Annotated in this window: 110 protein-coding genes (2 of these 110 only partly in view); 54 read left to right on the top strand and 56 right to left on the bottom strand. The window is 66.6% G+C overall.

Annotated elements, in window-relative coordinates:
* The 6 genes in view from DD542_RS10055 to pip are tightly spaced (at most 36 nt apart) and all read right to left on the bottom strand, a layout consistent with a single transcriptional unit that may run on beyond the window.
* Window positions 1–716: the 5' portion of an O-succinylhomoserine sulfhydrylase gene (locus tag DD542_RS10055; protein WP_127805492.1), read on the bottom strand. 499 nt of this gene lie to the left of the window's left edge; the window shows 716 of its 1,215 coding nt (coding positions 1–716); its start codon is at window positions 714–716; its stop codon lies beyond the left edge, outside the window.
* A gap of 6 nt (window positions 717–722) precedes the next feature.
* Window positions 723–2,228, bottom strand: coding sequence for an amidophosphoribosyltransferase (purF, locus tag DD542_RS10050; protein ID WP_127805490.1), 1,506 nt, complete (start codon window positions 2,226–2,228; stop codon window positions 723–725).
* Window positions 2,229–2,261: 33 nt separating this feature from the next.
* Entirely contained in the window at window positions 2,262–2,747 is a 486-nt protein-coding gene (locus DD542_RS10045; protein ID WP_079365394.1) for a CvpA family protein, read from the bottom strand.
* Between the two features lie 31 nt (window positions 2,748–2,778).
* Window positions 2,779–3,462 carry an SPOR domain-containing protein gene (locus tag DD542_RS10040; protein ID WP_066158005.1) on the bottom strand — a complete coding sequence of 228 codons (684 nt, stop codon included), beginning with the start codon at window positions 3,460–3,462 and terminating at the stop codon, window positions 2,779–2,781.
* A 34-nt stretch (window positions 3,463–3,496) separates the two neighbouring features.
* Complete coding sequence (folC, locus tag DD542_RS10035) at window positions 3,497–4,846, bottom strand: bifunctional tetrahydrofolate synthase/dihydrofolate synthase (RefSeq protein ID WP_127805488.1); 1,350 nt, start codon at window positions 4,844–4,846, stop codon at window positions 3,497–3,499.
* A 36-nt stretch (window positions 4,847–4,882) separates the two neighbouring features.
* A complete protein-coding gene (gene pip, locus DD542_RS10030; RefSeq protein WP_127805486.1) occupies window positions 4,883–5,830 on the bottom strand; it encodes a prolyl aminopeptidase in 948 nt (315 codons plus the stop codon).
* Window positions 5,831–5,876: 46 nt separating this feature from the next.
* On the opposite strand from pip, the gene DD542_RS10025 reads away from it, so the two are divergent.
* Window positions 5,877–6,236, top strand: coding sequence for an ArsC family reductase (locus tag DD542_RS10025; protein ID WP_127805484.1), 360 nt, complete (start codon window positions 5,877–5,879; stop codon window positions 6,234–6,236).
* A gap of 54 nt (window positions 6,237–6,290) precedes the next feature.
* On the opposite strand, the gene DD542_RS10020 is transcribed toward DD542_RS10025, so the two are convergent.
* Window positions 6,291–8,063 (bottom strand): bifunctional protein-serine/threonine kinase/phosphatase, encoded by a 1,773-nt coding sequence (locus tag DD542_RS10020; protein WP_127805483.1) that lies wholly within the window; start codon window positions 8,061–8,063, stop codon window positions 6,291–6,293.
* Between the two features lie 47 nt (window positions 8,064–8,110).
* On the bottom strand, window positions 8,111–9,406 hold the full coding sequence (locus tag DD542_RS10015; RefSeq protein WP_127805481.1) for a type IV pili methyl-accepting chemotaxis transducer N-terminal domain-containing protein: 1,296 nt from the start codon (window positions 9,404–9,406) through the stop codon (window positions 8,111–8,113).
* Window positions 9,407–9,765: 359 nt separating this feature from the next.
* Here DD542_RS10015 and nirB point away from each other — a divergent pair, with 359 nt between their 5' ends.
* From nirB to rpsU, 8 genes are all read left to right on the top strand, one after another.
* Complete coding sequence (nirB, locus tag DD542_RS10010) at window positions 9,766–12,219, top strand: nitrite reductase large subunit NirB (RefSeq protein WP_127805479.1); 2,454 nt, start codon at window positions 9,766–9,768, stop codon at window positions 12,217–12,219.
* A gap of 51 nt (window positions 12,220–12,270) precedes the next feature.
* On the top strand, window positions 12,271–12,654 hold the full coding sequence (gene nirD, locus DD542_RS10005; RefSeq protein ID WP_127807355.1) for a nitrite reductase small subunit NirD: 384 nt from the start codon (window positions 12,271–12,273) through the stop codon (window positions 12,652–12,654).
* 5 nt (window positions 12,655–12,659) lie between these two features.
* A complete protein-coding gene (locus tag DD542_RS10000; RefSeq protein ID WP_127805477.1) occupies window positions 12,660–15,458 on the top strand; it encodes a nitrate reductase in 2,799 nt (932 codons plus the stop codon).
* A 36-nt stretch (window positions 15,459–15,494) separates the two neighbouring features.
* Window positions 15,495–16,442, top strand: a complete 948-nt coding sequence (gene ybiB, locus DD542_RS09995; protein WP_127805475.1) for a DNA-binding protein YbiB — start codon at window positions 15,495–15,497, stop codon at window positions 16,440–16,442.
* Between the two features lie 2 nt (window positions 16,443–16,444).
* The gene (gene cobA, locus DD542_RS09990) at window positions 16,445–17,263 is read left to right on the top strand and encodes a uroporphyrinogen-III C-methyltransferase (RefSeq protein WP_127807354.1); all 819 of its coding nucleotides are present in this window, start codon (window positions 16,445–16,447) and stop codon (window positions 17,261–17,263) included.
* A gap of 75 nt (window positions 17,264–17,338) precedes the next feature.
* Window positions 17,339–18,472 carry a sterol desaturase family protein gene (locus tag DD542_RS09985; protein WP_127805473.1) on the top strand — a complete coding sequence of 378 codons (1,134 nt, stop codon included), beginning with the start codon at window positions 17,339–17,341 and terminating at the stop codon, window positions 18,470–18,472.
* 4 nt (window positions 18,473–18,476) lie between these two features.
* Window positions 18,477–19,679, top strand: a complete 1,203-nt coding sequence (locus DD542_RS09980) for an NAD(P)/FAD-dependent oxidoreductase (RefSeq protein ID WP_127805471.1) — start codon at window positions 18,477–18,479, stop codon at window positions 19,677–19,679.
* Between the two features lie 147 nt (window positions 19,680–19,826).
* Entirely contained in the window at window positions 19,827–20,039 is a 213-nt protein-coding gene (gene rpsU / locus DD542_RS09975) for a 30S ribosomal protein S21 (RefSeq protein ID WP_056273869.1), read from the top strand.
* Between the two features lie 54 nt (window positions 20,040–20,093).
* Here the strand turns inward: rpsU and DD542_RS09970 are convergent, their stop codons facing one another.
* Window positions 20,094–21,026, bottom strand: coding sequence for a LysR family transcriptional regulator (locus DD542_RS09970; protein ID WP_127805469.1), 933 nt, complete (start codon window positions 21,024–21,026; stop codon window positions 20,094–20,096).
* A 70-nt stretch (window positions 21,027–21,096) separates the two neighbouring features.
* Between DD542_RS09970 and lysA the strand changes: the two genes are divergently transcribed.
* The 3 genes from lysA (at window position 21,097) to DD542_RS09955 (ending at window position 24,118) form a co-directional block, all read left to right on the top strand.
* Window positions 21,097–22,335, top strand: a complete 1,239-nt coding sequence (lysA, locus tag DD542_RS09965) for a diaminopimelate decarboxylase (RefSeq protein WP_127805467.1) — start codon at window positions 21,097–21,099, stop codon at window positions 22,333–22,335.
* A 40-nt stretch (window positions 22,336–22,375) separates the two neighbouring features.
* Window positions 22,376–22,822: a GatB/YqeY domain-containing protein gene (locus DD542_RS09960; RefSeq protein ID WP_127805465.1), complete on the top strand. Its 447-nt coding sequence runs from the start codon at window positions 22,376–22,378 to the stop codon at window positions 22,820–22,822.
* A 96-nt stretch (window positions 22,823–22,918) separates the two neighbouring features.
* Window positions 22,919–24,118, top strand: a complete 1,200-nt coding sequence (locus tag DD542_RS09955) for an ABC transporter substrate-binding protein (RefSeq protein ID WP_127805463.1) — start codon at window positions 22,919–22,921, stop codon at window positions 24,116–24,118.
* 10 nt (window positions 24,119–24,128) lie between these two features.
* Here DD542_RS09955 and DD542_RS09950 read toward each other — a convergent pair whose 3' ends face one another.
* Window positions 24,129–25,022, bottom strand: a complete 894-nt coding sequence (locus tag DD542_RS09950; RefSeq protein WP_127805461.1) for a DMT family transporter — start codon at window positions 25,020–25,022, stop codon at window positions 24,129–24,131.
* An 86-nt stretch (window positions 25,023–25,108) separates the two neighbouring features.
* The gene (pmbA, locus tag DD542_RS09945; protein ID WP_127805459.1) at window positions 25,109–26,533 is read right to left on the bottom strand and encodes a metalloprotease PmbA; all 1,425 of its coding nucleotides are present in this window, start codon (window positions 26,531–26,533) and stop codon (window positions 25,109–25,111) included.
* A gap of 42 nt (window positions 26,534–26,575) precedes the next feature.
* Between pmbA and yjgA the strand changes: the two genes are divergently transcribed.
* The 5 genes from yjgA to DD542_RS09920 all read left to right on the top strand — a co-directional run bounded on the left by yjgA (window position 26,576) and on the right by DD542_RS09920 (window position 31,181).
* Window positions 26,576–27,238, top strand: a complete 663-nt coding sequence (gene yjgA, locus DD542_RS09940; RefSeq protein ID WP_127805457.1) for a ribosome biogenesis factor YjgA — start codon at window positions 26,576–26,578, stop codon at window positions 27,236–27,238.
* Window positions 27,231–27,824, top strand: a complete 594-nt coding sequence (gene mog, locus DD542_RS09935; RefSeq protein ID WP_079365413.1) for a molybdopterin adenylyltransferase — start codon at window positions 27,231–27,233, stop codon at window positions 27,822–27,824. The genes yjgA and mog overlap by 8 nt, the downstream gene beginning before the upstream one ends.
* Window positions 27,825–27,974: 150 nt before the next feature.
* Complete coding sequence (locus DD542_RS09930; RefSeq protein ID WP_241559741.1) at window positions 27,975–28,868, top strand: hypothetical protein; 894 nt, start codon at window positions 27,975–27,977, stop codon at window positions 28,866–28,868.
* 19 nt (window positions 28,869–28,887) lie between these two features.
* The gene (locus DD542_RS09925; RefSeq protein WP_066157942.1) at window positions 28,888–29,364 is read left to right on the top strand and encodes a peptidylprolyl isomerase; all 477 of its coding nucleotides are present in this window, start codon (window positions 28,888–28,890) and stop codon (window positions 29,362–29,364) included.
* Entirely contained in the window at window positions 29,361–31,181 is a 1,821-nt protein-coding gene (locus DD542_RS09920; protein ID WP_241559740.1) for a chorismate-binding protein, read from the top strand. Before DD542_RS09925 ends, DD542_RS09920 begins: the two co-directional genes overlap by 4 nt.
* On the opposite strand, the gene cysE is transcribed toward DD542_RS09920, so the two are convergent.
* Together cysE and DD542_RS09910 are read right to left on the bottom strand one after the other, a co-directional pair.
* Window positions 31,182–31,952: a serine O-acetyltransferase gene (gene cysE, locus DD542_RS09915; RefSeq protein WP_127805453.1), complete on the bottom strand. Its 771-nt coding sequence runs from the start codon at window positions 31,950–31,952 to the stop codon at window positions 31,182–31,184.
* 31 nt (window positions 31,953–31,983) lie between these two features.
* Window positions 31,984–32,733: an RNA methyltransferase gene (locus tag DD542_RS09910; protein ID WP_127805451.1), complete on the bottom strand. Its 750-nt coding sequence runs from the start codon at window positions 32,731–32,733 to the stop codon at window positions 31,984–31,986.
* 117 nt (window positions 32,734–32,850) lie between these two features.
* On the opposite strand from DD542_RS09910, the gene DD542_RS09905 reads away from it, so the two are divergent.
* The gene (locus DD542_RS09905) at window positions 32,851–33,759 is read left to right on the top strand and encodes an inositol monophosphatase family protein (protein ID WP_127805449.1); all 909 of its coding nucleotides are present in this window, start codon (window positions 32,851–32,853) and stop codon (window positions 33,757–33,759) included.
* A gap of 7 nt (window positions 33,760–33,766) precedes the next feature.
* Here DD542_RS09905 and DD542_RS09900 read toward each other — a convergent pair whose 3' ends face one another.
* Entirely contained in the window at window positions 33,767–37,003 is a 3,237-nt protein-coding gene (locus DD542_RS09900; RefSeq protein WP_164868379.1) for a PAS domain-containing protein, read from the bottom strand.
* Window positions 37,004–37,208: 205 nt separating this feature from the next.
* Between DD542_RS09900 and mutS the strand changes: the two genes are divergently transcribed.
* The 4 genes from mutS to DD542_RS09880 are packed head-to-tail and all read left to right on the top strand — an operon-like array spanning window position 37,209 to window position 43,426.
* Window positions 37,209–39,809: a DNA mismatch repair protein MutS gene (mutS, locus tag DD542_RS09895; RefSeq protein WP_127807352.1), complete on the top strand. Its 2,601-nt coding sequence runs from the start codon at window positions 37,209–37,211 to the stop codon at window positions 39,807–39,809.
* Window positions 39,806–40,633: a proteasome-type protease gene (locus DD542_RS09890; protein ID WP_127805445.1), complete on the top strand. Its 828-nt coding sequence runs from the start codon at window positions 39,806–39,808 to the stop codon at window positions 40,631–40,633. The genes mutS and DD542_RS09890 overlap by 4 nt, the downstream gene beginning before the upstream one ends.
* On the top strand, window positions 40,633–41,487 hold the full coding sequence (locus DD542_RS09885) for an alpha/beta hydrolase (RefSeq protein ID WP_127805443.1): 855 nt from the start codon (window positions 40,633–40,635) through the stop codon (window positions 41,485–41,487). Before DD542_RS09890 ends, DD542_RS09885 begins: the two co-directional genes overlap by 1 nt.
* A 34-nt stretch (window positions 41,488–41,521) precedes the next feature.
* Window positions 41,522–43,426 (top strand): PAS domain S-box protein, encoded by a 1,905-nt coding sequence (locus tag DD542_RS09880; RefSeq protein ID WP_127805441.1) that lies wholly within the window; start codon window positions 41,522–41,524, stop codon window positions 43,424–43,426.
* 15 nt (window positions 43,427–43,441) lie between these two features.
* Here the strand turns inward: DD542_RS09880 and DD542_RS09875 are convergent, their stop codons facing one another.
* The 3 genes from DD542_RS09875 to DD542_RS09865 are packed head-to-tail and all read right to left on the bottom strand — an operon-like array spanning window position 43,442 to window position 46,152.
* A complete protein-coding gene (locus tag DD542_RS09875) occupies window positions 43,442–44,713 on the bottom strand; it encodes an MFS transporter (RefSeq protein ID WP_127805439.1) in 1,272 nt (423 codons plus the stop codon).
* 28 nt (window positions 44,714–44,741) lie between these two features.
* Entirely contained in the window at window positions 44,742–45,566 is an 825-nt protein-coding gene (locus tag DD542_RS09870) for an undecaprenyl-diphosphate phosphatase (protein ID WP_127805437.1), read from the bottom strand.
* Window positions 45,567–45,576: 10 nt separating this feature from the next.
* A complete protein-coding gene (locus tag DD542_RS09865) occupies window positions 45,577–46,152 on the bottom strand; it encodes a DUF1439 domain-containing protein (protein ID WP_127805435.1) in 576 nt (191 codons plus the stop codon).
* A gap of 183 nt (window positions 46,153–46,335) precedes the next feature.
* Between DD542_RS09865 and DD542_RS09860 the strand changes: the two genes are divergently transcribed.
* Genes DD542_RS09860 through DD542_RS09850 form a run of 3 tightly spaced genes read left to right on the top strand, consistent with a single transcriptional unit; the run spans window position 46,336 to window position 48,798 of the window.
* Window positions 46,336–46,872, top strand: coding sequence for a DUF6622 family protein (locus DD542_RS09860; RefSeq protein ID WP_127805433.1), 537 nt, complete (start codon window positions 46,336–46,338; stop codon window positions 46,870–46,872).
* Window positions 46,873–46,909: 37 nt separating this feature from the next.
* On the top strand, window positions 46,910–48,004 hold the full coding sequence (locus DD542_RS09855) for a histidine kinase (RefSeq protein WP_241559739.1): 1,095 nt from the start codon (window positions 46,910–46,912) through the stop codon (window positions 48,002–48,004).
* Window positions 48,001–48,798 (top strand): LytTR family DNA-binding domain-containing protein, encoded by a 798-nt coding sequence (locus DD542_RS09850; protein WP_127805431.1) that lies wholly within the window; start codon window positions 48,001–48,003, stop codon window positions 48,796–48,798. Before DD542_RS09855 ends, DD542_RS09850 begins: the two co-directional genes overlap by 4 nt.
* A gap of 447 nt (window positions 48,799–49,245) precedes the next feature.
* Here DD542_RS09850 and hutC read toward each other — a convergent pair whose 3' ends face one another.
* A complete protein-coding gene (gene hutC / locus DD542_RS09845) occupies window positions 49,246–49,947 on the bottom strand; it encodes a histidine utilization repressor (protein WP_127805429.1) in 702 nt (233 codons plus the stop codon).
* Between the two features lie 123 nt (window positions 49,948–50,070).
* Between hutC and DD542_RS09840 the strand changes: the two genes are divergently transcribed.
* From DD542_RS09840 to hutG, 6 genes are read left to right on the top strand one after another with little or no spacing between them, the layout of a single operon-like run.
* Complete coding sequence (locus tag DD542_RS09840) at window positions 50,071–51,396, top strand: YjiH family protein (RefSeq protein ID WP_127805427.1); 1,326 nt, start codon at window positions 50,071–50,073, stop codon at window positions 51,394–51,396.
* Window positions 51,397–51,436: 40 nt separating this feature from the next.
* On the top strand, window positions 51,437–53,134 hold the full coding sequence (gene hutU, locus DD542_RS09835) for a urocanate hydratase (RefSeq protein WP_127805425.1): 1,698 nt from the start codon (window positions 51,437–51,439) through the stop codon (window positions 53,132–53,134).
* 20 nt (window positions 53,135–53,154) lie between these two features.
* Window positions 53,155–54,696, top strand: coding sequence for a histidine ammonia-lyase (hutH, locus tag DD542_RS09830; protein WP_127805423.1), 1,542 nt, complete (start codon window positions 53,155–53,157; stop codon window positions 54,694–54,696).
* A 5-nt stretch (window positions 54,697–54,701) separates the two neighbouring features.
* Window positions 54,702–55,286, top strand: coding sequence for a HutD family protein (locus DD542_RS09825; RefSeq protein ID WP_127805421.1), 585 nt, complete (start codon window positions 54,702–54,704; stop codon window positions 55,284–55,286).
* Complete coding sequence (gene hutI / locus DD542_RS09820; RefSeq protein WP_127805419.1) at window positions 55,283–56,500, top strand: imidazolonepropionase; 1,218 nt, start codon at window positions 55,283–55,285, stop codon at window positions 56,498–56,500. Before DD542_RS09825 ends, hutI begins: the two co-directional genes overlap by 4 nt.
* The gene (gene hutG, locus DD542_RS09815) at window positions 56,497–57,447 is read left to right on the top strand and encodes a formimidoylglutamase (protein ID WP_127805417.1); all 951 of its coding nucleotides are present in this window, start codon (window positions 56,497–56,499) and stop codon (window positions 57,445–57,447) included. Before hutI ends, hutG begins: the two co-directional genes overlap by 4 nt.
* A gap of 18 nt (window positions 57,448–57,465) precedes the next feature.
* Here hutG and DD542_RS09810 read toward each other — a convergent pair whose 3' ends face one another.
* Window positions 57,466–57,900 (bottom strand): hypothetical protein, encoded by a 435-nt coding sequence (locus tag DD542_RS09810; RefSeq protein WP_079365433.1) that lies wholly within the window; start codon window positions 57,898–57,900, stop codon window positions 57,466–57,468.
* Between the two features lie 133 nt (window positions 57,901–58,033).
* On the opposite strand from DD542_RS09810, the gene DD542_RS09805 reads away from it, so the two are divergent.
* Window positions 58,034–58,639, top strand: a complete 606-nt coding sequence (locus DD542_RS09805; protein WP_127805416.1) for a DUF924 family protein — start codon at window positions 58,034–58,036, stop codon at window positions 58,637–58,639.
* Window positions 58,640–58,649: 10 nt separating this feature from the next.
* Here the strand turns inward: DD542_RS09805 and DD542_RS09800 are convergent, their stop codons facing one another.
* Window positions 58,650–59,036, bottom strand: coding sequence for a hypothetical protein (locus tag DD542_RS09800; protein ID WP_127805414.1), 387 nt, complete (start codon window positions 59,034–59,036; stop codon window positions 58,650–58,652).
* Between the two features lie 161 nt (window positions 59,037–59,197).
* Here DD542_RS09800 and DD542_RS09795 point away from each other — a divergent pair, with 161 nt between their 5' ends.
* The 4 genes from DD542_RS09795 (at window position 59,198) to DD542_RS09780 (ending at window position 64,165) form a co-directional block, all read left to right on the top strand.
* Entirely contained in the window at window positions 59,198–61,057 is a 1,860-nt protein-coding gene (locus DD542_RS09795) for a glutamine--tRNA ligase/YqeY domain fusion protein (RefSeq protein ID WP_206610791.1), read from the top strand.
* 143 nt (window positions 61,058–61,200) lie between these two features.
* Complete coding sequence (locus DD542_RS09790; RefSeq protein ID WP_127805412.1) at window positions 61,201–62,028, top strand: hypothetical protein; 828 nt, start codon at window positions 61,201–61,203, stop codon at window positions 62,026–62,028.
* 59 nt (window positions 62,029–62,087) lie between these two features.
* Window positions 62,088–62,594 (top strand): hypothetical protein, encoded by a 507-nt coding sequence (locus DD542_RS09785; protein ID WP_127805410.1) that lies wholly within the window; start codon window positions 62,088–62,090, stop codon window positions 62,592–62,594.
* A 428-nt stretch (window positions 62,595–63,022) separates the two neighbouring features.
* Entirely contained in the window at window positions 63,023–64,165 is a 1,143-nt protein-coding gene (locus DD542_RS09780) for a hypothetical protein (protein WP_127805408.1), read from the top strand.
* Between the two features lie 28 nt (window positions 64,166–64,193).
* Here the strand turns inward: DD542_RS09780 and DD542_RS09775 are convergent, their stop codons facing one another.
* Window positions 64,194–66,014, bottom strand: coding sequence for a 3'-5' exonuclease (locus tag DD542_RS09775; protein ID WP_127805406.1), 1,821 nt, complete (start codon window positions 66,012–66,014; stop codon window positions 64,194–64,196).
* Between the two features lie 98 nt (window positions 66,015–66,112).
* On the opposite strand from DD542_RS09775, the gene DD542_RS09770 reads away from it, so the two are divergent.
* From DD542_RS09770 to DD542_RS09755, 4 genes are all read left to right on the top strand, one after another.
* Complete coding sequence (locus DD542_RS09770) at window positions 66,113–66,403, top strand: nucleotidyltransferase family protein (protein ID WP_066158165.1); 291 nt, start codon at window positions 66,113–66,115, stop codon at window positions 66,401–66,403.
* Complete coding sequence (locus DD542_RS09765; protein WP_066157862.1) at window positions 66,400–66,756, top strand: DUF86 domain-containing protein; 357 nt, start codon at window positions 66,400–66,402, stop codon at window positions 66,754–66,756. The genes DD542_RS09770 and DD542_RS09765 overlap by 4 nt, the downstream gene beginning before the upstream one ends.
* 228 nt (window positions 66,757–66,984) lie before the next feature.
* Window positions 66,985–67,524, top strand: coding sequence for a helix-turn-helix transcriptional regulator (locus tag DD542_RS09760; RefSeq protein ID WP_127805404.1), 540 nt, complete (start codon window positions 66,985–66,987; stop codon window positions 67,522–67,524).
* Entirely contained in the window at window positions 67,517–68,227 is a 711-nt protein-coding gene (locus tag DD542_RS09755) for a nucleotidyl transferase AbiEii/AbiGii toxin family protein (protein WP_164868378.1), read from the top strand. The genes DD542_RS09760 and DD542_RS09755 overlap by 8 nt, the downstream gene beginning before the upstream one ends.
* Before the next feature lie 149 nt (window positions 68,228–68,376).
* Here DD542_RS09755 and DD542_RS09750 read toward each other — a convergent pair whose 3' ends face one another.
* The 4 genes from DD542_RS09750 to DD542_RS09735 all read right to left on the bottom strand — a co-directional run bounded on the left by DD542_RS09750 (window position 68,377) and on the right by DD542_RS09735 (window position 72,196).
* Entirely contained in the window at window positions 68,377–68,808 is a 432-nt protein-coding gene (locus DD542_RS09750; RefSeq protein ID WP_127805400.1) for a hypothetical protein, read from the bottom strand.
* A gap of 115 nt (window positions 68,809–68,923) precedes the next feature.
* Complete coding sequence (locus DD542_RS09745; protein WP_127805398.1) at window positions 68,924–69,433, bottom strand: TerB family tellurite resistance protein; 510 nt, start codon at window positions 69,431–69,433, stop codon at window positions 68,924–68,926.
* A 27-nt stretch (window positions 69,434–69,460) separates the two neighbouring features.
* Complete coding sequence (locus DD542_RS09740; protein ID WP_127805396.1) at window positions 69,461–70,375, bottom strand: DUF3014 domain-containing protein; 915 nt, start codon at window positions 70,373–70,375, stop codon at window positions 69,461–69,463.
* A 57-nt stretch (window positions 70,376–70,432) separates the two neighbouring features.
* Entirely contained in the window at window positions 70,433–72,196 is a 1,764-nt protein-coding gene (locus DD542_RS09735; RefSeq protein WP_164868377.1) for a DUF2235 domain-containing protein, read from the bottom strand.
* A gap of 138 nt (window positions 72,197–72,334) precedes the next feature.
* Between DD542_RS09735 and DD542_RS09730 the strand changes: the two genes are divergently transcribed.
* Window positions 72,335–73,156, top strand: a complete 822-nt coding sequence (locus DD542_RS09730; protein WP_127805391.1) for a hypothetical protein — start codon at window positions 72,335–72,337, stop codon at window positions 73,154–73,156.
* Window positions 73,157–73,272: 116 nt separating this feature from the next.
* Complete coding sequence (locus DD542_RS09725; protein ID WP_127805389.1) at window positions 73,273–73,677, top strand: hypothetical protein; 405 nt, start codon at window positions 73,273–73,275, stop codon at window positions 73,675–73,677.
* Window positions 73,678–73,704: 27 nt separating this feature from the next.
* Here DD542_RS09725 and yghU read toward each other — a convergent pair whose 3' ends face one another.
* Complete coding sequence (gene yghU / locus DD542_RS09720) at window positions 73,705–74,529, bottom strand: glutathione-dependent disulfide-bond oxidoreductase (RefSeq protein ID WP_127805387.1); 825 nt, start codon at window positions 74,527–74,529, stop codon at window positions 73,705–73,707.
* A 45-nt stretch (window positions 74,530–74,574) separates the two neighbouring features.
* Window positions 74,575–75,534, bottom strand: coding sequence for a chemotaxis protein (locus DD542_RS09715; protein ID WP_127805385.1), 960 nt, complete (start codon window positions 75,532–75,534; stop codon window positions 74,575–74,577).
* Window positions 75,535–75,702: 168 nt separating this feature from the next.
* Here DD542_RS09715 and DD542_RS09710 point away from each other — a divergent pair, with 168 nt between their 5' ends.
* Complete coding sequence (locus DD542_RS09710; protein WP_206610790.1) at window positions 75,703–76,332, top strand: hypothetical protein; 630 nt, start codon at window positions 75,703–75,705, stop codon at window positions 76,330–76,332.
* On the opposite strand, the gene DD542_RS09705 is transcribed toward DD542_RS09710, so the two are convergent.
* Window positions 76,329–77,267, bottom strand: coding sequence for a M14 family metallocarboxypeptidase (locus DD542_RS09705; RefSeq protein ID WP_127805383.1), 939 nt, complete (start codon window positions 77,265–77,267; stop codon window positions 76,329–76,331). The genes DD542_RS09710 and DD542_RS09705 overlap by 4 nt on opposite strands.
* Window positions 77,268–77,310: 43 nt before the next feature.
* Here DD542_RS09705 and DD542_RS09700 point away from each other — a divergent pair, with 43 nt between their 5' ends.
* The 9 genes from DD542_RS09700 (at window position 77,311) to DD542_RS09660 (ending at window position 87,150) form a co-directional block, all read left to right on the top strand.
* Window positions 77,311–77,628 carry a DUF2322 family protein gene (locus tag DD542_RS09700; protein WP_079365567.1) on the top strand — a complete coding sequence of 106 codons (318 nt, stop codon included), beginning with the start codon at window positions 77,311–77,313 and terminating at the stop codon, window positions 77,626–77,628.
* Window positions 77,629–77,871: 243 nt separating this feature from the next.
* Window positions 77,872–79,002, top strand: coding sequence for an aspartate-semialdehyde dehydrogenase (gene asd / locus DD542_RS09695; protein WP_066157830.1), 1,131 nt, complete (start codon window positions 77,872–77,874; stop codon window positions 79,000–79,002).
* A gap of 282 nt (window positions 79,003–79,284) precedes the next feature.
* Window positions 79,285–81,897: a FimV/HubP family polar landmark protein gene (locus DD542_RS09690; RefSeq protein WP_347232071.1), complete on the top strand. Its 2,613-nt coding sequence runs from the start codon at window positions 79,285–79,287 to the stop codon at window positions 81,895–81,897.
* Window positions 81,898–81,944: 47 nt separating this feature from the next.
* Window positions 81,945–82,742: a tRNA pseudouridine(38-40) synthase TruA gene (truA, locus tag DD542_RS09685; RefSeq protein ID WP_127805379.1), complete on the top strand. Its 798-nt coding sequence runs from the start codon at window positions 81,945–81,947 to the stop codon at window positions 82,740–82,742.
* Between the two features lie 5 nt (window positions 82,743–82,747).
* A complete protein-coding gene (locus tag DD542_RS09680; RefSeq protein WP_127805377.1) occupies window positions 82,748–83,422 on the top strand; it encodes a phosphoribosylanthranilate isomerase in 675 nt (224 codons plus the stop codon).
* Window positions 83,423–83,464: 42 nt separating this feature from the next.
* Window positions 83,465–84,757: a tryptophan synthase subunit beta gene (trpB, locus tag DD542_RS09675; protein ID WP_127805375.1), complete on the top strand. Its 1,293-nt coding sequence runs from the start codon at window positions 83,465–83,467 to the stop codon at window positions 84,755–84,757.
* Window positions 84,754–85,563 carry a tryptophan synthase subunit alpha gene (trpA, locus tag DD542_RS09670; RefSeq protein WP_127805373.1) on the top strand — a complete coding sequence of 270 codons (810 nt, stop codon included), beginning with the start codon at window positions 84,754–84,756 and terminating at the stop codon, window positions 85,561–85,563. The genes trpB and trpA overlap by 4 nt, the downstream gene beginning before the upstream one ends.
* Before the next feature lie 52 nt (window positions 85,564–85,615).
* A complete protein-coding gene (accD, locus tag DD542_RS09665) occupies window positions 85,616–86,494 on the top strand; it encodes an acetyl-CoA carboxylase, carboxyltransferase subunit beta (RefSeq protein WP_079365457.1) in 879 nt (292 codons plus the stop codon).
* The gene (locus tag DD542_RS09660; RefSeq protein ID WP_079365458.1) at window positions 86,491–87,150 is read left to right on the top strand and encodes an LON peptidase substrate-binding domain-containing protein; all 660 of its coding nucleotides are present in this window, start codon (window positions 86,491–86,493) and stop codon (window positions 87,148–87,150) included. The genes accD and DD542_RS09660 overlap by 4 nt, the downstream gene beginning before the upstream one ends.
* On the opposite strand, the gene nagZ is transcribed toward DD542_RS09660, so the two are convergent.
* The 22 genes from nagZ to DD542_RS09550 form a co-directional block, all read right to left on the bottom strand.
* A complete protein-coding gene (nagZ, locus tag DD542_RS09655; protein ID WP_127805371.1) occupies window positions 87,151–88,242 on the bottom strand; it encodes a beta-N-acetylhexosaminidase in 1,092 nt (363 codons plus the stop codon).
* 1 nt (window position 88,243) lies between these two features.
* Complete coding sequence (gene acpS, locus DD542_RS09650; protein WP_066157797.1) at window positions 88,244–88,636, bottom strand: holo-ACP synthase; 393 nt, start codon at window positions 88,634–88,636, stop codon at window positions 88,244–88,246.
* The gene (locus tag DD542_RS09645) at window positions 88,633–89,409 is read right to left on the bottom strand and encodes a pyridoxine 5'-phosphate synthase (protein WP_206610789.1); all 777 of its coding nucleotides are present in this window, start codon (window positions 89,407–89,409) and stop codon (window positions 88,633–88,635) included. The genes acpS and DD542_RS09645 overlap by 4 nt, the downstream gene beginning before the upstream one ends.
* Before the next feature lie 2 nt (window positions 89,410–89,411).
* Window positions 89,412–90,212, bottom strand: coding sequence for a DNA repair protein RecO (gene recO, locus DD542_RS09640; RefSeq protein ID WP_066157790.1), 801 nt, complete (start codon window positions 90,210–90,212; stop codon window positions 89,412–89,414).
* A 6-nt stretch (window positions 90,213–90,218) separates the two neighbouring features.
* Window positions 90,219–91,250 (bottom strand): GTPase Era, encoded by a 1,032-nt coding sequence (gene era / locus DD542_RS09635; RefSeq protein WP_079365462.1) that lies wholly within the window; start codon window positions 91,248–91,250, stop codon window positions 90,219–90,221.
* A 39-nt stretch (window positions 91,251–91,289) separates the two neighbouring features.
* On the bottom strand, window positions 91,290–91,994 hold the full coding sequence (gene rnc / locus DD542_RS09630) for a ribonuclease III (RefSeq protein ID WP_066157787.1): 705 nt from the start codon (window positions 91,992–91,994) through the stop codon (window positions 91,290–91,292).
* A 34-nt stretch (window positions 91,995–92,028) separates the two neighbouring features.
* The gene (locus DD542_RS09625; RefSeq protein WP_066157784.1) at window positions 92,029–92,376 is read right to left on the bottom strand and encodes a DUF4845 domain-containing protein; all 348 of its coding nucleotides are present in this window, start codon (window positions 92,374–92,376) and stop codon (window positions 92,029–92,031) included.
* A gap of 26 nt (window positions 92,377–92,402) precedes the next feature.
* Entirely contained in the window at window positions 92,403–93,371 is a 969-nt protein-coding gene (gene lepB, locus DD542_RS09620) for a signal peptidase I (protein ID WP_127807348.1), read from the bottom strand.
* A gap of 11 nt (window positions 93,372–93,382) precedes the next feature.
* A complete protein-coding gene (gene lepA, locus DD542_RS09615; RefSeq protein WP_127805367.1) occupies window positions 93,383–95,191 on the bottom strand; it encodes a translation elongation factor 4 in 1,809 nt (602 codons plus the stop codon).
* A gap of 519 nt (window positions 95,192–95,710) precedes the next feature.
* Window positions 95,711–97,114 carry a DegQ family serine endoprotease gene (locus tag DD542_RS09610; RefSeq protein ID WP_241559788.1) on the bottom strand — a complete coding sequence of 468 codons (1,404 nt, stop codon included), beginning with the start codon at window positions 97,112–97,114 and terminating at the stop codon, window positions 95,711–95,713.
* A gap of 151 nt (window positions 97,115–97,265) precedes the next feature.
* Entirely contained in the window at window positions 97,266–98,237 is a 972-nt protein-coding gene (locus DD542_RS09605) for a MucB/RseB C-terminal domain-containing protein (RefSeq protein ID WP_241559737.1), read from the bottom strand.
* Window positions 98,238–98,307: 70 nt separating this feature from the next.
* Complete coding sequence (locus DD542_RS09600; protein WP_241559736.1) at window positions 98,308–98,958, bottom strand: sigma-E factor negative regulatory protein; 651 nt, start codon at window positions 98,956–98,958, stop codon at window positions 98,308–98,310.
* 42 nt (window positions 98,959–99,000) lie between these two features.
* Complete coding sequence (gene rpoE / locus DD542_RS09595) at window positions 99,001–99,645, bottom strand: RNA polymerase sigma factor RpoE (protein WP_066153370.1); 645 nt, start codon at window positions 99,643–99,645, stop codon at window positions 99,001–99,003.
* Window positions 99,646–99,702: 57 nt separating this feature from the next.
* Window positions 99,703–100,158, bottom strand: a complete 456-nt coding sequence (locus tag DD542_RS09590; RefSeq protein ID WP_127805363.1) for a hypothetical protein — start codon at window positions 100,156–100,158, stop codon at window positions 99,703–99,705.
* Between the two features lie 32 nt (window positions 100,159–100,190).
* The gene (fabF, locus tag DD542_RS09585) at window positions 100,191–101,435 is read right to left on the bottom strand and encodes a beta-ketoacyl-ACP synthase II (protein WP_066153365.1); all 1,245 of its coding nucleotides are present in this window, start codon (window positions 101,433–101,435) and stop codon (window positions 100,191–100,193) included.
* 7 nt (window positions 101,436–101,442) lie between these two features.
* Window positions 101,443–101,682 (bottom strand): acyl carrier protein, encoded by a 240-nt coding sequence (acpP, locus tag DD542_RS09580; protein ID WP_066153362.1) that lies wholly within the window; start codon window positions 101,680–101,682, stop codon window positions 101,443–101,445.
* Window positions 101,683–101,784: 102 nt separating this feature from the next.
* Entirely contained in the window at window positions 101,785–102,546 is a 762-nt protein-coding gene (fabG, locus tag DD542_RS09575; protein WP_127805361.1) for a 3-oxoacyl-ACP reductase FabG, read from the bottom strand.
* 14 nt (window positions 102,547–102,560) lie between these two features.
* Window positions 102,561–103,511, bottom strand: coding sequence for an ACP S-malonyltransferase (gene fabD, locus DD542_RS09570; protein ID WP_127805359.1), 951 nt, complete (start codon window positions 103,509–103,511; stop codon window positions 102,561–102,563).
* Between the two features lie 59 nt (window positions 103,512–103,570).
* Window positions 103,571–104,548, bottom strand: a complete 978-nt coding sequence (locus DD542_RS09565) for a beta-ketoacyl-ACP synthase III (RefSeq protein WP_127805357.1) — start codon at window positions 104,546–104,548, stop codon at window positions 103,571–103,573.
* Between the two features lie 19 nt (window positions 104,549–104,567).
* On the bottom strand, window positions 104,568–105,629 hold the full coding sequence (gene plsX / locus DD542_RS09560) for a phosphate acyltransferase PlsX (protein WP_066153348.1): 1,062 nt from the start codon (window positions 105,627–105,629) through the stop codon (window positions 104,568–104,570).
* Window positions 105,630–105,778: 149 nt separating this feature from the next.
* The gene (gene rpmF / locus DD542_RS09555; RefSeq protein ID WP_011794326.1) at window positions 105,779–105,961 is read right to left on the bottom strand and encodes a 50S ribosomal protein L32; all 183 of its coding nucleotides are present in this window, start codon (window positions 105,959–105,961) and stop codon (window positions 105,779–105,781) included.
* Window positions 105,962–106,091: 130 nt separating this feature from the next.
* The gene (locus DD542_RS09550) at window positions 106,092–106,646 is read right to left on the bottom strand and encodes a YceD family protein (protein WP_066153345.1); all 555 of its coding nucleotides are present in this window, start codon (window positions 106,644–106,646) and stop codon (window positions 106,092–106,094) included.
* A 47-nt stretch (window positions 106,647–106,693) separates the two neighbouring features.
* Between DD542_RS09550 and DD542_RS09545 the strand changes: the two genes are divergently transcribed.
* A complete protein-coding gene (locus DD542_RS09545; protein WP_066153343.1) occupies window positions 106,694–107,308 on the top strand; it encodes a Maf family nucleotide pyrophosphatase in 615 nt (204 codons plus the stop codon).
* Window positions 107,305–108,102 (top strand): SAM-dependent methyltransferase, encoded by a 798-nt coding sequence (locus DD542_RS09540; RefSeq protein WP_127805355.1) that lies wholly within the window; start codon window positions 107,305–107,307, stop codon window positions 108,100–108,102. The genes DD542_RS09545 and DD542_RS09540 overlap by 4 nt, the downstream gene beginning before the upstream one ends.
* 12 nt (window positions 108,103–108,114) lie before the next feature.
* On the opposite strand, the gene galU is transcribed toward DD542_RS09540, so the two are convergent.
* From galU to DD542_RS09510, 6 genes are all read right to left on the bottom strand, one after another.
* Window positions 108,115–109,002 (bottom strand): UTP--glucose-1-phosphate uridylyltransferase GalU, encoded by an 888-nt coding sequence (gene galU / locus DD542_RS09535; protein WP_127805353.1) that lies wholly within the window; start codon window positions 109,000–109,002, stop codon window positions 108,115–108,117.
* 26 nt (window positions 109,003–109,028) lie between these two features.
* Window positions 109,029–109,922 carry a S49 family peptidase gene (locus tag DD542_RS09530; protein ID WP_241559787.1) on the bottom strand — a complete coding sequence of 298 codons (894 nt, stop codon included), beginning with the start codon at window positions 109,920–109,922 and terminating at the stop codon, window positions 109,029–109,031.
* A 101-nt stretch (window positions 109,923–110,023) separates the two neighbouring features.
* Window positions 110,024–110,404, bottom strand: coding sequence for a Rieske 2Fe-2S domain-containing protein (locus DD542_RS09525; RefSeq protein ID WP_127805351.1), 381 nt, complete (start codon window positions 110,402–110,404; stop codon window positions 110,024–110,026).
* A 3-nt stretch (window positions 110,405–110,407) separates the two neighbouring features.
* A complete protein-coding gene (locus DD542_RS09520; RefSeq protein WP_127805349.1) occupies window positions 110,408–111,067 on the bottom strand; it encodes an HAD-IA family hydrolase in 660 nt (219 codons plus the stop codon).
* Between the two features lie 90 nt (window positions 111,068–111,157).
* Window positions 111,158–111,466, bottom strand: coding sequence for an H-NS histone family protein (locus tag DD542_RS09515; RefSeq protein ID WP_127805347.1), 309 nt, complete (start codon window positions 111,464–111,466; stop codon window positions 111,158–111,160).
* A 76-nt stretch (window positions 111,467–111,542) separates the two neighbouring features.
* Window positions 111,543–112,359, bottom strand: partial view of an RluA family pseudouridine synthase gene (locus DD542_RS09510; protein ID WP_127805345.1) — the 3' portion only. It continues 170 nt past the right edge of the window; the window shows 817 of its 987 coding nt (coding positions 171–987); the start codon falls outside the window, past its right edge; the stop codon is at window positions 111,543–111,545.

Genomic DNA, 112,359 nt, shown 5'->3' with positions numbered 1-112,359 from the left:
GGCAGGAACTTCTCGTGCACCATGGCTTCGCGGGCACACAGGGCACCGGCCATCACGCGGCCCTGCCCGTCGAGGTACTTGGTGCCAGAGTGCATCACGATGTCGGCACCCAGAGCGATGGGGCGCTGCAACACCGGTGTGGCAAAGCAGTTGTCCACCGCCAGCAAAGCGCCGGCGTTGTGGGCCAGATCGGCCAGGGCCTGGATGTCGCACACCTCACCCAGCGGGTTGGTGGGTGTTTCGGCAAACAGCAGGCGGGTCGTGGGCCGCATGGCCGCGCGCCAGGCCGCCAGATCGGTCTGCGGCACCACCGAGGTTTCCACGCCGAAGCGCCCGAACTCCGAGCCAACCAGCTTGAGCGTGGAGCCAAACATGGACTGCGAAATGATGACGTGGTCGCCCGCCTTGAGCAGGCTGAAGCACATCAGCATGACCGCGGCCATGCCCGAGGCGGTGGCCATGCAGGCCTCGGCACCTTCCATCGCGGCCAGGCGCATCTCGAAGCTGGTGACCGTCGGATTGCCTGAGCGGCCGTAGGTGTAGCCGTCGTCTTCGCCGGCAAAGCGGCGTGCGGAGTCTTCGGCGGACGGCTGCACATAACCGCTGGTAAGGAACAGCGCCTCGGAGTTCTCGCCGTACTGGCTGCGCTCGGTCGCCAGCCGAACCGCCAGGGTTTCGCGATGCAGAGCGTCAGCGGATTTCGCGTTCGATGACATGGCGGATCAGGCGGTCTGGGCGTTGGGCAGGGCCAGGCGCGAGCTGTCTTCCTGCCCTTCTTCGGTCTGGTCGCGGCCCTGGTTCATGCGCGCGATGGTCTCGGGCGTGATGTCACCGGTGACGTACACCCCATCGAAACACGAGGCGTCGAAGCCCGCCAGCTTCGGATTGAGCGCGGCGATGGCCTGCTTCATCGCGTCCACGTCCTGGTAGATCAGCGCGTCGCAGCCGATGAGTTCGCGAATCTGCTCAACCGTACGGTCGTGCGCCACCAGTTCCTGCGCGGTGGGCATGTCGATGCCATAGACGTTGGGGTAGCGCACGGGCGGCGCGGCGCTGGCCATGTAGACCTTGCGCGCACCGGCGTCGCGCGCCATCTGCACGATTTCCTTGGACGTGGTGCCGCGCACGATGGAGTCGTCCACCAGCAGCACGTTGCGGCCCTTGAACTCGCTGGCGATCACGTTGAGCTTCTGGCGCACCGACTTCTTGCGCACCCCCTGGCCGGGCATGATGAAGGTGCGGCCGACGTAGCGGTTCTTCACGAAGCCTTCGCGGTACGGCAGGCCCAGGAGTTGTGCCAGTTCCATGGCACTCGGGCGCGAGGACTCCGGGATCGGGATGACCACGTCGATTTCAGTCGGTGGCACGGTGGACACCAGCCGCTTGGCCAGGGTCTTGCCCATGTTCAGGCGCGCCTGGTACACCGAGATGCCGTCGAGCACCGAGTCCGGCCGGGCCAGGTAGACATATTCGAAGATGCAGGGGTTGTGGCTGACCTTGTCCGCACATTGCTCGAAGCTGGCCTGGCCATCCAGGTCGATGAACACGGCCTCGCCGGGCGCCACATCGCGTTCCAGTTCAAAGCCGTTGCCCTCAAGCGTGACCGATTCGCTGGCGACCATGCGGGCGCCATCGGCGTTGCGACCGATGCACAGCGGACGGATGCCGAAAGGATCGCGGAAGGCCAGCAGGCCGTGGCCGGCGATCAGCGCGATCACGGCATACGAACCCTTGATGCGCCGGTGCACGCCACGCACCGCGGCGAACACGTCGGCCGGCTTGAGCGATGCCCCGCGGGTGGACTTTTCCAGTTCGTGCGCGAGCACGTTGAGCAGCACCTCGGAGTCGCTCTCGGTGTTGATGTGGCGGTGGTCGGTCTGGAACAGCTCCTGCTTCAGACCCTGGGCATTGGTCAGGTTGCCGTTGTGCACCATCACCAGACCGAACGGCGCGTTGACGTAGAACGGTTGCGCCTCTTCTTCACTGAAGGCGTTGCCCGCGGTGGGGTAACGCACCTGACCGAGCCCGACATTGCCCGGCAGCGCGCGCATGTTGCGCGTGCGAAAGACGTCGCGCACCATGCCCTTGGCCTTGTGCATGAAGAACTTGCGCCCTTGCTGGGTGACGATGCCGGCGGCATCCTGTCCCCGGTGCTGCAGCAGCAACAGGGCGTCGTAGATCAGCTGATTGACAGGCGCCTGGCTCACCACGCCCACGATTCCACACATGATTGGATCCTCAACGAAACAAAGACTGTCGACTCAGGCCAGGTAACGGGCCACCGGCTCGGGCAGCAGCGGCCTGAGGGCCTGCAGGCTGTCACCCAGCACCTGGGCCACCGCTGACGTCTGCCAGGCTTGTTGCGACTGGAGCGGTGTCATTCCCACCACCACCGCCACCGCCAGCAGCACCACCGCGCCACGCAGCAGGCCAAACACACCACCCAGCACGCGGTCAATGGGACGCAAACCCACGGCCGCCACCATCTTTTTCACCAGCCACGCCACAAACCCGCCGGCGAACGCGCTGGCCACAAACACCAGGACGAATGCCACCGCAATGCGCAGTGCCGCGGAGAGGCCGTCCAGCGGCAGCAGGCGCGCCACATCTCCTGCATAGGCCTGGGCCAGCAAGAACGCCGCCACCCAGACCATCAAAGAAAGCACTTCGTACACCAGACCCCGCCACATGCCGACCACGGCCGACAGCAGCAGCACGAACAGCAACAACCCATCCACTGCGTTCATGTCGCCGCCCCCAGGCCCCGGGCCAACGCCGTCACAGCCAGAGCAGGGCCGTCGACAGACCCAGCGCCTTGGCGCGCTCTGCGGCCTTTTCGGCCTCCGCGCGCGTGGCGAAAGGTCCCAGGCGCACCCGGATGCGACGCCCCTGCGGCGTCTCGGCCACATGGGTGTAGGTCTTGAGTCCGGCCCGCTCCAGCTTCAAACGGGCCTCGCGGGCACGTTCGGCCTCCGAAAACGCCCCCACCTGCACGACGATGCGCTCGTTGCCGGTAGCGGTTTTTTCAGAGGGCTTCTCAGGTGGTTTTTCGGTGGTATTCCCCGCCGCAGCCTTGTCGGCAACGGGCTTCTCAAGCGGAGGCTTCTCTGCGGGCTTTTCAACGGGTTTGTCGGCCGGCTTGGCCACAGCCTTCGGCTCGACCACCTCCTCGCGCGCGGCAAGGCTGTCGGCCGTGGCCACCGGCGCCGGCCTGGCCGCGGCAGGAGCCTCGGTCTTGGGTGCAGGCGTTGCAGGCGTGTTGCGGGAGGGAATCTCGATCGGCACGTCGACCGCAATGGGGCGGGGTTGCGTATCGAACAGCAGCGGGAACCCGAGCACCCCCACCAGCACCAGCACGGCCGCCCCGATCAGGCGGTGCCGGGCCCGACGACGCACGGCCTCGATGCTTTGCGGCGGCGGTGGGGCGGTGTGGCCCGCAGAACCGGAACGGGATGTGAGCATGCGGAAATGGGTCCGGCGGAGATCGCGGAGAGGATCAGTTCGCGAGGTGCCTGGCCGCCAGACGCGGCACGCCATCCTTCAGAACACCCCCCACCGTGTGGAAGGAACCAAAGACAACGATTCTATCAGTGGGGTCCGCTTCCAGCACCGCCGCGCGCAGCGCCTCCAGCGGCGACGGATGGCATCCGGCCACCCGCGAACGCCCGCCAGAGGCCTGGCCGGCGCCGCTGTCGAGCACGGCCGCCAGATCGGTCGCCCGGCTGGCGCGCGACAGTGGCAGATCGGTGAGGTGCCAGCGGTCGATCAGCGATGAAATGCGCTCCAGCATGGCGGGCAAGTCCTTGTCGGCCATGGCACCGAACACCGCGTGCGTGACCGGGTAGTAGCCCATGGCGTCGAGGTTCTCGGCCAACGCGGCCACGGAATGGGGGTTGTGGGCGACATCGAGCACGAGCGCGGGCTCTCCGGGCACGATCTGGAAACGGCCGGGCAGCTCGACCATGGCCAGCCCGTTTCGGACGGCCTGTGCCGTCACGGGCAGGCGGGGCCGCAGCGCCTCGATGGCGGCCAGGACGCCCGAGGCGTTCACCAGCTGGTTGGCGCCGCGCAGGGCCGGGTAGGCCAGACCACTGAACTTGCGCCCACCCTGTGAAGGGTGCATGGCCCAGCCCCACTGCTGCTTGTCACCGGCGAAATGGAAGTCCTTGCCGATGCGCCAGAGCTGGGCGCCGACTTCGAGCGCCCGGTCCAGCACGCTTTGCGGCGGCACCGGATCGCTGACCACCACCGGCCGGCCGGTGCGCATGATGCCGGCTTTCTCGTAGCCGATGGCCTCGCGGTCGTTGCCCAGCAGGGCCATGTGGTCCAGCGCGATGCAGGTGATGACCGCGCAGTCCGAGTCGACGATGTTCACCGCGTCCAGCCGCCCGCCCAGTCCCACCTCCAGGATGGCCACATCCAGCCCGCTGAGCGACAGCGTGCGCAGGATGGCGAGTGTGGTGAACTCGAAATAGGTCAGTACCACGACGCCGTCATCACCCGATCCACCGTCCCCGAGCCTCGCACGCTCGACCTCGGCGAACGCCGGCAAAAGGGCATCAGCAGCGACCGGCTCGCGCCCGATGCGGCAACGTTCCTCGAAATGCACCAGGTGGGGCGAGGTGTAGACCCCGGTCCGGTACCCGGCCTCGCTGTAGATGGCCTCCAGCATGGCGCAGGTCGAGCCTTTGCCGTTGGTGCCGGCCACGGTGATCACCGGGCAGGGCATGGACAGGCGCATGCGCTGCGCCACCCGCTGCACCCGGTCCAGCCCGAGCTCGATGCCGCTGATGCCCTGGGGATGCTGGCGCTCGCAATGGGCCAGCCACTCGTCTAAGGTGTTCATGACCGGGATTATCCCGGCCATCACAAAGCCCCGCGCTCAGCCCGCGAAACGGTCGGTGGCTTCGATCAGCCGGTCCAGGATGCCGGGTTCGTTGAACGCGTGGCCCGCGTCGGGCACCAGATGGAACTCGGCCTGCGGCCAGGCGCGGTGCAGGTCCCAGGCGGTGCGGGCCGGGGTGCAGGCGTCGTAGCGCCCCTGCACGATCACCCCCGGAACGCCGGCCAGCTTGTGCGCGTCGCGGATGAGCTGCCCGTCCTCGAACCAGCCGTCGTGCACGAAATAGTGATTCTCGATGCGTGCGAAGGCCAGCGAAAAGGCGTCGTTGGAGTGTTTGGCGGTGTTGGCCGCGTCGGGCAGCAGGCGGATGGTCTGGCCCTCCCACAGGCTCCAGGCGCGGGCACATTCCAACTGCGCCACCGGGTCGTCGCCGGTCAGCCGGTTTCGGTAGGCGGTGAGCAGGTCGCCGCGTTCGGCCTCGGGGATCGGCGCGAGGAAGCCCTCCCACAAGTCGGGAAAGAGCCACGAAGCGCCCTCCTGGTAGTACCAGCGCACCTCGTCGCGGCGCAGGGTGAAGATGCCGCGCACGACCAGCTCGGACACGCGGTCCGTGTGCGTCTGCGCGTAGGTCAGCGCCAGCGTGCTGCCCCAGGAACCTCCGAACACCAGCCAGCGCTCGAAGCCCAGCAGCGTGCGCAGCCGCTCCATGTCGGCCACCAGGTGCCAGGTGGTGTTGTTCTCCAGCGAAGCCACCGGCTTCGACCGGCCGCAGCCGCGTTGGTCGAACAGCAGCACGCAGTACTTCTGCGGGTCGAACAGGCGGCGGTGGTCGGGCGAACAGCCCGAACCCGGTCCGCCGTGCAGGAACACCGCCGGTTTGCCCCGCGGGTTGCCGCAGAGCTCCCAGTAGATCTGATGGCCGTCGCCGGTGTCGAGCACGCCGGTCTGGAAGGGTTCGATGGGGGGATAGAAGCTGCGCAGGGTCATGGGAAAGCGCGGCCTCCACCGAGGGGCCGCGTGACAAAATTCAGGGATGACCACACTCTACGGCATCCCCAACTGCGACACCGTCAAAAAGGCCCGGGCCTGGCTGAGCGAGCACGGCGTGGCACACAGCTTCCACGACTTCAAGAAGCAGGGCGTGCCCGAGGCCGAACTGGACCGGTGGCTGGCTGCGGCGGGCTGGGAAACGCTGGTCAACCGCAAAGGCACCACCTGGCGCGGGCTGGAAGAAACCACCCGCGCGACCGTGGTGGACAACCAAAGTGCGCGCGCCGTGTTGCTGCGGCAACCCAGCCTGATCAAACGCCCGGTGGTCGGCTGGACGGACGGCTCGGTCACCGTGGGCTTCGACTCCGAGGACTGGGACACCAGGCTTGATCTCCCTCGCTGAGCGCAACTGCCATCCTTTCAACCGGCCAAGGGTTATCGCCCTGACTGCCAACCTTCAGCGCGGCAGGAACACCAGCCAGTACACCAGCAGCAGGTTCAGCAGCACGCTGAAGCCCAGCAGCAGCTTCCAGAGCATGGTCGGGTCGCGCTGGATCAGCGGGGTGGCAGGCGGTGCGGTGAGCGGGCGCGACGCGCCACGCTCCAGTGCCAGCAGCAGCTCTTCGGCGGTTTCGAAGCGCTGCTTCTGGTCGCGGCTGACGGCCTTGAGCACGATGTGGTCGAGCCAGATCGGCACCTCGGGGTGGTGGCGGCTGGGCGCGACCGGGTCGCGGTAGTAGCGGCCGGCCTGGTAGGGCAGCACCTCGCCATAGGGCAGCTTGCCCGTCAGCAGCTGGTAGAGCGTGACGCCAAGCGCGAACAGGTCGCTGCGCGCGTCGGCAGCTTGCGGCTCCGCGTCGGTGTCCACGCCGCCGCCGCGCAGGCGGAACCCCCACTGTTCGGGATTGATGAAGCTGGGTGTGCCGGCGTGCAGCGCGCGCGCCGACGCAGGCTCGCGCCCGCTGAGCGCCACGCCCAGGTCGAGCAGGCGCAACACGCCGTCTTCACCCTGGTGCAGGTTGGCGGGTTTCACGTCGCGGTGGATCACGCCCTGGCGGTGCAGGTGGCCCAGGGCCCGGGCGGCCTGGGTGGCCATGGCGATGGTCTGGGCCACGCCAGGTCGGTACTGGCGGTCCAGCATGTGCTGCAGCGATTCGCCGCTGTGCCAGTCGTACAGCAGGTAGAAGGCGCTGGCGCCCTGCCCGGCCGGCAGCGTCGGCGGCGCGTCGTGCAAGGCCACCAGGTGTTCGGCCGCGCGGCTGGTGGCCATGCGGCGCGCCAGCCAGGCTTCGTGCGCGAGCATGGCGCGCTCTTCGGCGTCGTGTGCGCGCTGGGGGTGCAGGGTCTTGAGGGCGTAGAGCTTCTGCGTGGCCGGGTCGCGCGCCTGGTAGACGAGGTTGATGCCGTTGTCGGCCACCACGGCGGTGATGGCCAGGCCGTCGATCTGCTCGCCCAGCTTGAGCCTGGGCGGGATGGGCAGCCGCGCGGCCAGGCGGTTCTGGTCCTGCAGGGTGGCGCTGTCGAGCCCGCGCACGCGCACGGCCAGGGCGGTGACGTTGTCGTTGCTGCCACGCTGCAGGGCCGCGGCCACCATGGCTTCGCACAGGGCCTGGGCATCGTCTGTGCCCGGCTGTTCACCGATCAGGGCCTTCAGCCGCGCCTCGTTCAGCACGTTGTGCACGCCGTCGGACATGAGCAGGAACAGGTCGCCCACCAGCAGGTCGCCCTGGCTGTAGTCCACCACCACACGGTCTTCCACACCAATGCAACGCAGCAGCTGGTGGCTCAGGTCGGGGTGATCGGCGACGTGGTCGTGCGTCAGCTGGGTGAGCTGGCCGCCGCGCAGCAGGCAGGCGCGCGTGTCGCCCACATGGGCCAGGGTGTAGCTGTGGCCGCGCAGCACCATGGCGGTGAGCGTGGTCAGGCCCATGGCCGGATGGCGGCGGCGGTTGACGCCCGCCAGCCAGGTGTTCTGCGCGCCGATGATGCGGTCCATGGCGACCGTGGTGTCCCAGGTCTCGGGTGTGCCGTAGTAGTCGCGCACCAGGCTGGTGACCGTGGTCTGCGCCGCTTCCTTGCCCAGCCCGCCCGCGCTCACGCCGTCGGCGATGGCGACGATGGAGCCCATGTCCGCCTGCCCCGGGGGCGGCAGCATGGCGGCGCAGAAGTCCTCGTTGGTGTTCTTGCGGCCGGCCTGGCTGGCGTAGCCGATGTCGATGTCAAAAGCCATGCACCACCTCTAGCAAGAACAGCGCCCAACGTTGGTGCGGCGCAGGGCTAGCCCATCAGCATCTGCATGCTGCGCTCGTAGTGGGTGGACAGGCTTTCAAACTGGGCCAGCAGACCCTCGCTGGCATGGGCCACGGTCTCCAGCCGCGCCAGCCGGTCGCGCCCCGCCGGACGATGGCCTTGCGGCGTGGCGGCCAGCATCTGCCGCCAGCCGGTGGTGGCCTGGTCCAGTGCGGTGCGGATGTCGGGCGTGGTCAGTGGCAGGCCGTTGAGGTAGGCCAGTGCGCGTTCGAAATCGTGCTGCACCTCGGTCATGGCGGCGCTGCGGCCGGCGCTGCCCTCTTCCAGATCGAGCAGGTCCATCAGCGCCATCTTGGCGAAACGCTGCGAGAGCATGCGCTGGCGGCCGGCGGCGTTGAGCACCTGCAGCGAGGCCATGGCACCGGCATGCTGCAGGCTGGCGGTCAGGCGCTCGGCGTCCCGCAGCAGGCGGTCGGCCAGCTCGTCCACCCGGGGCACCTGCGCCGGGGTGGGCTTGCCCTTGAGCGAGGCCTTCAGCGCCTGCCAGGTGGCGCCCAGCAGGCCCAGCAGGTCGCCGAAGCTGGGTTGCGACAGGCCCTTGCCCAGCCAGGCCAGGTTGGCGTCCACCCGCTGGATCGACTCGTCCAGCAGGGCCTGCTGCTGGCGCGACTGCACGTCGGCCAGCCGCAGCAGGTGCAGCTTCACCAGGCGCTGCGAGAACATGCGCAGCTGGCCCGCGCGGTTGACGGCCTCGGCGAAATGGGCCGACTGGATGATCTGTTCCGACACCTGGCCCAGGCGCTGGTTGGTGTGCATGGAGGCGGTGCGCAGGATCTGGAAGGCGTCGTCGTCGGTCAGCGCGCGCGCCCGCATGAGGATGCCCTTGGCGCGCTCGACCAGCTTGCGCTCCTCGAAGCGCTGCGACACGTCGCGCAACTGTTCCAGCAGGGCCTGTTCGCGCTCGAAACGCGCCTGCGCCAGCTGCATCAGTGGCCGCAGGCGCGCCGCCCCGTAACCGTTCACCACCCAGGCGTGCACGCCGGCGCCCGTGGCGCGCTCGATGTGGGCGGCGTCGGGATCGGACGTGAACAGCAGCACCGGCCGGGGCAGCACCTCCGCCAGCGTCTGCGTGGCCTTGAACAGGGCGTCATCGGGGCGCGTGACCTCGCCAACCACCAGATCTGGTGCGTGCTGCACGGCGGCCTGCACCAGTTTGCTGCAGTCCTCGACGGTGGCCAGCACCTGGCACCCCGCGGCCGACAGGTCGTCCTGCAACGGCAGAAGGGCCCGGGAACCGGGGCGAAGAAGCAGCACGGAAGTCATATGAATCAAGCACTTGTGATCAGTGAGCGCCCTGCCCGCTGTGGCCGGAACCGGCGCGGCGCCAGGGGTGCGGCAAAGGCCCGCGAATGGGGCGCCGATCATATGGCACACCTCTTGCATTGAACAGGCCAGACGTGACGACGCGTCCCACCCCGACCGCAGCGTCGGGGCCTGCCCACAACGACGTGTGCAGCGACTGAAACGGTGCTGGCCCTGTGCCTGCGCCACCCCGGCAGACCTGCCGGGTTTCGAACATTCCCTACCCCTGAGTTCCGGCCCACCCGCCGCTGTGCGATCGCCCGCGTGCGTCCGCCGGAGCCAGCCACAACCCCCGTGATCTTCAGACAGGAGTCGCCGCAATGAAAAAGATGAAACTCGTGATGGTGGGCAACGGCATGGCCGGTGTGCGCACGCTCGAAGAGCTGCTGAAGATCGCACCCGAGTTCTACGACATCACCGTTTTCGGTGCCGAGCCGCACCCCAACTACAACCGCATCCTGCTCTCGCCCGTGCTGGCGGGCGAACAGACCATCGACGAGATCATCCTCAACGACTGGTCCTGGTACACCGACAACGGCATCACGCTGCACGCGGGCCACAAGGTGACCGAGGTGGACCGCGTCAGGCGCGTGGTGCACTCGGTGGGCCCCAACGGCGAGCAGGTCTCGGCCGAGTACGACCGACTGATCATGGCCACCGGCTCCAACCCCTTCATCCTGCCGATCCCCGGCAAGGACCTGCAGGGCGTGCTGGCCTACCGCGACATCGCCGATACGCAGGCCATGATCGACGCCGCCGCCACCTACAAGCACGCGGTCGTCATCGGCGGCGGCCTGCTGGGCCTGGAAGCGGCCAACGGCCTGATGAAGCGCGGCATGACGGTCAGCGTGGTGCACGTGGCGCCCTGGCTGATGGAGCGCCAGCTGGACGACGTGGCGGGCAAGCTGCTGCAGAAGTCGCTGGAGGAGCGCGGCATGCAGTTCCTGATCGGCGCGCAGACGCAGGAGCTGGTGGGCGGTGACGATGGCCGCGTGAAAGCCATCCGTTTCAAGGACGGCACCGAGGTGCCGGCCGACCTGGTGGTGATGGCCGTGGGCATCCGCCCCAACACCGCGCTGGCCGAAAGCATGCGCCTGCACGTCAACCGCGGCATCGTGGTCAGCGACACGATGCAGACCGTGACCGACCCGCGCATCTACGCGGTGGGTGAGTGCGCGGCGCACCGCGGCATCGCCTACGGCCTGGTGGCGCCGCTGTTCGAGCAGGGCAAGGTGCTGGCCACGCACCTGGCCGAGTTCGGCATCGGCCGCTACACCGGCTCGCTCACCTCCACCAAGCTCAAGGTCACGGGCATCGACCTGTTCTCCGCCGGCGAGTTCATGGGCGGCGACGGCACGGAAGAGATCGTGATGAGCGACCCCTTCGGCGGCGTCTACAAGAAGCTGGTGATCAAGGACGACAAGCTGGTCGGCGCCTGCCTGTATGGCGACACGGTGGACGGCAGCTGGTACTTCAAGCTGCTGCGCGAAGGCCGCACGGTCGGCGACATCCGGGACAGGCTGATGTTCGGCGAGTCCAACATCGGCGACACCGGCCACCAGGGCCATAACAAGGCCGCGGCCATGGCCGACAGCGACGAGGTCTGCGGCTGCAACGGCGTGACCAAGGGCGCCATCTGCAAGGCCATCAAAGAGAAAGGCCTGTTCACACTGGACGAGGTGAAGAAGCACACCAAGGCCAGCGCCAGCTGCGGCTCCTGCACCGGTCTGGTGGAGCAGATCCTGATGTTCACGGCCGGCGGCGACTACTCGGCCACGCCGAAGAAAAAGGCCATCTGCGGCTGCACCGAGCACAGCCACCAGGACGTGCGCGACGCGATCCGCAACGACAAGCTGCTGACCATCGCCGACACCTTCAGCGCCCTGGGCTGGAAGACGCCCAACGGCTGCGCCACCTGCCGCCCGGCCATCAACTACTACCTCATCAGCACCTGGCCCAAGCAGGCCAAGGACGACCCGCAGAGCCGCTTCATCAACGAGCGCTCGCACGCCAACATCCAGAAGGACGGCACCTATTCGGTGATCCCGCGCATGTGGGGCGGCGAGACCACGGCCGACGAACTGCGCCGCATCGCCGACGCGGTGGACAAGTACAAGATCCCGACCGTGAAGGTCACCGGCGGCCAGCGCATCGACCTGCTGGGCGTGAAGAAGGAAGACCTGGTCAACGTCTGGAAAGACATCGGCATGCCCAGTGGCCACGCCTACGCCAAGGCGCTGCGCACGGTGAAAACCTGCGTGGGCAGCGAGTGGTGCCGCATGGGTACGCAGGACTCTACCCAGATGGGCAAGGACCTCGAAAAAGCCATGTGGCGCATGTACGCGCCGCACAAGGTGAAGTTCGCCGTCAGCGGCTGCCCGCGCAACTGCGCCGAAGCCGGCATCAAAGATGTGGGCGTGATCGGTGTCGATTCGGGCTGGGAGATGTACATCGCCGGCAACGGCGGCATCAAGACCGAGGTCGCGCACTTCCTGGTCAAGGTGAAGACGGCCGAGGAGGTCATGGAATACACCGGCGCCTTCTGCGAGCTCTACCGCCAGGAGGGCTGGTACCTGGAGCGCACGGTGCACTACGTCAACCGCGTGGGCCTGGACTACATCAAGAAGCGCATCCTGGACGACGCGGCCGGCCGCAAGGCACTGTGGGAACAGCTGCAGTTCGCGCTCGACGGCGAGCCCGACCCGTGGTTCGACTTCAAGGACGCGGCCGTGGACACGCGCCAGTTCGAACCTGTGGCCGTGGTCAAGGCCTGAGCAGCCCCTTCCGCTGCGCCCCAACTTCTGAATTCCGAGAGAGCCATGAACATGAGCCAATGGACCCCCATCTGCCAGGTTGACGACATCCCCGTGCTCGGCTCGCGCCGCGTGGCGCGCGAGCAGGGCCTGGACGTCGCAATCTTCCGCAACGACCAGGACGAGGTGTTCGCCCTGCTCGACCGCTGCCCGCACAAGGGTGGCCCGCTGAGCCAGGGCATCGTCTTCGGCACCCACGTGGCCTGCCCGCTGCACAACTGGACCATCGGCCTGTGCGACGGCCAGGCGTCGGCGCCCGACGAGGGCTGCACGCCCAGGTTCAGCGTGAAGGTGGAGAACGGCCAGGTGTTCCTGGACGCCACGCAGCTCGCGTCGCACGCGACCGACCTTGCCCGCCCGATCGCTGGCCCTGCCCGCCGTTCAACTTCCGCCTGAGCACCATGACCGAAACCCGCTCCACCTGCCCCTACTGCGGCGTCGGCTGCGGGGTGCTCATCCAGAGCGAGGACGGCCAGATCACCGGTGTGCGCGGCGACCCGGATCACCCCGCCAACTTCGGCAAGCTCTGCACCAAGGGCAGCACGCTGCACCTGACGGCCGCGCCCGCCGTCACGCGACAGACACGTCTGCTGCAACCCATGCAGCGGCTGCAGCGCGGTCAGGCGCCGGTGGCCCTGGGCTGGGACGCCGCGCTGGACCGCGTGGCCAGCGAGTTCGGCCGCATCGTGCGGGACCACGGCCCGGACGCGGTGGGCTTCTACATCAGCGGCCAGCTGCTGACCGAGGACTACTACGTCTTCAACAAGCTGGCCAAGGGCCTGATCGGCACCAACAACATCGACACCAACTCGCGCCTGTGCATGAGCAGCGCCGTGGCGGGCTACAAGCTCACGCTGGGCGCCGACGCGCCGCCCGCCTGCTACGACGACGTGAACCACGCCGCCTGCCTGTTCATCGTGGGCAGCAACGCGGCCTACGCCCACCCCATCCTGTTCCGCCGCATCGAGGCCGCGAAGCAGCAGAACCCGGGCATGAAGGTGATCGTGGCCGACCCGCGCCGCACCGACACCGCCGAACTGGCCGACCTGTACCTGCCCCTGCTGCCGGGCACCGACGTGATGCTGTTCCACGGCCTGCTGCACATCATGCTGTGGGAAGGCTGGACGGACGCCGCCTACATCGCTGCCCACACAAACGGCTTCGACGAACTGAAGGCGCTGGTGCGCGAAGCAACACCCGACGTGGTCGCACAGACCTGCGGCTTGAAGAAGGAAGACCTGTTCACCGCGGCAAGGTGGTTCGCTGGCCTTGACGGCCAGGGGTTCGCACATCGCCGACCGACGCTCAGCCTCTACTGCCAGGGCCTGAACCAGAGCAGCAGCGGCACCGCCAAGAACGCCACCCTGATCAACCTGCACCTGGCCACCGGCCAGATCGGCAAGCCCGGCGCTGGCCCCTTCAGCCTGACTGGCCAACCCAACGCCATGGGCGGGCGCGAGGTCGGTGGCCTGGCCAACCTGCTCAGCGCCCACCGCGACTTGGCCAACCCCGCGCACCGCGCCGAAGTGGCGGCGCTGTGGGGGGTGGCCGACGTGCCGAGCAAGCCCGGCAAGACCGCGGTGGAGATGTTCCAGGCCGCGGCCGACGGTGAGATCAAAGCGCTGTGGATCGCCTGCACCAACCCCGCGCAGTCCATGCCCGACCAGGCGACCGTGCGCCGCGCCCTGCAGCGCGCCGAATTCGTGGTGGTGCAGGAAGCCTTTGCGACGGCCGCCACCTGCGACTTCGCCGACCTGCTGCTGCCCGCCACCACCTGGGGCGAGAAGGAAGGCACGGTCACCAACAGCGAACGCCGCATCAGCCGCGTGCGCGCCGCCGTGCCCGCCGCCGGTGAGGCGCGGCACGACTGGCGCATCGCCGTCGATGTGGCGCGCCGCCTGGAAGCACAGCTGCGCCCCGGCCAGCCCACCCTCTTCCCCTACGAGACGCCCGAAGCGATCTGGAACGAACACCGCGAATCCACCCGCGGCCGCGATCTCGACATCACCGGCCTGAGCTACGCCATGCTGGAGCAGCGCGGCCCGCAGAGCTGGCCGCTGCGCGAGGGCGAGGCCAGCGGCCAGGCAAGGCTGTACGAAGACGGCGTGTTCCCCACCGCCGACGGCAAGGCCCGCTTCGCCGCCCTGCCCTACCAGCCCGTGGCCGAGCAGCGCGAATCGCGTTTCCCGTTCTCGCTGACCACCGGCCGCTTGCGCGACCACTGGCACGGCATGACGCGCACCGGCACCATCGGCCGCCTGTTCGGCCATGTGGCCGAACCCGCGGTGCAGATGAACCCGCAGGACATGGAGCGCCGAGGCCTCAAGGACGGCGAGCTGGTGCACGTGACCAGCAAGCGCGGCTCCATCGTGCTGCCGGTGCAAGGCTCGCGCACCGTCCACACCACGCAGGCCTTCATCGCCATGCACTGGGGTCCCGAATACCTGAGCGGCCGCAGCAGCCAGGGCGAGCCGCTGGCGGGTGTCAACGCCATCACCACCTCGGCCTGTTGCCCCACGTCCAAACAGCCCGAACTCAAGCACGCGGCGGTCAAGGTCCTCAAGGCCGAACTGCCCTGGACCCTGCTGGGCGTGGCCTGGTTGCCCGAAGCCTCGGCGCTGACGGCGCTGACCGAACTGCGCGCGCTGATGCCGTCGTTCGAGTTCGCGTCCTGCGTGCCCTTCGGCCGCGAACGCACCGGCGTGCTGTTCCGCGCCGCCGCCCACGAGGCACCGGAACCGGCTCTGGTCGAGCGCATCGAAGCGCTGCTGGGCCTGACCACCGCCGACACCCTGCGCTACGCCGACAAGCGCCGCCAGCAGCGCCGCAGTGCCCGCCTGCAGCGCACCGGTGACGACATCACGCTCGAGGCCTTCCTGCTGGCCGGCGACACCAGCGCCGAGGGCTGGATCAAGACCCTGCTGCAGGACGAGCTGCCCGCCGGCCGCTACGGCCGCCTGCTGCTGATGCCCGGCGCCGCGGCCCCGGTGGCCGTGGTCGCGAAAAGCCCCCAGGTCTGCACCTGCTTCAACGTCAGCGAGGACACGATCCGCTCTGAACTGCCACGCTGCGGCGGCGCCGACGACCAGCGCCTGGCACAGCTGCAGGGCCAGCTGCGGTGCGGCACCAACTGCGGTTCGTGCATCCCGGAGCTGCGGCGGCTGGTGAAAGCCGTCCCTGCGTCCCTGGTAGCCATATAACCAGCAGTCATCTGACCTCGCGGACAATGGCGGCCCATGAGCATCAGCCACTACATCAAGGAGATCGGGCGCGGCAAGGATGGCGCCCGTTCGCTCAGCCGTGAGCAAGCCACCGACCTGTTCGGCCAGGTGCTGGACGGCGCCGTGACCGACCTGGAGGTCGGCGGCTTCTGCCTGGCGATGCGCATCAAGGGCGAAACGCCCGACGAGATGGCCGGCTTCCTCGACGCCACGCATGCCCGCCTGCAGCGCACCCCTGACAACGGGCTCACCACGGTGGTGCTGCCGAGCTACAACGGTGCACGCAAACTGCCGGTGCTCACGCCCCTGCTGGCGCTGCTGCTCGCGCGCGAAGGCGCGGCGGTGCTGGTGCACGGCACCGCAACCGAGGACAAACGTATGAGCAGCGAAGCGGTGTTCGCCGCGCTGGGCCAGCCGGCCTGGACGGCCGTCGAGTCGCTGTCTGCCGGCCAGTGCGCCTTTGTGCCCACCGAGGTGCTGCACACCGGCCTCAAGCGCCTGCTGGACGTGCGCCGCGCGGTCGGCCTGCGCAACCCGGCGCACAGCCTGGTCAAGCTGATGAATCCCTGCGAAGGCCGCGCGCTGATCGTGGGCAGCTACACCCACCCCGAATACGCGGTGTCCATGGCCGACACCTTCGCCCTGGTCGGCGCGCACGCCCTGCTGCTGCGCGGCACCGAAGGCGAGCCGGTGGCCGACGCGCGCCGCACGCCGCAGATGGACGCCTTCCGCGATGGCCAACGCCACCTGCTGCAGCCCGCACAGGAGGGTTCGCTGGCCGCCCTGCCCGATCTGCCCAAGGACATCTCGGCCGACGCCACCGCCGCCTACATCCGCGGCGTGCTGAGCGGCCGCCTGCCCGTGCCCGCCCCCATCGCCCTGCAGGTGGCACACATCCTGCAAGAAGTCTCTCGCCCTGCCACACCAGAGACAAACCGCGTCGCCGCGGTCAGCACACCATGAACATGCCCGCCGCCATCATCACCTCCGAAAGCCAGTTCCACCCCGGCACCGTCACCCTCGTGGGCGCCGGACCGGGTGACCCGGATCTGCTCACCATCAAGGCCGCCAAGGCGATTGCCGCGGCCACAGTGCTGCTGGTGGACGACCTGGTGGGCGACGGCGTGCTGGCCCATGCATCCCCGAGCGCGCGCATCGTGTACGTGGGCAAGCGCGGTGGTTGCAAGAGCACACCGCAGGCTTTCATCGAGAAGCTGATGATCATGGCCGCACGCGAAGGCGAGGTGGTGGTGCGCCTCAAGGGCGGCGACCCCTTCATCTTCGGCCGCGGCGGTGAAGAGGTCGAACACCTGCGCGAAGCCGGCATCGCGGTGCAGGTCATCAACGGCATCACGTCCGGCCTGGCCGGCCTGACCTCGCTGGGCGTTCCGCTGACGCACCGCGATCACGCGCACGGCGTGGTGTTCATCACCGGCCACGCCAAACCCGGCATCACACACGAATCTCGCGGCACCGACTGGCAGCAGCTCGCCGCCACCGCGCGCGACGCGAAGCTGACCCTGGTGATCTACATGGGCGTTTCCAGCGCCGCGCAGATCCAGTCCGACCTGCTCACCGGCCTGCCGGCCGACACGCCGCTGGCCATCGTCCAGCACGCCAGCCTGCCGCAGCAGCGCCACGCGGTGGGCACGCTGGGCGCCCTCACCGACACGCTGGCGCGCGAAGGCCTGGGCAGCCCCTCGGTGATCGTGGTCGGCGACGTGGTGCGCGGCATCGCGGCCGTGGCGCAGCCGGCGGGCGCGCAGGCCCGGCGCGCCGCCTGAGCACCGGCCGCGGGGGCCTGCCTCGCTACACTCCGCGCACACCAATACAAGTGCGGCGAAGGCCGCCGGCGGAGGATGCCCGTGATCAACAAACTCAAGCGTTTCGTGGACAGCCACGGCAGCCTGCACACGGGCCGCGGCATGGTCACCGGCGTCATCGCCTTGACCCTGGCCTGCCTGTGCTTCCTCGGCGTGATGGCCTTCCACTTCCCCGAGTACCTGACCACACCCGAGCTGCGCAAGAGCTACGACGTGGCGCTGATGCGCCAGCTGCTGTTCTGGTCGCTGGTGGTCGCGGGCGCTCTGAGCCTGGTGAACCTGGTGTTCCGTCGCGCGCCCTGGCTGGCCGCCTCGGCATTTGCCCTGGTGCTGGTGTCGGCCCTGCTGGGCGGCCACCAGGTGGAGGTGGACCCCAACTTCCCCGACCACACGCCCTACATCGGCCTGGACTGGTTCATCCTCGACCTGCTGGGCTCGGCGCTGATCTTCATCTTCATCGAGAAGCTGTTCGGCCTGCGCAAGGACCAGCCGGTGTTCCGCCCCGAGTGGCAGACCGACTTCCAGCACTTCATCGTCAACCACATGCTGATCGGCTTCATGCTGCTGGCCACCAACCTGCTGGTGCACAAGCTGTTCGGCTGGGCCGCCAGCGACGGCATCCGCGGCTGGGTCGCGGCGCTGCCGCTCTGGGTCGCGTTGCCACTGATCATCCTGGTGGCCGACCTGGTGCAGTACTGGACGCACCGCGCCTACCACGAGGTGCCGCTGCTCTGGCGCCTGCACGCGGTGCACCACAGCGCCAAGCACATGGACTGGATGGCCGGCTCGCGCCAGCACGTGATCGAGATCCTGATCACCCGCACCCTGGTGCTGGCGCCCATCTTCACCCTGGGTTTCTCCAAGGACGTGATCGACGCCTACATCATCGTGGTCGGCTTCCAGGCCGTGTTCAACCACGCCAACGTCAGCGTGCGCCTGGGGCCGCTGCGCCACCTGATCGTGACGCCCAACTTCCACCACTGGCACCACAGCCAGGACCAGGAGGCGCTGGACCGCAACTACGCCGCGCACTACGCCTTCCTCGACCACCTGTTCGGCACGGCCGTCAAGAGCGACCGCGAATGGCCGGCCCAGTACGGCGTCCTGGGCGACTACGTGCCCGACGGGTTCTGGAAGCAGGTGAAGTTCCCCTTTGTCTGGAAAGGCTGACCCGGTGCAGTCTTTCGATGTGGTGATCGTCGGCGCGGGTGCGGCTGGCCTGTTCTGCGCGGGCCTCGCGGGCCAGCGTGGCCTGAAGGTGCTGCTGCTGGACCACAGCGAGAAGGTGGCCGAGAAGGTGCGCATCTCGGGCGGCGGCCGGGCCAACTTCACCAACCGCGACATCGACGTGCGCCAGCCGCACAAGCACTTTGTCGGCGAGAACCCGAACTTCTGCCGCTCGGCGCTCTCGCGCTACACCCCGACCGACTTCATCGCCCTGGTGCAGAAGCACGGCATCGCCTTCCACGAAAAGCACAAGGGACAGCTCTTCTGCGACCGCTCGGCCGGCGACCTGATCGACATGCTGCTGGCCGAATGCGCAACCGGCGGCGTGGCGCGCTGGCAGCCCTGCGGCGTGAAGGACCTGCGCACCACGGCCGGCGGCGGCTACGAACTCGATACCGACCGCGGGCCGGTGCAGGCGCGCAAGGTGGTGATCGCCACCGGCGGCCTGTCGATCCCGGCCATAGGGGCCACCGACTTCGGCTTCCGGGTGGCACAGCAGTTCGGCCTGCGCACCGTCGAACCGAGACCTGGCCTGGTGCCGCTGACCTTTGACGGTGCCGGCTGGGCGCCCTACGCGGGTCTGGCAGGCCTCGCATTGCCCGTTCTCATCGAAACCGGCGACAAAAAGCACCGCACGGTGTTCGCCGAAGACCTGCTCTTCACCCACCGCGGCCTGTCCGGCCCGGCGGTGCTGCAGATCTCCAGTTACTGGAAGCCAGGCGCGCCGATCCGCATCAATCTGGCACCCGAGGTGGACCTGCCCGCGGCGCTGGCCGAGGCCAAGCAGCGCTCGCGCAAGCTGCTGGTCAACGAACTCGCGCAGTGGGTGCCGTCCCGCCTGGCCGAGGCCTGGGTGGCGCAGGACGCCGACTGGCAGCGCCCGGTGGCCGAATGCAGCGACAAGGCGCTGGCCCGGCTGGCCGAGCGCCTGGCGCGCTGGGAGCTGGTGCCCACCGGCACCGAGGGCTACAAGAAGGCCGAGGTGACGCTGGGCGGCGTGGACACCCGCGACCTGTCGCAGCAGACCATGGAGTCGAAGCAGCCGGGCCTGTACTTCATCGGAGAGGTGGTGGACGTGACCGGCTGGCTGGGCGGTTACAACTTCCAGTGGGCCTGGGCCAGCGCACACGCCTGCGCTTCCAGCTTGTGAAGAGCACCCAAAACGCTATAATCCGAGGCTTTGCTGGCAAAACCCCGTCGGCCAATACTAGTTTTCAGACGGGGAAAACCGCTGGTACGAAGGCCGGGCCCGATCTTCCCGTCCATCCTCTGCCCGCACATTTGGAACCATTAGCTAATGACCACCATCCGCGTTAAAGACAACGAGCCGTTTGACGTCGCCCTGCGCCGCTTCAAGCGCACCATCGAAAAACTGGGTCTGCTGACCGACCTGCGCGCCCGCGAGTTCTACGAAAAGCCGACCGCCGAGCGCAAGCGCAAGAAGGCCGCCGCCGTCAAGCGCCATTACAAGCGCGTGCGCAGCATGCAGCTGCCCAAGAAGCTGTACTGATCCACACGTCAGTCGCTTCGACAAGAACCCGCCCGGGACGCCGCGCGGGTTTTTTTACGTCTGTGCGGCGGACGCCAGGCGGGTTTTCAGGGCGCCGGCCGCCTCGGCCAGAGCGGCCTCGAAGTCCGGCCGCAGCGGGTGCTCGGTGCGCCAGCTCGGCCGGATCAGCGCCACATGGAACGGGATGCTCACAGCCAGCGGCCGCACCACCAGACCACCCTCGACCCCATTCCCAGCGAGCTCCAGCGCCGTCAGCGGGTTGACGATGCCCAACCCCAGCCCCTGTCGCACCAGGGCGCAGACCGACACCGCGCTGGGGGTTTCCAGCTTCAGCACGCGCGCCACGCCCGCCGCGGCGAACAGCGCGTCCACCTGCTGCCGGTAGGGGTCGGCAGGCGCGAAGCTGATGAAGGGCTGGTCCGCAAAATCGGCCGGAGCCAGCACCGGCTTTTGCGCCAACGGATGTCCGGCCGGCAGCACCGCCACCTCGTCGGCCACCAGCAGCGTGTCCAGCGTGCAGGCGGCCGGCGCCTCGTGGCGCTCGCTCAGGCCCAGATCGAAGCGCTGCTCCGACAGCGCCGCCTCCAGCTGCGGTGACTCGATGGGCGTCAGGCCCACCGCCGCCTCGGGCTGTTTCAGGGCGAAGCGGCGCACCGCGTCGGGCAGCAGGGCGTGCGACAGCGCGGGCAGACAGGCCAGCTGCAGCCGGCCGTGGGCGTAGCCCTTGAGCGCCACGGCCGTGGCGGCGATGCGCTCCAGCCCGACATAGGACTGCTCGACCTCGTCGATCAGCGCCAACGCCCGCACCGTGGGCTTGAGCCGCCCCTTCACGCGCTCGAACAAGGCAAAGCCCAGCACCTGCTCCAGCCGCGCCAGTTCGCGGCTGACCGTGGGCTGCGAGGTGTGCAGCAGCTCGGCCGCGCGCGTGACGTGGCCGGTGCCCATGACGGCGCGGAAGAAGTCGATCTGGCGGTGGCTCAGTTTCATATCAACAATGAATTGACCGTGAATTATCTGGCATTGCTGAATATGAAAAGAACCGGGATCATCGGCGCCCATGAACCCCTTCTCAGACACCCTCCTCCAGTCTCTCGCCCGCCAGCACGGCACCCCGCTGTGGGTCTACGACGCCGCCACCATCCGCGCCCGCATCGCCGAGCTGCGGGCCTTCGACACCATCCGCTTCGCGCAGAAGGCCAACTCCAACATCCATCTGCTGCGCCTGATGCGCGAGCAGGGCGTGGCGGTCGACGCGGTTTCGCGTGGCGAGATCCTGCGCGCCCTGGCCGCCGGCTACACCGCCGAACTGGATGCCCAGGGCGCCTCGGGCATCGTCTTCACTGCCGATCTGTTCGACCACGCCACCCTGGCCACGGTGGTCGAGCACCGCGTCCCAGTGAATGCCGGCTCCATCGACATGCTGCACCAGCTGGGCGCGGTCTCGCCCGGCCATGCCGTGTGGCTGCGCATCAACCCCGGTTTCGGCCACGGCCACAGCAACAAGACCAACACCGGTGGCGAGCACAGCAAGCACGGCATCTGGCACGCCGAGCTGGACGATGCGCTGGCGGCCGTGAAGCAGCACGGCCTGACGCTGGTGGGTCTGCACATGCACATCGGCTCCGGCGTGGACTACGCCCACCTGCAGGAGGTCTGCCAGGCCATGGTGCAGCTCGTGAAGCGTGCCGGCACGGACCTGCAAGCCATCTCGGCGGGCGGCGGCCTGTCCATCCCCTACCGCGAAGGCGAGCCGCGCATCGACACCGCGCACTACTTCAGCCTCTGGGACCATGCGCGCCGCTCCATCGCCGCCCACCTGGGCCACGCGGTGCACCTGGAACTGGAGCCCGGCCGCTTCCTGGTGGCCGAGGCCGGCGTGCTGGTGACCGAGGTGCGAGCCACCAAGCCCATGGGGTCGAACCGATTCACCCTGGTGGATGCCGGCTTCTCCGATCTGATGCGTCCCTCCATGTACGGCGCCTTCCACGGCATGGGCCTGATCCCCGCCGACGACACGCCGCGACCGACGGTCGAGACCGTGGTCGCCGGTCCGCTGTGCGAATCGGGCGACGTGTTCACCCAGGCCGATGGCGGTGTGGTGCTGACGCGCGCGCTGCCGCAAGCGAAGGTCGGCGACCTGCTGGTGCTGCACGACGCCGGCGCCTACGGCGCCTCCATGTCCAGCAACTACAACAGCCGTCCGCTGGCGGCCGAGGTTCTGGTGGACGGCGACAGCCACCGCCTGATCCGCCGCCGCCAGACGGTCGACGAGCTGCTGGCGCTGGAACAGGTTTGAGAGAATCACGGGTTTTCCAGAACATCCACGGGAACACACCATGAGCCTCAAAGAGAAGATCACCGACGACATGAAGGCCGCGATGCGCGCCAAGGACAGCGAGCGCCTGGGCACCATCCGCCTGCTGACCGCGGCCATGAAGCAGAAGGAAGTGGACGAGCGCATCGAGCTGGACGACGCGGCCGTGATCGCCGTCATCGACAAGATGGTCAAGCAGCGCAAGGACTCGATCACCGCCTTCGAACAGGGCGGCCGCGCCGACCTGGCGGCCAAGGAAGCGGCCGAGCTGGTGGTGCTGGAGGCCTACCTGCCGGCCCGTCTGTCGGCCGACGAAATCGCCGTCGAGGTCCAGGCCATCGTGAGCGCGCTGGGCGCGAAGGGCCCGGGCGACATGGGCAAGGTCATGGGTGCCGTCAAGGCCAAGCTGGCCGGCAAGGCCGACATGGGCCAGGTGTCCGCCGCCGTCAAGGCCGCGCTGGCAAGCTGACAGGACGCTGAACACCCGGCGGCCTTTCAGGGTAAACCGGGTCAGGCTGGCGACAGCTGCGTTCCTACACTCGCGGCACTTTTCCGGAGGTGCCCCATGCGAGTTCTGTTCTCCCGTCTGACCCTGGCCCTCGGCCTGTGCGCCGCCGGCCTGGCGCTGGCCCAGGCGCCAACCGCCCAGCCGGTGCGCATTGGCGTCATCGGCCCGTTCAGCGGTCCCTCGTCCGATTTCGGCAACCCCATGCTGCACGGCGTGCAGCTGGCGGTCGAAGAGATCAACGCCGTCGGCGGCTACCTGGGCCGCCCGCTGGAGCTGGTGGTCAAGGACGACCAGGGCAACCCGGACGTGGGCCTGAAGGGCTCGCAGGAGCTGGCCAAGGAAGGCGTGATCGCCACCATCGGCTTCTGCAACACCGGCGTGGCCGCCAAGTCGCTGGACGTATTCCAGAACGGTCAGCTGCCGCTGATCATCCCCTGCGCCACCGGCACGCCGCTGACAGCCAAGTTCCCGGCGCCGCAGAGCTACATCTTCCGCACTTCCGCGCGCGACGCGATCCAGGCGCCCTTTGTGGTCGGCGATCTGGTCAAACGCGGCTGGACCAAGGTCGCGATTTTTGCCGACACCACCGGCTACGGCGAAGCCGGCATGAAGGACGTGGAGGCGGCGCTGGCGGCCAAGCAGCTCAAGCCGGTGCATGTGGCGCGCTTCCCGCTGGGCGTGAAGGACCTGGACAAGGAGCTGGCCGCCGCGCGCGACGCCGGCGCCAATGTGGTGTTCAGCTACACCGTCGGACCGGAGAACGCGACCATCGCCAACGGCATGCGCGACCTCAAGTGGGACGCGCCGCAGGTCGGCGCCTGGCCGCTGTCCTTTCCGTTCTTCATCGACGGCGCCAAGGCCGCGGCCGACGGTGCGCTGATGGCCCAGACCTTCATCGCCGAGCCGAGCAACGAGCGCCGGGCCGCCTTCCTCACCGCCTACCAGCGCAAGTACAAGCACAAGATCGCCGTGCCCATGGCGGCGGCGCAGTCCTACGACAGCACCTACCTGCTGACCTACGCGCTGTTCTCGATCCGCGACGGCAAGTTCACCGGCCCGGCCGTCAAGTCCGCGCTGGAAAACATCCCGCGCGTGTACTACGGCGTGGTCTCGACCTACGAGAAGCCCTTCAGCACCGACGACAAGGACGCGGTCACGCCCAACATGCTGGTCATGGGCAAGGTGAAGAACGGCGCCGTGACCTTCGCCTACCCGGAAGACGCGCGCCGCAACCTGGTGGTGCAGCGCAAGAAGTGACATCGGACCGCTAGGATCGGGCGAGGATCAGCGCCGTGCCGGCCACCGCCAGCGCCGCCCCGAGCCAGGCCCCCGCGGCCGGCCGCCGCCGGTAGACCGCCCAGAGCAGCGGCAGCAGCAGCACCGGCGTCACCGACGAGAAGATCGCGACCAGGCCGGCCTGGCCGTGGCGCATGGCATAGAGGATCAGGGTCATGCCCAGCGCCATCGCCACGGCGGCACTCAGGAAGGTCAGCAGTGCATCGCGCGCACGCAGTGGCTGTTTGGCCCGAGCGCCCGGCCAGCCCGAGGCCAGCAGCAGGCCGTGCGCCGCCAGCGCCAGGCTCATGCGCACCGCCGAGGCGCTGACCGCGTCGATGCCGGTGGTCATCAGCGGCTTGAGCATCAGCGTCGCGACCGACTGGCACAGGGCCGCGACCAGGCCCAGCCCCACGCCGATCAGCAAGCGGCCGCGCGTCTGTTCCCAGCCGTGCGACTCATCCTCTCGCTTGCCCCAGAGCACGGCCATCATCACGCCGCCCACCAGCAGCGCACTGCCCACCAGTGTCCAGCCCTGGATCAGCTCGCCGAGGAACAACCAGGCCAGCAGCGCCGAGAACATCGCGTGGGTGGCGAACAGCACGCCCGAGCGGCGCGGGCCGAGGCGGTTCATGCAGGCGAACAGCGCGGTGTCGCCGATGAAGATGCCGACCACACCCGAGAGGCCCAGCAGGCCGACCGCAGCGGCGTCCAGATCGCGCCAGCCGCCACCGGCCAAGGCCAGCGCCCAGAGGATCGCGCTGGCGAACAGCATGCGCCAGCGGCTGAAGGCAAACGCCCCCAGGCGCTGCGCCGGCGGCGCGGAGAAGAGACTGGACACCGCCCAGCTGGCGGCGGCCACGACCGCGAGCGCCTCGGGCCTCAAGCGATGCAGCGCAGGGCCGCCCCAAGCTGTATCAGCCCACTCGGGGGGCAGCGACCCGCGCAGCGGCAGAGCGTGGGGGCCATGGCCTAGCTCCCGGCGACCTTCATGCGGTTGATCAGGATCGAGCCGACCGTCTTGGAACCGTAGTTGTAGGCATCGGCGCCCACCGCCTCGATGCCCTTGAGCATGTCCTTGAGGTTGCCGGCGATGGTGATTTCCTGCACCGGGAACGCAATCTCGCCGTTCTCGACCCAGTAGCCCGACGCGCCGCGCGAGTAATCGCCGGTCACGTAGTTCACACCCTGGCCCATCAGCTCGGTGACGAACAGGCCGCGACCCAGCTTCTTCAGCATGGCGTCCAGGTCGTCGCCCGACTGCGTCAGGCGGCTGGACAGCGTGAGGTTGTGCGATCCGCCCGCGTTGCCGGTGGTGCGCATGCCCAGCTTGCGCGCCGAGTAGGTGGAGAGGAAGTAGCCCTGCACCTTGCCGGCCGACAGCACCTTGCGGCGCACCGTCTTCACGCCTTCGTCGTCGAACGGCGCACTGCCCTTGCCGCCCACGATGTGCGGGTCCTCGACGATGTCCAGGTGCGGCGCCATCACCTTCTTGCCCAGGCTGTCGGCCAGGAAGGTGGTCTTGCGGTAGAGCGCACCGCCGCTGGTGGCCTGCACGTAGGCGCCCAGCAGTCCGGCGGCCAGCGGCGACTCGAACAGCACCGGGCATTCGATGGTCGGGATCTTGCGGGCGTTCAGGCGCGAGAGCGCACGCTCGGCGGCGTAGCGGCCCACGGCTTCGGGCGTGGCCAGGTCCTGCGGCGCACGCACCGAGCTGTACCAGTAGTCGCGCTGCATGTGGGCGCCCCGGCCGGCGATCGGCGCCACCGACAGGCTGTGGCGCGAGCTGGCGTAGCCGCCGCTGAAGATGCCGGGCTTGCCGCGCTCGCCGCCGCGCATGTGGGCGGTGAAGAAGTGCGACTGCTGGGCCGAGACGCTCGCGCCCTCGCTGTTGCTGATCTTCTTGCTGGTGGCGAACGCCGCCTGTTCGCAGGCCAGCGCGAGGCGCACCGCCTCATCGGACGTGATGGCCCAGGGGTGGAACAGGTCCAGGTCGGGGTAGCGGTCGGCGATGTCCTCGGGGTCGGGCAGGCCGGCCACCGGGTCCTCGGCGGTGAAGCGCGCAATGTCGTAGGCGGCCTGCACCGTCTGGCGCACCGCCCCGGGCGAGAAGTCGGAGGTCGAGGCGTTGCCGCGGCGGCGGCCCAGATAGACCGTCACGCCCAGCGACTTGTCGCGGTTGCGTTCGACATTCTCCAGCTCGCCCTTGCGCACGCTGACGTTCAGGCCAGCGCCTTCCGAGACCTCGGCGGCCGCGTCCGCCGCCCCGAGACGCTTCGCTTCGGCCAGCGCAAGGTCCACCACCTCCTCGAAGCGGCTGCGCGAATACTGGAACCCGGCCAACGGTGCGGAGGGATCGGACGGGGTGGAAACGGGAGCGGTGGGGGTGTTTTTCATGTCGGCGGCTATGATACTTGCCGCCCTCTTTCCCCCTTCCCCATGTCCCGCAAACCCACAAAAGGCTACTTCGTCCGCGGCCATTTCGTCGCCATCGGCAGCGAACTGGACCTCGAACTCAAACGCGAACTCAAGGGTTCGGTCGACATGAGCAAGACCGACCTCAAGAAGCACAGCGACCACCTGCAGTCGCTGGGCGAGAGCCTGCTGACGCTGCGCAGCGACCTCATGACCCGGCTGCGCGAGCAGCACGAGGGCATCGACGACAAGCTGATCGACGCGCTGGTCGAGGCCAAGCGCATCACCAACTTCGAGGGCAAGCGCCGCCAGATGCAGTTCATCGGCAAGCTCATGCGCAAGCTGGACGAGGGCACGGTCGCCGCCATCGAAGCGGCGCTCGAAGAACAGCGCAAGCCCTCGGCCCGCGAAACCCTGGCCCTGCACCAGGCCGAGCAGTGGCGCGACCGCCTGATCGCCGACGACGGCGCGCTCACCGACTGGATGCAGGCCGCGCCCGAGACCGACGTGCAGCCGCTGCGCGCCCTGATCCGCCAGGCCCGCAAGGACGCCCAGGGCGTGGCCGAGCGTCCCGGCGAGGCGCAACGCCGCGGCAAGGCCTACCGCGAGATCTTCCAGCTGGTGCGCGCCGCGCTGAGCCGCGACGACACCGACGAACCCACCTCTGCAGAAGACGACCATGAGTGAATCCTTCGACCCGGTGCGCATCGGCATCGTCTCCATCAGCGACCGCGCCAGCACCGGCGTCTACGAAGACAAGGGGCTGCCGGCCCTGCGCGAGTGGCTGGGCAAGGCGCTGAAGAACCCGATCACCTTCGAAGAACGCCTGATCCCCGACGAGCAGGCGACCATCAGCCAGACCCTGATCGAACTGGTCGACGCCGGCTGCGCCCTGGTGCTGACCACCGGCGGCACCGGCCCCGCCAAACGCGACGTGACGCCCGAGGCCACCCTGGCCGTGGCGCACAAGGAAATGCCCGGTTTCGGCGAACAGATGCGCCAGATCAGCCTGGCCTTCGTGCCCACGGCGATCCTCTCGCGCCAGGTCGCCGTGATCCGCGACAGCAGCCTGATCATCAACCTGCCGGGCCAGCCCAAGGCCATCGCCGAGACGCTGGAAGGCGCGAAAAACGCCGACGGCAGCGTGCGTGTCAACGGCATCTTTGCCGCCGTGCCCTATTGCATCGACCTGATCGGCGGGCCTTACCTCGAAACCAACGATGACGTGATCAAGGGTTGGCGTCCGAAAACCGCCGTTCGCCCGGCGCGCTGACATCCATCGCGGGGCCCGTCACGCCCCGCAGACAACAACGCTTCGGGGGGAAGCATGCCGGTTTATCGCTGCAACAAATGCGGCCACGTGAGCGAATCGGGTGTCGCCGGGACGCAGGTGGCCTGCGCCGTCTGCCAGGCGCCGTGTTCGGTGTTCGACACGGTGTTCTATGTTCAGAAGCTGATCGAACGCTACGCCGCCGCCATGCGGGAGATTCGGGCCCTGCAGGCAGATGAGCGGCAGGCCGCCGACGGTGACCCGAATGCGGGCCAGCCCGCTCAGCAGGAAGAACCTGACGGGGACACCGACACGGAAAACTTTGCAACGGCCGCCCAGCACGCGCCCATCGAGCGCTGGCTCAAGGCCAAGCAGATTGAAGCCCGCTTCGATCACAGCAATGTGGACACCAGCGGGTATTTCGATGAAGCCGCCCAGCAACTGGGGAAAAACCATGCGCTGTTTGGCGAGCTGATCCAGCGCGTCACCTGGTCCTACCGCAAGAGCCACACCGGGCTGAACATCGATCTGACCGGCGTCGCGCAGAAAGACGTGCTGGCACTCACGACGCTCTGCCGCCAGTTCTACAGCCACACCCTGTTTGCCCGATACCAGTATCAGAAGCAGGAAAAGGTCATCCGGCTTTCACTCCAGCCCGCGTCCAAGGTCAGGCAGTTCTTTGAAGGCGCCTGGCTCGAGTGGTTCGCGCTGCTGGAGCTGGTGGACCACCTCAAAGCGAGAAAGCTGGGTTTTTCCTGCGCCCGTGGTGTGGAGGTCCTTTTCCCCAACGAGGACATGCACGAACTGGATGTCGTGGTGCTGCCCTCCGGTCAGAATCCCATCTGCATCGAGTGCAAGACAGGTGAGTTCCGGCGCGAGATCGACAAGTACCAGCGCCTTCGCAAGCGTCTGGGAGTGGAACGGAGCCGCTTCATCATCTGCGCCACCGACATCACGGAAGAACAGGCTGTCAGCCTCACGGCCATGTACGACCTCACCTTTGTGAACCCGGCCTCGCTTGCGCGCCATCTGAACAGCCTTGTCTGAAACCCTGCCATTCCATCCCATGAACATCACCAAAGACACCGTCGTCACCCTCACCTTCCGCGCCAGCGATGCCAGCGGCAAGCTGCTCGAAGATGGCAAGACACCGCGCAGCTACCTGCATGGCGGCTATGGCAACACCCTGCCGGGCATCGAGGCGGCGCTGGAAGGCCAGGCGGCCGGTTACCAGACCACCGTGAAGCTCGCGCCGGCCGATGCCTTCGGCGAACGCGACGAGTCGCTGGTCACCACCATTCCGAAGAAGGACTTCCCGCCGGGCGTCAAGGTGGGCGGCCAGCTCGAAGGCCACGACGACCAGGGCCGGCACCAGGTGTTCACGGTCGTGAAGATCAAGGGCGACACCGTGCACCTGGACGGAAACCACCCGCTGGCCGGCCAGACGCTGACCTTCCAGCTCAAGGTGCTGGACGTCAAGGCTGCGAGCGCCGAAGAGATCGCCCACGGCCACGCCCACGGTGCGCACGGCCACCACCATTGAGTCGCCGATCCCCGCTGACCGCCTCCCTCGATTTCCCGGACACCGCGCCGGGAGCCCTGCCCGGCGCCCGGCTGCGGCTGCGTTTTGAACAACCGCTCGCGGTGATCGAGGCCTGGTCGCTGGACCAGGTGCGGCCAGCCATCGAGCAAGTGCAGGCTCATGCGGCGGCGGGTCGCTGGTGCGTCGGCGGGCTGGCCTACGAAGCGGCCCCGGCGTTCGACCCGGCCCTGTCCGTGCGGCCCGCCGATCCCCGCTGGCCGCTGGTCTGGTTCGGCGTCTACGACGCCCCTCTGGATGTCCCCGCCGGTGAACCACCAGCCCCGGTCCCGGTGGACTGGCGCATGGACTGGGACCGCCCGCGCTACCTGAAGCAGGCCGACACCGCTCGCCAGACCATGGCGGCCGGCGAGTGTTACCAGATCAACCTCACCACGGCCCTGCAGGGCGCGCTGGGCGGAGACCCCGCAGGCTGGATGGATGAGCTGCAGCACCACCAGGGCAGCGGCTACCTGTTGTGGCTGGGCGATGGTGTGCGCCAGGTGCTCAGTGCCTCGCCCGAGCTGTTCTTTGACTGGCAACCCGGCCCGCAGGGCGGGCGCCTGTGCTGCCGCCCGATGAAGGGCACGGCCGCGCGCGAGAGCGACCCGGTGCTCGACCGGGCCGCGCGCGAGGCGCTGCAGGCCAGCGACAAGGAGCGGGCCGAGAACGTGATGATCGTGGACCTGCTGCGCAACGACATGGGCCGCCTGGCCCAGACCGGCAGCGTGCGCGTGGACCGCCTGCTGGAGGTGGAGGCCTGGCCCACCGTGTGGCAAATGACCTCCACCCTCACCGCCTCCGCCCGGCCCGACACCACCCTCGGCGATGTGCTGACCGCGCTCTTTCCCTGCGGCAGCGTCACAGGCGCGCCCAAGCGCCGCGCCATGCACCACATCGCCGCGCTGGAAGACGCGCCACGTGGCTTCTACTGCGGCGCCCTCGGCGTGGTGCGGCCGGGCGGCCACGCCACCTTCAACGTGCCAATCCGCACCGTCTGCCTGCACCGGCCGGGCTCCGGAGCCAGCGACGACGGCTGGCACGCCCGCTACGGCGTCGGCAGCGGACTGACCGTGTGCGCCGACCCGGCTACCGAATGGAGAGAACTCATGACCAAGAGCCGCCACCTGCACCGCATCGGCGAGCCGTTCGATCTGCTGGAAACCCTGCGCCTGGACCAAGGCCGCTACTGGCTGCTGCCGCACCACCTCGACCGCCTGCGCGAGAGTGCGGCCCACTTCGGCCACATGTTCGATCCGTCGGCGATGGACAGCGCGCTGGAAGCCGTGCGCCAGGCGCATCCCCAGGGTCTGTGGCGCGTGCGCCTGCTGCTGGATGCTTCGGGCCGGGTCGAGGCGCAGGCCTACGCCATGATCGAGACCGCGTCGCCCGTGCGGGTGGGGCTGGCACCCTCGCCGCTGAACACCGAAGAAGCGCTGCAGGAGTTCATCCTGCACAAGACCACGCGGCGCGCGCACTACGAGGCGCTGGCGCCCACCGACCCCGCCGTGTTCGACCACCTGCTGTTCAACCAGCGCGGCGAGCTCACCGAGTTCACCCGCGGCAATGTGGCCATTCAGCTGGACGGGCAGTGGTGGACGCCGGCGCTGGCCTGCGGCCTGCTGCCCGGCACCTACCGGCGCGAGCTGCTGGCCCAGGGCCGGCTGCAGGAGGCAGTGATTCCGGTGCAGCAGCTGGCACAGGCCCAGGGCCTGGCCTTCTTCAACGGCCTGCGCGGCTGGCTGGACGCGGCGCTGGACCCCGCGCCGCCGCCCCGCTGATCACTTGCCGACCAGCTGGTTGAGCTTCTCGGCCTCGAAACACTCGGTCTTGGCGGCGTCGGCCGGCACACAGTCCTTCTGAGCCAGCGACAGCTTCTCAATCGCCTGCCACAGCAGCGCGATCTGGTGCTCCTGCCCGGCGGCACTGTCGATCAGGCTGCGCATGGCCTGCGACAGCGGGTCGTCTTCCTGCGTGATGCCATAGGCCTGGAACTTGGGTTTGGCGTCTTCGGTCACGTCGGCGCTCTCCCCGGTCTTGCTCGGGATGATGCGCGCCGGGATGCCGACCGCGGTGGCACCCGCCGGCACCGGCTTGATCACCACCGCGTTGCTGCCGATCTTGGCGCCGTCGCCCACCTCGAAACCGCCCAGCACCTTGGCGCCCGCGCTGACCACCACGTTTTTGCCCAGCGTCGGGTGGCGCTTGGTGCCCTTGTAGAGCGAGGTGCCGCCCAGGGTCACGCCCTGGTAGATGGTGCAGCCATCGCCAATCTCGGCGGTCTCGCCCACCACCACGCCCATCGCGTGGTCGAAGAACACGCGCTCGCCCAGCTTCGCGCCGGGGTGGATCTCGATCCCGGTGAGGAAGCGCGCGACGTGCGAGATGAACCGCCCCGGCCACTTGAGGCCGTGCGTCCAGCACCAGTGCGCCGGGCGGTGCAGCCAGACGGCGTGCAGGCCCGGGTAACAGGTGATCACTTCCCAGGTGCTGCGCGCGGCGGGGTCGCGCTCAAGGATGCACTGGATGTCGGATCGGAGTCGGGCAAACATGGGGCCGGGAGTATGTAAAGGGTCGGCCAGTCTAGCGCTTCGCGCGCTCGGCCGTCTGCAGCATGGCCTTGGCGACACCGCGCAGGATGTGGATTTCCTCCGGCGTCGGTTGCGCCCGGTTGAACAGCGCGTTCAGCCTCGGCATCAGCTTCTTGGGCGCGGCCGGGTCCAGGAAGTCGACCGCCAACAGCGCCTGCTCCAGGTGGCCCAGCATGCCGGCCACCGCCGCCGCATCGGCGGCCGGGCGCTGGGGCGTGGTCGCCGGCAGCGCAAAACCGCCCAGCGCCTGGCGCCAGTCGTAGGCGATCAGCTGCACCGCGGCGGCGAGGTTGAGCGAGCCGAAGCCTTCGCTGGTGGGGATCGACAGGCAGGCGTGGCAGCGGTAGACGTCCTCGTTGCGCATGCCGAAGCGCTCCGACCCGAACAGGAAGGCCACGCCTTCGGGCTGCACCGCGTCCGGCGCGGCGGTCCCGGCCAGGAACTGCGCAAAGTGTTCGCGCGGCGCCCTGGTGGGCGGGCCGAAGTCGCGCGGTGTCATGGCCGTGGCGCAGAGGTGGCTCACGCCCTCAAGCGCCTCGTCCAGCGTCTCGACGATGCGCGCTTTGGCCAGCACGTCGTTGGCGCCGCTGGCGCGCTGGATGGTCTCGTCCTTGCGCAGCACATTCGGCCAGCGCGGCGCCACCAGCACCAGATCGTCGAAGCCCATCACCTTCATGGCGCGGGCGGCGCCGCCCACATTGCCGGCATGGCTGGTCTGGATCAGGATGAAGCGGGTGCGCATGTCGGGTGAGCCGGTAAAATGCCGGGTATTGTCGCCGCCCGCATCGCCGGACACCGCGCTCCCGTTCTTCCCCCTGCCCACGGCCGCTTTCTGCGGCGCCGTCAAGGAACACAATTCATGTCGTCCAACCTCCACCCCATGCTGAACGTGGCCATCAAGGCCGCCCGCGCCGCCGGCGCCATCATCAACCGCGCCGCCCTCGATGTCGAAACCGTGCGCGTGACCACCAAACAGACCAACGATTTCGTGACCGAAATCGACCACGTGGCGGAGGCCGCGATCATCGAGACCCTGCTGACGGCCTACCCCGACCACGGCATCTGGGCCGAAGAATCCGGACGACGCGAAGGCAAGGGCCGCGACAAGAACCACGTCTGGATCATCGATCCGCTGGACGGCACCACCAACTTCATCCACGGCTTCCCGGTCTACTGCGTGAGCATCGCGCTCATGGTGAACGGCCGCATCGAACAGGCCGTGGTCTACGACCCGACCCGCAACGACCTGTTCTGCGCGACCAAGGGCCGCGGCGCCTACCTCAACGACCGGCGCATCCGCGTCGCCAAGCGCACCACGCTGCGCGACTGCCTGATCTCCACCGGCTTTCCGTTCCGCCCGGGCGACGCGTTCCAGACCTACCTGCAGATGCTGGCCGACGTGATGCCCAAGTGCGCCGGCGTGCGACGCCCCGGCTCTGCCGCGCTGGACCTGGCCTATGTGGCGGCCGGTTTCTCTGACGGCTTCTTCGAGATGGGCCTCTCGCCCTGGGACGTGGCCGCGGGGGCGCTGCTGGTGACCGAGGCCGGTGGCCTGATCGGCAATTTCACCGGCGAGGCCGATTTCCTGGAGCAGCGCGAGTGCCTCGCCGCCAACCCGCGCATCTACGGGCAGTTGGTGGGCCTGACCGGCAAGTACAGCAAGTTCGCCAGCGCCGGCGACAAGGCCTCGGTGCGGCAGGCGGTTGCCAAGGCCCCGGAAGCCGCGAGCGAAGACACCCCGCCCTCGGAGCCCTCCGCACCGTTCTGACCGGGCCTCAGTCCATCGGCAGGGTCCACCAGAAGGTGGCCCCATGGCCAGGCCGGGCCTCGGCCCAGATGCGGCCGCCATGGCGCTCCAGCGTGCGCGCCACGATGGCCAGCCCCACGCCGGTGCCGCCCGGTGCATTGGCACCGGCGTGCAGGCGCTGGAACAATCCGAACAGTTTCTGGGCGTGTGCCATGTCGAAGCCCATGCCGTTGTCCCGGAGATAGAACGCCCGGCGCGCCGCATCGAAGCCCAGTTCGATCAGCGGCGACTCCAGGTGGCGCGAGTATTTCAGCGCGTTGTCCATCAGGTTGGACAGCAGCTGGCGCAGCAGCTTGGCATCACCCATCACCCGCGGCAGGGGATGCAACTGGACCCTGGCGTGGGGCACGCCCGGTGCCAGCGCCTCGGCCACCGAACGGGCCAGCGCGTTCATGTCGACCGACACCGGCTCGATCTCGACCCGCACCACGCGCAGCAGCTCCAGCATGTCCGTGATCATCTGGCCCATGTTGCGCGAGGCGCTGACGATGCGCTCGAACATCAGCCGCCCTTCCGGGCTCAGGCGCTCGCCGTCGGTTTCGCCGACGAGCGATGCGAACCCGTTGACCGAGCGCAGCGGCGCCCGCAGGTCGTGGGCGATCGAGTACGAGATGACTTCCATGTCGCGCATCGAGCGCTCCAGCTCGGCGGTGCGTTCGGCCACGCGCCGCTCCAGGCTGGCGTTGAGCGCGCGCACCTCCTCCTGCGCCGTGACCCGTTCGTGGATGTCCAGCAGCGTGCCCGACATGTAGAGCGGCCGGCCCGCCTCGTCGCGACGGTGCACCCGGCCGCGGTCGTTGAACCAGAGCCATGCGCCCCTTTTGTGGCGCATGCGCAGGTCGCAGTCGTAGACCGGTGTTCCGCCCCGCAGGTGGGCCTGCAGCAGCGACAGAGCCCGGCCAAGGTCGTCGGGGTGCACCAGCGCCTGCCAGGTCTCGCGCGTGGGCGGTTGCAGCTCTTCCAGGCGGTAGCCCAGCAGACCTGCCCAACGGTCGCTGTAGTGCGTGAGGCCGGTGGTGATGTCGAGTTCCCAGATGCCGGGGCCGGTGGCCTCCAGCACCCATTCCAGGCGCTGGCGCTCATCCCTCAGCGCCTCTTCGGCCTCGATGTAGGACGTGACGTCCGAGTAGGTGCGCACCATGCCACCGTCGGGCAGTGGCCGGTTGTGTATTTCCAGCGCACGGCCGTCAGATGTGCGGCGCATGTAGCGGTCGGGCACAGGTCCGGCATCGGCCTCGACATAGCGGCGCGCCCCTGGCTCAACCAGGCCGTAGTCCACACCAAAATCTCCGCGCGCCGTCTGGAAAGCGACGACCTCGTCCTGCGTGGGCTGCCGGGACATCAGCTCGTCGGGCAGGTCGAGCATCTCCAGCAGGCGCCGGTTGTAGACGGTCACCCGCCCCTGGGCATCCATCTTGGACAGGCCCTGGCTCATGGTGTCGAGCGTGACCTGCAGGGCCGAAGTCTTGTCGGCCAGCAAGGCGCTGGTGGCCTGCAGCTGCTGGCGGGAGCGCTGGCGCTCGTCGTGTCCGCGCCGGGCCAGCACCAGCTGCCGCACCGTGCCCAGCAGAGGCTGCAGGAACTCCACATCGTCCTCGCGGTAGCCGTCGGTGGCGTTGGCCAACCCCACCATGGCGATCAGCCGGCCACCGACCTCCAGCGGAATCCCCAGGAACGAGTGCATGGGCGGGTGGCCGTGCGGCAGCCCCCCCCTGCGCGCGTCGGTTTCCGGTTGGTTGGTGAGCACGGTCTCGCCGGTCAGCAGCGCGTGCCCGAACAGGGTCTTCAGGTTGCGGAACTCCATGCCCGAATCCATCTGCTCGGCGAACACACGCCTGGACGCCTCGTCCCAGGAGATGTCGGTGATCGCATGCGACTTGAGGTACGGCTGCCCTTGCGGGTTGTACAGCACCTCCCCCACGAAGCCGTAAGCGCTGTCCGTCACCGACAGGAAGGCCTTGAGCAGCCCTTCGAAGGCCTGTCGCTTGTCGTCGGCTTCGATGTAGGCGGCCTGCGCCTGCCGCACGGCGTCCAGCATCCGGTGCTGCCGGTCGAGCGCCTGCGCGGCCTGGCGAGCCTCGGTCACATCGTGGACATAGCCGTGCCAGAGCACCGAGCCGTCCGGCTGCGCCTGCGGCAGGCCTTCCGCACTGCACCAGCGCGTGCCCTTGCCCGGATGGTTGACCCGGAACACCGTGCGCCAGGGTTCCAGCTTGTTCGTGGACGACCAGATGGAGTGCGCCAGGGCCTGCTGGTCGTCTGCATGCACCCGGCTGAACAGGATTCGTCCATCCTGGTACAGCTGCTCAGGCGTCAGGTCGAACAGATCGCGCACCATGTCGCTGACGAACTCGAAGCTGCCCCAGCCCTTGACGGGCATGCGCGACTGGAACACCACGCCCGGCACCCTGGCCGTGATGTGCTGCAGCAACTGCAGCTGCTTCACATGGGCGTCGATGGCCTCGCGCTGGGCCGTGATGTCCTGCACCACACCAAAGTCGGTCTGTGGGATGCCCTTGACGGCGGTCTGGCTGATGCGGGTGCGCATCCAGCGCATCGCGCCATCCGGCCGGGTCCACCGGAAATCCAGCTCGCGCCCGTCGCGCGCCGCTCGGGCCTCCAGCCAGGCCGGCATGTCGTCGGGATGGATGCCGCCACGTCCCACGGTGCGCTCCAGCGTCGTGGCCGGTGCAAGACCGGTGATCTCGAACAGACCGGGTGAGAAGTTCACCGTGTCGTCGTCGTGTGCATTGGTCCAGTGACCGACCATGGCCAGCTTCTCGATGGCGGCATGCAGCTCCACCTGGTGCTGCAGGTCCAGGTTGGCGGCCCGCAGCTCCTTCTGGGTCCGGTCGCGCTCCTTTTCAGGCGCCACCTCATGGCTGATGTCCAGCAGGTACACCAGCAGCAGCTCGTCCCCGCCGAGCATCGAGGTGTGCAGGCGCAGATGGCGCGCGCGGCCGTCGATCATCACCGTGCAACGGGGTTTGTCCTGCTCCTTGAGCGAGTCAAGATAGGCCTGGCGCTGGGTGGCGTCGGGCCACAGCCCCAGTTCGATGGTGGAGCGTCCGATGGCCTGGTCACGGGCGATGCCCGAAAGGGTTTCCCACGCCTGATTGACCGCCACCAGACGGCCATCCGCGCGCCGCGACAGCGAGGCTGCGAACGGGGCGTCTTCGAACATCTGCTCGAACGGCAGGGACATGGCCGCAGCGGACAAACCGGTTCCGGACGGGTACGCGCTGGTGGACGGCGGCATGTTCAAAAAGACGGGGCTCTGCGGACAGACAATGGCCCATTGTGGGTCACAAGGTCGCACTGGGGGAAGACCCCGAACTGCTAAAGTAGGTCGCTTTTGTGCATTGTTTCCCGGACTTGCCTTGACCGCCCCGCTGGACCGCCACACCCCCATGATGCAGCAGTACCTGGCCCTCAAGGCCGGGCATCCCGACACGCTGCTGTTCTACCGCATGGGCGACTTCTACGAGATGTTCTACGCCGATGCGGAAAAGGCCGCGCGGCTGCTGGACATCACGCTCACGCAGCGCGGCCAGTCGGCCGGCGAGCCGGTCATCATGGCCGGCGTGCCCTTCCACTCGGTCGAGAGCTACCTGGCGCGGCTGATCAAGCTGGGCGAGTCGGTCGCCATCTGCGAACAGGTGGGCGACGTGGCCACCGCCAAGGGGCCAGTCGAACGCAAGGTGGTGCGCGTGGTCACGCCCGGCACCCTGACCGACACCGAGCTGCTGTCCGACAAGACCGAGGCGCTGGTGATGGCGGTGCACCCCGGTGCCCGCACCGGCCTGGGCCTGGCCTGGCTGTCGGTGACGCAGGGCATCGTGTTCCTGGCCCAGTGCGCCAGCGACGAGCTGGCCGACTGGATCGCCCGCGTGGGCCCCGGCGAGGTGCTGTACAGCGCCGAGGTCACTCCCGCGTTCGAGAAGTCGCTGCAGCAGATCAGCGCCCAGCCCCTGCCCAGCGGCGCGCGCTGCGTGGCCGTGGTACGGCCGGCCTGGGCCTTTGACGCCGGGCTGGGTGAGCGCAAGCTGCTCGAACAACTCCAGGCCGCCAGCCTGGGCGCCTGGGACGCGCAGGACCTGAAGGACGCGCACGCCGCGGCCGCCGCGCTGCTGGCCTACGCCGAACACACGCAGGGCCGCGCGCTCACCCACATCAGGAGCCTGCAGGTCGCGCGCAGCGGTGAGCTGATCGACCTGCCGGTCAACACGCGGCGCAACCTCGAACTCACCCACACCCTGCGTGGCGAGACCAGCCCGACGCTGTTCTCGCTGCTGGACACCTGCCACACCGGCATGGGCAGCCGCGCGCTGCGCAGCTGGCTGCTGGAGCCGCGCCGCGAGCGCACGCAGGCGCGCGAACGGCTGGCCGCCATTGGCCTGCTGCGCGGCGGCATGTGGCAGACGCTGCGCGCCGAGCTCAAGGGATCGAGCGACGTCGAGCGCATCACCGCCCGAACCGCACTGCGCCAGGTGCGCCCGCGCGAGCTGGTGGGCCTGACGGCGACGCTGGGCCGGTCGTTGCAGCTGTCGAAGGCGCTGGCCACCGGCTTGGGCGCGCACCCACCGGCCTTGCTGCAGCGCATCGCCGCCGACCTGACCCCGCCCCCAGGCTGTGCCGAACGGCTGGCCCAGGCCATCGCGCCCGAGCCGGCCGCCCTGGTGCGCGACGGTGGCGTGATCGCCGACGGCTTCGACGCCGAACTCGACGAGCTGCGTGCCATCCAGACCAACTGCGACGGCTTCCTGATCGACCTCGAAACCCGCGAACGCGCGCGCACCGGCATCGCCAACCTGCGCGTGCAGTTCAACAAGGTGCACGGCTTCTACATCGAGGTCACGCAGGGCCAGCTGGACAAGGTGCCCGACGACTACCGCCGGCGCCAGACGCTCAAGAACGCCGAGCGCTTCATCACGCCCGAGCTCAAGGCCTTTGAAGACAAGGCGCTCAGCGCGCAAGACCGTGCCCTGGCGCGCGAGAAATATCTCTACGAGCTGCTGCTCGACGAAATGCAGGCCTGGATCGACCAGCTGACGAAGCTGGCCCGTGCCATGGCCGCGCTGGACGCGCTGTGTGCGCTGGCCGAGCGCTCGCTGACGCTGAACTGGGCCGAGCCCACGTTCGCGCCCGAGCCCTGCATCGAGATCCGCGGTGGCCGCCACCCGGTGGTGGAAGCACGGCTCAACGAAACCACTGGCGGCAGCTTCATCGCCAACGACACGGTGCTGGGCGGCAAGCAGCGCATGCAGGTCATCACCGGCCCCAACATGGGCGGCAAGAGCACCTACATGCGCCAGGTCGCGGTCATCGTGCTGCTGGCCAGCATGGGCAGCTACGTGCCGGCGGCCAGCTGCCGGCTCGGCCCGATCGACGCCATCCACACCCGCATCGGTGCGGCCGACGACCTGGCCAACGCGCAGTCGACCTTCATGGTCGAGATGACCGAGGCGGCGCAGATCCTGCACGCCGCCACGCCGGAAAGCCTGGTGCTGATGGACGAGATCGGCCGCGGCACCTCCACCTTCGACGGCCTGGCCCTGGCCGGTGGCATCGCCGCCCACCTGCACGACAAGGCGCGCTGCTTCACGCTGTTCGCCACCCACTACTTCGAGCTCACCGAGTTTCCGGCCACCCACCACGGCGCGGTGAACGTGCACGTGAGCGCGGTCGAGGGCGGCGGCAAGAGCGGCATCGTGTTCCTGCACCAGATCGAGCCCGGTCCGGCCAGCCGCAGCTACGGCATCCAGGTCGCGCGCCTGGCCGGTGTGCCCGGTGCGGTGGTGCAGCACGCCAAACATGCGCTGGCCGCGCTGGAGGCGCACAGCGAAAGCAGCCGTGTGCAGGTGGACCTGTTCGCGCCGCCACCGGCCCCACCCGAACCTGAAATGCCCCCGGTGCTGGCCGCCCTGGCCACCATCGACCCCGATGCGCTGAGCCCACGCGAGGCGCTGGACCAGCTCTACGCCCTCAAGAAACTCGCCACGAAACCATGACTTACTGCGTCGCCGTCAAACTCAAGGCCGGACTGGTCTTTCTGTCCGACTCCCGCACCAACGCGGGCCTGGACCAGATCAGCACCTTCCGCAAGATGATCGTCTACGAGAAGCCCGGTGACCGTTTCATGTGCCTGCTCTCCGCCGGCAACCTGAGCATTTCGCAATCGGTGCGCGAGATCCTGCAGGTCGAGCAACTGGCCGACCACGAGGGCGGCGACCCGGTCACCATCTGGAATGCCAGGAGCATGTTCGACGCCGCGCGTGTGCTGGGCTCGGCGGTGCGGCATGTGTTCGAACGCGATGGCGAGGCGCTCAAGCGCGCGGGCGTGGACTTCAACGTCTCCATGATCTTCGGCGGCCAGATCGGCAGCGAGGGCATGCGCCTGTTCCAGGTCTATTCGGCCGGCAACTTCATCGAGGCCACGCCCGAGACGCCATTCTTCCAGATCGGCGAATCCAAGTACGGCAAACCCGTGCTGGACCGTGTGATCACACCCGACACACCGCTGGACGAGGCCGCCAAGTGCGCGCTGGTGTCGATGGACAGCACGCTCAAGTCGAACCTGTCGGTGGGCCTGCCGCTGGACCTGGTGGTCTACGAAGCCGACGCGCTCAAGACCGACCGGATCACCTGCATCGATGAGAACAACCCCTACTTTCGCATGGTGCGCAACACCTGGGGCCAGAAGCTGCGCGAGGTGTTCGACGCCATCGAGCACCCGGTCTGGGACGGTTCGCCGACCACCGTGCCGCTGATGGGCTGCAGCACGCGCAGCCAGCCCCTCAAGAAGATCACGAACCCGAAAGAGAAGCTGATCTGATGTCCCTGATCGTTTTCTCCCACGCCAACAGCTTCCCGGCCAGCACCTACGGCGTGCTGTTCAAGTCGCTGCGGGCGCGCGGCCACGCGGTGCGTGCGGTGGAGAAGTTCGGCCACGACCCGAAGTACCCGGTCACCAGCAACTGGCCGCACCTGGTGCAGCAGCTGGCCGACTTCGCCGGCCCTGAAATCGAAAAGCACGGCAAGCCGGCCTGGCTGGTCGGGCACTCGCTCGGCGGCTTCCTGAGCATCATGTGCGCCGCGCGCCACCCCCGGCTCGGCGGCCACGGCGTGCAGGGTGTGCTGCTGATCGACTCGCCGGTGCTCGGCGGCTGGCGGGCGCGGGCGCTGGAGCTGGCCAAGCGCACGCAGCTGGTGGGATCGATCTCGCCCGGCAAGATCAGCCGCATCCGCCGCCACAGCTGGCCCGATGCCCAGTCGGCCTTCGACCACTTTGCCCGCAAGAAGGCCTTCGCCGCCTGGGAACCCCAGGTGCTGCGCGACTACATCGAACACGGCACGCTGGATGCAACCACGCCCCAGGGGCCACGCCGCGTGCTGGCCTTCGACCGCGACATCGAGACCGCGATCTACAACACCCTGCCGCACAACCTCGACCGCCTGCTGCGACGCCACCCGCTGCAGTGCCCGGTGGGCTTCCTGGGTGGCCACGACTCGCAGGAGATGAAACAGGTCGGCATGGCCATGACGCACAAGCTGGTGGGCCCCCATCCCGGGCGCCTGCGCATGCTCCCGGGCAGCCACCTGTTCCCCATGGAACGCCCCCACGAGACCGCTGCGGCCATCGACGCCTGCCTGCAGGCGCTGAAAAATCCGGGCTTTTCCGGCGCTTGATCCCGGGTACTCGGGGTAGGATGCTTCAAGCACCATGAGCGCTGCGTCCAACCCACACACGGCCACTGCCGGCCGTGCCCTCCTCGACTGGACCGATCATCCGGCCTGGCTGCGCTATGGAGCGGCCATCGTGCTGACGCTGATCGCGGTCTGGGCGCGCGTCGCACTGGCGCCGGCCGACTCCGGCGGGCGCTTCATCACCCCTGCGCTCGCGGTGGCGTTTTCGGCCCTCTACGGTGGCCTCGGACCGGGATTGCTCAGCCTCGCACTGGGCATGCTGCTGGTCAATTTCTTCATGGTGCCGCCCTACGGGTCCTTCGTGTTCCAGAACCTGGAGGAAGCCTTCTGGCTCAACACCTGGCACCTGATCACCCAGCTGGTGGTGGTCGGGGCGATTGCGCTGATGCAGTCGCGCAACCGGCAGCTGCAGGCAGCGGACCGGCAGATCCGGCTGGCGCAGCAGCACCTCCTGGACACCTTCGAGCATGCGGCATCGGGCATCACCCACGTCGACACCCGAGGCCGGCTGCTCCGCGCCAACCAGACCTTCTGCAACATGGTCGGCTACAGCAAAGACGAACTGGCGCACCTGAGCTTCCAGGACATCACCGTCGCCGAGGACATCGGCCCCGACCTGCGCATGCTCGACGAGGCGCTGACCGGCGCACGGATCAGCTACATGCTGGAGAAGCGCTACCGGCACAAGGACGGCCACATCGTGTGGGTCCAGCTGACGGTGGCGCTGGTGCGCAAGTCCAGCGGCGAGCCCGATTACCTCATTGCGGTGGTGCAGGACATCAGCGCCCAGAAGGCCGCGGAAGAGGCCCTGCGCACCAGCCAGAACCTCATGAGCCAGGCACAGAAGCTGGCGAACATCGGCGCCTGGCAGGCCGACCTCGCCACCGGCCGGATCGGCAACCTCACCAAGAGCGAGTTCTTCCTCTCCTTCCCGTCCAACGAATACGGCATCAAGGACATGCTGGACATGATCCACCCCGACGACCGCCTGCGGGTGATGGCGCTGTGGCCACGGGCCGTCAAGGGAGAGGCCGTCTACGAGATCGAGTACCGGGTCGTTCTTGACGGGCACGAGTACTGGCATTCGGTGAAGGCGGAGTTCGAACGCGACCCCCAGGGCCGCGCGATCCGGGCCCTGGGCGTGACGCAGGACATCACCGAACGCAAACGCATCGAACTGGAGTTCCAGCAGCTCAACGCGACGCTGGAGCAGCGCATCCGCGACCGCACGCGCGCGCTGCGGGACGCCTACGACGAGCTGGAGAGCTACTCGTACGCGGTGGCGCACGACCTGCGGTCGCCGCTGCGCATCATCAATGGCTTCGCGCAGGCCCTGCGGGAAGACAACCCGGGCCTGGACACCGCCAGCCAGGAACACCTTGGCCGCATCATGGGCGCAAGCAAGAAGATGGGCGAGCTGATCGACGGGCTGCTCAAGCTCTCGCAGTACTCACGCGGCGAGGTGCAACGCGAGAACGTGAACCTGAGCGCCATCGCCACCCGCATCCTCGAGGAGCTGTCGGTGGCCGAACCCCAGCGCGCGGTCGAGTGGGAGATCGAGCCCGACCTGCTCGTGCAGGCCGATCCGGCGCTGATCGAGGCGCTGATGCAGAACCTGCTGAACAACGCCTGGAAGTACACCTCCGGTGTGGCACCGGCCCGCATCCGGGTGTTCTCGCGCGAGGCCGATGGCGGGCGCGAGTACTGCGTCAGCGACAACGGCACGGGTTTCGATATGGCGCGCGCCAGCAAGCTGTTCCAGCCCTTCCAGCGCCTGCACGGACCGAGCGAGTTCGCCGGCCTGGGCATCGGCCTGGCCACGGCGCGCCGCATCGTGCAACGCCATGGTGGTGTGCTGCGGGCAGAAGCCCGTCCGGGCGCGGGAGCCACATTCGGATTCACGCTGGGCGATCCCGCCTGACCCCGCCTGGGACGTTCAGTGGGGCGGCGCGCTGTCGGACGCCGCATCCTCCTGGCCTGTTGCCTCGGACTGGCGCGGGTCCATCTGCAGCACCGCCTGGGAGCCTCCGCCCATCAGCACGAACTGAGCCTTCTCCTCGGTCGGCACCGGGCCGGCAACCCCCAGGCGCTTGAGGGTGTAGATCGCCAGGCCCCCCAGCACCGCGGCGAAGCACAGCATCAGGCTGTCGGAACCGGCCACCTCCATCACCGTGCCGGCCAGGGCCGGTCCCAGTGCCGCGCCGGCGCCGTGCAGCAGCAGGAGGCCTCCGGTGAACTCCACCAGCCGGCTGGAGTCGATCACATCGTTCACGTGCGCCACACCCAGGCCATAGATCGCGAAGATCAGGCCGCCGAGCAGCGGCGCCAGCGCCAGCAGCCAGGGCGCCGCGATGCCCGCCACCAGCCAGCCCAGGCCGCACAGGCCTGCACCGAGCAGGCACACCCACAGCAGCACCAGGCGCCGGTCGTGGGTGTCCGAGAAATGCCCGACCGGCCACTGGAACACCGCTCCACCCAGGATGGTCGCGGCCATGAAACTGGCCACAGCGCCATCGCCCAGCCCGGCGCCCTGCGCGAACGACGCCGCCAGCCCGTAGAACGACCCGGTGACCAGCCCCGAACAGAGGGCCGCCGCCATGCCCATGGGCGACGCGTCGTAGAGGCTGCGCATGCTCAGCCGGGGCGCCTGCACCGGCTCGGGTTCGTCCACCGGCGTCATGGTGATCGGCAGCAGTGCGAACGAGAACATCACAGAGACCAACGCGAACGGCACGAAGCCCAGCCGGTCACCCACCAGGATGAGCCACTGCCCCAGCGCCAGCGCCACGAAGTTGATCGCCATGTAGACCGCGAACAACTTGCCGCGGTGTTCGCTGGGTGCCAGCGCGTTCAGCCAGCTCTCCACCACGATGTACAGACCCACCATGCACACGCCGGTGACCAGGCGCAACAGGCCCCAGAACCAGGGGTCGATCCACAGCGCGTGCAGGATCGGCATGGTCGATGCCAGCGAGGCCATGGCCGCGAAGGCACGGATGTGGCCCACCCGGCGGATCACCTTCGGGCAGAGGTAGGTGCCCAGCACGAAGCCGGCGAAATAGGCCGATGTCACCAGGCCCAGCGCCAGGCGCGAGAAGTCGGCCGCCCCCGCACGCAAGCCCAGCACCGAGAACAGCAGGCCCACGCCCACCACCAGCAGCCCGACGCCACCGAGCAGCGTGGACAGCCGCCAGAGCAGCGAACCCATGGTGGTCACCGGGCCGTGTTCTCCGCCCTCAGGCCGACCAGTCGACCCAGCCGAAATGGGCGGTCAGCAGGATCAGCACACCGAAGGCGATCCGGTACCAGGCGAACGGCACGAAGCTGTGGCTGGCCACGTAGCGCAGCAGCCATCGGATGCAGACCCAGGCGCTGAGGAAGGCGAACAGCAGACCGACCACGAACATCGGCACGTCGGCCACCGACAGCAGCGCGCGCTCCTTGTAGAGGCTGTAGCCCCCGGCGCCGATCAGGATCGGGATGCCCAGGAAGAAGCTGAAGTCGGTCGCCACCTGGCGCGAGAGGCCGAACAGCATGCCACCGATGATGGTGGAGCCCGAGCGGCTGGTGCCCGGCACCAGGCCGAAGCATTGCGCCAGCCCCACCTTGAGCGCGTCCAGCGGCGTCAGCTCGTCCAGCGACTGCACGCGCGCGGCCGACGGCGGGCGCCGCTCGGCCCAGAGGATCACGAAGGCGCCGGCGATGAAGGCCAGCGCCACCACCGTGGGCGTGAACAGGTGGGCCTTGATCGCCTTGCCCAGCAGCAGGCCCAGCACCACGGCGGGCACGCAGCCGATCACCACGTTGAGCGCGAAGCGCTGCGCGTCCCGCTCGGACGGCAGGCCGACGATGGTGGCCCGGATGCGCTGCCAGAACACGATGATCACCGCGAAGATGGCGCCGGTCTGGATCGCGATCTCGAACACCTTGGCGCGTTCGTCGTGGAAGTCCAGCAGCGTGCCGGCCAGGATGAGGTGGCCGGTCGACGAAATCGGAAGGAACTCGGTCAGCCCTTCCACCACGCCCATGATGGCGGCCTTGATCAGCAGCAGGAGGTCCATGGTGAGGCCCTCAGCGCGGCAGGGGTTCGAGGGTGAGCTGCAGCCCGCCGGGCACGACGCGCAGCGCGCCGGGCCGGTAGCCGCGGCCGGCCAGCGACTCCAGGTCTTCCTTCTTGAAGCGGTGCACCACCGCCTCGTTCAGCAGGTCCTCGGCGAGCAGGCCGCCGACCTTCTTCACCTGCGCCGCCTGGGCGGCGTTCATCCCGTCCACGTCCAGCCGCTCCACCCGCGCCTGCGTCAGCCGCAGCGTGGTGTCCGAGGGCTCGAAGCGCAGGCCGTAGCTCAGCTCCAGCTGGCCCTTGATGTCCGACTGCCCGGGCAGGGGCAGCGCGATCAGGTAGTTCACCAGGGTGCCGACCCGGTTCTCCTCGGGCCGCAGGCGCAGCCGGGGCTGGTCCAGCGTGGTTTCCAGCAGGCCCAGGTAGCGCTGCTTGACCGGGAAGCGCGTGGCGATGCGTTCGAGCAGCTGGGCTTCGCTGATGTTCACCTGGCGCGGGCCGGTGGGCAGGGCGTTGCAGCCGGCCAGGGCCAGCAGGGTCAGCGATGCGGCGGCCAGGCGGCGCCGGGGAAGCACGGGAAGCGTCATGAAGTCGGTGTCCTCGAAGGCCGCCACCCCGGGCGGGGAGCGGTCGGTCGATTGTAGGAAGCCTGCATTTCGCTCCCCGCTGGCCGCACTTCGCGAAGGTTTCCAGATGTTCCGTCTCGCGGCGCTGGCTGGGCACGCGGGCGACCGGCACAGTGCGCCCATCGCCACCCGACGGAGAACCCCATGCTGATCCAGTTGCTGATGAACCACCCCGAAGCCGGCGCCGAGATCCTGCGGCGCACCCCGACCTGGGTCTGGGGCCTGCTGGCCGGCCTGTTGACGCTGGGCGCGACCCAGCTGCGCACCCGCCACATCGGCCTGCGCCGCGCGGCCGCGCTGGCGATGGGCCTGACCGCGTTCTCGCTGATCAGCCTGGGCGGCGACCTGGCCGCCGGCCCCTGGCTGGCTCCTGGCCTGCTGGTATGGCTGGCCGCGGGCGCCCTGGTGCTGGCCTGGCGCGGCCCGCGCGCCCTGCCGCCGGGCGCTGCCCACGACCCCGCCACCGGCCTGTTCACCCTGCCCGGAAGCGCCCTGCCCCTGCTGACCATCGCAGCCATCTTCCTGCTCAAGTACGGCGTGGGGGTCGAGCTGTCCATGCGGCCCGGCCTGCGCCTGGACCCGCTCTTTGCCCTCTCGATGGCCGCCGGCTACGGCGCCCTCACCGGCCTGTTCTCGGCACGGCCCGTGGCGCTCTGGCTCATGGCCGGCCGCCGCGCATGACAGAATCGTCGCCGCTCCGCCAGCCACCGAATCAGCCATGAAATCCGCCGTCGCCCACCGCCTGTTCGGCTGGCTGCCTGCCGATGCACGCGAGCGGGCGCTGCGGCGTTTGCTGGTGATATGGGGCTTTTCACTCGCCATCGGCCTGATCCTCTGGGGCATCGGGGCACGCAGCCACCCGCTGGACATCTCGCTGGTCTACAGCTACGCGATCAGCACCTCGATCTGGTTCTTCAGCGACCCGCTGCGCATCGCGCTGCATGGCTGGCTGCGTACACCGCCGCCGCACTACTGGGCGTCCAACCTGCGTGTGTTCGCCTACATGCTGGTGGCGGCGACACTGGGCTACACCCTGGGCACCGCCATCGGCGACGCCTATGCCGGCCGCTCGACCTGGGAGATGGTCAGCCAGTCGCCCAAACGGCTGTTCGGCATCTGGTTCTCGGGCATGGTGATCTCGGGCTTCTTCGTGATGGGCTTCTACCAGCGCGCCAAGGCCGAGGATTTGCGCCGCCAGGCCACCGAAGCGCGGCTGAAGCTGCTGGAAACGCAGCTCGAACCGCACATGCTGTTCAACACCTTGGCCAACCTGCGGGTGCTGATCCAGACCGACCAGCCGCGTGCGGTCCAGATGCTGGACCGGCTCAACGACTACCTGCGCGCCACGCTGCGCGGTTCGCGCGCCGACGCCGCCGCCGGCAGCCACACGCTGGCCGACGAATGTGCGCGGCTGCGCGACTACCTCGAACTGATGGCAGTGCGCATGGGGCCGCGGCTGGCCTTCGGCTTCGACCTGCCGGCCGAACTGCAGGCGCACCCGGTGCCGCCCCTGCTGCTGCAACCGCTGGTGGAAAACGCGATCCGCCACGGGCTGGAGCCGCGGGTCGAGGGTGGCCGCATCGACGTGGTCGCGCGCTGCGAAGGCCAGACGCTGCGCATCGACATCGCCGACACCGGCGTGGGCATGGCGCCCGACACGCAGCGCACCGACACCGATGGCGGCTTCGGCCTGGCCCAGGTGCGCGAGCGCATGGCCAGCCTGCCCGGTGGCGCGGGGTCGGTGCAGGTCTCCAGCCAGCCCGGTCAGGGCACCACGGTGCGGCTCACGCTACCCATTCAGATCACCCCATGACATCCATCACCGCCCTGATCGCCGAAGACGAACCGCTGCTGGCCGCCGCGCTGCGGGCCGAGCTGGCGCGTGCCTGGCCCGAACTGCGCATAGCGGCGCAGGTGGGGGACGGTGCGAGCGCTGTGCACCTGGCGCTGGCACTGCGGCCGCAGGTGCTGTTCCTGGACATCCGCATGCCGGGCATGACGGGGCTGGAGGCGGCGGCCGAACTGGCCGAGGAGTGGCCGACCGACGACGTGCCGTTCCCGGCGCTGGTGTTCGTGACCGCCTACGACCAGTACGCGGTGCAGGCCTTCGAGGCGCAGGCGGTGGACTATGTGCTCAAGCCGGTGGTGCCGGAACGGCTGGCGCGCACGGTGCAGCGGGTGCAGGCGCGGCTGGGCGAGCAGGCTTCACCGGTGCCGTTGGCGGGCGCGGACGACGCGACCTTCGAGCGCCTGCGCGCCCTGCTAGCGGCCCCGGCGGCACCCGCGCTGAAGGTGATCCAGGCCGGTGTGGGTAACACGATCCGGCTGGTGCCGGTGGACGAGGTGCTGGTGTTCGAGGCCGCCGACAAGTACGTGCGGGTGCTGACGGGCGAGGCCGAGCTGCTGATCCGCACGCCGCTGAAGGACCTGTTGCCGCAGCTGGACGGCAGCGTGTTCTGGCAGGTGCACCGGGGCACGGTGGTGCGTGCCACCGCGGTCCGAACGGTGCACCGGGACGAGGCCGGCAAGCTGAGTCTGGAAGTGGCGGGGTTGATGGAGCGAGTGCCGGTGAGTCGGCTCTATGCGGGGCGGTTTCGGGCGATGTGAGCTGGCTGGCTGGCGTTCGGGCGGTTTCGCTCATCCACCTCGCGTCATGCGGGTGGTGAGGCCGGCGTTCTCCGGCTCACGCTCGCGGGCGACGCGCCCTGCCCGCCTGCATGCCTTCGCCAACCAGGTCACTGGCGCGCCAACTCTGTGGCAACCGCGAATGGAGCCTGCGCCCGCCGACCTCACCACCCGCATGCAGAACGACCTTGGTACGCCGAAGAAGTCACGGTTCCGGTTCGCGTGTCTGTCTGGCGCGCGCCCACCCGTCAGCGGGGTTGGGGCGTGGGGAGCCCGGGCGCAGGCTCCATTCGCGGTTGCCCACACGGCGGCGCACAGGCCCGTTGTTGACGAAGCAGCGCCATCGAACAGGAACCGACGCCCGCGAGGTGAGCCGGAGAACGGGCACCCCACGTCCCAGCCCACCCAACACAGCAGGCAAAAAAGAAGTCAAAAACTCCCCGTGAACTGGTACCGGGAAGCCGGGTGCCACATAGCAGCGACAGAAGCCACCTTGCCCATCGACCGCGTCTGCCGCCGCAGCACCAGACAAGGCTCCCCCGTCGGCATCGCCAGCATCTCGGCCACAGCCTGCGGTGGATGCAGCGCCTCGATCTCGAACGACACGCCCTGCAGCGGCGCCACCCGCATCAGGTAGGCGTTCGGCGTCTGCGAGGTGAAATCCTGCGTCAGGTAGTCCGGCGCCACCTCCGGGTTCACATGCCGGTCCTCCACCTGGATCGGCTGGTCGTTCTCGAAGTGCACCACCACCGAATGGAACAACGTGTGAGACGGTGACACGCCGAACGCGCGCCCCAGTGCCTCGCCCGCCTTCACCCGCTCCAGCTTGTGCAACTCGCTGCGGTGCCGGTGGCCACGCGCCGCGATCTCCTCGGCGATGTTGCGGATCTCCACCAGCGTCGCCTGGTACTTCTGCTGCGCCACATAGGTGCCCGAGCCCTGCACCCGCTCGACGATCTGCTCCTCGCTCAGCTCGCGGATCGCGCGGTTCACCGTCATGCGCGAGACGCCGAACTCGCGCGCCAGCGCTTCCTCGCCCGGGATCGCGTCGCCCTCTTTCCAGGTGCCGTCGTGGATGCGCGCGAGCACGTGGCGCTTGATGGTTTGGTAGGCGGGCAGCTTGTCGGACATAGGGTTTTCCCGGGTACGCCACGCGATCAATGGCATTGACAGACCGGATTCTGGCCCATAAAGTTGTATATACATTTCAACAAGACAGCTTTAAAAGCTGTCTGTCAGACCAGGAGACACCGCATGAACACCAGCGCCGCCGCTGCCAGCGCCCCCAACCCCACCGCCGCCCTGCGCATGCTGGCCTACAGCAGCCTCGGGCTGGTGATGTTTTTCCTGCCGGTGGAGATCGCCGGCAAGACCACCATCCTGTTCGATCACGCCGCCACCTGGCTGGCCACGCAGCAGCGCCCGCTGGCGATTGCCTTCGTGCTGGCGCTCATGGCCTGGGGCGCGGCCTCGCCCTTCATCTCTGGCCGCTGGCGCGCCAGCACCACCGCCACCGTGTTCAGCGCGCTCAAGGTGCTGGGCCTGGTGCTGGCGCTGATGTACCTCACCGGCACCGGTCCGGCCGTACTGTTCCAGAAGGACATGCTGCCCTTCCTGTTCGACAAGCTGGCGCTCACGGTCGGCCTGATCGTGCCGCTGGGCGCGGTGGCGCTGGCCTTCCTGGTCGGCTTCGGTCTGCTGGAGCTGGTGGGCGTGCTGATGCAGCCCGTCATGCGCCCCATCTGGCGCACGCCCGGCCACTCCGCCATCGACGCCGTGGCGTCTTTCGTCGGCAGCTACTCGGTCGGTCTGCTCATCACCAACCGCGTCTACCTCGAAGGCAAGTACACGGCGCGCGAGGCGGCCATCATCGCCACCGGCTTCTCCACCGTCTCGGCCGCTTTCATGATCATCGTGGCCAAGACGCTGAACCTGATGGGTGCGTGGAACTTCTACTTCTGGTCCACCTTCGTCATCGCCTTCGCCGTCACCGCCATCACCGCCTGGATTCCGCCGATCTCGCGCATGGACAACAGCGGCGGCGTGAGCGACACGCTGCCCGTCGGCCGCAGCCGCTGGCAGGCCGCGTGGGACGCCGGCATGCACCAGGCCCGCAGCGCGCCGTCGCTCTGGCGCGTGCTCTCCGAGAACCTGCGCGACGGCATCGCCATGGCCAGCGCCGTGGTGCCCACCATCCTCGCCGTCGGCCTGATCGGCCTGCTGCTGGCGCGCTACACGCCGGTGTTCGACCTGCTGGGCCTGCTGCTCGTGCCCTTCGTGTGGATCGCCGGTCTGGCCGAACCCATGCTGACCGCCAAGGCCCTGGCCTCGGGCCTGGCCGAGATGTTCCTGCCCGCCATCCAGCTCAAGGGCGCCGACCCGGTGGTGCGCTACGTCGCCGCCGTGGTCTCGGTCAGCTCGGTGCTGTTCTTCTCGGGCTCCATCCCCTGCGTGCTCGCCACGCGCATCCCGCTGTCGCTGCGCCAGATGGTCGCCGTCTGGTTCGTGCGCACCGTGCTCAGCCTGCTGATGGCCGCCGCCATCGGCCACTTCGCCCTCGCCCAAGGCTGGATCGCCTGATCCCGCCGCTCACCACAGCTTGTTCCTCAGGAGTCACCCCATGTCCACCAACACCGATCCCCGCCTCGACCCCACCCGCGTGATCCGCGCCCCGCGCGGCAGCCAGCTGAGCTGCAAGAACTGGATCGCCGAAGCCGCGTTCCGCATGATCCAGAACAACCTCGACCCCGAGGTGGCCGAAAACCCGCAACACCTCGTGGTGTATGGCGGCATCGGTCGCGCCGCGCGCGACTGGGCCTGTTTCGACCAGATCCTGGCCTCGCTCAAGGACCTGAACGAGGACGAGACCCTGCTGGTGCAGTCGGGCAAGCCGGTGGGCGTGTTCAAGACCCACAGCAACGCCCCGCGCGTGCTGCTGGCCAACAGCAACCTGGTGCCCAAGTGGGCGAACTGGGAGCACTTCAACGAACTCGACCGCAAGGGCCTGTTCATGTACGGCCAGATGACCGCCGGCAGCTGGATCTACATCGGCAGCCAGGGCATCGTGCAGGGCACCTTCGAGACCTTCGTCGAGGCCGGACGCCAGCACTACAACAACGACCTCTCGGGCAAGTGGATCCTCACCGCCGGCCTGGGCGGCATGGGCGGCGCCCAGCCCCTGGCCGCCACGCTGGCCGGCGCCGTCTCGCTGAACATCGAGTGCCAGCAAAGCAGCATCGACTTCCGCCTGCGCACCCGCTACGTGGACAAGCAGGCCCGCGACATCGACCACGCGCTGGAGTTGATCCAGGAGCACACCGCCAAGAAGGAAGCCGTCTCCATCGCCCTGCTGGGCAACGCGGCCGAGGTGCTGCCCGAGCTGGTCAAGCGCGCGAAGGCCGGCGGCATCAAACCCGACCTGGTGACCGACCAGACCTCGGCGCACGACCTGATCAATGGCTACCTGCCCATCGGTTGGACGGTGGCGCAGTGGAAGGCCGCACAGCGCGACCCGTCGCAACACAGGCGGCTGACCGAAGAGGCGGCCAAAGGCTGCGCGGTGCACGTGCAGGCCATGCTGGACTTCCAGGCCATGGGCATTCCCACCGTCGACTACGGCAACAACATCCGCCAAGTGGCCTTCGACCAGGGCGTGAAGAACGCCTTCGACTTCCCCGGCTTCGTGCCGGCCTACATCCGCCCCATGTTCTGCGAAGGCAAGGGGCCGTTCCGCTGGGTGGCGCTCTCGGGCGACCCGGAGGACATCTACAAGACCGACGCGAAGATCAAGGAACTGTTCCCGAACAACAAGCACACGCACCGCTGGCTGGACATGGCGCGCGAGCGCATCAGCTTCCAGGGCCTGCCGGCGCGCATCTGCTGGCTGGGCCTGGGCGAGCGCCACATCGCCGGCCTAGCCTTCAACGAAATGGTTCGCAAAGGTGAACTCAAGGCCCCGATCGTGATCGGCCGCGACCATCTGGACACCGGCTCGGTCGCCAGCCCCAACCGCGAAACCGAGGCCATGAAAGACGGTACCGACGCCGTGAGCGACTGGCCGCTGCTCAACGCCCTGCTCAACACCGCCGGCGGTGCCAGCTGGGTCAGCCTGCACCACGGCGGCGGGGTGGGCATGGGTTACTCGCAGCACTCGGGCATGGTGATCGTCGCCGACGGCACCGACGCCGCGGCCGAGCGCCTGGCGCGCGTGCTGGTGAACGACTGCGGCTCGGGCGTGATGCGCCATGCGGATGCGGGTTACGAGCTGGCGATTGCCACGGCGAAAAAGCAAGGCCTCAAACTGCCGATGATTGGCTGATCGAAAGAGACACTGCACCCATGAGCACCACCCTGACCCTGAACCCCGGCCAGATGACCCTGGCCGACCTGCGCGCCGTCTGGCAGCAGCCGGTCACCGTCGCGCTGAACGGCGAGGCCCGCGCCGCCATCGACGCCTCGGCCGCCGCGATCCACGCCATCGTCGCCAAGGGCGACGCGGCCTACGGCATCAACACGGGCTTCGGCAAGCTGGCCAAGACCCGCATCCCCGACGAGCAGCTCGAACAGCTGCAGCGCAACCTGATCCTGTCGCACTCGGTCGGCACCGGCGAACCCATGAGCGACGCCACCGTGCGTCTGGTCATGCTGATGAAGGCGGCCAGCCTGTCGCGCGGCTACTCGGGCGTGCGCCCGGTGGTCATCGACACCCTGCTGGCGCTGCTCAACGCGGGCGTGGTGCCGGTGATCCCGGTCAAGGGCTCGGTCGGCGCCTCGGGCGACCTCGCGCCGCTGTCGCACATGACGCTGGCGCTGATGGGCGAAGGCCCGGCGCGGGTGAATGGTCAGTTCCTCCCCGCCGCCGAGGCGCTGAAGCAAGCCGGCATCCAGCCGCTGACGCTCGCCGCCAAGGAAGGCCTGGCGCTGATCAACGGCACACAGGTGTCCACCGCACTCGCACTGCACGGCCTGTTCATGGCCGAGCGCCTGCTCGAAGCCGGCACCGCCATCGGCGCGCTCTGCGTCGACGCCGCCAAAGGCAGCGATGCGCCCTTCGATCCGCGCATCCACGCCGCGCGCGGACAACCCGGCCAGATCGCCCAGGCCGCCGTCACGCGCACGCTACTGCAAGGCAGCCAGATCCGCCAGTCGCACCGCGACAACGACGAGCGCGTGCAGGACCCCTACAGCCTGCGCTGCCAGCCGCAGGTCATGGGCGCCTGCCGCGACCTGATCGCCAACGCCGCGCGCACCCTGCTGACCGAGGCCAACGCCGTCACCGACAACCCGCTGGTGTTCATCGACACCAACGAGGTGCTCTCGGGCGGCAACTTCCACGCCGAGCCGGTTGCCTTTGCGGCCGACACGCTGGCGCTGGCCATCAGCGAGATCGGTGCCATCTCCGAGCGCCGTATTGCGCTGCTGATCGACAGCACGCTCTCGGGCCTGCCGCCTTTCCTGGTGAACAACCCAGGCCTCAACAGCGGCTTCATGATCGCCCACGTCACCGCCGCGGCGCTGGCCTCGGAAAACAAATCGCACGCCCACCCGGCCAGCGTCGACAGCCTGCCCACCAGCGCCAACCAGGAAGACCACGTGAGCATGGCCACCTACGCGGGGCGCCGCCTGGCCGAGATGGCCGACAACACCGCCACCATCCTCGGCATCGAATGGCTGGCCGCCGCGCAGGGCGTGGACTTCCACCGCCCGCTGGCCACCTCGCCGCGCCTGCAGGCCACGCACGCCACCCTGCGCGCCCGCGTGCCGTTCTACGACCAGGACCGCCTGTTCGCGCCGGACATCGAGGCCGCGCGCAGCCTGGTGCTGCAGGGCCACGCCACCGACGGCAACGCCGACGCGCTGGCCGGCCTCTGGTCCCACTGAACGCCATGCGGCAGCTCTGCGCGCTCGACATCGCCCCGGTGCCCTGGCGCAACGGCGGTGGCCTCACGCGCGAGCTGCTGGCCTGGCCCTCGCCGCAGGACTGGCGCTGCCGCCTGAGCGTGGCGGACATCGCCAGCGACGGCCCGTTCTCGCCTTTCTCCGGTGTGGTCCGCCACTTCGTGGTGCTGGACGGCGAAGGCGTGCGGCTGGACTTTGCCGACCGCCAGGTCGTGCAGCGGCCCGGTGACGCACCGCTGGTGTTCGACGGCGCCACCGCGCCCGGCTGCCGCCTGCTGGGCGGCCCGGTGCGCGACTTCAACCTCATGATCCGCGGCGGCTCGGGTGACATGGCCGCCGCGTTGCCCGGCACCGCCTGGCAAGCCCCCATAGTTGCCCAGGCCGGCCTGTTCGCGCGGGTGCCAGGCCGCTGGCGCAACGGAACGGAAGAACTCACCCTGCCCGCCCTCGGCTTGCTCTGGTTCGACCCACCACCGCCGGGCGACTGGCACTTCGAACCCGACGCCCCCGCAACACCCGAAGCGCCCGTTGGCTGGTGGCTGCACCACATTCCCGAAGGCATCACCCCATGACCACCACCACCCTCTGGCACAACGCCCGCCTCGCCACGTTGGACCCCAGCCACGGCGCCGACGGCTGGGGCCTGGTCGAAGACGGCGCCTTGCTCACCGTCGGCGACCGGATCACCTGGGTCGGCCCGAACCGGGGCCTGCCCGCCCACGCCCGGCCCGCACACGGGGTGGACCTCGGCGGCCTGCTGGTCACGCCCGGCCTGGTCGACTGCCACACCCACCTGATCTACGGCGGCCACCGCGCGGCCGAGGCCGAGATGCGGCTGAACGGTGCCAGCTACGAGGCCATCGCCCGCGCGGGCGGCGGCATCCGCTCCACCGTGGCGGCCACGCGCGCCGCCAGCGAAGACCAGCTGTTCACCAGCGCCGCCCGGCGCCTACGGGCGCTGATGGCCGAAGGCGTGACCACGCTGGAGATCAAGTCGGGCTACGGCCTGTCGCTGGAGGCCGAGGCGCGCTGCCTGCGCGTGGCACGCCAGCTCGGCAGCGACCGCCGCGTCGACGTGCGCACCACCTTCCTCGGCGCGCACGCGCTGCCGCCGGAGTTCGAAGGCCGGCCCGACGACTACATCACGGCCGTCTGCGAGTGGCTGCCGGCGCTGCACGCCCAGGGCCTGGTCGACGCGGTCGACGCCTTCTGCGAGAACATCGGCTTCACACCCGCCCAGACGCGGCGCGTGTTCGAGGCCGCGCGGGCGCTGGGCCTGCCGGTCAAGCTGCACGCCGAACAGCTGTCCGACCAGGGCGGCGCCGCGCTCGCGGCCTCGTACGGCGCTCTGTCGTGCGACCACCTGGAACACCTGAGCAGCGAAGGCATCGCCGCCATGAGGGCCGCCGGCACCGTCGCCGTGCTGCTGCCGGGCGCCTTTTACATGCTGCGCGAAACGAAACTCCCTCCGATTGCCGCGCTGCGCGAGGCCGGCGTGCCCATGGCCGTCTCCACTGACCACAACCCCGGTACCTCGCCCGGCCTGTCGCTGCTGCTGGCGGCCCACATGGCCTGCAGCTTCTTCCGCCTCACGCCGCTGGAAGCCGTGCGCGGCATCACCGTGCACGCGGCCCGCGCGCTCGGCCTGCACGACCGCGGACAACTCGCCGCCGGCCAGCGCGCCGACTTCGTGGCCTGGGACCTCGACCACCCGAACGAACTGGCCTACTGGTTCGGCCACAACCCCTGCCGCCGCGTCGTGGCGGCGGGCATGGAGCGCACATGAACAGCACTGAACACAGCCCCTTCGTCTGGCAAGGCCGGACCGACAGCGAAGAAGTCGGCGACAGCCGCCGCTGGCACCACATGGTGCGCCCCTTCGACGCCGCCTCGCAGGACGGCGTGGCCCTGATCGGCTTCGCGGTCGACGAAGGCGTGCGCCGCAACGGCGGCCGGCCCGGTGCCGCCGAGGGGCCGCGCGCGCTGCGCGGCGCGCTGGCCAGCCTGCCGCTGCTGGGTGAACCGGCGCTGTGGGACGCGGGCGATGTGGACGGCAGCCGCCTCGGCCTGGAAGACGCGCAACAGGCGCTGGCCGGTCGCATCGCCGACGTGGTGACCCAAGGCTGCCGGCCACTGGTGCTGGGCGGCGGCCATGAAATCGCCTGGGGCACGTTCCAGGGCATCGCGCGCGCTCACCCCGACCGGCGGCGCGTGCTGATCGTCAACCTCGACGCCCATTTCGACCTGCGCATGGCCGCCCAGGGCAACTCGGGCACGCCGTTCCGCCAGATTGCCGACTGGTGCCAGGCACAGGGCCGGCCGTTCGACTACCACGTGCTGGGCATCAGCCGCTTTGCCAACACGCAGGCGCTGTTCGACCGCGCGGCGGCGCTGGGCGTGCGCCACCGGCTGGACGAAGAACTGCAGTCCGCCGGGCAGCTGGCGCAGGCGCAGGCCGCGCTGGCCGACGACCTGGCGCGCTGCGACGGGGTCTATCTGACGATCTGTCTGGATGTGCTGCCGGCACCGTGGGCGCCCGGCGTGTCGGCCCCGGCCCCGCTGGGCCTGCCGCTGGCCCATGTGGAAGCGCTGGTGGACCAGGTGATGACCAGTGGCCGCGTGCTGGTGGCCGACCTGGCAGAACTCAACCCCCCGCTCGACGAAGGGGGGCGCACCGCGCGCGTGGCCGCCCGGCTGGCGGCGCGCATCGCGCGCGGCTTCGCGGCCCGCTGAGGGCCGCGGCGGCCACCGTCAGTCGCGGTCCTTGTGGTGACCGCGGCCGTGACCGCGACCGCGATCGTGCCAGTGCCCGTGACCATGACCGCGGTCGTCCCAGCGGCCCGGGCGGTCGCGCCAGTGGCCACCGATCACCACCGGGCGCGGGGGTGCGTAGACCACCGGCGGGCCATACACCACGGCCGGCGGACGGTGGTAGTACACCGGGGCGGGCTGCACCACCACCGGCGGCGCGTAGTAATAGGCGGGCGGCTGGTGCACCACCACCGGCGCGTTCGAGGCGCCGATGCTGACGCCAGGGCTGTTCACGCCCACCGACCAGTACACATCGCGGGCATGCGCCTGGCTGGCGGCGGTGGACAGCGCCCAGGCGCCGGCCACCAGGCTCACGGCGGCCAGGCCACGGGCCCAGGCCGAGGTGCGTCGCAGGCTGGGTGAAAGGGTGTTCATCGTGAGGTTCTCCATGTGTCGGGGCCTGGATTCGGACCCGGTGCCCGAATTACAGGCCGAATCCCGGTAACCTGCACCTCACGCTCGGTCAATCTCGTAGCCATTCGTAACAGCAGCCCCTTGGTTTACCCGCATGTCTGCACAACCCAAAGACATTCTCGATTTCTGGTTCGGCGACGGCCTGTCGACCGGCTGGCCCAGCGACGACCGCAGCGCGCTCTGGTTCGGTGGCGGCCCCGCGCTGGACCGGCAGATCAGCGAACGCTTCGGCAGCCGCGTGGAGCAGGCGCTGGACGGCCAGCTCGTGGAGTGGGAGAACGACCTGCTGGAGCGGCTGGCGCTGGTCATCCTGCTGGACCAGTTCACCCGCAATGTGCACCGGGGCCAGGCGCGCGCCTTTGCCGGCGACGGCCGGGCGCAGCGGCTGGTGCTGCAGACCCTGGCGCTCGACCAGGACGCCGATCTGCCGACCATCGGCCGGGTCTTCTTCTACATGCCGCTGATGCACGCCGAAAGCCCGGCGCTGCAGGGCGAGTGTGTGCTGAAGTTCGAGGCCCTGGTGCGCCAGAGCCCGCCCGCGCTGCAACAGAAGCTGCAGGGCAACCTGATGGCCGCGCGCGAGCACGCCGACATCGTCCTGCGCTTCGGCCGCTTCCCGCACCGCAATGCCGTGCTCGGCCGCGACAGCACGCCCGAAGAAACCGCGTTCCTCACCCACGGGCCGCGCTTCGGCCAGTGAGGGCGCGCGTTCAGGTCCCCAGCACGAACATCAGCGCGGCACCCGCCAGCGCGCCGACCAGCAGCATCACCACCTGCTTCATGCCACCGCCCTGGTGCGCGGGCGGCAACTCGTCGGGCCGATCATCCGCCACGGTGTCTTCCACCTGGGTCGGGGGGTAGGACTGGTCCACCGCCACGCCGACGCGCCGCAGCGGGCTGCCCGGCGCCGCCCAGGCGGCCCACAGGCCGTGCGCCTCGGCAGGCACCACCGCGCCGCTCTCCACCGCCGCCTCCACGTCACTCCAGCGGATCAGCACCTGGACCGAAGGCAGGAACACGTCGTCCACCTGCGTGGATTGCCACTCGGACTGCTCGTCCATCACGAACGTGTCCGGGTTGTCCTGGTCCTTGTTCATCGTCGGTTCCCTCGGTCGGCGTGGCGCGTCGGTCTGTTTTGAAAGTGGCGCCAACGATATCGGAAACCCTTTGCCGCTGACACCCCCCAAACGCTCCCCCTGTCGGCTTGCGGGCCGGACCGCCCCGGAATCCGCGCGGGGCGCCGCCCTAGAATGGGTGAATGAGCTCCAACACCCCCTCTTCCCCCTCTAAAAACAACGCTGCCGCCCCCTCCGACGAGGGCGAGCACAAGGTCTCCAACTTCCTGCGCCAGGTCATCGAAAAGGACCTCGCCCAGGGCACCTACGCCACCCGCAAATGGGGCGGTGGCCCCGGCGACGGCGACTTTCATGAAGCCGGCCAGCCCGACCCGGCCAAGATCCGCACCCGCTTCCCGCCCGAACCCAACGGCTACCTGCACGTGGGCCACGCCAAGAGCATCTGCCTGAACTTCGGCCTGGCGCGCGACTACGGCGGCGTCTGCCACATGCGCTTTGACGACACCAACCCCGAAAAGGAAGAAAAGGAGTACGTGGACTCCATCCTCGACGCGGTGCAGTGGCTGGGCTTCAACTGGCAGAGCAGCTTCAACGGCAAGACCGAAGATCACCTGTACTACGCGTCGAACTACTTCGACTTCATGTACCGCGCGGCCGAATACCTCATCACCGCCGGCCACGCCTATGTGGACGAGCAGACCGCCGAAGAAATGCGCGTCAACCGCGGCGACTTCGGCAAGCCCGGCGTGGACAGCCCCTTCCGCGCCCGCACGCCGGACGAAAACCTGGCCCGCTTCCGCGAAATGCGCGACGGCAAGCTCGCCGACGGCGCCGCCGTGCTGCGCGCCAAGATCGACATGGCCTCGCCCAACATCAACATGCGCGACCCGGCCATCTACCGCATCCGCCGCGCCACGCACCACAACACGGGCGACGCCTGGTGCATCTACCCCATGTACACCTTCGCGCACCCCATCGAGGACGCGCTGGAGCAAATCACCCACTCCATCTGCACGCTGGAATTTGAAGACCAGCGCCCCTTCTACGACTGGCTGCTGGAACGCCTCATTGAAGGCGGCCTGCTCAAGGCCCCGCCGCCGCGGCAGTACGAATTTGCGCGCCTGAACCTGACCTACGTCATCACCAGCAAGCGCAAGCTGGCGCAGCTGGTGAACGAGAAGAAAGTCAGCGGCTGGGACGACCCGCGCATGCCCACCATCGTCGGCCTGCGCCGCCGCGGCTACACGCCCGAAGCCATCCAGCTGTTTGCCGAACGCATCGGCGTGACCAAGAGCGACAGCTGGATCGACTACAGCACGCTCGACGGCTGCCTGCGCGAAGACCTGGAAAACAAGGCCCACCGCGGCATGGCCGTGCTCGACCCCGTCAAGCTGGTGCTCACCAACTGGGCCGAAGTGTTCGGCTCTGACGCCTACACCGAAGACTGCACCCAGCCCGCCCTGCCCCACAGTGCCATGGCCGAAGGGCAAACGCCCCCACCCGACCGCGTGTTCAAGATCGGCAAAGACGTGTGGATCGAACGCGAAGACTTTGAAGAAGTGCCGCCCAAGGGCTACAAGCGGTTGTTCCCCGGCAACGTGGTGCGCCTCAAAGGCGGCTACGTCATCGAGTGCACCGGCGTCGGCGCCAAAGACGCCGACGGCAAAGTGACCGAAGTGCACGCCAAAGTGATCGCCGGCACCAAGAGCGGCACCCCCGGCGCCGACAGCGTCAAGGCCAAGGCCGCCATCACCTGGGTGGGCGCCGCCGACGGGGTGAGCGCTGAAGTGCGCCTGTACGACCGCCTGTTCACCGACCCGCAACCCGACGCGGGCGGCAAGAACTTCCTGGACGCGCTGAACCCCGACAGCCTGAAGGTGGTGACGGCGGTCGTGGAACCGTCACTGGCTGCCGCCCAGCCAGACCAGAAATTCCAGTTTGAACGGCACGGCTACTTTGTGGCCGACCGCACGGACCATGGCGTGGGCGGGAAAGTGGTGTTCAACCGGGTGACGGGGTTGAAGGATTCTTGGGGAAAATAGTTTTGCAATCGCCAAATTCATGCACTGACCAAAATGAAAGACTTCATCTCCATCAATTCTCATAAAGCCCCAAGCCGACAACATTAAGATTCACACAACTCAAACCAGTCAATCTCCAGCATAAAAAATTTCAGGGAAATGTGATGAAATCAGAAATCTGGATTCAATTCGAAGGCGAACAGGCCGATTCAGGACAGCTTGATTTGGTAGATTCAGCCGAAGTTCTTCAAGGGCTTGCTGCCTCGATCAACATCATCACACACTCATTTGTTCACAATCACGAAGTTCGAAATAGAGTTCCAATTCGAGACGGATTCAACACCACGCTAACCGCAGCAAAGAAGGGGTGCTTTGAGCTACAAATGAGCGTGGAGTTCGATGGAGCCGCCATCCAAAAGCATGGCCCCTCCGTTATTTCAGCTAAATTTTGGGACTATTTTTCGACATCAATTGCAGTTGCAACGGGCGTGAAATATGACCCAAAGACTCCTTACGGAAAGGATTTATGCGAGGAGCAGCCATATATCTTTGACGATATCGCAAACAACATCGAAACACATTTAGTATCCGCGCATAGGCCAATTTGGTCCAAAAACGCAGAAGTTGCGCGATTGATCCGACCTAGAGTTGGAGAACAACTGGTTCTGAACAGCGACACGCTCGAATACGTAAAAATCTCGGAGTTGAGCGACAACCTAGAGTATCTAGTCGGAAACGTAACGAAATACAATATTTTGACAGGTCGAGGTAGGGCATACTTTCAAAAATATGGAAAGACAGTGCCTTTCTTCATAAAGGATATAACCGGTCCGGGCCAAGCAGCTCACCTGCAAGCAGTTGCATCAATGAAGGAAGCTGCAGAGCATGGCATTGGAAATGGCGGAGATCGGCATTTCGGTGTTTTTGCTGTTACCGGGAGCCGTGGACAGATTAAGCGGGTCATCGCAGATGGCATTAGCGAAATCCCCTAAAAATGGCCGAAGAATCTCTTTTTTGCGCTAGCGTAAAGATTCCATTTCTGGAGTCTTGCATGACAATGGCGGAGTGGTCAGCGACATGGCAATCCGTAGGCATCGGCATAACTCTTTGCATTGCGATCGGCACACTATTAAAATACATTCAAGACAAAACCGTCGCTCAAAACCAAGAGTTAGAAAGCCGCAAACTGGAACGAATTAAGTTCTTCCTCGATCAAAGTCGCCGCTTATTTGATGATCCAGACTTAAGATCGGTTTTGAAGCACATTGATGGAGATGACCCCGAGCTAGCCGACCCATCACATTGGGATAACAATCGAAAGTTTCTGGTCTTCATTGAGGAAATAGAGCTCCTCATCAGATCAAGGATGCTAGATGACGACGCCTGCCAATACATGTTCGGTTACTATGCTAATCGCGCGCTAGAGGGCGACAATTTCAAAAGCGGAATCGACTTCAAAGAAGAACACTGGAAGCTCTTCACGGAATTTGCAAAGAGATACGACAAATTCCTAGCAAAACCAGACCTTGGGGCTTCGTTCGAAAAATTGACCCTCTGAAGAATTCAGCAGCGCAACAGCACAAAAAGACTACTCTGTGTAAAACACTTCAAGCACGAGCAGCAGGGTAACGATCCATAGCAATAGAAATTATTACCCTTCTCCTCGGCAGCCCACAAGACACTCTGCGAGAGCGGGACGTTAGTTCGATCAATTTGGCGAATTCATCAGCTTGTTGATTCTCAATTCATTGAATGCGACATTTTCACTTGATCTGATCGCCTACGTTCTGTTTTTAAGTAGCGTGAATATCAGAGTCAGACTGACTTCAATTTTTTACGAGGGGGTGGGGGACTATGAGCCGATTCTATTAACGCCGGATACCCAGGGTTGGCGACAAGGCTTTGTTGAACGCATTTCGTGAGGTTGCCAAACAGTTTGACGTGCCCAGTATCACAGTACAGACGATTACGAATTCAAGCGTTGTCGTGCAACTGGTCGACTTCCCAGGGGAGCAGCTCAAGAAGATCGTTGCCCAAGATGGTCAAGTCATTGCTCATATCTCTCTTGCGATCAGCAGATTCGCAACAATGAGCGTCAGCAGAAACCGAGATCAGGCCTCACCTCAGTGGGAACATCTTTATTTTGATCAAGGCGCGGATTTCCATTCTTGGCCAGTAGAAGATCGATTAAAGCTGGATGAGACTATCGCCAAAGCATTCAATTTCACCGGCTTCGCAGATGCGAAGCTGCGAGGAAATCCTGACGCGTTTGAAGTTCTCTTCAATCAATACGAGTCGTCACTTGCCAACCTGCGCGCCATGCTGGCCGACCAAACCGAAAGGGCCATTGAGCAGCGAAGGTGGTTAGATGAGCAAACATTGCTTGAAAAGAGCCGCCTACGAGACGAGTTCAGTTCCAAAGAGGCGGATCTCAATGAACGGATCCAAAAGCGTGAAGCTGCTCTGGAGGAGAGGATCAAGGATGCGGATGAGAGCGATGCGAAGACCGCGAGGCGGGCGATCAGGCTTGCGATGCTCGAGGACGCAAAGAGCCGGGTGAGCGATTTTGGTGTATCCAATAGAACTAGCAGAAAGCGGCTTCCTGTTCAGGCAGCTTTCATCGCTCTAGTGTTCTTCCTCTTTTTGGTGGCAATGGCTGGATGGAGTGACTCACGACTGGTTTGGCAAGAGATGGCGAAGTCCGCAGCGAATCAAGATCAGAGCGCCTATTGGTCGGAGCTCATAGGGGGGTGGGTCAGACTTTCGTTCGCATCAATCGGTATCGTCGGTGCGCTTCTCTACTACATTCGTTGGGAGATGCGATGGGCAGACATGCATGCAACCAGCGAAATGCAGTTGCAGCAGTTCCACATTGACGTCAACCGCGCGAACTGGGTAATCGAGAGTGCTCTGGAGTGGAAAAAGGAAACCGGAGAGGTCGTTCCAAATGACTTACTCAACCAACTGTCCAAGAACCTGTTTACGTCCAAAGCAGACGAGCAGGCTAAACAAGTACTGCACCCAGCCGATGAACTCGCCTCAGCACTCGTCGGGTCTGCCTCCAAACTGAAGCTGAATATTGCCGGCAATGAGCTGGAATACGACAAGCCAGCGAAGATTCCCAACTAGAAGCAGACTTCAGAGTCTTGCCTTTTGCCTATAACCGGGCAACAAACTTCCCACCCCCACTCACCCCAATCACCAACCGCTGCGTCGCCCGCGTAGCGCCCACATAGAACAGCCGCGCATCCTCGCGCTCGTCTTCGCCCTCGGCGGGCATGCGCCCGGCGCCGACCAGCGCCACCACCGGGAACTCCAGCCCTTTGCTGACGTGCAGCGTCATCACCTTGATGCTGTCGTGCGCGGGGTCGAACACGCTGGACGAGTTGCGGCGCAGCTGGTACGGCAGCTTGCGTTTGCGCAGGAACTCGGCGCAAATGTCCATTTCGCTGTGGTGGCGGCAGAGGATGGCCATGTCGGCCCAGGCGTGGCCTTCGCGGTGGGCGGTGGCCAGCAGCTCGGCCACTTGGGCCACCTCTTCGCGCAGGGTGGGCAGGCGGATGATGAGCGGCGCCTCGCCGTCGCGCCCGCAGCTCACGGGTTTGAGTAGGGGCACGCCGTCGTCGTCCTTGTCTTCGGCGGTCAACAGATCAGCGGCAACAAGGCTGGCCGTTTGCAGGATCTGCCGCGTGTTGCGGTAGTTGATCTTGAGGATGGTGGTGCGCCCCTGCGCCTGGATGCCCACGCTCTTGAAGCTGAAGTTTTTGCTCTTCTGCGTGCGGTCGTAGATGCTCTGCGCGTCGTCGTACAGCACGAGCAGGCTGTTGGTGGTGGGGTTCACCATCTGCACAACAAGGCGCAGCCATTCGGGCGCGAAGTCGTGGCCCTCGTCAATCAGCACGGCCTGGTATTGCCCGCTGGGGATCTGGCGGCGGTCCACGCCGGTGATGACGCGCTGAACCATGTCTTCAAAGAAGGCGTCCCAGGGCAGGTTCTGCGGGGGCAGGTCTTGCCCGTAGGCCACCAGTTGCTGGCGGCACCACTTGTGGAAGTGCACAGCGTGCACCCGGTCGGCGATGCCTTTGGCGGCCATCACGCGCGCAATCTGCCGGGCCAGCGGTTCGTTGTAGCAGAGGATGAGGATGGGTTTGCTGGCGGCGGTCTGGGCCTTGGCCAGGTGTTCGGCGCGGTAGCCCAGCAGCATGGTCTTGCCCGAACCGGCCACGCCGTGGATGACGCGGTGCCCGTCGCCCAGGCTGCGCGCCAGTTGCTCCTGCTGCAGGTCCATCACCCTCATGATGCTGGGCAGTTCGGCGACTTCGTCAGCATCGTCAAACAGCTCGCCGGTCACCTGCACCCGCACCTCGGGGAACATGATCCAGCGCACCCGGTCCATCTGCGGCAGCGACATGACGCCGCCCATCATGAAGGGGAACATGTCCCACAGGCGGCTTTGCAGCGCCTCGGGCTCCACCTGTTCGCCCATCTCGTCCTGGCAGATGACGCGATGCGGTTCGATGGCATGGGCGAGTTCGGCCTTGTCGAACTGCGCACGGGTGATGTTGGGCAGCACCACGCCGTAGCTCCACGGAAAGGCCAGCTTGCCCTGGTGCCGGCCTTCGGGCTGCACCAGCTGGGGGTCGCGCTCCAGCGCGTGCACCACCTGGTGCGCGTACTGCCGGGCCTGCTCCAGCGGGTTGGGAATGGTCTTGGGGCCGAGCTCGCCGTGGATGTCCCAGGTCTGCTTGTTGGCCTGGATGAGGGTGGAGAGCCGGAAGTCCTTGACCTCCAGGATCAGGATGCCCCGGCGCGGGTGCATGACGACAAAGTCGGGGTGCTGGTGCTTGGGGCCGACGGCCACGTCGTACCAGAGCAGGTAGTCGGCGTCGAGCTTGTCTTCCAGCCGCTCGGCGGTGCGGCGTTCGCCGGGCGTCATGCGCGAGACGCAACTGCCCAGGGCGGGTATCAGTGTGGCCATCTGACTTGTGTCTTTTTGTTTCCCTGGGCGGCATGATGCCCGCTTTTTGCGGGAACGTGCTCGTTTACCTGCCAACCTCGGCCACCTACACTACGCCCATGCGCCCTTCCCAAGCCCTTGCCCAACACCGCGATGCCGTCTGCAGCGCCGCGCGGCGCTATCGCGTGAGCAATCCAAGGGTGTACGGCTCGGTGCTGCAGGGCCGCGACACCGAGGGCAGCGATCTGGACCTGCTGGTGGACCCGCTGCCCGGGACCACGCTGTTTGACCTGGGCGGCTTGCAGGACGAGCTGGAAGAGCTGATGGGCCTGCGGGTGGACGTGAGAACCCCCAAGGACTTGCCTGCGAGCTTCCGCGCGCAGGTACTGGCCGAAGCCCGCCCGGTATGAACGAAAACCGCCTGCCGGACTACCTTCAACACATGCGGCAAGCCGCCGCAGACGCCGTCGGCTTCGTCGAGGGCATGAGCCGGGACGAGTTTCTGGCTGACAAACGCACGCAGCAAGCGGTGGTCATGAGCCTGATCGTGCTGGGCGAAGCGGCCACCAAGGTGATGGACCGTTACCCCGATTTCGCCAACGCCCAAGCGCAGATTCCCTGGCGCAGCATGCGCGGCATGCGCAACCGGATCGCGCACGGGTACTTCGATATCGATCTGGGCGTGGTCTGGGATACGGTTCAAAACGCGCTGCCGGGGTTGCTGGTTGCGGTACAGCCACTGCTGGACGACTCAGGGGCTTGAGCTTCAATGTGCGCCCCTCGGTCAAACTCGCCCTTTGACCGAGGCAACCGCACTTACTACGTCAGCGTCGAACGCCTGCGAGCCTTTGGGCAACTGGCTCCGCTGCAACGGCTGCAGTGGGTGGAGCTGTGTTCGCACTTTGTGCGGCTAGGGCAAAAATCGCTCCAAGCGGCCAAAACTGTTTCTCATGTTTTACATAACCGTCGAAATGAACATAATGAGAAACATATGCCTGCCAAACCACCCCTTCCGACCGCCCATAGCACCGCCCAGCTGCAGGCCTTAGGCGCACAGCTTCGCGCGCGCCGCAAGGCTTTGCGAGTGAGCAGTACAGCGGCAGCCGAGGCCGCAGGCATGTCGCGGGTGACGCTGCATCGCATCGAGAAGGGAGAGCCTTCTGTGGCGGCCGGCGCCTGGGCCAACGCCATGGCGGCGCTGGGTATGTCGCTGGTGGCGCTGAACGTCGAAGACGCCCACGCCACGCGCCCCGAAGATGTCAATGGGCCGGATCTGGCCAACTGGATTCCCGTGCGTGTGCGCCTGGCGGACTACCCGCAGCTCAAGGCACTGGCCTGGCAGGTGCACGGCAGCGAAGCGCTCACGCCCATTGAGGCTCTGGGCATTTACGAGCGCAACGCGCGCCATCTGGACATGGCGGCCATGTCGTCCGCCGAGCAGGCGCTGCTTCTGGCCTTGCAAACGGGTCTGGGTAAGGGCCTGGGCCAGGGATCGGGGGATGCCGCGGCAGTGGGGTCGCCCGGTGTTTGAACGACCACACCACCAACGCATTGCGCACGTGCTGGCCGCGCTGGACGGCAATGTGCTGCGCCAGCATGGCTGCCTGTTTGGCGGGGGCACATGCATCGCCCTGCGCCACGGCGAGTACCGCGAATCGGTGGACATGGACTTTCTGGTGTCGGACGCAGCGGGCTACCGGGAACTGCGCCAGTTGCTCACGGGGCCGACTGGGCTCAACGCGGTGGTGCGACCCGGAGCGCAGCCGTTGACGATGCTGCGCGAGGTGCGCGCCGATCAGTACGGCGTGCGCACGGTGGTGCAGATGGACAGTCAGGCGATCAAGTTTGAAATCGTCCGCGAGGCTCGGATCGCACTGGAGGCCCCCGGCCAGGACGACGTGGTGTGTGGTGTCGGCACGCTGACGCGGCTCGACCTGGCAACCTCCAAACTGCTGGCCAACTCAGACCGACAAGCGGACGACGGCGTGTTCAGCCGCGACGTGATCGACCTGGCCATGATGGATCTGCGCCTGCCCTTGTTGCGCGCGGCGCTGACCAAGGCCACACACGCCTATGGACCTGCTGTTGCGCGCGACCTGGCCAAGGCGATTGACCGCTTGCAGGAGCGCCAGGGCTGGCTGGAGCGGTGTACGCAGACCATGGCGATGACGATGCCCAAGGCGGTGCTCTGGCAAAAGGTTCGCGCCCTGCGCAGGGTGTTGAAAGCCGGCTGAGGTGCCGCGACCAGGTCAGAGCTTGCCTTTTGCCGGTAGACGCGCAGCCCCCCTTGGACAGCCGCGCTTCCATGCGTTCGTCTTCGCGCCTGCCGCAACAACAAAAAAGGGGCGCCCGAGAGCGCCCCATTGCCTCCATCCACCCCGTCTCAGTGCAGCGTAGTGGACGCCATGATGTGGTGCATCTCCTGCTCCAGCCCTCTGGAGGGGATGACCACCATTTGTTTGCCGCCGAATTCGGCCGAATAGCGCGGCACCTGGCTGGCGTGTTGGTAGGCCTCGCCCAGGCGGACGATGAGTTTGCCCACTTCCACCTGTGACAGGTGGTGTTCTTCGGCGAATTCCTTCAGTCCGGTGACCTTGCCGTCGTGGATCCAGGCGATGCCGAAGTGCGTCGGTGGTGTGCCCAGGAACACGAAGGCTTCGTGGTCGGCCGGCACCACCTCCAGGTGGTCGCTCACCTTGTGCGCAAGTTCCTCCAGCGGCGCCTTGACCTCGTCAAGCTTGTCCACGACTTCGCTGCCGGCGGGCAGCGGCGGGTAGGCCTCTTTGCGGCCAAAGAGTTTGTCCAGTAGCCTCATGGTGTCTCCTTTGCAGTTGAAACAACGAGAGCCTGACCGCTGCTGCATGGGCCCGCGGGGACCGCACGAGCCGGCCGCCAGACGGGCTCACGTTAGACCATGGGGGGCCCACTTTTCAAATGGGGTTGTTCTGCAGGCGGGTTCCGGCCGGGGCAGCGTCCTGGGGCAGCGCGTCCGCCTTGGCCCGCATCTTGGCGGCGATGTACTCGCCATGGGTCACGTGCAGCAGGCCGGCGATCTTGCTGATGACGTGGTTTTCGTGTGCGTCCAGGTGCGCGTCGGCATAGGCCACGTGCCACAACGATTCGACCAGTTCGATCTTTTGCGGATGCGTCAGGCGGTCGTTGACCCGGCTGGTGAAGGCGTGAAAGTCGTTGGCGGTACGGGCGGTGTCCTGCGCCAGCGCCATCAGGTCGTCCACGGACGCGGGCGGCAGCACAAAGCGGTCGCTGAGCGCACGGATCACGGCCTGCCGCTCGGCCGCGCTGTGGTTCTGGTCGGCGCGCATCACCTCCACCAGCAGCACGGCGGTGGCCAGGCGAAGCGCCTGTTCGGCCTCGGCGGCCGAGTGGGTGGGGTCGATGTCGAGGAAGGTATCGAGCAGGTGCCGGAAGGCTTTGAGCATGGGCGGTGTCGGGCTGTTTTTCAGGGGCTACTTCTTCACCAGATGCCCGCGGATGTCGGCCAGCTTGGCCTGCAGGCGGCGCTGGTTGTCCGCGCCGACACGCAACAGGATCTTGCGCCCGGCCGACAGGTTCTGCAGCTGCGGGTCGGCAAACTCGTAGCGCACCCAGGGCCGTTGCGAAGGCACGGAGCCTTTGACTTCCACCAGATGGACCGCCGGCGCCTGCGCGGGCACGGGCGTGTCGATCAGGTGGTCGATCACCTGCACCAGCCGGTCGTTGAAGTAGCGCCCCGGGAAGCCCTGTTCCGCATAAGCCTGCTGGAACAGCGGGTAGAGGCGGCGGTACATGCCCACCGCCTGGGCCGTGTCGATCGACTCGATCAGGCTCACCAGTGGCTGGTAGCGCCGGCTGTTGTCGGGGTGGATGGTCTCGGTGCCGTCGGCGCTGTTGCGCTGGGTGGTGAAGCGTTGCGGCGTGGGGCTGACGGGCCAGACGGTGACCGGCGCGTGCGGCCGCGCGAGGTTGTCCACGGTGGCCACCGCGTGGGAGAGGAAGCCGTCGATCTGCAGGAAGTTGAGCACGTTCTTGCGGCCGATCAGTCGCTCCAGCATCTGGTTCACCTGCGGCCCGGCGTCGGCCAGCGCAGGCAAAGGCTCTTTGTCAGCCTGGCCGTCGGCGCCGGGTTCGGCGGCGTCGATGGGGTGTTCGACGGCGGGTGTGGTGGGTGCGGCGGCGGGAGCGGCTGGCTGTACGGGCTCGGCGGGTGCGGCCGGTGCGGCGGCAACCGGTGCGGCTTCGGGTGCGGGCACCGCCTGGTTGCGCTTCCAGGCGTAGTAGCCGCCTGCGGCCACCAGGGCGAGCACGATGGCCGCCACGAGCAGGGAAGGGGTTCGGGAAGGTTCGGGGGGACGGTACTCGTCGCGATCCAGTTCAGGTTCCATGGGCCTCATCTGCGCCGTAGCGGTGGACAGGCGGACCATCCTACGCGTCTGGAGGGGTCAGGTCCACCCTGCGCCCCGACCTCCCGCCCTGCCCGGCCACAACACCAGCCACACCACCCCCACCAGCCCCAGCCACTTCAGCAGCGCCAGCAGCGACATCAGCGCGCCGGTGATGGCAGCGACGAAGAAGTATTCGCTGTGGGTGAGCGTGATCGTGAGCCAGGTGAACAGGTTTTCGCCGACGTCGGATAACACCATCAGCGGCAGCGCCCAGCCCAGGCGGTTGAGCCAGCGCGAGACGGGCTGCCCCACGCGCCGCAGCCCGGCCCCGCGCGCGAACCCGGCCACGCAGAAGCGCGACAGCACCTGGGCGTAGGCCACGATGAGGCCCAGGTCCCACAGCAGCGACCAGCGGGGTGAACCGAACAGGTTCACCTGCTGCAGACCGGTGATCAGTCCTTCCCAGATCTGGCCCCGCTCAACGGCGGCGAGACCGTCGTAAAACCACAGCATCTGCCAGCGCACAAAGTCCAGGTTGGTGGCCAGAAACGCCGGGTAGCTGGAGAGCGCCTGCCACAGGTCGGCCCAGAAGTTCTGCTGCGCGTAGTACTCGCCCTTGAGCAGCATCTGCCCGATGCCGCCGTACAGCACCAGGAAGGCCAGGCCCCAGCCCAGGATGGGCCACCAGGGCTGGGGCCGCGCCCAGTCGGTGTCTTTCGGGTAGGCCACGGCAAGGGACTGCACGCTGGCGTGTTCTTCGGCGGGGATGGTCTGCCGGCCGCCGGCGCCGTCGTCCACCAGCCCCGGGGTGCGCACCGCCATGCCGGTGACGGCCCACAGCGGGGTGCGGTGCAGTTCACTGTGGGCCACGGGCACCAGCGGTTTGGGGCTGGACGGGTCGGCGTACAGCGCTTCCAGCACCTGCTGGTCGGTCATGGGCTGGCCGTCTGCCGCACTCAGGCGAAGGCCACATTGCACGGCTTCGCCCACCAGCCACCCCATGGCCCGGTCGGCCAGCGCCAGTCGGTCGGGCGTGTAGCCGCCCCCCACGTCGCAATGAGCGCCAGAGAACCAGAGCTGTTTCAGCGACACGGGCAGACCGCGGTCGGACCGGTACTGGCCGTTGGGGTCGACGTACTGCCGGGGAGCGAACTGCGCGCGGTATTCGTCAAGGGCCAGCGCCTGCCGGACGTTGAGGAAGCGCTTGCCGCCCACGTCGGCGCGCGCGGTGAACTGTTTGGAGAACGGCGGCATGCCCACGGACGCCACCGTGTCCCAGACGCCCACGAAATGGATGTTGACGTGCTGTTCGAAGGGGTCGGCGAACAGCTGCGTGGCCTGCCGGGCGATGCGGCGCGCGCTCTCGCCGCGGCTGTCGCGGTCCGAGAAGTAGACGTGCAGCAGCGACGGCACCATCGAGACCATGTGCGGCTGCAGGATGCCGAACATGTTCACCAGCCCCGCCACGCTGCGCGCCGTGAAGGCCCCGCGCGAAAAGCCGAACACGTAGATCTCGTCGCCGGGCTGGTAGCTCGACATGAGGAACTGGTAGCACTCGGCCATGTTCTCGTAGACCCCGCGGCCGAAGGCCAGGCCGGCCAGTCGTTCACCGTAGCGGTTGATGCTGTCCCACACGGTGGCGCCGGGCAGCTCGCCCGGGTTGCCGACGCCGGGGTCGTAGAACACCAGCTGGTCCCCGTCGCCATGGTTTCGGAGCAGCTGGCACAGCCGCACGACGTTGGTGTCGCTCTCGCCGCCGGTGAGGTTGTTGTTGGTCCCGTCGCAGCAGAGGACGATCTGGCGTGGCGTTGAAGCGTTCATGGTCTGCTCCTTCACAAGCCGTGGGAGCTGCAAGTGTGATCCCAAAGACGGCCCGCCACTCCCCCCTGAATGAGGGAGGCGCAGGCGCCCGTTGAGGAGTAGCTTGGCAGCCCCCTCACCAACCATTCGGAGGTTTCCATGGGCAACCCGAACGACAAGCCGCCGGCCAAGGAGGGCTGGCTGGTCAAGCTGAACCTGGTGCTGACGATGGTGCTGGCGGCACTCGGCTTCTGGCTCAACTACAACGCGCAGCAGCAGAAGCTGGCCTTCGACGAGCAGAAGCTGGCGCTGGACCGGCTGCAGTCCCTGCTGGCCACGAACCGGGACCAGCGCGAGGAACGCGGCTCGCGCGAGCAGATGCGGCTGCAGCTGTTCGACAAGGTGTCGGTCTCGCTTCAGCGGGGCGAGGACCGGTACGTCGAGGCGGCGCGCGCGCTGGTCGAGAGCCTGCTGTCCACCACCGACCCGGTCGAGTCCGAGCTTCGTGTGGGTCTGATCCGCGCGCTGGCGCTGGGTGCACCGGTGGCCCAGCAGCAGGCACTGAAGGAGGCCGCCAACAAGGAGGCCACGTTCCAGACCGAACAGCGGGCGCTGGAAGCCGAGGTGCAACTGCAGGCGACAAAGCCCCTGGTGCGCAACAGCCCGCTGGCGGCCTACCGGGTGGACGTGTTCTATTGCGCCGGTGCGTCGAGCGCCGCCAACGAGAGCCGCGCCCAGGGATTCCAGAGGACGCTCAGGGAGCGCATCGACGGCATCCAGGTGCGGGTGCGGGAACTCGCGCCGTCCATCAACGCCAGCCCGGGGTACGGCATCACCCGCAGCGAGGTGCGCTACGAAACCGCCACGGAGGCCCGCCCCGCCGAAGAGCTGGCGGGCCTCCTCGCCAGCGGTGGCGCCCGGCTGCCGCTGAGACCCGTGAACAACACCACGCCCCTGTACCTGAGCGTGTTTGCCTGCTGACCTGCGCGCCCCACGCACACGCCGGGATGCGGCGCTGTCCTACACGCGCCACAGGCTTCGTCGGACGCGCGGCCTTTGCGGGTTCAGGGATGATCGGCCCATCACAGGAGACCACCATGAATGCTCTGGCTTGCAGCGTTTTCTCTGTCGCCCTCTGTGGCTCTATCGTCCCCGCGTGGGCCGCGGGCGACCGGCCGTCCGTGCAGGCGCAGTACCAGGCCGACCGCCAGGCCTGTCTGTTGCTCACCGATCCCGTGGCCCGGCAGGACTGCCTGCGCGAAGCCGGGGCGGTGCGCCAGGAGGCGCTGCAGGGCCAGCGCGCGCCTACACCCGATGCCGCCGCCCTGGCCCGCAATGCCCTGGTGCGCTGCCAGGCGCACCCGGCCGGCACCGAGCGCGACCTGTGCGAGCGCATGGTGCGGGGCGAAGGCCGGGTGCAGGGTGATGTGGCCAGCGGCGGGGTGTTGCGCGAGCTCACGGTGACCGTGCCCGCACCGACGCCGGCCGACCCCGCGCGATGACGCCGGGGAAACGGAGACGGGGAGGCCTCAGTGCCGCTCAGGCACCTGCCCCACCTCGTCGCCCCACACGCGGTTGATGCGGCGGCCGCGCTGCACGGCCGGGCGCTCGCCAATGGTTGTGGCCCAGCGCAGCACGTGCGTGTACTCGTGCACCGAGAGGAACTCGCCCGCGTTGTAGATCTTGCCCTCGACCAGGGCGCCGTACCAGGGATAGATGGCCATGTCGGCGATGCTGTACTCGTCACCCGCCATGAAGGTGTGTGTGGCCAGGTGGCGGTTGAGCACGTCGAGCTGGCGCTTGGTTTCCATGGCGAAGCGGTTGATGGGGTACTCGAACTTCTCGGGCGCGTAGGCGTAGAAGTGTCCGAAGCCGCCGCCCAGGTAGGGCGCAGAACCCATCTGCCAGAACAGCCAGTTCAGCGCCTCGGTGCGCGGCGCGTGCGCCTTGGGCAGGAAGGCGCCGAACTTCTCGGCCAGGTAGAGCAGGATGGCGCCGGACTCGAACACGCGCGTCGGCGGTTCGGTGCTGCGGTCCAGCAAGGCCGGAATCTTGGAGTTGGGGTTGACCTCGACGAAGCCGCTGGAGAACTGGTCGCCTTCGCCGATCTTGATCAGCCAGGCGTCGTACTCGGCACCGCTGTGGCCCAGAGCGAGAAGCTCTTCGAGCATCACGGTCACCTTCACGCCGTTGGGCGTGGCCATCGAATACAGCTGCAGCGGATGCTTGCCGACCGGCAGGGCCTTGTCGTGCGTGGGGCCGGCGATGGGGCGGTTGATGTTGGCGAACTGGCCGCCGTTGGCCTGGTCCCAGGTCCAGACAGCAGGTGGGGTGTAGGGGGTGTGGGTGCTCATGGACCCATGCTAGTGCAGCGGCAGAAACCCTGCCACGCCCCCCGTTCAGTGCACGAGCACCTGCCGCAGGGCCGACGCCAGCTCCGACGCCACGAACTTGGCCACATAGGCGTCGGCGCCCACGGCCTGCACATGGGCCTCGTTGGTGGTCCCGGTGAGGGAGGAATGGATGACCACCGGGATGGACTTGAAGCGCGGGTCCTGCTTGATGTTGCGCGTGAGCGTGAAGCCGTCCATGACCGGCATCTCCAGATCGGTCAGCACCAGGGCCACCCGGTCGGTGGCGGCCCGGCCTTCGGCGCGCGCCTCGTCGTCGATCGACTGCAGCCGGTCCCAGGCCTCCTGCCCGGTCTTGGTCATGACAAAGTTCACCCCCATGGCGCCCAGCCCCTGCTCGATCAGCATGCGCGCGACCGGCGAGTCGTCGGCCGCCAGCACGATGGACCCGGGTGGCAGGACCACCTGGTCGCCCACGGCGTCGAGGGCAGTTTCCTTTCCTGTCGGAGGCATCACGCTGCGTAGGATCTGCTCCACGTCCAGCACCTGCACCAGCCGTGTGCTGCCGTTCTCGCCCCCCAGCTTGGCGATGCTGGTCACCAGGTCGCCGCCATTGCCTTCGGCGGCCAGCACGTCGCTCCATTCCAGCCGCACGATTTCGTCCACCTCTTCGACCGCGAAGGCCTGGGTGGTGCGGGCGTACTCGGTGACCATCAGGATGCTGTGCCCCCGCCTGGGCGTGCAGCCGACCATGGCGGGCAGGTCGATCACCGGAATGATCTGGCCCCGGATGTTGGCCACGCCCAGCACCTGCGGCGGCGCGTTGGCGATGCCGGTGATCTTGGGCATGACCAGGATTTCGCGCACCTTGAAGACGTTGATGCCGAACAGCTCGCGGCGGTCGCTGCCGGGCGCCTCGCCCAGGCGGAACAGCATCAGCTCGAACTGGTTGTTGCTGGTGAGCTGCGCGCGTTCATTGACGTCGTGCAGCGAGGTGCTCAGGCTCATGGCGGACTCCGAAGGGAATAACACCCGCAGGATACGAAGCATCCGCCAGCACCGAAGTCCGGATCAGCGCGGAGAAAACCCGGCTATTCACTCGCCCTGTGCCCCAGCTGCAAAACGGAGGACACTTGGTTCACAGTTCATGTCCGTCGCCAACCCACCCGCACCGCCATGACCCAACGCCCGCGAAAAGCCATTGATGTGAACGCCGCCGACACGCCGGACGCCTCGCCGATCGGTCAGGCCATCCTTTCGCTGATCGGCAAGGTGCCCGCCTCCCGGGAACCGGTCAGCCCCGCGCCCATGGACGATGCCCGCAAGGCGGCCAACGCGGCGGCGGCCAAGGCTGCGCTGGCCGCAGGCGCGCTGGCGCTGCCACCCGGCGTGGTGGGCTGGCTGACCATCCTGCCGGAGATGATGGGCGTCTGGAAAATCCAGCGGCAGCTGGTGGCCGACATCGCGGCGATCTATGGCAAACACGCATCGCTCACGCCCGAACAGGTGGTGTACTGCCTGTTCCAGCACACCGCCGCGCAAGGGGTGCGCGACCTGGTGGTGCGTGTGGGTCAGCGCACGCTGGTGCGGCGCGCCTCGCCGGTGCTGATCCGTACGATCACGCGCCGGGTCGGCGCCAAGCTGGCACAGAAGGCGGCGGGCAAGGGCGTGGCGCGCTGGATTCCGGTGGTCGGCGCCGTGGGCATGGGCGCCTACGCGTACTACGACACGGCGCAGGTCGCGGCCACGGCCATCGATCTGTTCGAGGGGGTGATCGAGGTCGAAGCGGTGGAGGTGGACGGTTAAGCGCCCCGCCCGGCCAGTGCAAAGTTGATCGCTGCACAGACCGCCGTGGTCTGCGCCAGATTGCATTGGGACGGTGTCGCGCGCGGGCTGTCCGGATAGACCTCGGTGGTCGTGGTGTAGCGCGCGCCCGTGATGCTGGCGCAGAGTCCCAGCTCCCGCAGGGGATAGCGGATCACTCCGGGCGCCACCATGGGCGAGCCAATGATGCCGCCGGCTGCGTCGGCGGGCGCAATGTGCGTGACCCTGGAGACCTCGTCGATGATGGCCCGCTGGAACCCGGGTTGAGGGTTCTCGGCGTCGTCCACCAGATAGAAGCCGTCGGGAATCGTGCAGGGCTCGAAGGCCTCGCCATCGCGGGCCGCCTTGGCTGGCCGGAACTCGGATTCGTCGCTGTCGGTGGTTTCGTGCAGGTCGATGTGAGCGATGAACCGCCCTTTGAACGGCGCGACCAGACGCATCAGCGCCGCCGACTCGGGCGCCGGGCTCGGCTCGCGGAACGAGCGGTTGGGGTCGACGGCATCGTGGTTCCAGCGCTGGACGCGCTCATAGGCCCAGGGACTGACGCAAGGCACCACCAGCAGGTTGACCCGGTCACTGAACGCCGCGGCATCCTGCGCCAGGAACTGCAGGGCGCCGTGAACGCCACTGGTCTCGTAGCCATGCACACCGCCGGTGACCAGCACCACCGGCAAGTCGCTGCGCCACCGGCGACTGCGAACGGCCAGCAACGGGAGACGCTCATCGCCGGACTCCACCTCGCCATAGGTCTGCACGTCGAAATGACCGCGCAACCGGTCCACCGCCGCCACCACGTCGTCGCGGTGGGAGCGCTGGCGCCGCTGGCGCGAGCGCCAGAGGGCCCGCTCTTCCGGGCCCCAGGGCTTGCCCGGCGTTCCGATGGGATAGAAGGATGTGGTGGCCTCTGAAGACGTCATGGACGGACTTTCTGTGGTGCGGTGGCGCAGCGACAATGCAGCCATGAATTTTGCCGAACACCTCAGAACCCTTCCGTCGGTCGCCCACCTCGCGTCGCTGGACCTGCTCGACGCCAGCGGCGCCCTGGTGGCGAGCATCCACAACCAGCCTGGCCAGGCCGGCTCGCTGGCGATCTACCACGCGCTGGCCAAGCAGTACGGCGGCACCATCACGCCCGAAGCCGCGGCACTGGGCCTGCAGTGGTACGGAGAACACACGGCGGACGCCCTGGCGAACCCCGGCAAGCACCCCAACATCGACCGGCTGCTGGCCTGGTCGCAGGGAACGGCCATCTATCTGGTGCGGCCGCACAACGCCTGACCGGCGGTCAGATTCACGTCAAGGGGCGTGAACTACAATTGCGGGCTATGTTTGACGCCAGCCCGTTCTCCCTGAACACCGCACCCGCCGCCATGGCCGGTGTTGCTGCGCGCGCAATCTCCATCAAAACCACGACCATTAAGGGCTGATCCAGCCTGGTTCGTCGTGCGCCCTCCCCGGCCAGACGAGCCGGGCAAGTCGGTCTGGTCTGGACCTGTTTATTCACTTGAAAGGGCATTCTCAATGAGCAAGTTGGTTGGTCTGGTCGGCTGGCGCGGCATGGTCGGCTCCGTTTTGATGGATCGCATGGTCGAGGAAAAGGACTTCGACCTGATCGAGCCGCTGTTCTTCTCCACCTCCAACGCCGGCGGCAAGGCGCCTGCCATGGCGAAGAACGAAACCACGCTGCAGGACGCGAACAACATCGACGCCCTCAAGCGCTGCGAGATCATCATCACCGCCCAGGGTGGCGACTACACGAACGAGGTCTACCCCAAGCTGCGCGCCGCCGGCTGGAACGGCCACTGGATCGACGCCGCCTCCGCCCTGCGCATGGAAAAGGACGCCGTCATCGTGCTCGACCCGGTCAACATGCCGGTGATCAAGAACGCCCTGGCCAAGGGCGGCAAGGAATGGATCGGCGGCAACTGCACGGTCTCCTGCATGCTGATGGGCGTGGGCGCGCTGTACAAGGCCGGTCTGGTCGAGTGGATGAGCACCCAGACCTACCAGGCAGCCTCGGGCGGCGGCGCCCAGCACATGCGCGAACTGCTGACGCAGTACGGCACGCTGAACGCCGAGGTGAAGGCCCTGCTGGACGACCCCAAGAGCGCCATCCTGGAAATCGACCGCAAGGTCATCGCCAAGCAGCGCAGCCTGAGCGGCGCCGAGACCGCCAATTTCGGCGTGCCGCTGGGCGGTTCGCTGATCCCCTGGATCGACAAGGACCTGGGCAACGGCATGTCCAAGGAAGAGTGGAAGGGCATGGCCGAGACCAACAAGATCCTGGGCATGGGCGAAGGTTTCGGCTCGGCGCCGATCCCGGTGGACGGGTTCTGCGTGCGCGTGGGCGCCATGCGCTGCCACAGCCAGGCCCTGACCTTCAAGTTGAAGAAGGATGTGCCGGTGGCCGACATTGAGGCCATGATCGCCGCCGACAACCCCTGGGCCAAGGTGGTGCCGAACACCCGCGAAGCCACCATCAGGGACCTGACGCCGGTGGCCGTGACCGGCACCATGAGCATCCCGGTCGGCCGCATCCGCAAACTGGCCATGGGCCCCGAGTACGTGGGCGCCTTCACCATCGGCGACCAGCTCCTGTGGGGCGCCGCCGAGCCGCTGCGCCGCATGCTGCGCATCCTGCTCGACGCCTGATTCGTCACTACTTCTTACTTACATTCACAAAAAAGCCGGCCTGCGCGCCGGCTTTGTCGTTGTGACGCCGCAACGCGAACAACGCCCGTGGGCCGACCAAAGGCCACCCCGGAAACTCAAGCGGATTCTCAGCTTGTCACCGTAATGCGTTGATGTTAAGGTCAATTCTCGGTTTTTTACGTCGAGGTTCAAGTGCCCAAATCCACCCGCCATACCCCCTTGTTCGGGACCATGACCACCCTCGGGGGCGTCGGTCGCAGAGGAACTTCGCGGTTACATGCCGTGGCAGCAGCTGCACTGCTGTCTGCCGGCCTCATGCAGCACGACGACGCGCTCGCTCTCGCGCTTGGTCGCGTGGCGGTGCAGTCCTCGTTGGGCGAGCCTTTGCGGGCCGAGGTGGATGTGCTCGAAATCACGCCCGAAGAGGCCTCCAGCCTGCGTGTCGGACTGGCGGCACCTGAAGCCTTCAGGTCCTCGGGCATGGACCTCAGTTCGGCCATCGCCGGACTCCAGATCACCCTGCAGCGCCGGGCGGACGGCCGTGCATACCTGAGCGTGGTGGGCTCGCGCCCTGTCAACGAGCCCTTCGTGGACATGGTGCTGGAGGCCAATTGGTCGTCCGGCCGGCTGGTGCGGGAATACACACTGCTGCTGGACCCACCCAAGACCACGGCGGCGCCACCAGCACCGCTCAACGCTGCCGCGGCAGCACCTGCGCCAGCCCCGGCGGCTCGCAGCAATGCCGCCGCAGCACCCGCTGCCCCGAGCCGAGCGGCCACCCCATCGGCGGCCGCAACCCCCAAGGCAGACAAGCCCGCTGCGGCAGCCCCTGCGGCGGCCAAGCCGGCAGCAGCGCCCTCCGCCGATGGCCCGTCCAAACAGGTCACCACCAAGGCTGGCGACACCGCTGGCCGCATCGCGGCGGCCAACCTGCCCGCCAATGCATCGCTGGACCAGATGCTGGTGGCCATGCTCCGCGCCAATCCGCAGGCGTTCATCGGCAACAACGTCAACCGGATGAAAGCCGGCGCGATCCTGAACCTGCCGACCGAAGCAGCATCCATCGACGTCTCTGCCGGAGAAGCCAAGCGCATCGTGGCGGCACAGAGCCGCGACTTCAACGAGTTCCGTCGCCGGCTGGCGGGTGCAGTCCCCGAAGCACCTGTGGCGGCCGCCGACCGCCAGGCGTCCGGCAAGGTGCAAACCGAAGTCGAAGACAAGAAGCCGGCCCAGTCGGCTCAGGACAAGCTGACGCTGTCCAAGGGCGCGGTTGCGGGCCAGGATGCCAAGGAAGACAAGATCGCCCAGGAACGCCAGGCCAAGGAAGCATCGACCCGGGTGGCAGAGCTTTCTCGCAACATCGACGAGCTGTCCAAGCTGGGACCGGCCGCGGCATCGGGTGCGCCGGCGGCTCCTGCAGCCAAACCCGCCGCCAGCACCCCGGCCCCGTCTCTGCCTGTGGGGGCTCCAACCGCACCAGCTGCGGCGCCCGCACCTGTGGCCGCCACACCTGCCGCCCCCTCCCCGGAACCGGCCGCAGCCCCGGCCCCCCCAACCCCTACCGCGGAATCTGCACCTGCTCCGGCGCCCGAGGCGCCTGCCGCCGCTGAGCCTCCTGCTCCCCCTCCGGCACCAGCCCCAGCTCCTGCACCGAAACCACGTCCAGCGCCTGCCCCCGCGCCTGTCGAAGAGCCGTCGTTTGTCGGCCAGCTGATGGACAACCCCATGGTGCTGCCTGGCGCGGCCGCCCTGCTGGCGTTGCTCGGAGGCTTCGCGTTCTACCGCACGCGCCAGAAGAAGAAGGGCAGCGGCGTCGACAGCTCCTTCCTGGAAAGCCGCCTGCAGCCCGACTCGTTCTTTGGCTCCAGCGGGGGGCAACGCATCGACACCAACGAAGCCGCGGCGTCCGGATCGTCCATGGTGTATTCGCCCAGTCAGCTGGACGCCGCCGGTGATGTCGATCCCGTGGCGGAGGCCGACGTCTACCTCGCCTACGGCAGGGACCTGCAAGCCGAGGAGATCCTCAAAGAAGCCATGCGCAGCGCACCCACCAGGGTCGCCATTCACAACAAGCTGCTCGAGATCTACGCCAAGCGCCGCGACTCGAAGGCTTTCGAGGTGGTCGCCACGGAGGCCTATGCACTCACGCAAGGCCAGGGACCGGAGTGGGAGCACGCCTGCGAACTGGGCAAGGAACTGGATCCTGCCAACCCGCTGTACCAGCCCGGAGGAAGTCCGGCGGTCAAACCCGGCGCGGCCGTGCCGATGGCCACCGGCGCCACCATCCCGTTTGGCAGCAGCACGCTGGGAGACAACGCCAAGTCGGGAGACGCAGGCGACCTGGATCTCGATCTGGACTTCATGGAAGAGTCCTCGCGCTCGCCGCTGGCTGCCGCCAACGGCAAGGCCGACGCTCCGGTGTCGGCAATGGATGACCTTTCCCAGACCGACGCCCTGACCCCTGAGCCAGCCCAGTTGGCCGACCCGGCGTCGCGGCCCATGGATTTCGATCTTGACTTCCCGTCAGACCCCATGCCGCTGACCTCAATGCCCGCGGCAGAGCAGCCTACTTTCGACCATGCGGAAGTCCTGCCCGACTTCGACATCGAGACACCGGCGAGTGCGCCCGCAGCTGCACCAGCCTCTCCGGAACTGATGTCCTTTGATCTGGGCGACCTGAGCCTCGACCTCAATGGCAAACCCGAGGCGGGCGATCCGCTGGCGGGCAACGAGCTGGGCGCGGAAAGCCCGCTGGAAACCAAGCTCTCGCTGGCAGAGGAGTTCCGCGCCATCGGCGATCTGGAAGGCGCGCGCTCCCTGGCCGAAGAGGTGCTGGCAGAAGCATCGGGCTCTCTCAAGACCAAGGCCAGCGCTTTCCTGGCAGACCTCTCCTGACCCCCGCATCCTCCGCTCCTCTCCCCGACGCGCCCACTCCGGCCCCGATGCCGGCCGGTGGGCGCATCGCATTGGGCGTGTCCTACAACGGCCGGAACTACGACGGCTGGCAGAGCCAGCCCAGCGGCCAAACGGTCCAGGACAAGCTCGAAAGGGCCCTGGCCCGCTTTCTGGATGTGCCTGCGGTGAATACCCTTTGCGCCGGGCGCACCGATGCTGGCGTGCACGGACTGAACCAGGTGGTGCATTTCGACAGCCCGCTGGTGCGGCCTGAAAACGCCTGGGTGCGCGGCACCAACAGCTTCCTGCCGCCCGACATCGCCGTGCAATGGGCGCGCAAGGTGCCACCAGGCTTTCACGCACGGGCCAGCGCCACCGGCCGGCGCTATGCCTACGTACTGCTCGAATCGCCCGTGCGCCCCAGTGTGGACCAGGGACAGGTGGGCTGGGTGTTCCGCCCGCTGGACCTGGCCGCCATGCAAAGCGCTGCCAACGCGCTGCTGGGCGAACACGACTTCACGTCGTTCCGAGCGTCGTCCTGCCAGGCTCACAGCCCGGTCAAGGACATGCGCCGCATCGAGATCGCCCGGCGCGGTGCCTACTGGCGCTTCGAATTCGAAGCCTCGGCCTTCCTGCACCACATGATCCGCAACATCATGGGCTGCCTGATTGCTGTCGGAACCGGGAACCGCCCGCCGTCGTGGATGGCCGAGGTGCTGGCCGCCCAAAGCCGCGACGCCGCCGCGCCCACCTTTGCACCCGACGGCTTGTATTTCCTGGGTCCGGTCTACGATCCGTCCTGGAACATCCCGGACCGCACACCCGCTTTCGACTGGTTGCCCTGAGCCCCATGCCCCACCGCACCCGCATCAAGATCTGTGGCCTTACGCGCGAGGCCGATGTGGATGCGGCCGTGCGCGCAGGGGCCGATGCCATCGGCTTCGTGCTCTACCCGCAGAGCCCGCGCTTCGTCAGCCCCGAACGAGCCGGCGAACTGGCACGCCGGCTACCGCCCTTCGTCACGCCCGTGCTGCTGTTCGTCAACGCCAGCCCCGAGTTCATCACCCAGGGTCTGGCCGCTGTGCCCAACGCCCTCCTGCAATTCCACGGCGACGAAACGCCCGCCGACTGCACAGCCGCCTGCCGACCGTTTGTCCGCGCCGCGCGCATTCCCCCTGGCCCGGCCGGCGCGGGCTTCGATCTCCTAAAATACGCGTCCGACTTCACCGCAGCCCAGGCCATCCTGCTCGACGCCCATGTCGAGGGCTACGGTGGCGGCGGTCAATCTTTCGACTGGACGGCTTTCCCTTGGTCACACCCCACACTAAACGCCAGCTCTCGTCTCGTTTTGTCTGGTGGACTCACGCCTGCAAACGTGACCGATGGCATTCGCCTCGTGCGGCCCTGGGCCGTTGACGTGAGCTCCGGGGTCGAAGCCGCCAAAGGCATCAAGGACCCAGACAAGATGCTCGCCTTCGTGGCCGCCGTGCGCGCGGCCGATGCACAGAACCCCCGCCCCAGCTGACCCGTCTTCGGGTGGCTCGGGCCCAGCAACGAGACACCCCACATGGACACCGGCACCTACCAGCAACCCGACGCCCGCGGCCACTTCGGCATCTACGGTGGCAGCTTCGTGAGCGAGACGCTCACCCACGCCATCAACGAGCTCAAGGCCGCGTACGCCAAGTACCAGCACGACCCCGAGTTTCTGGCCGAATTCCGCAAGGAACTGGCCCATTTCGTCGGCCGGCCCAGCCCCGTCTACCACGCCGAGCGCATGAGCCGCGAGGTCGGCGGTGCGCAAATCTTCCTCAAGCGCGAAGACCTCAACCACACCGGCGCGCACAAGATCAACAACGTGATCGGCCAGGCCATGCTCGCCAAGCGCATGGGCAAGCCGCGCGTGATCGCCGAGACCGGCGCCGGACAACACGGCGTGGCCACCGCCACCATCTGCGCCCGCTACGGCCTGGAGTGCGTGGTCTACATGGGCAGCGAGGACGTCAAGCGCCAGAGCCCCAACGTCTACCGAATGAAGCTGCTGGGCGCGACCGTCGTGCCCGTCGAGTCGGGCAGCAAGACGCTGAAGGACGCGCTCAACGAAGCCATGCGCGACTGGGTCGCCAACGTGGACAACACCTTCTACATCATCGGCACCGTGGCCGGCCCGCACCCCTACCCGATGATGGTGCGCGACTTCCAGAGCGTGATCGGCAACGAATGCCTGGTGCAGATGCCGCAGATGCTGAAAGAAGCCGGCTGTGTGGGCGAGCAGCCCGACGCCGTGGTCGCCTGCGTGGGCGGTGGCAGCAACGCCATGGGTATCTTCTATCCCTACATCAACCACACCGGCACGCGCCTGATCGGCGTGGAGGCGGCGGGGGAAGGCCTGGACAGCGGCAAACATTCTGCGTCGCTGCAGAAGGGCAGCCCCGGCGTGCTGCACGGCAACCGCACCTACGTGCTGCAGGACGACAACGGCCAGGTGACCGAAACGCACAGCGTCAGCGCGGGCCTCGACTATCCCGGCGTCGGCCCCGAGCATGCCTTCCTCAAGGACATCGGCCGCGCGGAATACGTCGGCATCACCGACAAGGAAGCGCTGGAGGCCTTCCACTACCTCTGCCGCACCGAGGGCATCATCCCCGCGCTGGAATCCAGCCACGCTGTGGCTTACGCCATGAAGCTGGCCAAAACGATGAAGCCCACGCAGTCGGTGCTGGTCAACCTTTCCGGCCGCGGCGACAAGGACATCGGCACCGTGGCCGACCTGTCCAACGCCGACTTCTACTGCCGACCCAGCTGTCGCGGCCAGTCCGTCAAGGGCGGCGCCGATTCCGTTGTGAAGGTGTCCAAATGAGCCGCATCGAAAAAACCCTGGCCGACCTGAAGGCCCAGAACCGCAAGGCCCTGATTCCGTTCGTCACCGCTGGCTTCCCGTATGCCGACATCACGCCCAAGCTGATGCACGGCATGGTCGAAGGCGGTGCCGACATCATCGAACTGGGCGTCCCGTTCTCCGACCCGTCCGCCGACGGCCCGGTGATCCAGAAAGCGGGCGACCGCGCGCTGTCGCTGGGCATCGGCCTGGCGCAGGTGATCACCATGGTGCGCGAGTTCCGCAAGGAGAACGACCGCACGCCGGTGGTGCTGATGGGGTATGCCAACCCCATTGAGCGCTACGATCAGAAGCACGGTGCGGGCAGCTTCGTGCGCGACGCCTCGGCCGCCGGCGTGGATGGCGTGCTGGTGGTGGATTACCCGCCCGAAGAATGCGAGGAGTTCGCGGCCGCGCTGCGCGCCGCGAACATGGACCTGATCTTCCTGCTGGCCCCCACTTCCACCGACGAGCGCATGGCGCAGGTCGCGCGCGTGGCGAGCGGTTATGTCTACTACGTCTCGCTCAAGGGCGTGACCGGCGCCGGCACGCTGGATGTGGGCCAGGTCGAGGCCATGCTGCCGCGCATCCGCGCGCATGTGAGCATCCCGGTCGGCGTGGGCTTCGGCATCCGCGACGCCGAGACCGCCAAGGCCATTGGCAAGACCGCCGACGCGGTGGTGATCGGCAGCAAGATCATCCAGCTGATCGAGGACGAGCCCTTCGAGAAGGTGGTGCCGGTGGCGGCGCACTTCATGCGCACCATCCGGAAAGCGCTGGACGCATAATCCGCCATCTTTAAGCCGGCCCCAGAGTCCGGCCCATCGTTAGGAGTTTCCGATGTCCTGGCTTGAAAAACTGCTGCCGCCCAAGATCACGCACACCGACCCGGCCGAGCGCCGCAGCGTCCCCGAGGGTCTGTGGATCAAGTGCCCCAGCTGCGAGGCCGTGCTCTACAAGACGGATCTCGAGAAGAATCAGAACGTCTGCCCGCACTGCAGCCACCACCACCGCATCGGCGCTCGCGCACGCCTGAACGCCTTCCTCGACGCAGAAGGTCGCTACGAGCTGGCGCAGGAAGTGCTGCCGGTCGACGCGCTGAAGTTCAAGGACAGCCGCAAGTACCCCGAGCGCCTGAAGGAAGCCCTGGAAACCACGGGCGAGACCGACGCACTCATCGTCATGGGTGGTGCGGTGCAGGGCATCAGCCTGGTCGTCGCCTGCTTCGAGTTCGATTTCATGGGTGGTTCCATGGGTTCGGTGGTCGGTGAGCGTTTCGTGCGCGGCGTCGAAGAGGCCATTGCCCAGAAGGTGCCTTTCGTCTGCTTCACCGCCACCGGCGGCGCGCGCATGCAGGAAGGCCTGCTGTCGCTGATGCAGATGGCCAAGACCAACGCTGCGCTGACCCGCCTGGCCAAGAAGAACCTGCCCTACATCAGCGTGCTGACCGACCCGACCATGGGCGGAGTCTCCGCCGGCTTCGCCTTCGTGGGCGATGTGGTGATCGCCGAGCCCAAGGCCTTGATCGGCTTTGCCGGCCCGCGTGTGATCGAAAACACCGTGCGTGTGAAGCTGCCCGAAGGTTTCCAGCGCGCCGAGTTCCTGCAGACCAAGGGGGCGGTGGACTTCATCTGCGACCGCCGCGAGCTGCGCCGGACCGTGGCCAGCACCCTGGCCATGCTGCAGCGCCAGAGCGCCGACGCGGTGGTGCCGGATTGAGCGAAACGCCGCTGACGCTGAACCAGCTGCCGCTGTTCCCGCTGCAGACCGTTCTGTTTCCCGGCGGCTGGATGCCGCTGCGCATCTTCGAGGTGCGCTACCTGGACATGATCAAGCGCTGCCACGCGGCGGGCGCGCCCTTCGGCGTGGTGTGCCTCAGCGAAGGCAGCGAGGTGCGGCGCGCCGACCCCGCCTCGCCCGACGGCTTTGCGCATGAGGCGTTCCACCAGGTCGGCACCATCGCCCGCATCGAACAGGTCGAGCACCCGCAGGCCGGCCTGATGCTCATCCACTGCCGCGGCCAGCAGCGCTTTCACATCACCGCCAGCCGCCGCCTGCCCCATGGACTGTGGGTGGCCGACGTGCGGCTCGACGAGCCCGAGCGGGTCGTGGCGGTCCCGGAACACCTGCGCAGCACGCGGGACGCTCTGCAACGCGTGCTGGCCAACCTGCGCGAGCGCGAACCCGGATCCATGAACGAGCTGCCGCTGCAGCCGCCCTACCAGTGGGACGACAGCGGCTGGGTCGCCAACCGCTGGGCCGAACTGCTGCCCGCACCGGCCGAACTCAAACAACGGTTGATGGCGCTGGACAACCCGATGCTGCGGCTGGAGCTGATTTCGGATCTGCTGGACAAGCTCGGCGTCGAGCGGTAGTCAGGGGATCAGCGACAGCGCCTGCATGTAGCGCGCGCTGACCATCAGACGGTCCCAGTCCATGGCAGGGCCCTGCGGCAGCAGGGCCTGCCGCCGCTCTTCGCTGGCGGGGTTGGGCACCCAGTCGCCTTGCACCAGCGCCTTGGACAATGCCTCAATCGCTTCGTCAATGGGCGCGCCGCCGTCCACGACGCTCTGGTTGCACAGCAGCACCATGTCGCCCCCCGCACCGAGCGCTGCCAGCGCCGCCTCGGTGAAGCTCACGCCCCGGCCGTCGATGTGGCGCGCGGCTTCCATGCTCAGGTCGTCGCTGAAAATCGCGCCGGTGAACCCCAGGCGGTGCCGCAGCACCTCCTGCAGCCAGCGTGCTGAAAAGCCTGCGGGCCGGCTGTCCACCTTCGGGTAGATCACATGCGCCGGCATCACCGCGTCCAGACTGGCCGACAGCCAGCCGTAGGGCGCCGCGTCGTCGGCCAGGATGGCCTTGAGGCTGCGCCGGTCGACGGGAATGGCCAGGTGCGAATCGGCTTTCACAAAGCCGTGGCCCGGGAAGTGTTTGCCGCAGTTGCCCATGCCACTGGTGCGCAGGCCATGCATCAGCGCCTGTGCCAGCACCGCCACCATCCGAGGGTCGCGGCCGAACGAGCGGTCGCCGATCACCGAACTTTCGCTGTAGTCCAGATCCAGCACCGGCGTGAAGCTCAGGTCGACACCGCAGGCGCGCAGTTCGGCACCGAGCACGTAGCCGGCCGCGGTGGCCGCATTGGTGGCCCGCATCGCGGGACCGCCCTCGCACTCGCCCCGCGCGGGAGCCGAGAGCCACAGCTGTCCGAACGCCGCCATGGGGGGCAGGTGGGTGAATCCGTCTGTGCGGAAACGCTGCACGCGGCCGCCCTCGTGGTCGACAGCGATCAGCAGGTCCTCTCGCACCTCCTTGACCTGGGCGCACAGCGCCGTCAGCTGCTCCCGGCTTTGCCAGTTGCGGCCGAAGAGGATGATTCCGCCGACCAGGGGGTGTGCCAGGCGCTGGCGGTCGGCGTCGGTCAGCTCGAACCCGGCGACGTCGATGATCAACGGGGCGTGTGTGTGCATGTCAGTCTCTCTCCACCACCACGAAGCTCGCGGCGTAGTCGGTCTCGTCGGTCACGGTCACGTGGGCGCGCAGGCCCTGGGCCTCGAACCAGGTTTTCAGCGTGCCATGCAGCACGATCACTGGCTGACCACTGGGCATGTTGAGGATTTCGCAGGCCCGCCAGGTCATGGGCATGCGCATGCCCAGGCCGATGGCCTTGGAGAACGCCTCCTTGGCGGAAAACCGCGTCGCCAGGTAGCGCAGTCCGCGCCCGGGCCAGCGCTCGCTTCGGCGCTGCCAGATCGCCAGTTCCTGCTCGCCCAGCACCTTCCGCACGAAGCGCTCGCCCTGGCGCTCGAAGGTCGCTTCGATGCGCCGGATATCGCAGACGTCGGTGCCGATGCCGAAGATCATCGGAACGCTTCGGCGATGCAGCGGTTGTAGTCGGTCACGGTGGCGGCGTAGCCCAGCTCCAGCGCGTCAGCAATGAGCGCGTGACCGATCGACACCTCGGCCACGCCCGGCACCACCTTGAGAAACGCGGTGAGGTTCTCGCGGTTGAGGTCATGGCCCGCGTTCACACCCAGCCCTGCTTCCAGGGCCGCCTGCGCCGCAGAGCGGTAGCGTTCGAGCTGCTGCCCACGGTCAGGGGTGTGCCAGGCGGCGGCATAGGGCTCGGTGTAGAGCTCCACTCGGTCAGCCCCCACGGCCCGGGCCGCCGCCATCTGTCCGGGCTCCGGGTCCATGAACAGACTCACACGAGCGCCCAGGGCTTGGGCCTGCGCGATCACGGGCCGCAGCCGGTCGGCGTCCTGAGGAAAGCTCCAGCCGTGGTCGCTGGTGAACTGGCCTTCGCTGTCGGGCACGAAGGTCAGCTGGTGCAGCGGCAGGCCACGCGCCCGGACCTCGCGCGCGACATCCATGAGGTTGTGGAACGGATTGCCTTCGATGTTGTATTCGCGGTCCGGCCAGTCCTGCATCAGCTCGGCGAGATCGAACACGTCGTGGCTGCGGATGTGGCGCTCGTCCGGCCGGGGATGCACCGTGATGCCTCGCGCACCGGCTTCGAGGCACAGGGTGGCCGCGCGGGTGACGGACGGAATGCCCAGGTGGCGCGTGTTGCGCACCAGCGCGACCTTGTTGAGATTGACCGACAGCGCGGTCGGGTGGTGAGCAGCGTGAGCCATGGTCAGGAGGATGTGGGGCCGGAAGAAGCAACCGGATCAGGAACCGCTTTCGGCCGGACCAGCGACTGCAGGTCCAGCAACAGCTGGCGGGTCCGGAACACCCGGACGCCACTATGGTAGTGCAGCAGTGCGCGCAACTGAGGCTGCAGGCTCTGCTGGCAGCCAGCGCAGGCGCGCAGGCTGGCGATCAGCGGGTCACGGTCATTCAGCGCGGTCTGCAACAGCAGCCACTGGCTGGCTTCGAGCGAGTGCACATCGTCGCCGTGCGCCACACGCAGTCCGGACTCGGCGCCCAGCACATAGGAAGTCCCCTCCTGCAGAGGCGCCAGCGTGCTGCCTTCGCAAGACAGATCGGGCAGCAGTCCGGTGTCGCGCAACAGCAGCAGCTCGAAGGCGCGCAGGACCAGCTGCTGCGCATCGGACCGCTCGGCCAGCAGCTGCACCGCCAGCGCGTAGTGGTCAAACAGGCCGGGGTGCGGGTCGTCGCGCGCCAGCAGGCGCATCAGCAGCTCGTTGAGATAACTGCCCGAAAGCAGCGCATCGCCGGTGGGCATGACGTGCCCGCCCTGCCACTGTGCCGCCTTGAGCGTGCGCACTTCGGCGTCTCCACCCCAACTCAGGGCCAGCGGCTGCAAGGGCAGCAGCACGGGACGGAACTGCGAAGTCGGCTTCTTGACCCCCTTGGCCACCAGGGCGATGCGTCCGTGGTGGCGGGTGAAGACTTCCAGGATGAGACTGGACTCGCTCCAGTCGTAGCGGTGCAGGACGAATGCGGGTTCTTCAGAAGTCCGGCGCGTGGCCATGACCCGTCACTCGTAACCGAACGACCGGACGCGCGCGTCGTCGTCGGCCCAGCCGGAGCGCACCTTGACCCACAGCTCCAGGAACACCTTGCAGTCCCAGATCTTTTCGAGCTCCTGGCGGGCCTCCGTGCCGATGCGCTTGAGCTTCTCGCCCTTTTCGCCGATCACCATGCCCTTGTGTCCCTCGCGCTCAACCACGATGGTGGCCGCGATGCGCTTGAGCCCGCCCTCTTCCTCGAACTTGTCGATCACCACGGTCGACGTGTAGGGCAGCTCGTCGCCGGTCAGTCGGAACAGCTTCTCGCGCACCATCTCGGCCGCCATGAAGCGCTCGCTGCGGTCGGTCAGCTCCTCGGGATCGTGCATCCAGGCCTGTTGCGGCAGGTACTTGGCACAGATAGCGAACAGGCGATCGACATCCCGGGCGTTCTTGGCCGACATCGGCACGAACTCGGCGAACGGGTGCTTCTCCTGCATGGACTTGAGCCAGGGGGCCAGTTCGCCACGCCTGTGCACCAGATCGAACTTGTTGGCCAGCAACACCACAGGCACGTTCGAGGGCAGCAGTTCCATCACCTTAGCGTCCGCCGGATGGAAGTGCCCCGCCTCGACAACAAACAGGATCAGGTCGACATCGGTCACCGCGCCGAGCACGGTCTTGTTGAGCGCACGGTTCAGCGCGTTGCCGTGCCGCGTCTGGAAGCCAGGTGTGTCGACGAACACGAACTGGTTCGGACCCACGGTGCGGTAACCCGTGATGCGGTGGCGCGTGGTCTGCGCCTTGCGCGAAGTGATGCTGATCTTCTGTCCCACCAGCGCATTGAGCAGCGTGGACTTGCCCACGTTGGGCTTGCCGACGATGGCCACATAGCCACAGTGCTGCTGCTCCGGCGCCACAGGTTCGTGCTCCTGTGCCGGGTCGGCGACGGCCTCTGCTGGCGTCTTGCGCAAGGCCTTGGCCAACATGGCCTCGAGCGATGCGTCGGTGGGAACAGGGGCCGCAGGGGCACTGGAGGGAGGACGGGAGGATTTGCTCATGAATGGATCCGGACAGAAACCGGCCAAGCGCCGAGATCGTCAGCCGCCCGCCTTGGTGGGTGCGGGCTCGGCGGCCCGCAAAAACGTCAGCATCGCAGCCGCTGCCGCCTGCTCTCCAGCCCGCCGCGACGCACCGATGCCGCGCTCGCTGCGACCGGCCTCCGGGACCGTGCACTCGACGTCGAAGGTCTGTCGATGCGCCTCACCCATGGTAGCCACCACCCGGTACTGAGGCAGTTGCATCTTGCGCGCCTGCAACCACTCCTGCAAATCGGTTTTGGGATCCTTGCCCATGGCCCCCATCTGGGCACTGAGCTCGATATCACCATACAGGCGCCGCACCAGCAGCGACGCAGTCTCGAAACCGGCGTCCAGATACACCGCCCCGATCAAGGCCTCCAGGGCGTCCGCGAGAATGGAGGGGCGCTTGTGTCCTCCGGACCGCTTTTCGCCGTCACCCAGCCGCAAACAGGCCGAAAGACCCAGGCGTGTCGCGATCTGATGCAACGTGTCCTGCTTGACCAGGTTGGCCCGCACACGTGAGAGATCACCCTCTGGCAACTGACTGAGTTTTTCGAACAGCAGACCAGACACAGCCAGACTCAGCACCGAATCGCCCAGAAACTCCAGCCGCTCGTTGTGATCCGCCGAAAAGCTGCGGTGCGTCAACGCGCGTTCAATCAGGCGCGGACTGGAAAACACATGTCCCAGGCGTTTTTGCAACGCCGTCAATTCCTGGCTCAAAGGCGTGCGCCCCCGGCCGGACAGCCACCCAGTGTCATTGAGAGGATCCGTTGTACTTCATCACCAGGTAGGCAGGACCCGCCAGCGGAATTTCACGAACATAGTCGAACGACACCACCACTTTGTCACCCTGCTTGCCGATCTCCAGATCCTTGCCAGAGATGCTGCTGATGTCATCAATCTGGGCGGCCTTGTCGAACAGGGAACGCACCTCGGCAACGGTCGATCCGTCCGCAGCCTTCTTCACGGCCTTCTGCACCGCCAGATATTCGATGTAGGTGGGCACCACCTGGGCGACCACCACACCAGCGAAGGCCAGCAAAATGCCCACGAACAACAACCCGAAAAACGTCAGGCCGCGTTGCCGCTGTTTCTGCTTCATCACCCCACCTCCAGTAGTTGCGTGTCTTACTCGAACGAACCGATCCGCCCGAAATCGCCAAAATTCATCCAGACAAAGAAGGCCTTGCCCACAATGTTGGACTCTGGGACAAAACCCCAGAAACGCGAATCGAGCGAGTTGTCCCGATTGTCACCCATCATGAAATAGTGCCCAGGGGGTACTTTGCACACGACGCCTTCGGCCGGATAGCGACAATTTTCACGGAACGCAAAATCCGTGATGGGCGACACGAACGGCGGCCGCATGTCGTCGTTGAGGGTGTTGTAGCGTCGACCACCCAGCTCCTCACCGAACTGTTTGGTATAGCGCATCTGCTCGCCATCAAAATAGTCGGGCTGGTTGATGCGGGGCACGGGCTGGCCGTTGACCGTGAGGCGCTTGTTCAGATAGGCCACCTCGTCGCCTGGCACGCCAATCACCCGCTTGATGTAGTCCAGGCTCGGTTGCGGGGGATAGCGAAACACCATGACGTCCCCACGCTGCGGTTCGTTGTTGGCAATCACCTTGGTGTTGATCACCGGCAGCCGCACGCCGTAGTGAAACTTGTTCACCAGAATCAAGTCCCCGACCTGAAGTGTCGGAATCATCGAGCCCGACGGGATCTTGAACGGTTCGAACAGAAAGCTCCGCAGCACAAACACCGCCAGGATCACCGGGAACAGGCCGGCGGTCCAGTCCAGCCACCAGGGTTGCGCCAGCAGCTTGTGGCGCGCCATCGACAAATCTTCGTCCGAGGACTGTGCAAAACCTTGGCGAGCCAGTTCAGCCGCACGTTCGTTGCGCGTCGACACCAGCCGCTCGGCGTCTCGCCTACGCTTCGGGAAGAAATAGAACTTTTCGGCCAGCCAGTAAACACCCGTGACCGCCGTGGCCAGAAAAAGCAGCAGCGCAAAGTTCCCCTCGATGGCGCCAAAGAAAAACGCCGCCGCGTAGGCCCCGAAAGCCGCCAGGATCACCGCGGTGATCGAGCCCATGGTCTGTTGCATCACTCCTCCACCTGCAGGATGGCCAGAAAAGCCTCCTGGGGCACTTCGACCGAGCCGATCTGTTTCATGCGTTTCTTGCCTGCCTTCTGCTTTTCGAGGAGCTTGCGTTTGCGGGTGATGTCACCGCCGTAGCATTTTGCCAGCACGTTCTTGCGCAGCGCCTTGATGGTCTCGCGTGCGATCACGTTGCCACCAATGGCCGCCTGGATCGCCACGTCGAACTGCTGGCGGCTGATGATCTCGCGCATCTTGGCCGCCACGGCCCGGCCGCGGTACTGGGACTGGGAGCGGTGCACAATGATGGACAGCGCGTCCACCTTCTCGCCGTTGAGCAGGATGTCGACCTTCACCACGTCGGACGGCCGGTATTCCTTGAACTCGTAGTCCATCGACGCATAGCCGCGGCTGACCGACTTGAGCTTGTCGAAGAAGTCCAGCACGATCTCGCCCAGCGGCATGTCGTAGGTCAGCATGACCTGCTTGCCGTGGTAGGCCATGTTCAGCTGCACCCCGCGCTTCTGGTTGGCCAGCGTCATGACCGCACCCACGTATTCCTGCGGCATGTACAGGTGCACCGTCACGATGGGCTCGCGGATCTCTTCGATGCGGCCCTGGTCCGGCATCTTGGATGGGTTCTCCACCATGATGACCTCGCCGTCGGGCTTCACCACCTGGTAGACCACGCTGGGCGCGGTGGTGATCAGGTCCTGGTCGAACTCACGTTCCAGGCGTTCCTGCACGATCTCCATGTGCAGCAGCCCCAGGAAGCCACAGCGGAAACCAAAGCCCAGTGCCTGCGACACCTCGGGTTCGTAGTGCAGCGCGGCGTCGTTGAGCTTGAGCTTTTCGAGCGCGTCGCGCAGCGCGTCGTACTCGCTGGCCTCGGTCGGGTACAGGCCGGCAAACACCTGCGGCTGCACCTCCTTGAAACCGGGCAACGCTTCCTCGGCAGGGCCGAGGTTGTTGGGCAGCTTCTTTTCCAGCGTAATGGTGTCGCCCACCTTGGCGGCCTGCAGCTCCTTGATACCGGCAATGATGTAGCCCACCTCGCCCGCCTCCAGCGACTCGCGCGGCTGGTTGGCCGGCGTGAACACCCCCAGGTTGTCGGCGTTGTAGGCAGCGTTGGTCGCCATCATCTTGAAGCGCTCGCCCTTGCGCAGACGGCCATCGACCACGCGCACCAGCATCACCACACCCACATAGGTGTCGAACCAGCTGTCCACGATCATGGCGCGCAGTGGCGCATCGGGATTGCCCCTGGGGTGCGGGATACGCGCGACCACCGCTTCCAGAATGTCCTCCACACCCATGCCTGTTTTGGCCGAGCAGGGAATGGCGTCGGTCGCATCAATGCCAATGACGTCCTCGATCTCCGCCTTTGCGTTGTCCGGATCGGCGTTGGGCAGATCCATCTTGTTGAGCACCGGTACCACCTCTACGCCCAGGTCGAGCGCGGTGTAGCAGTTGGCCACGGTCTGCGCCTCCACTCCTTGGCTGGCGTCCACCACCAGCAGCGCGCCTTCGCACGCCGACAGCGAGCGTGACACTTCATAAGAGAAGTCCACGTGGCCGGGTGTGTCGATCAGGTTGAGGTTGTAGACCTTGCCGTCGCGCGCCTTGTACTGCAACGCTGCGGTCTGCGCCTTGATGGTGATGCCGCGCTCTTTCTCGATGTCCATGGAGTCGAGCACCTGTTCGCTCATCTCGCGGTCGGACAGACCGCCACAGCGGGAGATGATGCGGTCGGCCAGCGTGGACTTGCCATGGTCGATGTGCGCGATGATCGAAAAATTGCGGATGTGGTGCATCGGAAAAACAGCCAGAAACCAGGCCCCGCCACTCTCTGGAAGGCCATAAAAAAGGGCGCGTCAACTGGTGACGCGCCCGTAACCAACAATCAATGGCAACTGCGATAGTTGGGATTTCATTGTAGGCAAAAAGCCCCGGCTGCACAGCCCGAAACCACCCTCTACCGCCTGTTGCAACGCAGCAACGGGAAACTTATTCACAGGTCGTCCACAAAAAAATGAACATGTTGTGCGCCACCTGTGGAGCAAGCGAGAACAACTTGAGGGCGCTCTCACATCGTGAACGCTGAACATTGTTCGACACTGCAATCAAGGTCTTGGAGCCCCGATTTTATCGAAATCAGTCAACTTGCACCCCAAGATTGTGAGTGTTCACAAACTTTCGATTCAAACGGAAGACCAAAATCGATAGCGGGCACCCTGTGGCAAAACAACCAACTCCCGGAACAAGCCCTTAAACCCAAGCGGGATCAAGGGTTTATTCGGGGCAGCTCAGAGGATTTCGAGCTTTGCGCTGGCTCAGCGCTGAGGCCGGATCACCGCATACTGGGCCCACTCACCGCGCCGGAAAAGCACATTCACGGGCTTGGACTTGTCCAGCTTCGCCAGCACCGCCTCCAGTTCCTTCACGCTGCCCACTTCGGTGTTCGCGACCGCCACAATCACGTCGCCCTCCTTGAGCCCGGCACGCGCCGCCACCCCTTCCGCCGTCTCGACACGCACCCCCGACTTGATGTTCAGTTCTTTTTTCTCTGCAGCATTGAGATCACCCACGGTCAGCCCCAAAGAGGGCAGGCTGCTCGAAGCGGGCGGCTTGGCCTCCGGTGCTGCAGCCTTCCGGTCGCTGCGCTCAGGCTCCAGCTCGGCCACCGTGATACTCAGATCGCGTTGGGCGCCGCGCCGGAACACCGTCATCGAACTGCGATTGCCCGGCTTTGTATTGCCGACGATGCGCGGCAGGTCGACCGACCGTTCGATCTCCCGGCCATCAAATTTCAGGATCACGTCACCCGGTTCGAGTCCGGCCTTGGCGGCAGGTGAGTTCGCTTCCACCGCGTTCACCAGAGCACCACGAGCCTGCCCCAGACCGATGGATTCGGCCACCTCTTTGCTCACCTGACCGATTTGCACACCGATGCGACCTCGGGTCACACGACCACTGGAACGCAACTGATCGGAGACCCGGACGGCCTCATCAATGGGGATGGCAAAGGAGATGCCCTGAAACCCACCCGAGCGGGAATAGATCTGGCTGTTGATGCCTACCACCTCACCGCGCATGTTGATCAGAGGCCCTCCCGAGTTGCCCGGGTTGATGGCGACATCGGTCTGGATGAACGGAAGGAAATCCCCGGTGTCACGCTTCTTCGCACTCACGATGCCAGCGGTCACCGTGTTCTCAAGACCGAAAGGAGAGCCGATGGCCATCACCCATTCGCCGACCTTGAGCCGGTTCACATCACCGATGCGGACAGCGGGCAGCCCGCTGGCGTCGATCTTCACCACAGCCACGTCGGTTCGCTTGTCGGCGCCCACCAGCTTGGCCTTGAACTCGCGTTTGTCGGGAAGGGTGACCACCAGTTCGTCGGCGCCATCGACCACATGCGCGTTGGTCATGATGAGGCCATCGGAACTGAGAATGAACCCGGAGCCCACCCCGCGGGGCTGGGCCTCTTCACCGGATCCGCCGCGTTCCTGGCGTGGACCGCGCGGCACAGCACCGGGAGGAACCGGTATGCCGAAACGACGGAAGAACTCAAGCATCTGTTCGTCGGTGCTGCTTCCCCCATCGGCGTTGGCGCGCTCCAGCGTCCGGATGTTGACCACGGACGGCCCCACCTGATCAACAAGATCTGTGAAATCCGGCAGCCCGCGCATCTGCTGCGCATGGGCGGGGGCAGGCAATGCAGACGCCCCGACCATGACCAGCCCGATCAGTGAGGCACTCAGCAGCAACGACATCGCTCGACGGGAACGGAGGACGGTCATATTCATGTTCATCCTTGCGGTGAGAGAGTTTTTGCAGACACAGGAATCACCCGACAGCCACACCATGGTGGCTGAGTCTCAGGTTTCAACGGGCGCGTTCAAGAACAGAAGCAAACCGCATGAGCGTGGCCGGGGGCACCTCACCGAGCGCAGTCAGCCAATAGGCACCAATGCGTCTGGTGAGGGAGTGGGTCGCGCCGGTCACGGCCGACTTCTCCGCTCCATGGCGCTGCGGATCAAACGGCTCAACAAACAGCGAGACCGAAGCCAGACCGTCCGAAAACACCCACTGCATGGGAGACGCCCCGGATGCGCCGGTGTCGTCTTCCCTGGTGTGGCAGCTCATGGACTGGAAACCGGGAACGGGTTCCTTCAATCGCCAGCCCTCCGCCTCAGGCGTGGTCTTGCGCAGGGTCTGACGGTGCACTTCATAGCCCTTGGTGTCACCCATGAGCCGTTTGAGCTTGTCCATCCGGACCGGCGCATCCAGCTGCAACTCGGAAAACGCCACCTGTTCCAGCACCGAGCCCTGCTCCCCCAGGGTCTGCAGCTTCACCACCAGGCCCGTCTTCTTTTCCGACCAGATGCGATAGCCGAAACGCAGTGCATCGCGTGGGGCGATCTGCACCACGTCGGCCAGATGACCCGCAACCCTTTCAACGCCCGATTCGCTCACACTGTAAAAGTCAGGAATGGCATTGCTGGGTGTGCGCAGCAGCTCTGGAAACACGCCCAGCGACTCGCGCTTGTCCACCCAGGCCACCTTGTGATCCGGCGCAAAGGTGATCACGTCGTTGTTGTGGCGAATGGTCGAGCGTGGCGCACCCGTCAGCGTCTCCACGCGCTCCATCTGTTGCGTGCCATCGCAGACATGCCAGATGCGCGAGGCAGACATCGCCGATCCAGCCGATACGACCAGGGTCCCCGTGTAGGCGCGCTGCCGGGAGGCCTCATGCATGCGCGTGAGCCACTCGGTGATGGACCGAGAGGACGGCGACGTTACAGGCGCGGGCTGTGCAAAGGACGACTGCCACAACCCCAAAGCCAGCAGACCCACCGCAGGCCAGCGGGTCCAGGCCTTGCGCGCCGACGACATGCCCAACGAAGCAGCACTTCCCATGTCGGCCTCAGCGCTGCGGAGCAGCATCGTAGGTTGCGTTGCGAAGGAATCCGGCGGGAGCCTGAAGCGCAGACATCCCGCCAAACTGGCGGTGCTCGGACAGCAACTGTTCCAGCCGGGCATCGCGCAGCACCTGACCCTGCGCAGTCTGCACAACCACCGGTTGAATTGTCGACGCGGACTCGGACATCGGGGTGGCGCTGGCCATCTGGGGACCGGCCAACTGACCGTCCTGCCCCCCTGTTCCGATGGTCCAGGTCACGGCGACGACGGCGGCAAGCGAAGCGAGGCCCGCCACCAGCTTCCAGCGAAACACCGCATCATTGGCCGCCACGGGCCGGCCTACTCCAGCCTGTCGCACCACAGGCTGAGGCAGCGCCAAAGGTTCATCGCGCAAACGGGCCATGACCGCCCCGGCAAACGCCGCCCCGCCGACCGAGCCCTGCACGGGTCGCCCACGCAGAGCGTCGCCAATCAGCTCGTAGGTATGCCCATCGGACAGTAGGGCTGCCATCTCCTCGGAGCCAGGCGCGAGCAGCAAATCCAAGTCGTCTGTGCGCACCTCTCCGTCCAGCAGTGCGGAGAGCGCCTCGCGGCTGCGCTCCCGGACAAGCATCTGTCCTGAATCTGTGGTTTCATGGATTGGGACGGCATTCATGTTCGACATCCGATACGGTGTTCCGGCATCAACAAATCAATCTCACCAGCGTTTGCCGGATTGACGCTCCAGCATGGGCTTGATTCGGGAAGAGATCGCTTCGCGGGCTCGGAAGATCCGGGAACGCACCGTTCCGATCGGACAATCGAGCGCCAGGGCAATCTCTTCATAACTCAACCCTTCGATTTCACGCAAAGTGATGGCCATGCGCAACTCGTCTGGCAATGCGTCCATCACCGCGTTCACTGCTTGGGCAATCTCTTTGCTGGCCAACACCGCCTCAGGGGTCTCGGTGTCGGCCACGCTGCTGTTTAGTTCGCGTTCCGCCGAAGAAGTTTCGTCTTCGTCCCCGGAATTGAGCTGGGACTGGAATACCAGCGGGTCCCGCTTGAGTTCCAGCAGCTGTTTCTTGGCGGTATTGACGGCAATCCGGTAGAGCCAGGTGTAGAACTGGGCATCCCCACGGAACTGGGCCAGCGCCCGGTAGGCACGGATGAACGTCTCCTGAGCGATGTCCTGAACGAGATCGCTGTCGCGGACCATGCGCCCGATCAGGCGTTCCACACGGCGCTGGTATTTGATGACCAAGAGCTCATAAGCCCGCATTTCCCCGGCCAGTGTGCGCTGGACCAGCATGGCATCGCTGTCGGGAGAGGGTGGGGCTGAGTGGTCGTCGGAAGAAGTCATGCAGAGGGTGTGAGGGCCGCGGAAATATACCCCAAAGGTTCGAGCCGACGCTCGCCGTCAGGCATGGGCCAGGAGCGCCCGCCGGAGATCCAGCCATCGGGACGGCTCCGCCAACCGCTCCACCCAGATCCAGGTGCGCGCACCGTCGGGATTGTGCAGGCGTAGCAACATGGCCCGTTGCAGGTCATACACGCGCTCTACCCTTTTCAGCTCCACACCTTCCCGATACGCCTCACTGGCCCAAGACCAGACACCCGACGAGCCCTGAGGAGCCTCGGGCCGCATCCGATCCGACTGCCATGCGAGCTTTCCTCGCGGCATCCGCCGCCAAGCCCACATCGACCCCAACAGCCACACGCACCAGACCACGCCACAGAACACGGCCGTCCGCCATGATCCGTAGAGGAAGCTCATGAGCACGCCCAGCAAGCCCGATACGCCGGCACCCCACATCAGACGGGCGTAAAAAGACGAACGCCCCACCGGGTACGTGACCGATGGGGCGTTGCGCATGTTCGGGAAGGACCGCGTCCGAACAGAGTTCGTCAGACGCGCTTGAACACCAGGGTGCCGTTGGTACCGCCGAAGCCGAAGTTGTTCTTCACCGCGACATCAATCTTCATGTCCCGCGCAGTATTGGCGCAGTAGTCGAGATCGCACTCGGGATCCTGATTGAAGATGTTGATGGTCGGAGGGCTCTTCTGATGATGCAACGCCAGCACCGTGAACACGCTTTCAATGCCGCCAGCCCCGCCCAGCAAATGACCCGTCATGGACTTGGTCGAGTTCACGACGATCTTGCTGGCATGGTCACCGAGCGCCGCCTTGATAGCATTGCTCTCATTCACATCGCCCAGCGGCGTCGAGGTTCCGTGGGCATTCAGGTAGTCCACCTGGTCGGCATTGATACCCGCATTGCGCAGGGCATTGACCATGGCGCGGCGGGGCCCATCCATGTTCGGCGCTGTCATGTGGCCAGCATCGGCGCTCATGCCATACCCGATCACTTCGGCGTATATCTTGGCGCCGCGGGCTTTGGCATGCTCGTATTCTTCGAGCACCATCACGCCGGCACCCTCTCCAAGCACGAATCCGTCGCGGTCCTTGTCCCAGGGTCGTGAGGCCGTTTTGGGATCGTCGTTGCGGGTGGAAAGCGCCCGCATGGCGGCGAAGCCACCCACACCCAGAGGAGAGACCGTGGCTTCGGAGCCACCAGCGACGATCACATCGGCATCCCCGTACTCGATCTTCCGAGCCCCTTCACCGATGCAGTGCAGACCAGTGGTGCAGGCCGTGACCACAGCCAGGTTCGGCCCCTTGAACCCAAAGCGCATCGAGACATGTCCAGAGATCATGTTGATGATCGATGCGGGGACAAAGAACGGCGAGATCCGCCGTGCGCCACGGTTGACATACTCGGCGTGGGTTTCTTCGATCAGCGGAAGCCCGCCGATACCGGACCCGACGATGCAGCCGATGCGCGTGGCCAGTTCGTCATCCAGCGCCTCGCCCGTAGGCAGGCCCGAGTCGACCACGGCCTGGTGGGCTGCGGCGATTCCGTAATGGATGAAGGTGTCCATCGACCGCGCCTCTTTGGCACTGATGTAGGACTCCAGATCAAACCCCTTGACCTCACCAGCGATCTTGCAGGACATGCCCGAGGCATCGAACTTGGTGATCAGGTCAATGCCGGACTGTCCGGCGACAAGGTTGGCCCAGGCTTCTGGCACCGTGTTACCCACGGGCGAGACACAACCCAGGCCGGTCACGACAACGCGACGACGGCTCATGGGTGCATCAGGCCTTCTGGTGCGACATCGCGTAGTCGATGGCGTTCTTCACCGTGGTGATCTTCTCGGCGTCTTCGTCGGGGATCTCGATACCGAATTCGTCTTCCAGGGCCATCACCAGTTCCACCGTGTCCAGGGAGTCGGCGCCCAGGTCGGCCACAAAAGCCTTCTCAGGGGTCACTTGCCCTTCTTCCACGCCGAGTTGCTCGGCAATGATTTTCTTCACACGTGCTTCGATATCGCTCATAAGTCCCTCTGAGGGTGGTTGGATGACAAACCGCCATTTTAGCCGGGCTAGGAAGTAGCCCCTAGGTGGCCCGCCGGACGGCTCCGCGGCGGTAAGAGTGGATCAGGCCATGAACATGCCACCGTTGACGTGCAGTTCCTGCCCCGTCACGTAGCCAGCCTGCGGGCTGGCCAAGTAGGCCACTGCATGCGCGATGTCAGAAGGTTTGCCCAGATGCCCCAAGGGAATCTGGCCCAGCAGGGCCTTTTGCTGTTCTTCGGGCAGCGAGGCCGTCATGTCGGTCTCAATAAAGCCAGGCGCCACACAGTTGACCGTGATGTTGCGGCTGCCGAGTTCGCGCGCCAACGCGCGGGTCATGCCCGCAACGCCAGCCTTCGCAGCGGCGTAGTTCGCCTGGCCAGGGTTGCCAGAGGCGCCGACCACACTGGTGATGCTGATGATGCGCCCATAGCGCTGCTTCATCATGGGTCGGATCACCGCCCGGCTCATACGGAATACTGCCTTGAGGTTGGTGTCGAGCACCGCATCCCAGTCCTCATCTTTGAGGCGCATGGCAAGCATGTCGCGCGTGATGCCGGCGTTGTTGACCAGCACGTGCAGGGCGCCATGGGCTTTGGTCATTTCGTCGATCAAGGCCTCGGCGGCAGCGCCATCGTTCACGTCAAGCTTCACCCCCCGGCAGCCCTGAGCCGCTCCAGGCACCGCCTTCAGCGCATTCGAGATCTTGGCTGCCCCCTCATCGGAAGTGGCCGTGCCGACGACGACCAGCCCCTTCGACACCAGTTCGGCCGCGATGGACGCGCCAATGCCACGGGAAGCACCGGTCACCAGGGCCACTTGGCCCGCAAATTTCACTTCGGACATACCAGTCTCTCCCTTCAGGCCAGCAGGTTTTTCACTTCGGCCAGTGTGGCCGGGTCGTAGAGCGCCGCACCGGTCAGCTCGTCGTCGATGCGCTTGGTCATGCCAGCCAGCACCTTGCCAGGGCCGCATTCGACCAGCGTGGTGATGCCACGTGCTTTGATTGCACGCACGCACTCCACCCATCGAACCGGACCAAACGCCTGGCGAAACAGTGCATCGCGGATGCCGTCCACATCGGACTCCACCGACACATCAATGTTGTTGAGCACCGGAATCCGGGGTGCCGCCAGTGGCGTGGTCGCGAGCTTCTCGCGCAGCTTGTAGGCCGCAGGTTTCATCAGGCTGGAATGGAACGGCGCCGACACTGGCAACGGCAGGGCCCGCTTGGCGCCGTTGGCCTTGAGCACCTCGCAAGCCTTCTCAACCGCAGCCTTGCTGCCAGCGATCACGGTCTGAGCCGGGTCGTTGAAATTGACCGCCTCCACGACCTCGCCACTGCCCGGGGGGAAGAAAGCCTGCGCCTCGGCGCAACCCGCGATCACCTTGTCCGAGTCCATGCCCAGGATGGCGGCCATGGCCCCAGTTCCGACCGGCACCGCTTCCTGCATGGCCGCCGCACGAAAACGCACCAGCGGCGCCGCTTGCGCCAGAGTCAGCACGCCAGACGCCACCAGGGCGCTGTATTCACCCAGCGAATGCCCAGCCACCACGGACGGAGCTGCCCCGCCTTCGGCGCACCAGACACGCCAGGCAGCGACACCTGCCACCAGCATCACGGGCTGGGTGTTGGTGGTCAGCGCCAGCGCCTCCTTGGGGCCTTCCTTGATCAGTAGGCCAACGTCTTCACCCAGGGCATCGGAAGCCTCCTGGACGGCCAGGGCCACCTCCGGATGGTCGCCCCAGGCGTCGAGCATGCCGACTGACTGAGAACCTTGGCCGGGAAAGACGAATGCAAATTCGGTCATGGACGTATCAGCAATGAATCAACAAGAAACGGGGAAAGGAGCCAACCGCCAAAGCGGCGTCAGAAGTCCAGCAGCACCGAACCCCAGGTAAAACCTCCGCCCACACCTTCCAGCAACAAGGTGTCGCCTTTCTTGACCTGGCCGTTGCGGACCGCATGATCCAGCGCCAGTGGGATCGAAGCCGCCGAGGTGTTGCCATGCTGGTCAACAGTGACCACCACCTTGTCCATGGGCAGCTTCAGCTTGCGCGCCGTGCCGGTCATGATGCGGATGTTCGCCTGATGGGGAATCAGCCAGTCGATGTCGGCCTCGGTGCGGCCAGCCTTCGCCAGCACAGCACGCGCGGTCTCCTCCAATACACCAACAGCCAGCTTGAAGACGGCCTGACCATCCATCTTCAGCAAAGGATCACCCAGGGTCTGGCCACCGCTGACGTGCCCCGGCACACACAGAATGCCCACGTGCTTGCCGTCCGCATGGATATCGGTCGCCAAGATCCCCGGCACATCGCTGGCTTCGAGTACCACAGCACCGGCACCATCGCCAAACAGCACACAGGTGGTACGGTCATTGAAGTCCAGCAGGCGCGAAAACACTTCGGCCCCAACCACCAGCGCCTTGCTGGCAGATCCTGTGCGGATCATTGCATCGGCAACCGTGAGCGCATAGATGAAGCCGCTGCAAACGGCCTGCACATCGAACACCGGGCAGCCTGCAATGCCCAGTTTGTGCTGGAGGATGGCGGCCGTCGAAGGAAACACCATGTCGGGTGTCGATGTGGCCACGATGATCAGATCAATATCGCCCGGCCCAACCTGGGCGGCCGACAATGCCTTGCGGCAGGCTTCAGCGGCCAGATCGCTCGAGAAGACGCCGTCGCCCACAAAATGCCGCGCCCGGATCCCCGTGCGCTCAACGATCCACTCGTCACTCGTTTCAACACCCCGCGATTTCAAAAGACCCACCATGTCGGCATTGGTCAGGCGCTGAGGCGGCAGGCAACTACCGGTGCCAGTGATGCGGGCAAAACGTGTCATGCGGGCGGGGGAGAAGGTCTCAGATCGTCGGAATGCTCTTGAGATCGCTGGGGATCGCTTCTGGATCGATGAGCGGTGCTGCGTGTGCAATACGCTCCCGGACTTTCTCGAGCAACTGATTGTGGGCTGCATCATAAGCCCGGGCCAAGGCCTGCTCAAAAGCGAAAGCGTCGGCCGACCCGTGGCTCTTGAACACCAGCCCACGCAAACCCAGCAGTGCTGCGCCGTTGTAGCGGCGATAGTCCATCCGCTTCTTGAATGCAGATATCACTGGATAAGCAAACAATGCCCCCAGTTTCGTGAAAATGCTGCGCGAAAACTCGGCCTTGATGAAACCACCAATCATGGTCGCCAGCCCTTCGCTGGCCTTGAGCGCCACATTGCCGACAAATCCATCGCACACCACGATGTCTGTCGTGCCCTTGAAGATGTCGTTGCCCTCGACATTGCCGAAAAAGTTCAGATCACCGGTGTTGGCCGCGTTTCGCAACAGAACGCCGGCCTGCTTGATGACCTCGCTACCCTTGATCACCTCCTCACCAACGTTGAGCAACCCCACCGTCGGATCTTCCCTGCCCGAGATCGCCACGACCAAGGCAGATCCCATGACGGCAAACTGGAGCAGGTGCTCGGCGGTGCAATCCACGTTGGCCCCCAGGTCCAGCACGGTGGTCGCTCCACCACGGGCGTTGGGCATCTGGCTGGCGATGGCTGGGCGGTCAATGCCTTCCATCGTCTTGAGCAGGTACCTGGAGATGGCCATCAGGGCGCCGGTGTTTCCGGCGGACACCGCCGCCTGCGCCACGCCATCCTTGACGTGCTGGATTGCCACGCGCATGGAAGAATCCTTCTTCCGGCGCATGGCCACCTCGACCGGGTCGTCCATCGTGACCACCTCGGACGCATGCACAACCCGGCAACGGACGTTGTTGAGCAACTGGGGCCAAGATTTGAATGCCTCCGGCTGCCCCACCAGAAGCAACTGGGCCTGCGGGTGGCTGGCAAGAAAGGCCGCGCAGGCCGGCAAGGTGGCCGCCGGACCGACGTCTCCTCCCATGCAATCCACGGCAACGGTAATCATGTCAATGTCCCGATGCGGGCACTGCAACGCAGCGCCACCAACAAGAAAAAAGCCCGCATGGTGCTCATGCGGGCCCGTACTGGACCTGTTTGCAGGCGGCAATCACGGCATCCGGCGCTCAGACGCGGCAGGATGGAGCCACCCAGAACTCAAGCCTCGGACTTGTTCTTCAGCACCTGGCGACCACGGTAGAAGCCGTTGGGGCTGATGTGGTGGCGCAGATGGGTTTCGCCGGTGGTCGGCTCCACGGCGATGCCGGGCACGGTCAGGGCATTGTGCGAACGGTGCATGCCGCGCTTGGAAGGGGACTTTTTGTTTTGCTGGACGGCCATGATGGGCTCCTGGAATCGGTTGGGTGTCGGTGGGTTGCGCCAATCAGCAGTCCTGCCCTCTGATCCGGGCGGCAGCGCAAAGCCAAGGATTATAGCCTGAATGACAGGCGGTGCAAAACTCCGGCTGCGATCACTTCTTAAGGCGGCTCAGGGTGGCGAACGGATTAGGGCGCACTTCCGACGCAGCCTCGTCACCGTTCACCGTCCCCGCAGAAAGCAGCAAGGGCTGAGGGCAGACGTCATGCATCGGCACCAGAGGCATCGCCATCAACAACTCGTCTTCGATCAGCGCCAGCAGGTCCGGCTTGGGCTCCAAAGCCAGGACATCCTCCTCGCTCTGGTCATCCTCGGCCTCGGCCTTGGATTCGTCGGCAACGAACCTGAACCAGCGATCCACCTCCAGCGGAACAACCACCGGACCGAGGCATCGCTGACACCCCACAGGCAAATCAAGCGCCGCACGCAGGCGCATCCAGACAGACGACTGGCCGGCAGCGTCCGGGCGAATCTCTCCCTGCACCGACCATCGAACCAGAGCGCCGACCTCGCCGTCAGCATGAATCTCGGCAGACAGACGATCAAAGGATGCCAATGAATCCTCGCTCTCCAGCACACCGCCCGCCTCGGCGAAGGCACGGGCATCGAATCGACGAGGGTTCCAGGACCTGTGGGGAGACACTTTCATACGGCCAGTGTAAAAGATGACACCAGAAAGCCGCGGACAATAGGGCGATGAGCGCTCCTTCCTCTCAAATTCCTGCGCCGCCCCAACGCAAGATCATCCTCGGCTCGACTTCTCGCTACAGACGGGAACTGCTCGAGCGCCTGCGCGTGCCGTTCGACACTGAGCGCCCGAACGTGGACGAAACCCCGCTGCCAGGCGAGGCGCCAGCGACTCTGGCGCGGCGGCTCGCTCTGGCCAAGGCCCGGGAGGTGTCCCAGCGCTTTCCGGAAGCAGTGGTGATCGGCAGCGATCAGGTGGCCGACCTCGGTGGCGAACCGCTTGGCAAGCCCGGCACCCATGATCGGGCGATCGCTCAACTGCGGCGCATGCGCGGGCAAACCGTGGTGTTCCAGACCGCGGTTGCCGTGGTCTGCGCGGCCACGGGCTTCGAACAACTGGACCTGGCTGCAGTCAACGTGGTGTTCCGCGACCTCGACGACCAGGAGATCGAACGCTATCTTCGGGCAGAAGAACCGTACGACTGCGCCGGAAGCGCAAAAAGCGAAGGACTTGGCATCGCCCTGCTGTCCCGGATTGACAACGACGATCCCAGCGCCCTGGTCGGCCTACCGCTGATTCGCACCTGCCACATGCTGCGCGCCGCAGGCGTGTCCATCCTGTGAGCACCCCGGCTGCGCCCAAAGGCGCGCTGTTTCTCGTGCCAACGCCGCTGGACTTCGGATGCAGCCCGCAAGATCCGGTGCCATTGGGGCTGCTGTTGCCCGATGACACCATCCAGGTCGCGGCGCGCCTGGTCCACTGGGTTGCCGAGAATGCAAAGAGCACAAGGGCGTTCCTGAAGCGGGTGGACGCCGCACACGGTCTTGCCACCCCTGTGCAAAACCTTCAAATCGTCGAACTGCCCCGCCAGGCCCACAAGAAAGGGGACCATGCACCCGCCGGCACCGCGGATGCACAGGCCAAGTTGCTGCTCGGCCCCGCGCAGCAAGGACACGACATGGGCCTGGTGAGTGAGGCGGGGATGCCCGCGATTGCCGATCCAGGCAGTTCGGTGGTTCGCGCAGCACATGCCCTGGGCATCGACGTCCGCCCCCTCACGGGCCCCGTGTCCCTGATGCTCGCGCTGGCGGCCAGCGGGTTGAACGGTCAATCGTTTTCTTTCGTGGGCTACGTCCCACAAGACCCTGCCGAACGCAGCCGGCGCTTGCGCGAACTGGAGTCCACCGCCCTCAAAACAGGCCAGACCCAGATCCTGATCGAAACCCCCTATCGCAACGCAGCCCTCCTGCAGGCGCTGCTTCAAACGCTGCACCCTCACACCCGGCTGGCGGTGTCTAGCGGCCTAGGTCTTCCACAGCAACGCACCCGCAGCGCGCTTCTGAGCGAATGGAAATCAGGGGCCTTGGCCGCGCAATTGCCGCTGGATCTGCCAGCGGTGTTTCTGCTGGGGCGCTGAAGCAACCGTTGGTCAGGCGGCCAGCGCAGCCTGCATGTGCGCTCGCACCGCAGCGCTCAGCGCCGGGTTGGCCAGCGCCAGGTCGATCGTGGCCTGGAGAAAGCCCTCCTTGCTGCCACAGTCATAGCGCTTGCCGTCGTAGCGGAAGGCATAGACCTTCTCCGCGCCGATGAGCGCTGCGATGCCATCGGTCAGTTGGATTTCGCCGCCTGCACCACGGGGCTGGCGACGGATGCTCTCGAAAACGCCGGGTGTGAGGATGTAGCGTCCCGCCACTGCGAGCGTGGAAGGCGCCACGGCCGGTTTCGGCTTCTCGACCATGGCGAACACTTCGGCGATCTCGGCGTGGGCACCATGCACGTCCACCACCCCATACCGCCCAGTCTCTTCCTTGGGAACGTCCTGCACCGCCAGCACCGTGCCGGGATGCGACCGGTATGCCTCCACCATCTGCTGAAGCACCGTCGGTCCGCCCGCGTTCTGGCGAGCTCCCAACATCAGGTCGTCGGCCAGCAGCACCGCAAACGGCTCGTTGCCGACCACCCGCTCCGCACAAAGCACCGCGTGCCCGAGACCCAATGGGCGCGGCTGGCGGATGAAGACGCAGTCCATGTCTTCCGGTTTGATGTCGTGCACCAGCTTGAGCAGCTCGGTCTTGTTGCCCCGTTCCAGTTCGTATTCCAGCTCGAAAGCCGCATCGAAATGATCTCCGATGGCGCGCTTGTGGCGCCCGGTGATGAAGATCATCTCGCGGATCCCGGCCGCATAAGCTTCTTCGACCGCGTACTGGATCAGCGGCTTGTCCACCACCGGCAGCATCTCTTTGGGAATCGCCTTGGTGGCTGGCAGAAACCGGGTGCCGAGCCCGCCAACCGGGAACACCGCTTTTTGAATGCGCATTGCCATTTCCTCTCTTAATTTAACTATCACCGCAGTTCAATGCCTGCTCCGCGGGCAGCTTTGAAGATGCCTTCGCCCATGTGCACACCCAGCTCGCGAGCCAGTCTCAGCCCCACGTTTTCTCGCTGGGTGTAGTCCACGATTTCCTCGGCCTTCACCAATTCGCGCGCCACATAGTCCAGACTGCCCAGGCCGTCGGCCAATCCCTGCTGCACGGCCTGCTGGCCGCTCCAGACCAGCCCCGTGAAAGTGTCCGGCGTTTCCTTGAGTCGCGCGCCCCGCCCCTTCTTGACCACCTCGATGAACTGCGCGTGGATCTCGCCAAGCATCGACTGGATATAGGCCCGTTGCGCCTCGTCCTGCGGACTGAAAGGGTCAAGCATGGCCTTGTTCTGGCCCGCCACCATCAGGCGACGCTCCACCCCCACCTTGTCCATCAACCCGGTGAACCCGAACCCTTCCATCAACACGCCAATACTGCCCACAAGACTGGCTTTGTCGACATAGATTTCGTCGGCCGCTGCGGCGATGTAATAGGCAGCCGAGGCGCAGGTCTCCTCCACCACGGCATAGACTTTCTTCTGGTGCAAGGCCTTCAATCGCGTGATCTCGTCGTTGATGATGCCCGCCTGCACGGGACTGCCACCCGGGGAGTCGATCAACAACACCACCGCCTGGGCGCCTTCGTCGTCGAACGCCGCCCGCACCGAACTGAGCACGTTGTCGGCGCTGGCTTCTGCACCCGACGCGATCTCGCCCTTGACTTCGATCAGCGCGGTGTGCGGTGCGCTCACGGCCCCGGCCATTTCCGCCTGCTGAAACCAGAGCCAGACCACCGAGCCCACGATCGCCAGCCATACCAGCCGGAAAAACAGCTTCCAGCGGCGTGCGGCCCGCTGTTCGCGCAGCGTCTCGAACATCAGCCTTTCAAGGGTTTCCCGTTCCCAGGATCCCTCTTGACGGGAAGGTGCCGATGCGGGCACCGGGTTGTCCAGTGGATCGAGGTTCATGATGGACTTGGTCAAAACGCCAGCGGCGCAAAAGGATATTGTGCCTGCCAGTACACAACGCCCTCCCGCTCCTGCAGAGGGACCGTCACCAGCCCGCTGCGACAGGGACCACCCTTGCAGGCACCGTTGGCAGGGTCATAGGCGGCGCCGTGGGTGGAGCACAGCAGCCACTGTCCGCTGTCGTCGAAGAAACGGTTGGGCTGCCAGTCCATTTCCATGGCCACGTGGGAGCAACGGTTCAGATACGCGTGGACCACACCCCGGAACCGGATGGCGAACGCCCTGCAGGTCTGCCCGGCGTACATCACGTCAAAGGGCACGGCCAGCCCGCCATCCAGCAGGTCGCGGCTGTTGCACAGGGCATGGAGGTCGCTTTCACCGCTCATCGCCATCCCTCAGGCATGTGCCTTCAACCAATCGCTCAGCTCTCCGACCGAGTGGGCGACAAACCTGGGTGACAACGACGCAAACGCGGCGGGTTCGTGGGCGCCATAGCTCACTCCGACGCTGTCACATCCGGCATTGACCGCCATCTGCAGATCGTGGGTCGTGTCACCGATCATCAGGGTGCGGCCAGGGTCGACACCGAACTCGCGCATCAGTTGCTCCAGCATCAGCGGACTGGGCTTGCCGGCTGTTTCATCGGCCGTGCGGGAACCATCAAACACGCCCCGAAGCTCCACGGCATCCAGCGCCTCATCCAGCCCCCGCCGGCTTTTGCCCGTCGCCACCACCAGCCAGTGGTGACGTTCCTTGAGGGATGCCAGCATGGGCAGCACGCCATCGAACAGGCTGATGTCGTGCTGATGGGACAGGTAGTGATGGCGGTAACGCTCGCCCAGCCGGGAATACAACTCAGGAGGCACGTCGGGCGCCGCGTGGGCAAGGGCCTGCATCAGGCCCATGCCAATCACGTAGCTGGCCACCGCCTCGCTCGGAACCGCCCCCCCCACGTCCCGCACCGCTGCCTGGATGCTGCGCACGATGATGGCGGTGGAGTCGAACAGGGTGCCGTCCCAGTCGAAGGCGATGAGGTCGTATTGGCGTAGGCGCATGGAAAGGGAGTCGAAAGCAGTCGATTATTGCTGCGGCTCAACAAAAAAGGCACCCGCAGGTGCCCTGTGTGCGTTGGGGCTCTTACACCCTCAAATGCGGTAATCCTCAAGGCTCTTGCCCGCAGCCAGCACCGCGCGCACCCACTCCGGCTTGCGGCCCGGGCCGCCGGCCCACAGCTCCCCGTTGGGGCCACGGTACTTGGCGACAGCCTTGGATTTCGACTTGGCGGCCTTTTTGGCGCCAGCCGCTGCACCACCCAAATCAGTCACCGTGATGCCATATTCCTTCATCTTCGCTTTGATGTCGGCGATAGCGGCGGCCAGTTCGTTCTTGCGCGCCTGCTCGGCCTGACTCATCAATGCCTGCGCCTGTGCCATCAGTTCAGAATAGGTTGCCATTGCGTTTCCTTTGGTATTGGTAAATTTCAGCGATATGGACATCCCAACGATGCCGGCAGAAATTCTAATGGGATTTTCAGGAGTCTGCCCAAGACCCAAGCTCGGAAGGCAATTCAGAATGTAACTCCATCGACTGACCAGAAATAGGATGAGTCAGGCGCAATCGCCATGCATGAAGAAACATGCGGCGCAAACCAGCCTTCGCCAACAGCCGGTTTAAATCAAAATCCCCGTACTTGTCGTCCCCAACGATTGGAAAGCCGGCATGGGACAGATGGACACGAATCTGATGGGTGCGCCCAGTCTTGATAGTGACTTCCAGCAAAGTCAATCCATCCGGGCAAACCGCCTCCAGCCCAGAGGGCGCGGGCAGATGCTTTCGCACCGCCACGAGCGTGACAGCGCGCATGGCATCGGGATGTGCGGCATCGACCACACGCACCCGCCGCTCTCCATCGGGCAGCAGGTATTTGTGCAGCGGCTGGTCTAAAACTTTCAGTTTGGAGGGCCAACGCCCCCGGACCAGAGCCAAATAGGTTTTACCGGTTTCACGCTCGCGGAACTGATCCTGCAGTGACTTCAGGGCACTTTTTTTCTTGGCAATCAACAGCAGACCGCTGGTTTCGCGATCCAGCCGGTGCACCAACTCAAGGAAACGGGCGGCTGGGCGCGATCGGCGCAACTGCTCAATCACCCCGAAACTGACCCCGCTGCCTCCATGCACAGCCACCCCCGCCGGTTTGTCCAGCGCCAGGAAGGCGTCGTCTTCATGGATGACCGGGAAATCGCGCACAGGAACCGGCTGCGCCGCTTTCTCGGCCGGACGCTCGGACAGCCGGATGGGAGGAATGCGCAACACATCCCCAGCCTGCACCCGGTCGTCCGCCGAGATC

It is taken from the genome of Hydrogenophaga sp. NH-16 (assembly GCF_004006415.1).
Classification (GTDB): Bacteria; Pseudomonadota; Gammaproteobacteria; order Burkholderiales; family Burkholderiaceae_C; genus Hydrogenophaga; species Hydrogenophaga pseudoflava.
The sequence above is the reverse complement of the archived record's forward strand: the minus strand, read 5'-3'. Positions and strand labels throughout refer to the sequence as shown.

What these genes read in the sequence shown, in the direction of transcription:
- DD542_RS09740 (WP_127805396.1), bottom strand. Translation starts at nt 70,375, where the DNA reads ATGGAACCTGAACTGGATCGCGACGAGTACCGTCCCCCCGAACCTTCC.
- DD542_RS09860 (WP_127805433.1), top strand. Translation starts at nt 46,336, where the DNA reads ATGCTGATCCAGTTGCTGATGAACCACCCCGAAGCCGGCGCCGAGATC.
- DD542_RS09880 (WP_127805441.1), top strand. Translation starts at nt 41,522, where the DNA reads ATGAGCGCTGCGTCCAACCCACACACGGCCACTGCCGGCCGTGCCCTC.
- DD542_RS10000 (WP_127805477.1), top strand. Translation starts at nt 12,660, where the DNA reads ATGACCGAAACCCGCTCCACCTGCCCCTACTGCGGCGTCGGCTGCGGG.
- nirB (WP_127805479.1), top strand. Translation starts at nt 9,766, where the DNA reads ATGAAAAAGATGAAACTCGTGATGGTGGGCAACGGCATGGCCGGTGTG.
- yghU (WP_127805387.1), bottom strand. Translation starts at nt 74,529, where the DNA reads ATGAGCACCCACACCCCCTACACCCCACCTGCTGTCTGGACCTGGGAC.
- hutC (WP_127805429.1), bottom strand. Translation starts at nt 49,947, where the DNA reads ATGTCCGACAAGCTGCCCGCCTACCAAACCATCAAGCGCCACGTGCTC.
- fabG (WP_127805361.1), bottom strand. Translation starts at nt 102,546, where the DNA reads ATGTCCGAAGTGAAATTTGCGGGCCAAGTGGCCCTGGTGACCGGTGCT.
- DD542_RS09960 (WP_127805465.1), top strand. Translation starts at nt 22,376, where the DNA reads ATGAGCCTCAAAGAGAAGATCACCGACGACATGAAGGCCGCGATGCGC.
- truA (WP_127805379.1), top strand. Translation starts at nt 81,945, where the DNA reads ATGCCGGCCGGTGGGCGCATCGCATTGGGCGTGTCCTACAACGGCCGG.
- DD542_RS09805 (WP_127805416.1), top strand. Translation starts at nt 58,034, where the DNA reads ATGTCTGCACAACCCAAAGACATTCTCGATTTCTGGTTCGGCGACGGC.
- lepA (WP_127805367.1), bottom strand. Translation starts at nt 95,191, where the DNA reads ATGCACCACATCCGCAATTTTTCGATCATCGCGCACATCGACCATGGC.
- DD542_RS09870 (WP_127805437.1), bottom strand. Translation starts at nt 45,566, where the DNA reads ATGGACCTCCTGCTGCTGATCAAGGCCGCCATCATGGGCGTGGTGGAA.
- DD542_RS09850 (WP_127805431.1), top strand. Translation starts at nt 48,001, where the DNA reads ATGACATCCATCACCGCCCTGATCGCCGAAGACGAACCGCTGCTGGCC.
- DD542_RS09970 (WP_127805469.1), bottom strand. Translation starts at nt 21,026, where the DNA reads ATGAAACTGAGCCACCGCCAGATCGACTTCTTCCGCGCCGTCATGGGC.
- recO (WP_066157790.1), bottom strand. Translation starts at nt 90,212, where the DNA reads ATGGCCACGCGCCGGACTTCTGAAGAACCCGCATTCGTCCTGCACCGC.
- DD542_RS09770 (WP_066158165.1), top strand. Translation starts at nt 66,113, where the DNA reads ATGCGCCCTTCCCAAGCCCTTGCCCAACACCGCGATGCCGTCTGCAGC.
- acpS (WP_066157797.1), bottom strand. Translation starts at nt 88,636, where the DNA reads ATGATCTTCGGCATCGGCACCGACGTCTGCGATATCCGGCGCATCGAA.
- DD542_RS09710 (WP_206610790.1), top strand. Translation starts at nt 75,703, where the DNA reads ATGACCCAACGCCCGCGAAAAGCCATTGATGTGAACGCCGCCGACACG.
- DD542_RS09760 (WP_127805404.1), top strand. Translation starts at nt 66,985, where the DNA reads ATGCCTGCCAAACCACCCCTTCCGACCGCCCATAGCACCGCCCAGCTG.
- DD542_RS09515 (WP_127805347.1), bottom strand. Translation starts at nt 111,466, where the DNA reads ATGGCAACCTATTCTGAACTGATGGCACAGGCGCAGGCATTGATGAGT.
- DD542_RS09765 (WP_066157862.1), top strand. Translation starts at nt 66,400, where the DNA reads ATGAACGAAAACCGCCTGCCGGACTACCTTCAACACATGCGGCAAGCC.
- DD542_RS09625 (WP_066157784.1), bottom strand. Translation starts at nt 92,376, where the DNA reads ATGAAGCAGAAACAGCGGCAACGCGGCCTGACGTTTTTCGGGTTGTTG.
- hutG (WP_127805417.1), top strand. Translation starts at nt 56,497, where the DNA reads ATGAACAGCACTGAACACAGCCCCTTCGTCTGGCAAGGCCGGACCGAC.
- nirD (WP_127807355.1), top strand. Translation starts at nt 12,271, where the DNA reads ATGAGCCAATGGACCCCCATCTGCCAGGTTGACGACATCCCCGTGCTC.
- DD542_RS09925 (WP_066157942.1), top strand. Translation starts at nt 28,888, where the DNA reads ATGAACATCACCAAAGACACCGTCGTCACCCTCACCTTCCGCGCCAGC.
- DD542_RS09885 (WP_127805443.1), top strand. Translation starts at nt 40,633, where the DNA reads ATGTCCCTGATCGTTTTCTCCCACGCCAACAGCTTCCCGGCCAGCACC.
- mutS (WP_127807352.1), top strand. Translation starts at nt 37,209, where the DNA reads ATGATGCAGCAGTACCTGGCCCTCAAGGCCGGGCATCCCGACACGCTG.
- DD542_RS09725 (WP_127805389.1), top strand. Translation starts at nt 73,273, where the DNA reads ATGAATGCTCTGGCTTGCAGCGTTTTCTCTGTCGCCCTCTGTGGCTCT.
- DD542_RS09715 (WP_127805385.1), bottom strand. Translation starts at nt 75,534, where the DNA reads ATGAGCCTGAGCACCTCGCTGCACGACGTCAATGAACGCGCGCAGCTC.
- hutU (WP_127805425.1), top strand. Translation starts at nt 51,437, where the DNA reads ATGTCCACCAACACCGATCCCCGCCTCGACCCCACCCGCGTGATCCGC.
- nagZ (WP_127805371.1), bottom strand. Translation starts at nt 88,242, where the DNA reads ATGCACACACACGCCCCGTTGATCATCGACGTCGCCGGGTTCGAGCTG.
- DD542_RS09800 (WP_127805414.1), bottom strand. Translation starts at nt 59,036, where the DNA reads ATGAACAAGGACCAGGACAACCCGGACACGTTCGTGATGGACGAGCAG.
- DD542_RS09680 (WP_127805377.1), top strand. Translation starts at nt 82,748, where the DNA reads ATGCCCCACCGCACCCGCATCAAGATCTGTGGCCTTACGCGCGAGGCC.
- DD542_RS10040 (WP_066158005.1), bottom strand. Translation starts at nt 3,462, where the DNA reads ATGCTCACATCCCGTTCCGGTTCTGCGGGCCACACCGCCCCACCGCCG.
- DD542_RS09545 (WP_066153343.1), top strand. Translation starts at nt 106,694, where the DNA reads ATGAGCGCTCCTTCCTCTCAAATTCCTGCGCCGCCCCAACGCAAGATC.
- hutH (WP_127805423.1), top strand. Translation starts at nt 53,155, where the DNA reads ATGAGCACCACCCTGACCCTGAACCCCGGCCAGATGACCCTGGCCGAC.
- DD542_RS09795 (WP_206610791.1), top strand. Translation starts at nt 59,198, where the DNA reads ATGAGCTCCAACACCCCCTCTTCCCCCTCTAAAAACAACGCTGCCGCC.
- DD542_RS09955 (WP_127805463.1), top strand. Translation starts at nt 22,919, where the DNA reads ATGCGAGTTCTGTTCTCCCGTCTGACCCTGGCCCTCGGCCTGTGCGCC.
- DD542_RS09875 (WP_127805439.1), bottom strand. Translation starts at nt 44,713, where the DNA reads ATGGGTTCGCTGCTCTGGCGGCTGTCCACGCTGCTCGGTGGCGTCGGG.
- DD542_RS09840 (WP_127805427.1), top strand. Translation starts at nt 50,071, where the DNA reads ATGAACACCAGCGCCGCCGCTGCCAGCGCCCCCAACCCCACCGCCGCC.
- DD542_RS10015 (WP_127805481.1), bottom strand. Translation starts at nt 9,406, where the DNA reads ATGACTTCCGTGCTGCTTCTTCGCCCCGGTTCCCGGGCCCTTCTGCCG.
- DD542_RS09785 (WP_127805410.1), top strand. Translation starts at nt 62,088, where the DNA reads ATGACAATGGCGGAGTGGTCAGCGACATGGCAATCCGTAGGCATCGGC.
- DD542_RS09565 (WP_127805357.1), bottom strand. Translation starts at nt 104,548, where the DNA reads ATGACACGTTTTGCCCGCATCACTGGCACCGGTAGTTGCCTGCCGCCT.
- hutI (WP_127805419.1), top strand. Translation starts at nt 55,283, where the DNA reads ATGACCACCACCACCCTCTGGCACAACGCCCGCCTCGCCACGTTGGAC.
- DD542_RS09890 (WP_127805445.1), top strand. Translation starts at nt 39,806, where the DNA reads ATGACTTACTGCGTCGCCGTCAAACTCAAGGCCGGACTGGTCTTTCTG.
- DD542_RS09525 (WP_127805351.1), bottom strand. Translation starts at nt 110,404, where the DNA reads ATGGCGATGAGCGGTGAAAGCGACCTCCATGCCCTGTGCAACAGCCGC.
- folC (WP_127805488.1), bottom strand. Translation starts at nt 4,846, where the DNA reads ATGAACACCTTAGACGAGTGGCTGGCCCATTGCGAGCGCCAGCATCCC.
- era (WP_079365462.1), bottom strand. Translation starts at nt 91,250, where the DNA reads ATGAGCAAATCCTCCCGTCCTCCCTCCAGTGCCCCTGCGGCCCCTGTT.
- ybiB (WP_127805475.1), top strand. Translation starts at nt 15,495, where the DNA reads ATGAGCATCAGCCACTACATCAAGGAGATCGGGCGCGGCAAGGATGGC.
- DD542_RS09825 (WP_127805421.1), top strand. Translation starts at nt 54,702, where the DNA reads ATGCGGCAGCTCTGCGCGCTCGACATCGCCCCGGTGCCCTGGCGCAAC.
- DD542_RS09730 (WP_127805391.1), top strand. Translation starts at nt 72,335, where the DNA reads ATGGGCAACCCGAACGACAAGCCGCCGGCCAAGGAGGGCTGGCTGGTC.
- DD542_RS09600 (WP_241559736.1), bottom strand. Translation starts at nt 98,958, where the DNA reads ATGAATGCCGTCCCAATCCATGAAACCACAGATTCAGGACAGATGCTT.
- acpP (WP_066153362.1), bottom strand. Translation starts at nt 101,682, where the DNA reads ATGAGCGATATCGAAGCACGTGTGAAGAAAATCATTGCCGAGCAACTC.
- DD542_RS09530 (WP_241559787.1), bottom strand. Translation starts at nt 109,922, where the DNA reads ATGTTCGAGACGCTGCGCGAACAGCGGGCCGCACGCCGCTGGAAGCTG.
- DD542_RS10045 (WP_079365394.1), bottom strand. Translation starts at nt 2,747, where the DNA reads ATGAACGCAGTGGATGGGTTGTTGCTGTTCGTGCTGCTGCTGTCGGCC.
- trpB (WP_127805375.1), top strand. Translation starts at nt 83,465, where the DNA reads ATGGACACCGGCACCTACCAGCAACCCGACGCCCGCGGCCACTTCGGC.
- trpA (WP_127805373.1), top strand. Translation starts at nt 84,754, where the DNA reads ATGAGCCGCATCGAAAAAACCCTGGCCGACCTGAAGGCCCAGAACCGC.
- accD (WP_079365457.1), top strand. Translation starts at nt 85,616, where the DNA reads ATGTCCTGGCTTGAAAAACTGCTGCCGCCCAAGATCACGCACACCGAC.
- fabD (WP_127805359.1), bottom strand. Translation starts at nt 103,511, where the DNA reads ATGACCGAATTTGCATTCGTCTTTCCCGGCCAAGGTTCTCAGTCAGTC.
- DD542_RS09810 (WP_079365433.1), bottom strand. Translation starts at nt 57,900, where the DNA reads ATGAACACCCTTTCACCCAGCCTGCGACGCACCTCGGCCTGGGCCCGT.
- cysE (WP_127805453.1), bottom strand. Translation starts at nt 31,952, where the DNA reads ATGTTTGCCCGACTCCGATCCGACATCCAGTGCATCCTTGAGCGCGAC.
- galU (WP_127805353.1), bottom strand. Translation starts at nt 109,002, where the DNA reads ATGCGCATTCAAAAAGCGGTGTTCCCGGTTGGCGGGCTCGGCACCCGG.
- fabF (WP_066153365.1), bottom strand. Translation starts at nt 101,435, where the DNA reads ATGAGCCGTCGTCGCGTTGTCGTGACCGGCCTGGGTTGTGTCTCGCCC.
- DD542_RS09910 (WP_127805451.1), bottom strand. Translation starts at nt 32,733, where the DNA reads ATGCGCACCCGCTTCATCCTGATCCAGACCAGCCATGCCGGCAATGTG.
- DD542_RS09775 (WP_127805406.1), bottom strand. Translation starts at nt 66,014, where the DNA reads ATGGCCACACTGATACCCGCCCTGGGCAGTTGCGTCTCGCGCATGACG.
- DD542_RS09855 (WP_241559739.1), top strand. Translation starts at nt 46,910, where the DNA reads ATGAAATCCGCCGTCGCCCACCGCCTGTTCGGCTGGCTGCCTGCCGAT.
- DD542_RS09590 (WP_127805363.1), bottom strand. Translation starts at nt 100,158, where the DNA reads ATGCGCAACGCCCCATCGGTCACGTACCCGGTGGGGCGTTCGTCTTTT.
- DD542_RS10025 (WP_127805484.1), top strand. Translation starts at nt 5,877, where the DNA reads ATGACCACACTCTACGGCATCCCCAACTGCGACACCGTCAAAAAGGCC.
- plsX (WP_066153348.1), bottom strand. Translation starts at nt 105,629, where the DNA reads ATGATTACCGTTGCCGTGGATTGCATGGGAGGAGACGTCGGTCCGGCG.
- DD542_RS09985 (WP_127805473.1), top strand. Translation starts at nt 17,339, where the DNA reads ATGCCCGTGATCAACAAACTCAAGCGTTTCGTGGACAGCCACGGCAGC.
- rpmF (WP_011794326.1), bottom strand. Translation starts at nt 105,961, where the DNA reads ATGGCCGTCCAGCAAAACAAAAAGTCCCCTTCCAAGCGCGGCATGCAC.
- DD542_RS09790 (WP_127805412.1), top strand. Translation starts at nt 61,201, where the DNA reads ATGAAATCAGAAATCTGGATTCAATTCGAAGGCGAACAGGCCGATTCA.
- DD542_RS09750 (WP_127805400.1), bottom strand. Translation starts at nt 68,808, where the DNA reads ATGAGGCTACTGGACAAACTCTTTGGCCGCAAAGAGGCCTACCCGCCG.
- pip (WP_127805486.1), bottom strand. Translation starts at nt 5,830, where the DNA reads ATGACCCTGCGCAGCTTCTATCCCCCCATCGAACCCTTCCAGACCGGC.
- asd (WP_066157830.1), top strand. Translation starts at nt 77,872, where the DNA reads ATGAGCAAGTTGGTTGGTCTGGTCGGCTGGCGCGGCATGGTCGGCTCC.
- DD542_RS09900 (WP_164868379.1), bottom strand. Translation starts at nt 37,003, where the DNA reads ATGTCCCTGCCGTTCGAGCAGATGTTCGAAGACGCCCCGTTCGCAGCC.
- yjgA (WP_127805457.1), top strand. Translation starts at nt 26,576, where the DNA reads ATGTCCCGCAAACCCACAAAAGGCTACTTCGTCCGCGGCCATTTCGTC.
- DD542_RS10020 (WP_127805483.1), bottom strand. Translation starts at nt 8,063, where the DNA reads ATGGCTTTTGACATCGACATCGGCTACGCCAGCCAGGCCGGCCGCAAG.
- DD542_RS09865 (WP_127805435.1), bottom strand. Translation starts at nt 46,152, where the DNA reads ATGACGCTTCCCGTGCTTCCCCGGCGCCGCCTGGCCGCCGCATCGCTG.
- DD542_RS09610 (WP_241559788.1), bottom strand. Translation starts at nt 97,114, where the DNA reads ATGGTCGGGGCGTCTGCATTGCCTGCCCCCGCCCATGCGCAGCAGATG.
- DD542_RS09700 (WP_079365567.1), top strand. Translation starts at nt 77,311, where the DNA reads ATGAATTTTGCCGAACACCTCAGAACCCTTCCGTCGGTCGCCCACCTC.
- DD542_RS09745 (WP_127805398.1), bottom strand. Translation starts at nt 69,433, where the DNA reads ATGCTCAAAGCCTTCCGGCACCTGCTCGATACCTTCCTCGACATCGAC.
- cobA (WP_127807354.1), top strand. Translation starts at nt 16,445, where the DNA reads ATGCCCGCCGCCATCATCACCTCCGAAAGCCAGTTCCACCCCGGCACC.
- DD542_RS09735 (WP_164868377.1), bottom strand. Translation starts at nt 72,196, where the DNA reads ATGAACGCTTCAACGCCACGCCAGATCGTCCTCTGCTGCGACGGGACC.
- lysA (WP_127805467.1), top strand. Translation starts at nt 21,097, where the DNA reads ATGAACCCCTTCTCAGACACCCTCCTCCAGTCTCTCGCCCGCCAGCAC.
- pmbA (WP_127805459.1), bottom strand. Translation starts at nt 26,533, where the DNA reads ATGAAAAACACCCCCACCGCTCCCGTTTCCACCCCGTCCGATCCCTCC.
- DD542_RS09550 (WP_066153345.1), bottom strand. Translation starts at nt 106,646, where the DNA reads ATGAAAGTGTCTCCCCACAGGTCCTGGAACCCTCGTCGATTCGATGCC.
- rpoE (WP_066153370.1), bottom strand. Translation starts at nt 99,645, where the DNA reads ATGACTTCTTCCGACGACCACTCAGCCCCACCCTCTCCCGACAGCGAT.
- DD542_RS09520 (WP_127805349.1), bottom strand. Translation starts at nt 111,067, where the DNA reads ATGCGCCTACGCCAATACGACCTCATCGCCTTCGACTGGGACGGCACC.
- DD542_RS09705 (WP_127805383.1), bottom strand. Translation starts at nt 77,267, where the DNA reads ATGACGTCTTCAGAGGCCACCACATCCTTCTATCCCATCGGAACGCCG.
- lepB (WP_127807348.1), bottom strand. Translation starts at nt 93,371, where the DNA reads ATGGGCTCGATCACCGCGGTGATCCTGGCGGCTTTCGGGGCCTACGCG.
- DD542_RS09905 (WP_127805449.1), top strand. Translation starts at nt 32,851, where the DNA reads ATGTCGTCCAACCTCCACCCCATGCTGAACGTGGCCATCAAGGCCGCC.
- purF (WP_127805490.1), bottom strand. Translation starts at nt 2,228, where the DNA reads ATGTGTGGAATCGTGGGCGTGGTGAGCCAGGCGCCTGTCAATCAGCTG.
- DD542_RS09645 (WP_206610789.1), bottom strand. Translation starts at nt 89,409, where the DNA reads ATGGCTCACGCTGCTCACCACCCGACCGCGCTGTCGGTCAATCTCAAC.
- rpsU (WP_056273869.1), top strand. Translation starts at nt 19,827, where the DNA reads ATGACCACCATCCGCGTTAAAGACAACGAGCCGTTTGACGTCGCCCTG.
- mog (WP_079365413.1), top strand. Translation starts at nt 27,231, where the DNA reads ATGAGTGAATCCTTCGACCCGGTGCGCATCGGCATCGTCTCCATCAGC.